This window comes from Eudoraea chungangensis (assembly GCF_029360665.1).
GTDB lineage: Bacteria > Bacteroidota > Bacteroidia > Flavobacteriales > Flavobacteriaceae > Eudoraea > Eudoraea chungangensis.
In genome coordinates, this window is the sequence record NZ_JARDUB010000004.1 from 230,686 (window position 1) to 346,028 (window position 115,343).

General features: G+C 37.5%; 99 protein-coding genes and 1 other RNA gene (2 of these 100 only partly in view). 52 read left to right on the plus strand and 48 right to left on the minus strand.

Going from position 1 to position 115,343, the window contains the following annotated elements; translation table 11 throughout:
- On the minus strand, positions 1–1,459 hold the 5' portion of the coding sequence (locus PXG98_RS10990) for an NAD(P)H-hydrate dehydratase (protein ID WP_276391074.1). The gene continues 86 nt to the left of window position 1, outside the view; only the first 1,459 of its 1,545 coding nucleotides appear in the window; its start codon is at positions 1,457–1,459; the stop codon falls past the left edge of the window.
- 389 nt (positions 1,460–1,848) lie between these two features.
- Between PXG98_RS10990 and thrA the strand changes: the two genes are divergently transcribed.
- The 7 genes from thrA (at position 1,849) to PXG98_RS11025 (ending at position 9,709) form a co-directional block, all read left to right on the plus strand.
- Positions 1,849–4,293: a bifunctional aspartate kinase/homoserine dehydrogenase I gene (gene thrA, locus PXG98_RS10995; protein ID WP_276391076.1), complete on the plus strand. Its 2,445-nt coding sequence runs from the start codon at positions 1,849–1,851 to the stop codon at positions 4,291–4,293.
- Between the two features lie 4 nt (positions 4,294–4,297).
- Positions 4,298–5,218: a homoserine kinase gene (locus PXG98_RS11000; RefSeq protein ID WP_276391077.1), complete on the plus strand. Its 921-nt coding sequence runs from the start codon at positions 4,298–4,300 to the stop codon at positions 5,216–5,218.
- 43 nt (positions 5,219–5,261) lie between these two features.
- Entirely contained in the window at positions 5,262–6,557 is a 1,296-nt protein-coding gene (gene thrC, locus PXG98_RS11005) for a threonine synthase (RefSeq protein WP_276391079.1), read from the plus strand.
- Between the two features lie 78 nt (positions 6,558–6,635).
- Entirely contained in the window at positions 6,636–7,721 is a 1,086-nt protein-coding gene (gene gcvT, locus PXG98_RS11010; RefSeq protein WP_276391081.1) for a glycine cleavage system aminomethyltransferase GcvT, read from the plus strand.
- Between the two features lie 33 nt (positions 7,722–7,754).
- Positions 7,755–8,582 carry an NAD(P)-dependent oxidoreductase gene (locus PXG98_RS11015; protein WP_276391082.1) on the plus strand — a complete coding sequence of 276 codons (828 nt, stop codon included), beginning with the start codon at positions 7,755–7,757 and terminating at the stop codon, positions 8,580–8,582.
- A 49-nt stretch (positions 8,583–8,631) separates the two neighbouring features.
- Entirely contained in the window at positions 8,632–8,916 is a 285-nt protein-coding gene (locus PXG98_RS11020) for a 4a-hydroxytetrahydrobiopterin dehydratase (protein ID WP_276391083.1), read from the plus strand.
- Positions 8,917–8,992: 76 nt separating this feature from the next.
- Positions 8,993–9,709 (plus strand): YebC/PmpR family DNA-binding transcriptional regulator, encoded by a 717-nt coding sequence (locus PXG98_RS11025; protein ID WP_276391085.1) that lies wholly within the window; start codon positions 8,993–8,995, stop codon positions 9,707–9,709.
- A gap of 86 nt (positions 9,710–9,795) precedes the next feature.
- Here the strand turns inward: PXG98_RS11025 and PXG98_RS11030 are convergent, their stop codons facing one another.
- The 6 genes from PXG98_RS11030 to PXG98_RS11055 all read right to left on the minus strand — a co-directional run bounded on the left by PXG98_RS11030 (position 9,796) and on the right by PXG98_RS11055 (position 15,008).
- Positions 9,796–10,335, minus strand: a complete 540-nt coding sequence (locus tag PXG98_RS11030; RefSeq protein WP_276391087.1) for a 1-acyl-sn-glycerol-3-phosphate acyltransferase — start codon at positions 10,333–10,335, stop codon at positions 9,796–9,798.
- A 64-nt stretch (positions 10,336–10,399) separates the two neighbouring features.
- Positions 10,400–11,530 carry an iron-containing alcohol dehydrogenase family protein gene (locus PXG98_RS11035; protein WP_276391088.1) on the minus strand — a complete coding sequence of 377 codons (1,131 nt, stop codon included), beginning with the start codon at positions 11,528–11,530 and terminating at the stop codon, positions 10,400–10,402.
- A gap of 4 nt (positions 11,531–11,534) precedes the next feature.
- Positions 11,535–12,236, minus strand: coding sequence for an HAD family hydrolase (locus tag PXG98_RS11040; RefSeq protein WP_276391090.1), 702 nt, complete (start codon positions 12,234–12,236; stop codon positions 11,535–11,537).
- The gene (gene kdsB, locus PXG98_RS11045; protein WP_276391546.1) at positions 12,227–12,940 is read right to left on the minus strand and encodes a 3-deoxy-manno-octulosonate cytidylyltransferase; all 714 of its coding nucleotides are present in this window, start codon (positions 12,938–12,940) and stop codon (positions 12,227–12,229) included. Before kdsB ends, PXG98_RS11040 begins: the two co-directional genes overlap by 10 nt.
- A gap of 27 nt (positions 12,941–12,967) precedes the next feature.
- The gene (locus PXG98_RS11050; protein ID WP_276391091.1) at positions 12,968–13,540 is read right to left on the minus strand and encodes a DUF4126 domain-containing protein; all 573 of its coding nucleotides are present in this window, start codon (positions 13,538–13,540) and stop codon (positions 12,968–12,970) included.
- Between the two features lie 28 nt (positions 13,541–13,568).
- On the minus strand, positions 13,569–15,008 hold the full coding sequence (locus PXG98_RS11055; protein WP_276391092.1) for an ATP-dependent DNA helicase: 1,440 nt from the start codon (positions 15,006–15,008) through the stop codon (positions 13,569–13,571).
- Between the two features lie 97 nt (positions 15,009–15,105).
- Here PXG98_RS11055 and PXG98_RS11060 point away from each other — a divergent pair, with 97 nt between their 5' ends.
- Genes PXG98_RS11060 through rsmD form a run of 3 tightly spaced genes read left to right on the plus strand, consistent with a single transcriptional unit; the run spans position 15,106 to position 17,094 of the window.
- Positions 15,106–15,756: a hypothetical protein gene (locus tag PXG98_RS11060; RefSeq protein ID WP_276391093.1), complete on the plus strand. Its 651-nt coding sequence runs from the start codon at positions 15,106–15,108 to the stop codon at positions 15,754–15,756.
- Positions 15,734–16,549: a DUF3822 family protein gene (locus PXG98_RS11065; RefSeq protein ID WP_276391094.1), complete on the plus strand. Its 816-nt coding sequence runs from the start codon at positions 15,734–15,736 to the stop codon at positions 16,547–16,549. The genes PXG98_RS11060 and PXG98_RS11065 overlap by 23 nt, the downstream gene beginning before the upstream one ends.
- Positions 16,549–17,094, plus strand: a complete 546-nt coding sequence (gene rsmD / locus PXG98_RS11070) for a 16S rRNA (guanine(966)-N(2))-methyltransferase RsmD (protein WP_276391095.1) — start codon at positions 16,549–16,551, stop codon at positions 17,092–17,094. The genes PXG98_RS11065 and rsmD overlap by 1 nt, the downstream gene beginning before the upstream one ends.
- A 41-nt stretch (positions 17,095–17,135) precedes the next feature.
- On the opposite strand, the gene rnpB is transcribed toward rsmD, so the two are convergent.
- Positions 17,136–17,454, minus strand: an RNA gene (rnpB, locus tag PXG98_RS11075) — RNase P RNA component class A.
- A gap of 197 nt (positions 17,455–17,651) precedes the next feature.
- Here rnpB and PXG98_RS11080 point away from each other — a divergent pair.
- On the plus strand, positions 17,652–19,472 hold the full coding sequence (locus PXG98_RS11080; protein WP_276391097.1) for a DNA polymerase III subunit gamma/tau: 1,821 nt from the start codon (positions 17,652–17,654) through the stop codon (positions 19,470–19,472).
- Here the strand turns inward: PXG98_RS11080 and PXG98_RS11085 are convergent.
- Genes PXG98_RS11085 through PXG98_RS11115 form a run of 7 tightly spaced genes read right to left on the minus strand, consistent with a single transcriptional unit; the run spans position 19,469 to position 26,291 of the window.
- Entirely contained in the window at positions 19,469–19,816 is a 348-nt protein-coding gene (locus PXG98_RS11085; RefSeq protein ID WP_276391099.1) for a transmembrane 220 family protein, read from the minus strand. The genes PXG98_RS11080 and PXG98_RS11085 overlap by 4 nt on opposite strands.
- Before the next feature lie 2 nt (positions 19,817–19,818).
- Positions 19,819–21,195 (minus strand): alkaline phosphatase family protein, encoded by a 1,377-nt coding sequence (locus tag PXG98_RS11090; RefSeq protein WP_276391100.1) that lies wholly within the window; start codon positions 21,193–21,195, stop codon positions 19,819–19,821.
- A gap of 2 nt (positions 21,196–21,197) precedes the next feature.
- Positions 21,198–22,394: a metabolite traffic protein EboE gene (eboE, locus tag PXG98_RS11095; protein WP_276391102.1), complete on the minus strand. Its 1,197-nt coding sequence runs from the start codon at positions 22,392–22,394 to the stop codon at positions 21,198–21,200.
- Positions 22,395–22,398: 4 nt separating this feature from the next.
- On the minus strand, positions 22,399–23,565 hold the full coding sequence (locus tag PXG98_RS11100; protein WP_276391103.1) for a 3-dehydroquinate synthase: 1,167 nt from the start codon (positions 23,563–23,565) through the stop codon (positions 22,399–22,401).
- A gap of 9 nt (positions 23,566–23,574) precedes the next feature.
- Entirely contained in the window at positions 23,575–24,525 is a 951-nt protein-coding gene (gene eboC / locus PXG98_RS11105) for a UbiA-like protein EboC (RefSeq protein ID WP_276391104.1), read from the minus strand.
- Complete coding sequence (locus PXG98_RS11110) at positions 24,526–25,434, minus strand: TatD family hydrolase (RefSeq protein ID WP_276391106.1); 909 nt, start codon at positions 25,432–25,434, stop codon at positions 24,526–24,528.
- Positions 25,431–26,291, minus strand: coding sequence for an EboA domain-containing protein (locus PXG98_RS11115; protein ID WP_276391107.1), 861 nt, complete (start codon positions 26,289–26,291; stop codon positions 25,431–25,433). The genes PXG98_RS11110 and PXG98_RS11115 overlap by 4 nt, the downstream gene beginning before the upstream one ends.
- A 156-nt stretch (positions 26,292–26,447) precedes the next feature.
- Between PXG98_RS11115 and PXG98_RS11120 the strand changes: the two genes are divergently transcribed.
- Positions 26,448–27,029 (plus strand): MiaE family protein, encoded by a 582-nt coding sequence (locus tag PXG98_RS11120; RefSeq protein WP_276391108.1) that lies wholly within the window; start codon positions 26,448–26,450, stop codon positions 27,027–27,029.
- Between the two features lie 20 nt (positions 27,030–27,049).
- On the opposite strand, the gene ppk1 is transcribed toward PXG98_RS11120, so the two are convergent.
- From ppk1 to rpsA, 8 genes are all read right to left on the minus strand, one after another.
- A complete protein-coding gene (ppk1, locus tag PXG98_RS11125; protein ID WP_276391110.1) occupies positions 27,050–29,146 on the minus strand; it encodes a polyphosphate kinase 1 in 2,097 nt (698 codons plus the stop codon).
- The gene (locus PXG98_RS11130; RefSeq protein ID WP_276391112.1) at positions 29,143–29,631 is read right to left on the minus strand and encodes a SixA phosphatase family protein; all 489 of its coding nucleotides are present in this window, start codon (positions 29,629–29,631) and stop codon (positions 29,143–29,145) included. Before PXG98_RS11130 ends, ppk1 begins: the two co-directional genes overlap by 4 nt.
- Positions 29,632–29,642: 11 nt before the next feature.
- Positions 29,643–30,290, minus strand: a complete 648-nt coding sequence (gene pdxH, locus PXG98_RS11135) for a pyridoxamine 5'-phosphate oxidase (RefSeq protein ID WP_276391114.1) — start codon at positions 30,288–30,290, stop codon at positions 29,643–29,645.
- Positions 30,291–30,393: 103 nt separating this feature from the next.
- Positions 30,394–31,299, minus strand: a complete 906-nt coding sequence (locus PXG98_RS11140) for a ribonuclease Z (protein WP_276391116.1) — start codon at positions 31,297–31,299, stop codon at positions 30,394–30,396.
- 59 nt (positions 31,300–31,358) lie between these two features.
- A complete protein-coding gene (locus PXG98_RS11145) occupies positions 31,359–31,694 on the minus strand; it encodes a ribonuclease Z (RefSeq protein ID WP_276391117.1) in 336 nt (111 codons plus the stop codon).
- Positions 31,695–31,699: 5 nt separating this feature from the next.
- Positions 31,700–32,626, minus strand: a complete 927-nt coding sequence (locus PXG98_RS11150) for an aspartate carbamoyltransferase catalytic subunit (RefSeq protein WP_276391119.1) — start codon at positions 32,624–32,626, stop codon at positions 31,700–31,702.
- Positions 32,627–32,629: 3 nt separating this feature from the next.
- Positions 32,630–33,169, minus strand: coding sequence for a bifunctional pyr operon transcriptional regulator/uracil phosphoribosyltransferase PyrR (pyrR, locus tag PXG98_RS11155; protein ID WP_276391121.1), 540 nt, complete (start codon positions 33,167–33,169; stop codon positions 32,630–32,632).
- 182 nt (positions 33,170–33,351) lie between these two features.
- Complete coding sequence (gene rpsA / locus PXG98_RS11160; protein WP_276391122.1) at positions 33,352–35,190, minus strand: 30S ribosomal protein S1; 1,839 nt, start codon at positions 35,188–35,190, stop codon at positions 33,352–33,354.
- Between the two features lie 257 nt (positions 35,191–35,447).
- Between rpsA and PXG98_RS11165 the strand changes: the two genes are divergently transcribed.
- Positions 35,448–35,828: a LysM peptidoglycan-binding domain-containing protein gene (locus tag PXG98_RS11165; RefSeq protein ID WP_276391123.1), complete on the plus strand. Its 381-nt coding sequence runs from the start codon at positions 35,448–35,450 to the stop codon at positions 35,826–35,828.
- Between the two features lie 29 nt (positions 35,829–35,857).
- On the opposite strand, the gene cmk is transcribed toward PXG98_RS11165, so the two are convergent.
- Together cmk and lon are read right to left on the minus strand one after the other, a co-directional pair.
- Positions 35,858–36,562 (minus strand): (d)CMP kinase, encoded by a 705-nt coding sequence (gene cmk, locus PXG98_RS11170; protein ID WP_276391124.1) that lies wholly within the window; start codon positions 36,560–36,562, stop codon positions 35,858–35,860.
- An 82-nt stretch (positions 36,563–36,644) separates the two neighbouring features.
- Complete coding sequence (gene lon, locus PXG98_RS11175; protein WP_420909567.1) at positions 36,645–39,062, minus strand: endopeptidase La; 2,418 nt, start codon at positions 39,060–39,062, stop codon at positions 36,645–36,647.
- Between the two features lie 248 nt (positions 39,063–39,310).
- On the opposite strand from lon, the gene PXG98_RS11180 reads away from it, so the two are divergent.
- From PXG98_RS11180 to PXG98_RS11195, 4 genes are read left to right on the plus strand one after another with little or no spacing between them, the layout of a single operon-like run.
- Positions 39,311–39,862, plus strand: coding sequence for an RNA polymerase sigma factor (locus PXG98_RS11180; RefSeq protein WP_276391128.1), 552 nt, complete (start codon positions 39,311–39,313; stop codon positions 39,860–39,862).
- Between the two features lie 2 nt (positions 39,863–39,864).
- Positions 39,865–40,428: a hypothetical protein gene (locus tag PXG98_RS11185; protein WP_276391130.1), complete on the plus strand. Its 564-nt coding sequence runs from the start codon at positions 39,865–39,867 to the stop codon at positions 40,426–40,428.
- Positions 40,409–41,500: a DUF4097 family beta strand repeat-containing protein gene (locus tag PXG98_RS11190; RefSeq protein ID WP_276391132.1), complete on the plus strand. Its 1,092-nt coding sequence runs from the start codon at positions 40,409–40,411 to the stop codon at positions 41,498–41,500. Before PXG98_RS11185 ends, PXG98_RS11190 begins: the two co-directional genes overlap by 20 nt.
- A gap of 20 nt (positions 41,501–41,520) precedes the next feature.
- A complete protein-coding gene (locus tag PXG98_RS11195) occupies positions 41,521–42,252 on the plus strand; it encodes a head GIN domain-containing protein (RefSeq protein WP_276391133.1) in 732 nt (243 codons plus the stop codon).
- A gap of 40 nt (positions 42,253–42,292) precedes the next feature.
- On the opposite strand, the gene PXG98_RS11200 is transcribed toward PXG98_RS11195, so the two are convergent.
- The 6 genes from PXG98_RS11200 to PXG98_RS11225 form a co-directional block, all read right to left on the minus strand.
- The gene (locus PXG98_RS11200) at positions 42,293–43,615 is read right to left on the minus strand and encodes an MFS transporter (RefSeq protein WP_276391135.1); all 1,323 of its coding nucleotides are present in this window, start codon (positions 43,613–43,615) and stop codon (positions 42,293–42,295) included.
- A gap of 56 nt (positions 43,616–43,671) precedes the next feature.
- Positions 43,672–44,487, minus strand: coding sequence for a M48 family metallopeptidase (locus PXG98_RS11205; RefSeq protein WP_276391136.1), 816 nt, complete (start codon positions 44,485–44,487; stop codon positions 43,672–43,674).
- A gap of 35 nt (positions 44,488–44,522) precedes the next feature.
- Positions 44,523–46,922, minus strand: a complete 2,400-nt coding sequence (locus tag PXG98_RS11210) for a glycoside hydrolase family 31 protein (protein WP_276391138.1) — start codon at positions 46,920–46,922, stop codon at positions 44,523–44,525.
- 98 nt (positions 46,923–47,020) lie between these two features.
- Complete coding sequence (gene glgB / locus PXG98_RS11215; RefSeq protein ID WP_276391139.1) at positions 47,021–48,922, minus strand: 1,4-alpha-glucan branching protein GlgB; 1,902 nt, start codon at positions 48,920–48,922, stop codon at positions 47,021–47,023.
- Positions 48,923–48,932: 10 nt separating this feature from the next.
- Positions 48,933–50,567: a trehalose synthase gene (locus PXG98_RS11220; protein WP_276391140.1), complete on the minus strand. Its 1,635-nt coding sequence runs from the start codon at positions 50,565–50,567 to the stop codon at positions 48,933–48,935.
- A 6-nt stretch (positions 50,568–50,573) separates the two neighbouring features.
- Entirely contained in the window at positions 50,574–52,505 is a 1,932-nt protein-coding gene (locus PXG98_RS11225) for an alpha-1,4-glucan--maltose-1-phosphate maltosyltransferase (protein WP_276391141.1), read from the minus strand.
- Between the two features lie 204 nt (positions 52,506–52,709).
- Between PXG98_RS11225 and PXG98_RS11230 the strand changes: the two genes are divergently transcribed.
- From PXG98_RS11230 to PXG98_RS11245, 4 genes are all read left to right on the plus strand, one after another.
- Positions 52,710–53,270 carry a collagen-like protein gene (locus PXG98_RS11230; protein ID WP_276391142.1) on the plus strand — a complete coding sequence of 187 codons (561 nt, stop codon included), beginning with the start codon at positions 52,710–52,712 and terminating at the stop codon, positions 53,268–53,270.
- An 84-nt stretch (positions 53,271–53,354) separates the two neighbouring features.
- Positions 53,355–53,867 (plus strand): peptide-methionine (R)-S-oxide reductase MsrB, encoded by a 513-nt coding sequence (gene msrB, locus PXG98_RS11235; protein ID WP_276391143.1) that lies wholly within the window; start codon positions 53,355–53,357, stop codon positions 53,865–53,867.
- A gap of 216 nt (positions 53,868–54,083) precedes the next feature.
- Positions 54,084–55,475 carry a dihydrolipoyl dehydrogenase gene (gene lpdA, locus PXG98_RS11240; protein ID WP_276391145.1) on the plus strand — a complete coding sequence of 464 codons (1,392 nt, stop codon included), beginning with the start codon at positions 54,084–54,086 and terminating at the stop codon, positions 55,473–55,475.
- A gap of 11 nt (positions 55,476–55,486) precedes the next feature.
- Complete coding sequence (locus tag PXG98_RS11245; RefSeq protein ID WP_276391146.1) at positions 55,487–55,792, plus strand: DUF3817 domain-containing protein; 306 nt, start codon at positions 55,487–55,489, stop codon at positions 55,790–55,792.
- Here PXG98_RS11245 and aroQ read toward each other — a convergent pair.
- Together aroQ and PXG98_RS11255 are read right to left on the minus strand one after the other, a co-directional pair.
- A complete protein-coding gene (gene aroQ, locus PXG98_RS11250) occupies positions 55,769–56,182 on the minus strand; it encodes a type II 3-dehydroquinate dehydratase (RefSeq protein ID WP_276391147.1) in 414 nt (137 codons plus the stop codon). The genes PXG98_RS11245 and aroQ overlap by 24 nt on opposite strands.
- Before the next feature lie 53 nt (positions 56,183–56,235).
- Positions 56,236–56,739: a hypothetical protein gene (locus PXG98_RS11255; protein ID WP_276391148.1), complete on the minus strand. Its 504-nt coding sequence runs from the start codon at positions 56,737–56,739 to the stop codon at positions 56,236–56,238.
- Positions 56,740–56,951: 212 nt separating this feature from the next.
- On the opposite strand from PXG98_RS11255, the gene xerD reads away from it, so the two are divergent.
- From xerD to PXG98_RS11275, 4 genes are all read left to right on the plus strand, one after another.
- A complete protein-coding gene (gene xerD, locus PXG98_RS11260; protein ID WP_276391149.1) occupies positions 56,952–57,854 on the plus strand; it encodes a site-specific tyrosine recombinase XerD in 903 nt (300 codons plus the stop codon).
- Between the two features lie 38 nt (positions 57,855–57,892).
- Positions 57,893–59,320 carry an amidohydrolase gene (locus PXG98_RS11265; RefSeq protein WP_276391150.1) on the plus strand — a complete coding sequence of 476 codons (1,428 nt, stop codon included), beginning with the start codon at positions 57,893–57,895 and terminating at the stop codon, positions 59,318–59,320.
- A gap of 111 nt (positions 59,321–59,431) precedes the next feature.
- Positions 59,432–59,926 (plus strand): RNA polymerase sigma factor, encoded by a 495-nt coding sequence (locus tag PXG98_RS11270; protein WP_276391152.1) that lies wholly within the window; start codon positions 59,432–59,434, stop codon positions 59,924–59,926.
- Between the two features lie 4 nt (positions 59,927–59,930).
- A complete protein-coding gene (locus tag PXG98_RS11275) occupies positions 59,931–60,575 on the plus strand; it encodes a hypothetical protein (protein ID WP_276391154.1) in 645 nt (214 codons plus the stop codon).
- Here PXG98_RS11275 and PXG98_RS11280 read toward each other — a convergent pair.
- On the minus strand, positions 60,572–61,375 hold the full coding sequence (locus PXG98_RS11280; protein ID WP_276391155.1) for a lysophospholipid acyltransferase family protein: 804 nt from the start codon (positions 61,373–61,375) through the stop codon (positions 60,572–60,574). The genes PXG98_RS11275 and PXG98_RS11280 overlap by 4 nt on opposite strands.
- A 25-nt stretch (positions 61,376–61,400) precedes the next feature.
- Complete coding sequence (locus tag PXG98_RS11285) at positions 61,401–62,042, minus strand: NUDIX hydrolase (protein WP_276391157.1); 642 nt, start codon at positions 62,040–62,042, stop codon at positions 61,401–61,403.
- On the opposite strand from PXG98_RS11285, the gene PXG98_RS11290 reads away from it, so the two are divergent.
- Positions 62,041–62,751 carry a peptidylprolyl isomerase gene (locus tag PXG98_RS11290; protein WP_276391159.1) on the plus strand — a complete coding sequence of 237 codons (711 nt, stop codon included), beginning with the start codon at positions 62,041–62,043 and terminating at the stop codon, positions 62,749–62,751. The two genes, PXG98_RS11285 and PXG98_RS11290, sit on opposite strands and share 2 nt — an antisense overlap.
- Here PXG98_RS11290 and PXG98_RS11295 read toward each other — a convergent pair whose 3' ends face one another.
- On the minus strand, positions 62,752–63,360 hold the full coding sequence (locus tag PXG98_RS11295; RefSeq protein WP_276391161.1) for a trimeric intracellular cation channel family protein: 609 nt from the start codon (positions 63,358–63,360) through the stop codon (positions 62,752–62,754).
- Between the two features lie 363 nt (positions 63,361–63,723).
- Here PXG98_RS11295 and PXG98_RS11300 point away from each other — a divergent pair, with 363 nt between their 5' ends.
- The 6 genes from PXG98_RS11300 (at position 63,724) to PXG98_RS11325 (ending at position 74,493) form a co-directional block, all read left to right on the plus strand.
- Positions 63,724–64,218: a CIA30 family protein gene (locus PXG98_RS11300; RefSeq protein WP_276391162.1), complete on the plus strand. Its 495-nt coding sequence runs from the start codon at positions 63,724–63,726 to the stop codon at positions 64,216–64,218.
- A 241-nt stretch (positions 64,219–64,459) separates the two neighbouring features.
- A complete protein-coding gene (locus PXG98_RS11305; RefSeq protein WP_276391163.1) occupies positions 64,460–66,652 on the plus strand; it encodes a M28 family metallopeptidase in 2,193 nt (730 codons plus the stop codon).
- A gap of 30 nt (positions 66,653–66,682) precedes the next feature.
- Complete coding sequence (locus PXG98_RS11310) at positions 66,683–70,102, plus strand: HEAT repeat domain-containing protein (RefSeq protein ID WP_276391166.1); 3,420 nt, start codon at positions 66,683–66,685, stop codon at positions 70,100–70,102.
- A 256-nt stretch (positions 70,103–70,358) separates the two neighbouring features.
- Positions 70,359–71,384 (plus strand): DUF3500 domain-containing protein, encoded by a 1,026-nt coding sequence (locus tag PXG98_RS11315; protein ID WP_276391168.1) that lies wholly within the window; start codon positions 70,359–70,361, stop codon positions 71,382–71,384.
- Positions 71,385–71,637: 253 nt separating this feature from the next.
- Positions 71,638–73,368, plus strand: a complete 1,731-nt coding sequence (locus tag PXG98_RS11320) for a tetratricopeptide repeat protein (RefSeq protein ID WP_276391169.1) — start codon at positions 71,638–71,640, stop codon at positions 73,366–73,368.
- A 75-nt stretch (positions 73,369–73,443) separates the two neighbouring features.
- Positions 73,444–74,493: an SMP-30/gluconolactonase/LRE family protein gene (locus tag PXG98_RS11325; protein WP_276391170.1), complete on the plus strand. Its 1,050-nt coding sequence runs from the start codon at positions 73,444–73,446 to the stop codon at positions 74,491–74,493.
- 3 nt (positions 74,494–74,496) lie between these two features.
- Here PXG98_RS11325 and PXG98_RS11330 read toward each other — a convergent pair whose 3' ends face one another.
- Both PXG98_RS11330 and mnmA read right to left on the minus strand, forming a co-directional pair.
- Positions 74,497–75,438 carry an NAD(P)H-dependent flavin oxidoreductase gene (locus PXG98_RS11330; RefSeq protein WP_276391171.1) on the minus strand — a complete coding sequence of 314 codons (942 nt, stop codon included), beginning with the start codon at positions 75,436–75,438 and terminating at the stop codon, positions 74,497–74,499.
- Positions 75,439–75,487: 49 nt separating this feature from the next.
- Positions 75,488–76,678 (minus strand): tRNA 2-thiouridine(34) synthase MnmA, encoded by a 1,191-nt coding sequence (gene mnmA, locus PXG98_RS11335; RefSeq protein WP_276391172.1) that lies wholly within the window; start codon positions 76,676–76,678, stop codon positions 75,488–75,490.
- A 250-nt stretch (positions 76,679–76,928) separates the two neighbouring features.
- Here mnmA and PXG98_RS11340 point away from each other — a divergent pair, with 250 nt between their 5' ends.
- The 3 genes from PXG98_RS11340 to PXG98_RS11350 all read left to right on the plus strand — a co-directional run bounded on the left by PXG98_RS11340 (position 76,929) and on the right by PXG98_RS11350 (position 82,486).
- Positions 76,929–77,909, plus strand: coding sequence for a fasciclin domain-containing protein (locus tag PXG98_RS11340; protein ID WP_276391173.1), 981 nt, complete (start codon positions 76,929–76,931; stop codon positions 77,907–77,909).
- Positions 77,910–78,228: 319 nt separating this feature from the next.
- Complete coding sequence (locus PXG98_RS11345) at positions 78,229–79,662, plus strand: fasciclin domain-containing protein (RefSeq protein ID WP_276391175.1); 1,434 nt, start codon at positions 78,229–78,231, stop codon at positions 79,660–79,662.
- Between the two features lie 313 nt (positions 79,663–79,975).
- The gene (locus tag PXG98_RS11350) at positions 79,976–82,486 is read left to right on the plus strand and encodes a fasciclin domain-containing protein (protein ID WP_276391176.1); all 2,511 of its coding nucleotides are present in this window, start codon (positions 79,976–79,978) and stop codon (positions 82,484–82,486) included.
- A gap of 282 nt (positions 82,487–82,768) precedes the next feature.
- On the opposite strand, the gene yidC is transcribed toward PXG98_RS11350, so the two are convergent.
- Entirely contained in the window at positions 82,769–84,613 is a 1,845-nt protein-coding gene (gene yidC / locus PXG98_RS11355; protein WP_276391178.1) for a membrane protein insertase YidC, read from the minus strand.
- A 97-nt stretch (positions 84,614–84,710) separates the two neighbouring features.
- Positions 84,711–86,348: a CTP synthase gene (locus tag PXG98_RS11360; protein ID WP_276391180.1), complete on the minus strand. Its 1,638-nt coding sequence runs from the start codon at positions 86,346–86,348 to the stop codon at positions 84,711–84,713.
- A gap of 258 nt (positions 86,349–86,606) precedes the next feature.
- On the opposite strand from PXG98_RS11360, the gene PXG98_RS11365 reads away from it, so the two are divergent.
- On the plus strand, positions 86,607–87,473 hold the full coding sequence (locus PXG98_RS11365) for a hydroxypyruvate isomerase family protein (RefSeq protein ID WP_276391182.1): 867 nt from the start codon (positions 86,607–86,609) through the stop codon (positions 87,471–87,473).
- Positions 87,474–87,486: 13 nt separating this feature from the next.
- Here the strand turns inward: PXG98_RS11365 and PXG98_RS11370 are convergent, their stop codons facing one another.
- Genes PXG98_RS11370 through guaA form a run of 4 tightly spaced genes read right to left on the minus strand, consistent with a single transcriptional unit; the run spans position 87,487 to position 92,129 of the window.
- Positions 87,487–88,026, minus strand: coding sequence for a DUF922 domain-containing protein (locus tag PXG98_RS11370; RefSeq protein WP_276391183.1), 540 nt, complete (start codon positions 88,024–88,026; stop codon positions 87,487–87,489).
- Positions 88,014–88,418, minus strand: a complete 405-nt coding sequence (locus PXG98_RS11375) for an OsmC family protein (RefSeq protein WP_276391185.1) — start codon at positions 88,416–88,418, stop codon at positions 88,014–88,016. Before PXG98_RS11375 ends, PXG98_RS11370 begins: the two co-directional genes overlap by 13 nt.
- Positions 88,415–90,586, minus strand: coding sequence for a LysM peptidoglycan-binding domain-containing protein (locus tag PXG98_RS11380; protein ID WP_276391187.1), 2,172 nt, complete (start codon positions 90,584–90,586; stop codon positions 88,415–88,417). Before PXG98_RS11380 ends, PXG98_RS11375 begins: the two co-directional genes overlap by 4 nt.
- Positions 90,587–90,596: 10 nt before the next feature.
- Positions 90,597–92,129, minus strand: a complete 1,533-nt coding sequence (gene guaA / locus PXG98_RS11385) for a glutamine-hydrolyzing GMP synthase (RefSeq protein ID WP_276391188.1) — start codon at positions 92,127–92,129, stop codon at positions 90,597–90,599.
- A gap of 77 nt (positions 92,130–92,206) precedes the next feature.
- On the opposite strand from guaA, the gene PXG98_RS11390 reads away from it, so the two are divergent.
- The gene (locus tag PXG98_RS11390) at positions 92,207–92,932 is read left to right on the plus strand and encodes an SIMPL domain-containing protein (RefSeq protein ID WP_276391189.1); all 726 of its coding nucleotides are present in this window, start codon (positions 92,207–92,209) and stop codon (positions 92,930–92,932) included.
- Between the two features lie 375 nt (positions 92,933–93,307).
- Positions 93,308–93,868 (plus strand): pyridoxamine 5'-phosphate oxidase family protein, encoded by a 561-nt coding sequence (locus tag PXG98_RS11395; protein WP_276391191.1) that lies wholly within the window; start codon positions 93,308–93,310, stop codon positions 93,866–93,868.
- A 4-nt stretch (positions 93,869–93,872) separates the two neighbouring features.
- Here PXG98_RS11395 and PXG98_RS11400 read toward each other — a convergent pair whose 3' ends face one another.
- Positions 93,873–95,243 (minus strand): pyridoxal phosphate-dependent decarboxylase family protein, encoded by a 1,371-nt coding sequence (locus PXG98_RS11400; RefSeq protein ID WP_276391192.1) that lies wholly within the window; start codon positions 95,241–95,243, stop codon positions 93,873–93,875.
- Between the two features lie 37 nt (positions 95,244–95,280).
- The gene (bshC, locus tag PXG98_RS11405) at positions 95,281–96,882 is read right to left on the minus strand and encodes a bacillithiol biosynthesis cysteine-adding enzyme BshC (protein WP_276391193.1); all 1,602 of its coding nucleotides are present in this window, start codon (positions 96,880–96,882) and stop codon (positions 95,281–95,283) included.
- A 196-nt stretch (positions 96,883–97,078) separates the two neighbouring features.
- Between bshC and PXG98_RS11410 the strand changes: the two genes are divergently transcribed.
- A complete protein-coding gene (locus PXG98_RS11410) occupies positions 97,079–99,535 on the plus strand; it encodes a M14 metallopeptidase family protein (RefSeq protein WP_276391195.1) in 2,457 nt (818 codons plus the stop codon).
- A gap of 2 nt (positions 99,536–99,537) precedes the next feature.
- Here PXG98_RS11410 and PXG98_RS11415 read toward each other — a convergent pair whose 3' ends face one another.
- On the minus strand, positions 99,538–100,587 hold the full coding sequence (locus PXG98_RS11415) for a DUF3667 domain-containing protein (RefSeq protein WP_276391196.1): 1,050 nt from the start codon (positions 100,585–100,587) through the stop codon (positions 99,538–99,540).
- A gap of 207 nt (positions 100,588–100,794) precedes the next feature.
- Between PXG98_RS11415 and ggt the strand changes: the two genes are divergently transcribed.
- From ggt to PXG98_RS11460, 9 genes are all read left to right on the plus strand, one after another.
- Positions 100,795–102,480 (plus strand): gamma-glutamyltransferase, encoded by a 1,686-nt coding sequence (ggt, locus tag PXG98_RS11420; protein ID WP_276391198.1) that lies wholly within the window; start codon positions 100,795–100,797, stop codon positions 102,478–102,480.
- A gap of 25 nt (positions 102,481–102,505) precedes the next feature.
- Positions 102,506–103,930: an amidohydrolase gene (locus PXG98_RS11425; RefSeq protein WP_276391199.1), complete on the plus strand. Its 1,425-nt coding sequence runs from the start codon at positions 102,506–102,508 to the stop codon at positions 103,928–103,930.
- Positions 103,931–103,934: 4 nt separating this feature from the next.
- Complete coding sequence (locus PXG98_RS11430; RefSeq protein WP_276391201.1) at positions 103,935–104,471, plus strand: Crp/Fnr family transcriptional regulator; 537 nt, start codon at positions 103,935–103,937, stop codon at positions 104,469–104,471.
- Positions 104,472–104,523: 52 nt separating this feature from the next.
- Positions 104,524–105,084 carry a DinB family protein gene (locus tag PXG98_RS11435; RefSeq protein ID WP_276391203.1) on the plus strand — a complete coding sequence of 187 codons (561 nt, stop codon included), beginning with the start codon at positions 104,524–104,526 and terminating at the stop codon, positions 105,082–105,084.
- A 92-nt stretch (positions 105,085–105,176) separates the two neighbouring features.
- Positions 105,177–106,154, plus strand: a complete 978-nt coding sequence (locus PXG98_RS11440; RefSeq protein ID WP_276391205.1) for an NAD(P)-dependent alcohol dehydrogenase — start codon at positions 105,177–105,179, stop codon at positions 106,152–106,154.
- 102 nt (positions 106,155–106,256) lie between these two features.
- Positions 106,257–106,967, plus strand: a complete 711-nt coding sequence (locus PXG98_RS11445; protein WP_276391207.1) for a class I SAM-dependent methyltransferase — start codon at positions 106,257–106,259, stop codon at positions 106,965–106,967.
- An 86-nt stretch (positions 106,968–107,053) separates the two neighbouring features.
- Positions 107,054–108,187 (plus strand): DUF819 family protein, encoded by a 1,134-nt coding sequence (locus tag PXG98_RS11450; RefSeq protein ID WP_276391208.1) that lies wholly within the window; start codon positions 107,054–107,056, stop codon positions 108,185–108,187.
- A gap of 44 nt (positions 108,188–108,231) precedes the next feature.
- Positions 108,232–109,098, plus strand: coding sequence for a Nif3-like dinuclear metal center hexameric protein (locus PXG98_RS11455; protein WP_276391210.1), 867 nt, complete (start codon positions 108,232–108,234; stop codon positions 109,096–109,098).
- Positions 109,099–109,243: 145 nt separating this feature from the next.
- On the plus strand, positions 109,244–109,843 hold the full coding sequence (locus tag PXG98_RS11460) for an HD domain-containing protein (protein WP_276391211.1): 600 nt from the start codon (positions 109,244–109,246) through the stop codon (positions 109,841–109,843).
- Between the two features lie 30 nt (positions 109,844–109,873).
- Here the strand turns inward: PXG98_RS11460 and PXG98_RS11465 are convergent, their stop codons facing one another.
- Entirely contained in the window at positions 109,874–110,401 is a 528-nt protein-coding gene (locus PXG98_RS11465; protein ID WP_276391213.1) for a Pycsar system effector family protein, read from the minus strand.
- Between the two features lie 121 nt (positions 110,402–110,522).
- Here PXG98_RS11465 and PXG98_RS11470 point away from each other — a divergent pair, with 121 nt between their 5' ends.
- From PXG98_RS11470 to PXG98_RS11485, 4 genes are all read left to right on the plus strand, one after another.
- Positions 110,523–110,915 (plus strand): VOC family protein, encoded by a 393-nt coding sequence (locus PXG98_RS11470; RefSeq protein WP_276391214.1) that lies wholly within the window; start codon positions 110,523–110,525, stop codon positions 110,913–110,915.
- A 56-nt stretch (positions 110,916–110,971) separates the two neighbouring features.
- On the plus strand, positions 110,972–111,958 hold the full coding sequence (locus PXG98_RS11475) for a DUF4421 family protein (protein ID WP_276391215.1): 987 nt from the start codon (positions 110,972–110,974) through the stop codon (positions 111,956–111,958).
- Positions 111,959–112,053: 95 nt separating this feature from the next.
- Positions 112,054–113,931, plus strand: coding sequence for a DUF3604 domain-containing protein (locus PXG98_RS11480; RefSeq protein ID WP_276391217.1), 1,878 nt, complete (start codon positions 112,054–112,056; stop codon positions 113,929–113,931).
- 98 nt (positions 113,932–114,029) lie between these two features.
- On the plus strand, positions 114,030–115,343 hold the 5' portion of the coding sequence (locus PXG98_RS11485; RefSeq protein ID WP_276391219.1) for an arylsulfatase. It continues 441 nt past the right edge of the window; the window shows 1,314 of its 1,755 coding nt (coding positions 1–1,314); the start codon lies at positions 114,030–114,032; its stop codon lies off the right edge, out of view.

The window sequence follows — 115,343 nt, forward strand, 5'->3', positions numbered from 1 at the left end:
AAGATGCTGTCAGCGCTTCCAGTCCTAGTTGTGTAGCAGCAATGTCCCCCGATAATCCATGAAGATATACCCCGAATTTTGACGCAAATAGTGGTTCGTATTGCTGTGCTATTAACGAGGTAATTATTCCGGCAAGAACATCGCCGCTTCCAGCCGTAGCCATTCCAGGATTCCCACTAGTATTTATGTATATAGAATCTTGATATACCACGGTAGTATTTGCCCCCTTAATTATAAGTATGCAGGAAGTATCTTTTGAAAATCGCTTCGCCTTATCTAGCTTTTCGAAATCATTATCCCAACTTCCCAGAAGTCTCTTTAACTCTCCGGGATGAGGAGTAATTACCGTTTTTGACGGTAGGTATGCCAACAAGGATAAGTCCTCGGAAAGAAGGTTTATACCATCGGCATCAATAACCAATGGCTGCTTGTTATGCTGAATAAAAGTGGCAAAGGCCATCGCGGTCTTTTTGGATGTACCCATACCCATTCCAATGCCTATAACGGTAGGTGTTAATTTAAACTCTATTTTACCTATTTCTTTCTCTTCTGTGTCCGTTAACACCATCACTTCCGGTACCCCAAGCTGTAATGGAATATATCCACATTTTGGTATATAGGTGGTTACTAAACCACTCCCTGAACCTATACAGGCCCTGCTTGCAAGGCTTACAGCACCGATTTTACCATAACTGCCACCAATTAACAGACTGTGGCCATAACTGCCTTTATGTGCAAACTTTTCTCTGTACTTATACCTTTGAAGTACTTCCGCTTTATGGATGAGACTTACTTTTGATTCTGTATCCTGCAGATAGGTAGGGGAAAGTCCTATATCGAGTACCTCCCACTCCTTACAGTAGACATTTGTATCCGGGAGAAAAAAAATGAGTTTAGGAACCTGAAAACTCAATACCATATTTGCTTCGATTATACTCTTAATATGGTCGGTATGCTTATCCATGTAAAGACCTGAGGGTATGTCTACCGAGAGTACATATAGCCGGGATTTGTTTATACTCTGTATCAAGTTAGAAACCCAGGGATCCGGTTTTCTATTTAATCCTATTCCAAATATTGCGTCGATAATAATTTCTCCAGGGCCAATTATAGGAAGCTCACTCGATTCATCTATATAGTTAGGCCAAATCTTCCTCTCCTTTAACTTTTTTAAATTTTCTAAAAAATCCTCCGATCTCTTATCACTAAAGTTCACTATATAGACTTCAATACTATATCCGTGCTCCCATAAATGCCGTGCCAATGCCAGGCCATCTCCCCCATTATTACCAATACCACAAAACAGATTTATCTTAAGCGGATTTCCCTCTAAACGAAGATGCAGCCAGTTAAACAATGATAAAGCCGCCCTCTCCATAAGGTCTATACTCTTTATCTTCTGTTCTTTCAGAGTGTATTGATCGGCTGCGTAAATCTGTTGCGTGTTAAATATCTTCATAACTGTTCCGGTAATGTTTGCAAAACAACAAACATTTGATAGATCGGGTCTAAACCAATAGGTAAAAAAGCATTTAGTTTTTTACAAAACTAAATAATAGAGACCAGATGCCTCAATTGACAAAATTATTCTTAAAAAAAATATCGAATATTGTCGACTTGATAAAAATACTAGTAAATATTTGATAAGGAAATCAAAAAAACTACTTTTGATTGCTTATACTGTTTAAATGAAAATCACTAAGAACAATCTTTCCTTGCAAGTTTTCTTCCAATTTAGCTTTATTCAAGAAGCTACAGGAACTCGCTTTACAACCCCTTTGGGGTAAAACTATAGTTTCTTTCGAAAACGAGATCTCGCTCTATTCTTACCGATTATAATTTATTATCATGAAAGTTTTAAAATTTGGGGGTACTTCCGTAGCCAACGCAAAAAATATTAAACAAGTTAAACAGATTGTCCAGAATTTAGAAGGACAAAAAGATTTAGTAGTCGTTTCCGCCCTTGGCGGGGTTACCGATTTATTAGTAAGCACTATTCGTCTTGCGGCTTTGCAAGATATTAGCTACAAGAAAAGTTTGGCTGAAATAGAAGAAAGACATATTAATACCATCAAGGAGCTTATTCCGGTATTATCGCAAAGTCCTGTACTCAGTAAGGTTAAGAGTGAACTCAACACCTTGGAAGCATTGGTTGAAGGGGCTTTTTTAATAGGAGAAAATACACCTAAATTAGCCGATAAAGTTTTAGGTTATGGAGAATTGTTATCCTCCTATATAATATTTGAATACTTTAAGACTTCAGGATTAAAAGCCAATTTTAAGGATAGCCGAGAAATTATAAAAACAGACAGCTCTTACGGCAAGGCTGTTATTGACTTTCCGTTAACCTATAAGAATATTAAAGTCTTTAAGGATACATTAAAGAATGGCCTAACTGTTTTACCTGGTTTTATTGCCTCTTCTAAAGACCAAACCTCTACTACTTTAGGACGAGGAGGATCCGATTATACCGCGGCTGTGCTCGCCAGAGGTGTTGAGGCGGAGGTCCTTGAAATTTGGACCGACGTAAGTGGAATGTATACAGCAAATCCAAGAATTGTTAAACAGGCCAAGGCTATTCCGGGTATTTCTTATCAAGAAGCTATGGAATTGTCTCATTTTGGAGCCAAGGTACTTTATCCTCCCACTATTCACCCTGTGCTTTCCAAACATATTCCGATACAAATAAAGAACACCTTTAAACCGGAAGAAAGAGGTACAACCATTACTAGTATAAATGAAAAAAATGAAAAAGCAGTTAGAGGGTTAAGTAATGTTGATAATATTTCCTTGTTGTCCTTGGAAGGACCGGGCATGATAGGAATTCCAGGAATTTCTAAACGGTTTTTCGAGGTGATATCCCAAGCCGGGATAAGCGTTGTTCTGATAACACAGGCTTCCTCGGAACACTCCATATGTGTTGGAATTGCCGACAATGATGCATCCAAAGCAGAACTCGCACTAAATAAAGCCTTTGAACATGAGATTGACCGTCAGAAGATATATCCAGTAGTAATTGAAAGTAGCTTAGCAATTGTTGCCTTAGTTGGCGATAGAATGAAGAGTCACCAAGGATTAAGTGGTAAAATGTTTAGTACGCTAGGTAAAAACAATGTTAATATAAGGGCAATAGCTCAAGGGGCATCTGAACGAAATATTTCGGCGGTAATTAAGATGGAAGATGTAAAAAAAGCCCTAAACACCTTACACGAAGCTTTTTTTGAAGAGAACATTAGACAACTTAATCTTTTTGTAACTGGAGTAGGAAATGTTGGATCTAGGTTTATTAATCAAATCAAAACTCAGAAAAAGTATTTAAAGAAGGAATTGAAGATAAATCCAAGAATTATTGGTTTATCTAATTCGAGAAAGATGGCTTTTGATCCAGATGGGATAGACTTAGAAAATTGGGAAGATGCGCTAATGGGTGGAAAAAAGGCAGATAGTCTGGGGTTCTATGAGAACATCATCGCTCTGAATCTCCGAAATAGCATTTTTGTGGACAATACAGCTAGTGAGAAAATTGCACTCTTGTATAAGAACTACTTAAGACAGAGTATTGCGGTAGTCTGCTGTAATAAAATTGCATGTTCCTCTGCTATCGATAATTATTTAGAATTAAAACATCTTTCCAGAGAATATGAGGTTCCTTTCCTTTTTGAAACAAATGTAGGCGCAGGCCTACCTATTATTGACACCCTAAAACACCTAATAGCGTCTGGTGACAGAATTCACAAAATAAGAGCTGTACTTTCCGGGAGCTTAAATTTTGTATTTAACAATTTCGCTAAAGACACCACTTTTGCTGAAATAGTAAAAAGAGCACAGGAAGAAGGATATACGGAACCAGATCCAAAGATCGATTTAAGTGGGGTTGATGTTATGAGAAAAATTCTCATTTTAGCCAGAGAAAGCGGATTCGCACTTGATATTACAGATATAAAAAATGAATCCTTCTTATCTGAGCATAGTCTGAGCACAAAGAATAATAAAGACTTTTACGCCTCTCTGCGGGAGGAAGAGGGTTCTTTCCAGGCCTTGCTTGCCAAAGCAGCTGAATCGGATAGTAAATTAAAATATGTAGCTGAATTTGAAAATGGAAAGGCCAAAGTAGGTTTAGAGTACATTCCGAAGGGGCACGACTTCTACCATTTGGAAGGTAGTGATAACATTGTTTTATTTTATACGGATAGGTACCCTACGCAGCCCTTAATAATAAAAGGCGCAGGTGCGGGAGCTGACGTAACCGCTTCCGGAATATTTGCAGATATAATACGAATAGGTAATTTCTAGGATAATGCAAGAAATCAAAATATTTTGCCCCGCTACCATAGCTAATATCTCCTGTGGATTTGATGTTATGGGCCTTGCCCTTGCTTCCATTGGTGACGAAATGTTAATACGAAAAACAGATAATAGAGGTCTTACAATATCCAAAATTACGGGGCAAAATTTACCCTTAGAAACCTCTAGGAATGTAGCAGGGGTGGCAGGTTTGGCACTTTTAAAGGACTTGGATTATTCCGGTGGTTTTGAAATTGAAATAAGAAAGAGAATAAAGGCAGGAAGCGGTATTGGTAGTAGCGCAGCGAGTGCAGCAGGAGCTGTTTGGGGAATTAATGAACTCCTGGGACAACCTTATTCATCCTTAGACTTAGTTAAATTTGCTATGGAGGGTGAGGCTCTGGCCAGTGGAGTGGCACACGCCGATAATGTTGCCCCGGCTCTTTTTGGAGGATTTACCTTGGTAAGAAGTTATGATCCTCTAGACGTTGTTGGGTTAAATACTCCCTCAGAATTATTTGCTACCGTTATTCATCCTCAAATTGAAGTAAAAACATCCGATTCCAGGAAAATTCTCAAAACCTCGATTACCCTTAAGGATGGGGTAAAACAATGGGGGAATGTTGGAGGTTTGGTTGCTGGTCTCTTTTTGGAAGACTACGACCTAATCGGCAGATCGCTTGTTGATCATATAGTAGAGCCTATTCGGTCCATGCTTATTCCGGCTTATTCGGAAGTAAAGGAAGCTACCCTGTCAGCAGGAGCACTTGGCACGGGGATTTCAGGTTCTGGACCATCTATTTTTTCTTTATCACAAGGCGAAAAAAACGCTAAAAAGGTAGCCAAGGCAATGCAAGATATTTACAACAAAATCGGCGTAGACTATGATATTTATGTATCTAAGGTTAACAAAAAGGGTATATATGCTCTATAGAAATGAAAAAGTAATAAAATAACTCTATCCAAAATTCTTTAAGATGAAATATTACAGTTTAGGTGGTAAGGCGCCAGAGGTTTCCTTTAAGGAGGCTGTAATTAACGGATTAGCACCAGACAAAGGATTGTATTTTCCTGAAACTATTACCCCATTGCCGCAGGATTATTGGAACAATATAGAAAATCTTGAAGATCAGGAAATAGCCTTTAGGGCTTTTCTACCATTTGTTGAAGGCAGCCTTTCAAGAGAGGAGCTTAAGCGTATTTTAATCAAAGTGTTAGACTTCCCATTTCCCTTAATAGACCTTGATAAAAACACTGCCATTCTGGAATTATTTCATGGACCTACATTAGCATTTAAAGATGTAGGGGCCCGGTTTATGGCAAATTGTATGGGGGTCTTCTCAAAAAACAATGAGGAGGAGGTTACCGTATTGGTGGCAACCTCAGGGGATACCGGTGGGGCTGTGGCCAATGGCTTCTTAGGGGTACCCGGAGTTCGGGTTGTAATTTTGTATCCCAGTGGTAAAGTAAGCGATATTCAAGAAAGACAGCTGACTACCTTGGGAAAAAACATCCATGCCTTAGAAGTAAATGGGACTTTTGATGATTGCCAGGCCATGGTAAAAAAGGCTTTTTTAGATACAGAAATCACCGGAAAAAGAAAACTTACATCTGCAAATTCAATTAACGTAGCCCGTTGGCTACCACAAATGTTCTACTATCTCCTGGCCTTTAAATCCTTAAAAAAGAGGAATATGCCTCTTGTTTTTTCCGTCCCCAGTGGGAATTTTGGAAATATCTGTGCAGGTATGGTAGCGCATAAGCTTGGAATGCCTGTAAAGCAATTTATTGCCGCTACAAATTCTAATAACACTGTTCCTACTTATTTAGAGACGCAGAGATATGAACCAAAAAAATCTGTCTCTACTATTTCTAATGCTATGGATGTAGGAGACCCTAGTAATTTCGTTCGTATAGACACGCTATTTGAAAATAAGTTTCAACTTCTAAAAGATAGCCTTAGTTCCTATTCTTATACAGATACCGAAACAAAGAATGCCATTAAAGAGGTAAATTCAAAATTCAATTATATCATGGATCCACATGGAGCCGTTGGATACTTAGGTTTAAAAAAATACCAAAGAGATCATCCGAATACTTTAGGTGTATTTTTGGAAACCGCCCACCCTGTAAAATTCCTTCAAGTAGTAGAAGAAACTTTGAAAATTAGTATTCCTCTTCCCTCTGGAATTGAAGAATTACTTTTACAAAAGAAAACCTCAAAAAGAATTAATGACTATAGCGAATTAAAAGCCTACCTACTAGAAGACTAATAACCCATAAATCTAAGTTAATCATAAGAAGAGTATCTATTATTTTTCTCTAAATTTGACCTGCTTAAAACCATGACAATGAAATCAACAGCCTTGACAAAAATACATGAAGCTCTTGGAGCCAAAATGGTCCCATTTGCCGGATATCTTATGCCTGTTTCCTACGAAGGGGTAACCATAGAACACGAAACCGTTAGAGAGTCTGTAGGACTGTTTGATGTTAGTCATATGGGTGAGTTTTTAATTGAAGGACCTAAGGCCTTAGAACTTATTCAGGAAGTAAGTTCTAATGATGCTGCCAAACTAAATATCGGACGAGCACAATATAGTTGCCTTCCTAACGAAAGTGGCGGGATAGTTGACGATTTAATAATATACAGAGTAAAAGAAGAAACCTATCTTTTAGTGGTTAATGCCAGTAATATAAAGAAAGACTGGGAACACATTTCCAAATACAACCAGAAGCACCAGGCGGTAATGCGTAACATCTCAGAGAGCTTTTCTCTATTGGCTATTCAAGGGCCAAAGGCTGTAGAAGCGATGCAGGCCTTAAGCAGTGTTATTTTAAAAGATATTAAGTTTTATCATTTTGTGGTAGGTGATTTTGCAGGTATTCCTAATGTCATTATTTCTGCAACTGGGTACACTGGTTCTGGAGGTTTTGAGATATATTGTAAGAATGAGGAAGTGGAACAAATATGGAATAAGGTATTAGAGGCGGGAGCCGCTTTTGGAATTAAGCCTATTGGATTGGCTGCCAGAGATACACTTAGATTAGAAATGGGTTATTGTCTCTATGGCAACGACATTGACGACACAACTTCACCTTTAGAGGCAGGACTTGGCTGGATTACTAAGTTCAGTAAAAACTTTGTCAATTCTAAGGCTTTGGAAAAGGAAAAGGAGCAACCATTAGTTAAGAAATTAGTAGGATTTGAATTAGATGATAGAGGTATTCCTCGGAAAGACTATAAAATTGTTGCAGAGGATGGTAAGGTTATTGGGAGGGTTACTTCTGGGACAATGTCCCCGTCTTTAAATAAGGGTATTGGACTAGGTTATGTAAATGGAGAAATGGCCATACCAGATACTAAAATATTTATACAAATCAGAAAAAAACAAATTCCGGCTACTATTGTTAAACTGCCATTTTATAAAAAATAACCTCCATAATATAAATACGAGATAACAGGATTAGTGAAAGGAGGAGACAAAAAAGTACTTATTTTAGGTGGCAGTGGCTTTATTGGTCAGGCCATTTACAAGGAATTATGCCAATATTACGATACCTACGGGACGTATAACTCTGCGAGAGCCAGTTTTGAAAATAACAAACAATTTGTACGGTATGACCTTCGGGAAGACGATATTGTTCAAATACTAAATAGGATAAAGCCACAAATTATTATCTCAGCAGTTAGGGGTGATTTTGCTTCTCAGGTTCAAGCACATCAACATATTATTGAATATCTACACCAAAATAAGTGTAAACTGCTATTTCTTTCCTCTGCGAATGTTTTTGATGCCTACAGCAAATATCCTTCTTATGAAAACGATAAAACGCTGTCGGAAAGCATCTATGGCAGATTAAAAATCCGAATTGAAAATATGCTTTTGCGATTGCCCAAAAGTAAAATGGCCATCCTAAGAATCCCCATGGTTTTTGGAAATACTTCTCCCAGAATTAAAGAAATCAAGAAAGCTATTTGGAATAACGAAGCAATAGAGGTTTTTCCAAATCTTGTAATCAATGTAACCAATGATGACCGTTTATCGCAACAGATTCATTATTTAATAAATAGAAATAAGGGCGGTGTTTATCATTTAGGAAGTTCCGATTTGGTACATCATGATGATTTTATAAAAGACATTGTGGATCGAATTGGAGAATTTAGTCCAATTTACAAAAGAGTTTTTACCACAAATGAAGAAAGGTATTTAGCTGTATTGCCTAAGGAAAACAAGCTTCCAAAAAACCTTAGAATAAGTTATCAGGAAATTATAGACCATCATCTGATGATTTAAGTAGTTATCTTTATATTGTTAGGAAGATCTATACTTTAAACAAATTTTTATGCAGAAATACTCAGAAATTGAAATCGCAGAAAAACTAAAGGAATTGCCCGACTGGAATTACGAAGATGGGGCTATTTATAGAGAGGCAAAATTTGATAGTTTTAAAACCACATTTTCAATAATGACAAGAATTGCATTTGAATGTGAAAAACAGAACCATCATCCGAACTGGACAAATGTCTATAATTCCCTCAGTATCCATTTAAACACTCATGATGCCGGTGGGATTACTGAAAAAGACTTTGCCTTGGCAAAAACGATCAATACTATTTTAAACGCTTAGTTTAGTTTTCTGAGACAGACTTGTGTCCGTTTTAAAAATTATTAATTTTGTTTCCAACCAAAATCAAAATTCATCTATGGGAAGAGCTTTCGAATTTAGAAAAGCACGAAAAATGAAAAGATGGTCTGCTATGTCCAAAGCCTTTACAAGGATTGGCAAAGACATAGTTATGGCTGTAAAAGAAGGAGGACCAGATCCTGACTCAAATTCTAGGTTGCGTGCTGTAATACAAAATGCCAAGGCAGTAAACATGCCCAAAGACAATGTAGAACGCGCCATTAAAAGAGCCAGCGATAAGAGTCTGGGAGATTATAAAGAAGTTCTATTTGAGGGCTATGCCCCTTATGGAATAGCCATTTTAGTGGAGACTGCAACGGATAATAATACGAGGACCGTGGCAAATATTAGAAGCTACTTTAATAAATATAACGGAAGCCTTGGCACTTCTGGATCGGTGGAGTTCTTGTTTGATCACAGCTGTAATTTTAGAATCAATTCAGAAGGTATTGATCCAGAAGAATTAGAATTAGATCTTATCGATTTTGGAGCGGAAGAAGTCTTTGTGGACGACGATGGGATATTGATATACGCCCCTTTTGAGAGTTTTGGTTCCATACAAAAAGAATTGGAAGGACGTAAGTTAGAAATTCTTTCTTCGGGTTTTGAGAGAATACCCCAAATGACCAAAGCACTCACTTCAGAAGAAATGGAAGAGGTAGAGAAATTATTGGAAAAAATAGAAGAGGACGACGATGTACAAAATGTGTATCACACTATGAAAGAAGCGCAATAAAATTCTATTTACGCAAGACACTTACTTTCTGAAAATAAGTAAGGCAATAACCCCGATTAATCTGTAAAGTAAAATTTTTATTTGTACTAAAAGCTATATTCGGCAACCTTCCCCTTTACACCTTTATAAAAAGTGTAATATGTTTTTAGATCTGTCTGTAAATTACCAGTGGGGTATTGAGGCTCGGAAATTTTCACTTCCTTTTTCCCAAAATCAAAAGCTACCATCACTATTGGCACCTTAGCTGTCGATGCAATATAATAAAACCCTGTTTTCCACTCAGAAACTTTCTTTCTGGTACCTTCTGGGGCAAGTGCAAGACGAAACTCCTGTCTTTCATCAAATATGGCCTTTATTGCTTCCACCTTATTATCGTTTTTTGAGCGATCAATCGGTGCTCCTCCCATCCATCTAAAGAACCAACCATAGGGAGGCTTAAAAAGACTCTTTTTTCCGATATAATTTATTTTCTCACCTATTATACTTCGCACTAAAAGACCAATAACAAAGTCGACCCAACTAGTATGCGGAACAACAATCACTACACATTTCTTAAGTTTAGGGAAGTCTCCTGTAAACTTCCACCCCATTAAATGGAAGTAAATAAACTTAGAAATAAACTGCATGAAATTGTTTTGTATGTTATAAAGGTCCGCTTTGCGCGCCTTTTCTTATTTGTTGGGAATAATTTTATATTTTAGAATAAATATCACGGATTTTTTCAGGTGAAATACGGGTTTTCCAATCTTTCCCCAAGGCATTTTCCCACAGTGGCGTCATTTTTAATGAAACATTTATCATAATGTTAAATTGATCCTCAGAAAGTCCTTTACAGATATCTTTTGGTAAATCAATGGCATGTTTGTTTAAAATCTTTTTAAAAGTAGCTACCCCTTCTGGATAAAACTCCTGCAAATGCTGAAATACCAAACAATTGGCTAATCCATGACGAATCCCTAAAAGAAATGACAAACCATAACTCAAAGCATGTGCTATTCCTACTTGTGAGTAAGCTATACTCATGCCACCATGCCATGAAGCCATCATCAGCTTTGCCCTAGCTTCTGAATCATTCAAATTTCCTAAAAAAACGTCCTTACACAAATCCAGGGCCTTTTCTCCATAACTCTGACTAAAGGCATTTAAAAAAGTGCCATTTAGAGATTCAATACAATGTATATAACAATCCATTCCTGTATAAAACCATTTATTCTTAGGAACCCCCTGTAAAAGTTCAGGATCTAAAATTACCTGATCAAAAACCGTGTAATCAGAATTTATTCCAAGTTTCTTTGTTGGGCCCATAAGAACAGTGGTTCTAGAAACTTCCGCACCTGTGCCGCTTATTGTGGGTATACCTACATGATAAATTGCCGGTTTATTCACCAAATCCCATCCCTGGTATTTCACGGAAGAGCCTTTATTCTTGAGCATAATGGCCACTGCCTTTGCCAGGTCCATCACAGTACCTCCCCCAATTCCTATAATTCCAGAAGGTAGTTCTTTACAGTTCTCCTTAATGTTGGCAACTAAGGCATCTACCTGTTCCGTTTTCGGTTCCTGTTCAGCACATTGAAAAATAATCCTATCCTCAAAAAGTAATGGAATTCTGTTAATTAGACTAGAATTCTTAAAAACATCATCTACCAAATATATCATCGGAGCGTCTACACTCTCCCTCTTCAACATTAGGATATCTCCTAATTGATCAAAACTTCCTTCTCCAAAAACAACCTTTGGTACCATTGGAAAATTTCGATAGGATGGCTTTAGAATTTGCTTGTCTCTTTCACTATTTATGGTTTCATTTTTAAACTCCATAACATCAATTAAGGTATTTTAAAATATCTGACAAACCATTTAAAGTTAAATAGTTCTTCAGCTTTACATCTCTATCTAATTCTTCATGTGCCCATGTGGTATGAAATGGGACATGTACTGCTTTGGCACCTAAGTTAATAATAGGTAAAACATCTGACTTCAGTGAATTGCCTATCATTAAAAATTCATCAAGCTCTATTTCAAGGTGTTCCAGTAAATTCTTATAGTTATTTTCTTTTTTGTCGCTTAAAACTTCTACATGGTGAAAATAACTGGATAAACCTGATTTCTCTAATTTCCTTTCCTGATCTAATAAATCTCCCTTTGTCAGTACTATTAAACGGTATTTATCATTTAACCTGGCCAAAACTTCTTTAACACCGGGAAGTAATTCAACTGGCTTTTCTATCATTTCCTTTCCCAATGACAAAATAGCTGCGATGGTATTTTGTGATATAGTGAAATTCGATAATTCCAGGGCCGATTCTATCATGGATAACATAAAACCTTTAACTCCATATCCATAAATATCCAGGTTTTTCATCTCCATCTTAAACAGTTCCTGATCTACCTTATTTTTCGTTTCAAATTTTTCCAAAAATTCGGCAAACCTCTCTTCTGCCTCACGAAAGTAAGTTTCATTGATCCAGAGCGTATCATCCGCATCAAAACCAACTACTTTAATGTTACTAAAATCTACATCCATGCCTTTATTGCCTTTTGTAAATCTTCAGGAGTATCTATCTCTATGCCGCTCACGGTTGTTTCTACCATTTTTATTTTTTTTCCATATTCCAGGTATCTTATCGCTTCAATCTTTTCCGCAGCTTCTAGGATTTGCATCGGTAACCTCCTAAAATCCATTAAGGCACGCTTACGAAAAGCGTAAATACCCTTGTGTTTAAAATAAGGAATATCTAACTCCTTTGCCCTTGGAAAGGGAATAGGTGATCTCGAAAAGTAAAGTGCAAAATTGCGGTTATCCACAATCACTTTTACCGTATTTGGATTATTTATTTCTTCCCAACTAGTCATTCTAGTCATTAAAGAAGCAAGGTCTATTTCCTTGTCCACATCGTCTTCAAAAACTTTTAAAACTGCAGTCAGACTTTCCTTGTCGGTAAACGGTTCATCTCCTTGGATATTTAAGATAATATCCACATCCATATCTCTTACCGCCTCTCCTATTCTATCGCTTCCACAGTCGTGTTCTTCCAAACTCATAATGGCTTTACCTCCGGCAGTTTCTATAGTGTCGTAGATAATAGTACTGTCGGTTACCACATAGACTTCGTCGAAAAGTTTTGTTTTAATTGCCGCCTCGTATGTTCTCAGTATCACTGGTTTCCCGGCCAAGTCTTCCATCAATTTCCCCGGAAATCGGGAAGCAGCATATCTGGCAGGTATCATGGCAATAATTTTATTCATGGAAGTGGACTATTTGTTTTTTAGCTTAGGTTGCATTTTTCGATAGATATAAAAGATAAAACATAAAATTACAATAACTAGAATTACAGCCAAAATTGGTGCAAAAATAGATGCCGTAGTTACTACCAGGGCGGTGCCAGATTCAACAGTAGATATAATTGGATTTGCCAAGCCACCTGTGCTCAGGGAAGAAGTTAAACGCCCGGTGGCAGAAGCTCCCTTTATCGCTGTTGCCGTACCTCCTCCGGCTATAATCGCTAAAGACCAAGTTACTACCGGGTCTAGATCAGCAATGGTAGATACCATTACTGCGGTTCCTGCTATGCCGGCGAGGGGCAGCGCTGCACTATCTAACATATTATCTACCCAAGGAATAAAATATGCTAATAACTCTATGACGGTTGCTATTCCAAGGGTAATTACCGCAAACATGCTGCCCAGCCATTGCCAGTGTTCGTTGAGCTCCCAGACCCCAAAATGAGAAGCTAAACTTAATGCAAAAAGTGGCAAAAATATTCTAAAGCCAGCTGATGCAGCAAGGCCAACACCTAAAAAAATACTAATTATGCTTTCTGAGGTCATCTTATCTAAACTGTAGCACTAAATTAAGTCATTCACCTTCAACAAAAAAATCACTTTTAAACCCAACGAGGTATAATTGTGATTTGGCTCTTGTTATAGCCGTGTAAAGCCAACGCAAATAATCTTTATCCACTCCATTAGGTAAATAGGGATGTTCTACAAAAACAGTTTCCCATTGTCCTCCCTGTGATTTATGAGCAGTAATGGCATAGGAAAATTTAACCTGCAAGGCATTAAAATATTTATTGTTTTTAACCCCCAAAAACTTCTTGTATTTGGAAGTTTCATGTGCATAATCTTCCAAAACCTGTTGATAAAGTCTATTGCTTTCTTCATAGGGCAATGAAGGGGAATCTGCCCTGATAGTATCAAGAAGTAAGACAGTTTCAAAAGGTCTTTGGTTTGGATAATCTACCATTTTAATTTTCACTTCGGCAAACTTAAATCCATATAGCTCTTTAATAGCATAAATCTCCAAGATTTCAATAATATCTCCGTTAGCAATAAAACCAGCTTCTGAATTGGGTTTTAGCCAGAAGTAATTATTCTTTACCACCATCATATAATCGCCCGGAGATAATTCGTTTTCTAAAAACAATATCTTATTGCGTATACTTTCATTATAGAGATTAGCTCTTTTATTAGACCTTACTATAAAAACCGTTTCTTCTTTACCGTTTTGCTGATAAGCATTCTCTATAGCTTCCTGTATCTCATAGCCGTCTACAAGTCTCACAATATCTTTAAATCCTCTTACATCAAATTGAAAATTAGGTAAAACGGGGGCCGCCAAATCTGTTCGCAATTGAGTGGCATTAACAAGAATACCAGAGTCTTCGGCCTGCCTTACTACCTCATCCAATTCTAAGACTATTACCTCTTTATCATAATTTAGGGCTAGCTTTTGTTCGTCTAAAGCCGGACTAATTAGGAGACGGACAGGAGGCAATTGTGCTGTATCACCTATCAACATTAGCTTACAATTGAAACCAGAATAAACGTAAGAAATAAGGTCGTCTAACAAAGAACCGTTCTCAAAAAGTTTGGATTCAGATGGTGCGTCGGGTATCATAGAAGCCTCATCAACTATAAAAAGAGTATTTCTGTGTTTGTTTGGCGCTAGAACAAATTTTATTCCACCGCCCCTTTCCTTTTTAGGGAAGTATATTTTCCTATGGATAGTAAAAGCTTCGGTCTTGGAATAATTACTCATAACCTTGGCAGCTCTTCCAGTTGGTGCCATTAAAACCGTCTTAAATGTGGTCTTCCATAAATTCTTAACTATAGTTCCTATTATGGTAGTCTTACCGGTACCTGCAAAGCCTTTTAAGAGAAAAATACTTTCTTTATTCTTGGAATGAACATACTCAGAAATCTTATATAAAGTAATATCCTGCTTCTCTGTTGGTATATGGACAAAATTGGTCTTTAATATTTCATAAAAGGAAGAAGCTGTAGACAATTTCATAGAGCATCAAAGATAAAGAGGATTTTTGGGTCAAAACCTTTTACGATTAAAAAAAAATTGTAGATTTGTGAAGACCTCTAAACAAAAAATTGACCAAATGAGAACTGTTTTACAAATAGCACTTTGGATTGTATGTATTATTCTTGGATATCTTATTTATAGATCCGTAACCGGACCGATAGAATTTAAGAAAGTTAAGCAAGAACGTTTTGCTAAAGTTATATCTAATCTAAAGGACATAAGAAATTCCCAGGAAGCGTATAGAACCGTTAATGGAAAATTCGCGAGTGACTTCAAATCCCTTGTCTCCTTCGTAGATAGTGGGCAATACACTATCACCCAGCAAAGAGATTCATCCTATATGGAGTACGACAAAGTTTATGGAATTGACATGCTTAAAGAAGTTAGAATAATTGATACTCTTGGCTTTGTTGCGGTTAAAGACTCTTTATTTAAAGGTGATGATAGATACAAAACCATGATGAATGTACCTTATGCACAAGGATCAGAAACTTTTGAAATGAAATCTGCTATTATTGATAAACAAGGTTATAAGGCTCCTGTATTTGAAGCCAAGGTTAAAAAAGATGTTATTCTCTACGACCAGCCAAAAGATCTTTTAAATAGAGAAAATGCTCAAATAAGTGTGGAAGAAGTTAATGGATCCGAAATTAAAGTAGGTTCTCTTAATGAAGTAAGTACCAATGGTAACTGGCCCCCAATTTATGATAAAAAAGGAGAGAAATAGTCCTATAGAAAATTATAAGAAATTGTCCATTCAGGTTAGCTTGAATGGACTTTCTTTTTGTATTGTAGATACTATTGCTAATTCTATTTCACAATTCGAACGAATTTCTTTTGAAACAGACGTAACTCCATATGAATTAAAGAAAAAACTAAAATCCTTTATCACCGAACATAAGCTTTCCTCAGAACTGTATTCTGAAGTCGTCGTAGTCCATAAAAATTCACTTTTTAGTTTTGTCCCCTTAGCCATTTTTGATAGTAATGAATTGGCCAATTATCTAAAATTCAATGTGAAAATATTGGCTAATGATCATCTTGATTTTGATGAAATTCCAAATTACGATTTAGTCAATGTTTATGTTCCGTTTGTGAATATTAATAACTACATCTTTGATCTGTTTGGTGAATTTACTTTTAAACATAATGGTACCGTAATGGTCGAGGCTCTTTTAAAAGCACATGGACAGACTAATGAGACTATATGTTATGTTTATCTATGCGACAACCAATTAGAAATAACTGTTTTAAAGTCTAAACAACTGCTCTTTTACAATTCCTTTTATTACAGCTCATTAGAGGACTACTTATACTATCTATTATTTACTATGGAGCAGTTAAAACTAGATCCCGAGGCTATTAAAATGCGCCTATTTGGGGATGTTGAATTAGAAGATGATTACTATAATGCTACCTACAAGTATATTCAGCATCTTTCCCTATTTATTCCTCCAAACGACCTACTATCCGAAGAAATAGTCAAGGAAATAGATTTTAATATTCTAAATGCGCTCTAATGCGAATAATTTCGGGTACCCATAAAGGACGTAAAATAGCTCCTCCAAAAGGACTTCCAGTAAGACCCACTACAGATATGGCTAAGGAGGCCATATTTAATGTCTTAAATAATCGCTATCATTTAGACGAAATTTCAGTGCTAGACCTATTCGCTGGGACAGGTAATATTAGCTTAGAATTTGCCTCCAGGGGGGTAGATGAAGTTCTCGCGATTGACAAAGATTATAAGTGTTGCGCCTTTATAGCAAAAATATCCAAAGAATTAGAACTTCCTATTAAGGTTATTAAAACAGATGTTCTGCCTTTCCTTGAAAAGACAAATAATAGGTTTGATTTAATATTTGCAGACCCTCCTTACAGTTTTGAGGATAAGGATTGTGAGAGCATAAGATCACTAATATTTAAAAAAAATCTATTAAAACCCGATGGCCTCCTGATTATAGAGCATTCTAAATACACAGATCTCACTAAGCTTCCATCCTATACAGAAGGTAAAAAATACGGGAGTTCTGCCTTCAGTTTTTTTCAGTCTTCAGTAGTTTAAAAAACCTCGCCAAAAGATTCCTAAGAACCTAAGGCAAGGTTGTTTAATACAGGCTATAAGCCGGATTCTGTAACTCCATAAATGGAGCTTCCTTATCATTTATCTAGACTTAGCGTTACCGCTAAGTTCTATCCGCCTACCCTTCAATTTGGGCGTGCAACCCTCAAACACTGATTTACATGGCGTTGCACCGTATAGAGTTTACCTGATTTCACTACGGCATTACCCGTACATTCTTTCTGTTGCACTTGTCCTTCCCATATTAAACACATGGGCGACGGGCGTTACCCGCTATACTGCACTTCGGTGTCCGGACTTTCCTCACTTTATTTGATAAAGCGCGATAAGGCCGCCTGTAAAGACAAAGGTACAATTTAGTTTAGGGTGTCTAATTACTTTTAGCAAATTATAGCTTCTATTATTTTCTTACATTGGCGTTAATTGTTGATAAAAACTATTCATTATTAAGCAAAACAAACACTTTAATAAGGTGCTATTTCTATATTTGTAAGACAGCCTTTCAATAGCTGAAGTAGCCATAAAACAAAAGCAAAGATTTGGAACCCTTTATCGTATCGGCAAGAAAATACAGACCAAAGACATTTAAGGATGTCATAGGACAGCAAGCTATTACCAATACACTCCTAAATGCCATTGAACAAAATCATTTGGCACAGGCACTGCTCTTTTGTGGCCCCAGAGGAGTCGGAAAAACCACCTGCGCACGTATTTTGGCAAAACAAATAAATCAGGATGGGGAAGAACATGGAGAAGAAGATTTTGCCTTTAATATCTTTGAACTAGACGCTGCTTCTAATAATTCGGTAGATGACATTAGAAATTTAATTGAACAGGTGCGTATTCCCCCTCAAGTAGGGAAATATAAGGTCTATATTATAGATGAAGTACACATGCTTTCTCAGGCAGCTTTTAACGCTTTTTTGAAGACTCTTGAAGAACCACCTAAGCATGCCATTTTTATTTTGGCAACTACGGAGAAGCACAAAATTATTCCGACCATTCTCTCCCGATGTCAAATTTTTGATTTTAAGCGGATTACAGTTCGAGACGCCGCCGAATATCTAAAATATATTGCAGAGGAACAGGGTATTGAAGCAGAAGAAGACGCCTTACTCATCATTGCACAAAAAGCAGATGGAGCAATGAGAGATGCACTATCAATATTTGACAGGGTTGTGAGTTTTGCAGGAAAAAACCTAAGTAGGGCTGTAGTCACAGAAAATCTAAATGTTCTGGACTACGAGACCTATTTTAGTATGACCGATATTTTGCTTGATAAAGACATCCCCAAAGCTCTAGTCTTTTTTAATGACATACTCGCCAAAGGTTTTGAAGGACATTATTTTATAAATGGCCTAGCATCACATTTTAGAGATTTGATGTTGTGCAAACACAAAGAAACTATCTCCTTATTGGATGTTGGTGAATTGACCCAAAGAAAATACTTAGAACAAGCACAAAAAACCTCTAATTCTTTTCTTTTAAAGGGAATTGATTTAGCCAATACTTGCGACCTAAACTATAAATCTAGCAAAAATCAAAGGCTTTTAGTAGAACTAACCCTAATGAAAATTGCCTCCGTAGAATTCACCTCAGAAAAAAAAAAATCTGAGAGCCAACTAGGGGTTGGTATAGGTGAGATAAACCTTATTCCTACTGCATATTTTAAAAAGTTGGCGCCCTCGAAAAATGGAAATTCTACCCCTCCTCAAATTTCTAATTCGTTTCACGGTAAAGAAAACCAGACCGCGGATGTAATTGAAGACGCTATGGAGATTCAAAATAGTGGCGTCCCCGAACCTGTGCTTAAGGAAGAAGTTTTGTTTGAGACTGATAAAAATATAACAGAAATTATTAGCAAACCCGAGACGAGAATTAATATTAGTCCACGTGTAAAAAAAGTATCTGGTCTTTCATTATCTAGTCTTAAAGCGAAAAAAGAACACGAGTTAAAAAAGATAGAAGTAGTTATAGATGAAGACAACCTTCCTAAGGAAGTTTTTGAAAAAGAAACTTTTATGAAACTCTGGAATGAATATATCCTTCAACTAAACAAGGATGGAAAAAAAATAATGGCTTCTAATTTAAGCTCTAGTGAACCTGAATTAATAAACGAGACCGAAGTTTGGCTTGAAATGCCAAATAGCACCATGAAAACCGAAATTGAAAGAGAGCAGTATCCCTTGCTTAGCTTTCTTCGTAAAAAGCTGAATAATTACAATATTGATCTGCACATCAAAGTAAATGAAGTACTAAATAAAAAATATGTGTATACCCCACAAGAAAAGTATGAGAAATTGCGGGAGATAAATCCTGCTCTTGAAGTTTTACGTAAAAAGTTTGATTTGGATATTTAGGGTTTAAATTTGCGAATGGCAATGGCATAAACAAACATCGTTATTGCCAGTATCAGCATCCCAAGAGCTTCCCTACCTCTTTCTACATTTACTATATCTCCCTGACCAATCGTAACACCTTCAAACTGATCCGGCCAAGTACTAATTGTTATAATCACGTAGATAATACCTAAAATAATGGCGACCAAATATGGAAGCCTGTTTAGATAAAACAGAAAGGAAGCTAATGCAGCTGCACCATATATTGCATACCAATAAAAAACGTCCGGATCGTTATATTGGACATAGGCAGCCCAGAGGAACATAGCCCCAAAAATTAAAGAAAGATATTTAAGCGCTTTCATGGCTAGGTAGAAATTAAATGTTGATAAATTAAATCATAAACCTCTGTGGCTAAGGGATTCTCTTTACCCAATGCCCCTTTATTATTGGTTATAAAAATAGGAAAATCTTCTTTCTCTTCCGGAATTCGACCATGAGAACCTTTTATCAAATTAGCCTTTAATGGGATTACGTCCATCACCGTCCTAAAGCCCATTTTCTTTTTCAATAATTTACCCACTACTTTAGGCATTACAAATGGATCATTTGGGTCTGTTAGCATCTCAACAGGATCATAGCCAGGTTTCTTATGAATGTCTACCATTCTAGCAAAATCTGGCGCTACAGAGTCGTCTAGCCAAAAGTAATAGGTGAACCAAGAGTCTTTATCCGCTACTACTACCAAGTCGCCACATCTTGCATGTTCTAAATGAGCATTTTTAATTTCCTGACCCGTCAAAACTTTTTCAACCCCTGGAACTTCTTTGAGAATGCTTTTTACTTCCTTTAAGATAGAGATATCATTTAGGTAAATATGTGCTATTTGATGATCAGCAACAGCAAAAGCTTTGCTAGCCCCTGCGTCTAAAAGTTCAAGGCCTCTTTCTATCCGAATACTTAGAAGACCTGCATCACGTAAAACTCTATTTAAATGAATAGGGTTGGAAACATCTGTAATACCATATTCGGAGAGTATTATAATATTTGCCCCCTGCTCTTCGTAGTAATTTACTAGATTTTTAACGACCTCATCGATTTCGGTCAGGTCCTTGCCAATTTTTGAAAAATCCAAGCCATGGCGTTGGAGGTTATAATCTAAATGTGGTAGGTAAACAAGTGTTAGGTCAGGATTGTTTTTTTTATCCGTTAAGATGGTTGCATCCGCAATCCATTTACTCGACTTTATAGAAGTCTTGGGTCCCCAAAAGTGAAATAATGGAAAGGTCCCTAATTCTTTTTGTAAATAATCTCTCAGATCTGCAGGATGAGAATATATATCCGGTATCTTACGACCATCCGCTAAATAGTTTGGTCTAGGAGTTACGCTGTAGTCTACGGAAGAATACATATTATACCACCAAAACATATTGGCACAGCGGAAGCTCGAGTCTATTTTTTTTAAAGCATCCCAGATCTTGTCACTTTCTACCAACTTATTGGACTGCCGCCAAAACTTCACTTCACACTCTTCTTTAAAATACCAACCATTACCTACTATACCATGATCACTTGGCCACCTCCCAGTGAGATAGGTAGACTGGGCCGAGCAGGTAACCCCCGGAAGCATGGGCTCCACAGACGTAAAGGCTCCTCTGTCTAGAAAAGATTTAATAAAAGGAGTATGTACCCCAATAAGTCTTTCCGTGAGACCTACAATATTTAAAACTACCGTTTTCTGCATGCTTAAAATTTATCCTTAAACCATTGTAGCTCGCGAATAATAGACTCTGCAAGATCTCTTTTTAACAAGGGAGGAAGAACTTCCCAGGTGTATGTTTCAATTTCCAAATGCTCGGTAATACTCTTATCCTCTTTTAAAATCGATACGACTTTTAAGATATGATCTTGCGTAGAATACAACTGATCAAAGGATTCTAAAAATATTGGCACATGAAAATGTGCTCTTAACTCCTCTACTTTTTTCTTACTCTCTAAAACAAGAGGTAAGTCGTTATACGTCTTTATCCCTTTTTCGGTTTTCTCCGTTACTTGATGAAGATAAACTGGCTCATTAAACTTTTCTAAAGCCTCCCATACTTCCTTCTCATTTGTCTCTTTAAATAAGACTTTTAATGCCGCACTGACTTGTATTTTACCAATTTTTATCCCTGCCTCCTTTAATCTTCTAAAGGTTTCCTTTGGCTCTTCAAAAGCCAAGGAAAAATGACAAATATCGTAACAAAGCGTACAGTATTTTAGAGTAAGTTCTTTAGCCTTTTGACCATTTATACCGTATATCTCAAGTAGCCTTTCCGAAGCTATGGGCAACAAATAGGTTCGAAAAAAAGCTAAAACATCTTCCGTATTTTCTAAGAGGCCATCCGGTTCCGGCTCTATATCTAAATGCAAATACTTTCCCGTATTCTTTTCAATTTCAAAAAGGTGCACAATAATATCGGTAATATTCTCAGCCCCTAGTTTAAAGACTTTAACCGTATCACTATTCGTTTTATGCCAATGCTTATAACTAACCGGAGAAGTGGAAATTCCGCCAGACATGCCATTGGGGAGAAGAAATGCCAGCTGATCAAATAATCGTTTGGTATAGTCTACCCGCTCTCGGGTAGTCCAATCTGGGTGATGAACCTTATCTTTAACTACCTCCTTATGAAAGTTCCCATAAGGAAATCCATTCATAGTAAAAACATAAAGATTCTGAGAATCTAACCAATCCTTGAACTCTTGCAAATTATTACCCTCATCTAATTCTTCACTTGCCTTATTAGACAAGCGCAAACCAATCCCAAAATCGTCATTTGCAGAAATCTGATCTTTAACCTTAGGAAGATAGCCTACTAAGCTGTTAAAAGTACTTTGCCAATCCTGGCCCGGGTGTATGTTGGTACAATAGGAAAGATGGTATGCATGCTGTAGTTTCATACTACTAAACTACCTTAATTTTTACTTTTTCGTTTAAAAGATTCACTGCTTTTTCCATTAACTGCAGATCTATTTCGTGTACGTCAAATTTATTTCCAATTCTATCGATTAAGGTAATTGTGAGCTGCCCCCCCAAATGCTCCCTAAATTCTTCGATTCCAGTTAACAGGGTCTGCAGATCTTTTTGACTAAAAATAGGTAGGCTTAAATCAAAACCTATTTTCTGCATCACTTCTAAAACCTCCGACCAAGTATCCTCTGATATGTAAGATAAGAGGTATGCATAGGAAAGGTCTAAGGCGATTCCTTTTGCCACAGCTTCTCCATGTCTTAAGGAATAAGCTGTCATATCTTCTAATTTATGCGCTGCCCAATGACCAAAGTCGAGCGGTCTTGATGATCCCGATTCAAAGGGATCTCCTCCTTTTGCTATATGCTCCATATGCATTTCTGCACATCTATAAATGGTATATAGCATTGCATCTTTATCTCGATTTTTTAGCTTTTCTGCTCTTTCTTTTATCTCCTTATAAAAGTTAGCATCTTTTATTAGAGCCACTTTTAATGCTTCCGAAACACCTGCTATCCAATCTCGCTGTTCTAAGCTATCAAGAAAGTCTATATCATTTATAATGGCATGAGGAACAGCAAAGGTTCCTATAAAATTCTTTTTATTAAAGGCATTTATACCATTTTTTACGCCTACTGCAGCATCATTCTGCGCAAGAACCGTAGTAGGTACCCTAATTAAACGAACTCCCCTGTGAGCTATAGTTGCAGCATATCCGGCCATATCAATTACCGCTCCTCCACCAATTATTACAACGAATGAATGTCTACAAATAGCATTTTTATGTATTCCCTCCAAAATCTTCTCAACATTTTCTTGATCATTTTTTGCTGCTTCTCCTCCAGGGCAAACAAGAATATCGGTAATTCTCAGGCTATCTTTAAAGGCCTCTCCATAGGCATCTATTTGCTTTAACAGCCAAGAATTTGCTTCCAAAAGTCCTGAATCTACCACGAATAAGACCTTTACAATCTTTGAAGAATCACTAGGAGAAATAACCTCTTTTAAGAGCGTATTTTCTATACTAAAAATACCCTTGGTAAAATGTAAACTATAGCTATAGTTCACTTTAAAAGACTGTTCAATAGGTTTTAAAAGCATGCTTACAATTTAAGTAACTGCGAAAATTTTAGACAATACCACGGAGAGCGGCAACAATAGTAAAACAATCAGACCAAACATCCAAGTGTCAAAGGCCATTACAAAGGTAGCATCTAAAACAATTATAGATAATACTCCTGTAATCACCGCTTTCTTAATATTTAGAGGAGTATTCCTTCTAAACGCCTTAATTAGGGAAGTCATATTGAGAAAACCAAAAAGACCAAGGCACAATAACATACTCCAATTATCTAAAATAGAAAAGGAATCAAAACCCTCACCTCCTGGGCTCTCCATCTCTACTTTATGTAACGCAATTGATATGAGAACGAGAAAAATCACCACAGCGTATATAAAGGCAGCCTTAATAATATTACTTTTATTTTTACCGTGGACCTCACCTCGACTTATTAAGGTAATGGCAAATATGTAGAGCAAAGGAATAATCCCAAACCACCAGGAATCCATTTGGCCCCAAATAGCCATTCCCAAAATCAAATTAAGGGCCCTGCAAACCCCCATTGTCAATGGTCCTAAAAAATCGTGCTTTTTCGTAAATCCATCATAAACAAGAATGGCACTTGCCAAGCCTGCAGCTACTATTCCAGCTGTCGTAGCTACGAAAAAAGCTAACACAATGCCAAAAACGAGTAACAATACCCCAGTCACGGTAGCTAGCTCAACAGACACCATTCCCTGAGGAATAGGACGCTCTGGTCTTTCAACTAAGTCAATCTTATAATCAAAAACATCATTTAGAACTACTCCTCCAGCATAGAGTACTGTTGAAGAAAGCAATAAAACTAAAAAGCTAAATCCCTGCTGCGAAAGACCCGGACCTTCCAAAATATCGCTAATGCCTAGGCCGGCAATAGCGGCTCCGGCAAATATATCTGCCATAGCCGTAGGAAGATTAGCCGGACGGCAGAGTCTTAATAGACCATGGATGACTCTTCCCATCTATTTAATTTCATCCGTGTCAATCCTGGGTTCCTGCCCACGAAGAACACTGTTATCATTATAAAGCACCGACTGATTTATTCCTTTTGCCTCTAACCAATGAGCTTCTTTCATATTACCATTCTTGCTAAAAGCATCGAGTGCATTTTGATAACATGTCTTTATTACATCTTCTTTTGCAATACCTTTTTTCAACATTAAGGCCGCAGTTTTTGGCACCGCCAAAGGGTCACTTACACCCCAGTCTGCCGAGCTATCTACAATAATATTATCACTACCAAACTTTCTAACCACTTCTACCATTCGTTCATTACCCATTTTTGTTTTAGGATAAATAGTAAAAGCAGCAATAAAACCTCGGTCTAAAACCTCTTTAACCGTCTCTTCATTATTGTGATCAATAATGACATTACCTGGATCTAATTGATGTTCTAAACAAACTTCCATGCTTTTAATAGTCCCTGATTTTTTATCCCGATGTGGTGTATGAACTTGCACCGTCATGTTTAGCTCTTTAGCCATTTCTAATTGTGCTCTAAAATACTTGTCTTCAGCAGGAGTCTGGTCATCATAACCAATCTCACCAATAGCCACAACATTTTCTTTATGCAAGTACAAAGGTAACAGCTCAATAACTTGCTCTGCCAGAGCCTCATTATTCGCTTCTTTTGAATTGAGACCTATTGTGCAATAATGCTTTATCCCAAACTGGCTGGCTCTAAAAGGCTCCCATCCCACAAGGCTGCTAAAATAATCTTGGAAAGAACCTACCTGTGTCCTGGGCTGACCCAGCCAAAACGATGGCTCAATTACGGCAACTACACCGGCTGCTGCCATAGCCTCGTAATCATCAGTAGTTCTCGAAGTCATGTGTACATGTGGGTCTATGATCATCATTTTGTCATTCATAATACAGTCTTTAGATTATTCCAGCTTATGGATTTACTTGAAATTTCTTTTTTTATTTCCGGATATTTATCTAGTAGTTCTAAGGCATCCGGGCTTTCAGAATTTAAACAACAGAGAGCCGCTGCATAATTTTCTGCCTTGTCTTCACTCTGCAAAAGATGTTTCATATCTCCTAATACTATTGCTTCCATAAAACCACTTACGGGCCTCCAAAAATATGGATCTATTTTTCTCGAAGCAGCCCAGCGTTCATGGGCATAATCTGATATGATTCTCGTTAAATCTCTATTAGAACGTTTATCTATGTCGAGAATTTTTGACAAATCCAGTTGCATAAATGCAGCCTTCAAATACATTTGGTTCCATTGCTGGTCATTAAAATATGAAGAAGGATAAGGATTGTTTAAGGCGATGGCACAAAAAATAGTTTCAATATTAGTTCTTAAAGCCTCTACACCTACGCTCCTATAAGTAGAAGGATTAGGAATGTAGACAAGATATTTAAGAAATGCCTCTAACTCAGAAGTATCTGCCACTTCAATCAGCTTAGACACTTTGGATGAAAAAAAGCTCTCATCCGCTAGAAGTATTTTAATCAGAACCACGATTCTGCTCAACTCTAAAAGATTTATTTTCTCTAGATGAATAATTTCTTGGTCTTCTTTAGAAAGAGAGTTTACAAGAATGCTATCTTTAGGAATTTCGCGTCTTAAAAGACTATAAAATAAATAGAGATCTTTAGCTGATTTTTTTTCTATTATTTGAGATACCTTCTCATGGTACCATTGTTGGGTTTCTACCGAGAGGTTCTTATTTAAAATACTACTGAGTTTCTCCCCTCTAGATCTATACTGCATATATTTTCTTACTATTTAACCTGTACCTCATAAGACGCTACCCGTACATTACAAATATATTAAGATAACATCAAATTTCTTAAACAATTGTTCTGATATAGTTGTAAGGAAAACATTTCGGTTTAACGGCTTCTTTTTACCTTAGCAAAAAAAAGTATGTTAGGTCTTAAGCTCCCTACCGATCCACGATGGGTAAATATTGTAGAAAAAAATATTGATGAAATTCTAACGGATCACGCCTATTGCGAACAAAAAGCCGCGAGTACAGCAATATCTCTGATTGTAAGTTTTCCGGAATACACAGATTTAGTTAAAGAAATGATCGCTCTTTCACGTGAAGAGATGGGACATTTTAAAATGGTTCACGATAGAATCTTGGCTAGAGGAAAAGAACTTGGTAGGCACCGCAAAGATGAATATGCCATTGCCTTATTAAAGTTTTTTCCAAAAGGTGGAAGTAGAACTACCCAATTAGTTCATCGACTGCTTTATGCAGCTTTGATCGAAGCCAGAAGTTGTGAGCGTTTCAGGTTATTATCTGAGGAACTTGAGGATAAAGAACTAGCAGATTTTTACCATCGTCTTATGGTAAGTGAAGCTGGCCACTATACCATGTTTTTAAAATTCGCTAGGCAATATGGAAACAAAGAAGAGGTGGATAAAAAATGGCAGGCACTTTTAGTATTTGAAGCAGAGATTATGAAAAATCTAAGCAAAAAAGAAACTGTGCATGGCTAGTCCTAATTCTTAGCAATCTATTATTCTTTGTTTAATTGCTCTAAATAATAATCGTACATTTTAAATTGAGATCTCAGTTTAGGCTCGTTATTCCTGCGGTATGCATTATTCTGTTCTTCATTAAAAACCCTGGCTTTTACATTATCCTTCCAGGATATTTCAAAGGTATCTATCAATTCTTGTTTAATATCTTCGTCATAAATAGGACAACCTACCTCTACCCTATTGTCTAAATTTCTCGTCATCCAGTCTGCAGAAGAAATATAGACTTTAGAATTTCCATCATTCCCAAAAATAAACACACGTGGGTGCTCTAGAAACTTGTCCACTATACTTATTGCTTCAATATTCTCACTAACCCCTTCCATACCTGGGATAAGGCAACAAACCCCTCGTATTATTAATTGAATTTTTACCCCGGCCTGACTAGCTTCGTATAGTTTATCAACCATTTTGTAGGAAGTAAAACTATTCATTTTTATTTTAATAAAAGCCTTTTTTCCTTGGTTCGCATAACCAATTTCTTTGTCTATTAGTTTAAGAAATAGGCTCTTGGTGTAGTGCGGTGAAACAACCAAATGCTTGTATTTGTATATCTTATAAGATGTGGTAAAAAAATCAAATACAATTTTTAATTCTTTTAAAATGGCCTCGTTGGAGGTAAACAAGGTATAATCCGTATAAATCTTGGCGGTAGATTCATTGAAATTTCCCGTACTAATAAAACCATATCTTTTAATTTCGTCGGCTTCCTCCCTTTCAATAACACAAATCTTACTGTGTACTTTTAAACCAGGTACCCCAAAAATAAGTGTTACACCTTCCGCCTGTAATTCCTCTGCATAATTAATGTTCGCCCTCTCGTCAAATCGCGCTCGTAATTCAATTTGCATAATTACCTGCTTCCCATTTTTTACAGCATTGATTAAAGACGCCGCTACCTGTGAATCTTTGGCCAAGCGATATACTGTAATTTTTATAGATCTAACTTTAGGGTCTATTGCCGCTTCTCTTAAAAATTTAATTACGTAAGAATAGGTATGATAAGGTGCATATAAGAGGTAGTCTTTTTTAGCAATACTATCTAGAATACTACCCTCTAATCCAAGGTTTTTTATTGGCAAAGGGGTAATTTTATCATACATCAAGTCGGTTCTTCCAAGACTTGGAAAACCCATATAGTCTCGTCTATTGTGATACCGTCCTCCGGGAATTACAGAATCTGTATCTTCTATTCCCATTTTGTTCTTTAGAAACTTCAGGGTATCTGGCTCGATATTTTTATCGTAAACGAATCTAACAGGATCGCTTATCTTCCTTCCTTCAACACTGGAAGAAATTTTTTCGATAAAAGTTTTACTGAGATCATTGTCTATATCTAACTCAGCATCTCGAGTTATCTTTATCATATGGGCCGATATTGATTCGTACTCGAACATTGTGAATACCTTATTTAAACAATACCTAATTAAATCATCCAGGATAATTATATAGTTATTATTATTCTGCGGAGGCAGTACTACAAAGCGATCGATACTCTTAGGAATTTCTATTAAGGCATAGCGCTTATGCACCTTATTTAACTGGATATCTTTTTCAATTTTGTCTACCGAAGGTTTTAAGATTAGTTTAACGGCTAGATAAGCCTCTGTATCTTTCAGTAAGGGAAACTCATTTAAATCATTTAAAATAATAGTCATGAGTTGAGCACTCACATTATTTAAAAAGTACTTATTTAAGAATTCGCCCTGGGCCTCTGAGACTTCTCTTTCATTTATTAAAAATATACCTTCTTGTTCTAGTTCCTTCTCAATATCGGCATGTATTTCCAGACTCTTCTTTTGTTGTTCAATTACGATTTGTGTAATCTCAGCTAACAAGTCTTTAGCCTTCTCACCTCCTAAGGCACTTTTACCCTTTTTTCCTGCTAAAACAATCCGTTTTACCGTTGCGTATCGCACTTTAAAGAACTCGTCTAGATTGTTAGAGAAAATTCCTAAAAATCTCAGACGTTCAATTAAGGGCACATTCTTATCCGCACTCTCCTGTAAAACTCTTTCATTAAAACGGAGCCAACTAATCTCCCTATTTATGTAACGATTTTTCGCTTTTATCATCTCCGCAACTGTTTAGGAATAAGAATTTTAGACGTTACTCCTTTTTCTATTTGGTTCCATTTCGTAGTTTCAAATTTCAATTCTACCAAACCACTGGTCGGGACATTTTCTATAATTTGATCTCCCCAATCATTTGCAATTGAAGTAAATGCATAATTATGCCCAAAAAGAACTACTTCTTCCAAACTATCATCCAGACTCCGAACAAAATGCTTTACGCTTTCCCCTGAAAAATCATAAAGCGCATCTGTAATCTCCAAATCAGTTAATGAAAAACCCGTATTCCGCAGAAATATCATGCAGGTGTGCAGTGCTCTGTTGGCTGGGCTTGAAAAGGCCATTTGCAATTTAATTGCCTCCTTACTATACCTTTCACTAACCAGATGTATGTCTCGAATCCCGCGTTCCAAGAGCGGTCTATCTTTGTCACTTACTTCGTATTCCCAGGATGATTTGCCATGCCGGACAAGCACTACAGTTTTCATATCTACTTATTTTAAGGAGCAAGTCGTTCTATTTTCCAATTATAATCTTTCTGTAAACTAAACCGAATTCTATCGTGAAGTCTGTTGGGCCTACCCTGCCAAAACTCCATAGAAACCGGCCTAACAAGATATCCTCCCCAGTTTTCCGGTCGCTCTATTTCTTTGTTGGAATATTCCCTTTCTAATTTTCGAAGTCCTGATTCCAATTCTGCTCTCGACGAGATTACTTCGCTTTGTCTAGATACAATAGCACCTAATTTACTTCCTTCTGGCCTTGATTCAAAATAACCATCTGAGAGATTTGCAGCAATTTTCTCTGCATTACCCTTTATTATAATTTGCCTTTCTAAATGATGCCAAAAAAAAGACAAACACAGTTTAGGATTTGCTTCAATTGCCCTCCCTTTTTCGCTCTGGTAATTGGTGTAGAAAATAAAACCTTCGTGTGTATATTTTTTTAAGAGTACTACCCTACTCTTCGGAAATCCGTCTAAGCCGATAGTCGCCACTGTCATAGCGTTGGGCTCTTCTAAACCATCTGCTGATTCTACTTCATAATACCATTTCTGAAATAGTTGCATAGGGTTGTCAGAAATATTGCTTTCTAACAATTCCCTTTTCGTATAAGATTTTCTTTTATCACTAAGATCCCCTTGCATTGCACTTGCTCTTTTAGGTATTTACACAAAGTTGATGAAAAGATGTATAAAATTGAAAGAATATCTCAACTTTATATAAGGCAAAATTCCCTACAATCGCCCTTTAAATATCGATCACTAATCCATCCTTGGCGAGGCAGACCGCCTTAAAATGTTCGGATGCTTCTTTTTTAAATGCATCACAATCCTTATATCGGGTAGAAAAATGCCCAAGGATTAAAAGGTCAACGTTCGCTTCTAAGGCAATTGACGCAGCTTGTTTTGCCGTAGAATGTTTAGTTTTTGTTGCCAACTCCCTATCGACCTCTAAAAAAGTTGACTCATGATATAAGGCATTAACATTCTTAAGCAAGGGAATAATCTGAGGATAATATGCAGTATCGCTACAGTACGCGTATTGTTTTGGTTTTGGAGGATCAAAACTGAGTTCTGTATTCGGAATTAGGTCTCCATTTTCTAATTCTACTGCCATTCCCTTTTTAATCTTTTTAAAATAAGCTTTGTCAATTTGATATTTTGCAACAGCAGAAGCATTGAGTTTTCTTTCTTCAGACAATTCACTAAAAAGAAATCCATTGGTGTAAACTCTATGGTCTAATGGAATTGTTCTGACCGCCACAGAACCATCATTAAATACCTCCATGGAATCAAGGGTAGTTAATTCGTGAAAAATTAAGGGGAAGTTAGTCCAGGAATTACCAAGTTTTAAAAGCATAGTAATTACCTCTTTAATACCTTTTGGACCGTAAACATGCAATTCCTTTTCTCTTCCTAAAAGCCTGAATGTAGAGATAAGTCCTGGCAAACCAAAAAAATGATCGCCATGAAGATGCGAGATAAAAATATGTTGTATTCTAGAAAACCGAATACCCTTCTTCCTAAGTTGCAATTGTGTACCCTCTCCACAGTCTATTAGAAAAACATGACTCCTAATTTCAAGTACTTGCGCACTCGGGTTCTGAAGTGCCCTCGGAGTGGCTGCATAGCAACCAAGAATTGATAACTTCATGTATAAACTTAGTATATTTACTTTTTTAAGGCAGTGTTCATTTAATCTAAAAAGAATTACTAAAAAAGATCGAGGTCTCTTTCTATTTCTTCCAGGTCAATAATATCTTTTGCTTCTTGCACTGTTGGAGCCACATTTAAATTAACCGGAACCTCTTCATAATTTATGCTATTAGACACCATGACGAATGATTTGCCTTGCGCTCTGTGTTTTTTAGATACTTCTAAAAACTCTAAAAGATCTTCAGAACTTAAGTCTGAAAAATTTAAAACATCAATAATTAGATGGTCTGCCTTAATCCTGTCATAGGCATCATTTAAATTGTCTAAAAAATGAGATAAAGAAGTTTTTTCCTGGGATACCGTAGTTATAGTGCCTTCTTTATCAAAGTTCATATGTACTATTTAATTTTAGATGCTAGCAAGTAAATTACTGCCATCCGAATGGCAACCCCGTTTTCCACTTGGTTTAAGATAATAGAATGTTCGGAATCTGCCACATCACTTGTAATTTCCACCCCCCGATTAATCGGTCCTGGATGCATGATAACAATTTCTTTGTTCAATTCTGATAAAAGGGCTTTATTAACTCCAAATTGCTGTGTATATTCTCTTGTGGAAGGGAAATAGCTCATATCCAGTCTTTCGTTTTGAATTCGCAACATATTCGCCACATCACACCATTCTAGGGCCTTTTGAAGATCTGTTTCAATTTCAATACCTAAGGTTTCAATATATTTTGGCAAGAGTGTGCGAGGGCCACATACTTTAACCTTCGCTCCCAGAAGCTTTAGTGCAAAAATATTAGATAAGGCCACCCTAGAGTGTAAAATATCCCCAACAATAACTACGTTTTTGTTGGCCACATCCCCGAACTTTTCACGAATAGAATAGCAGTCTAACAAAGCCTGTGTTGGGTGTTCATGAGCGCCATCCCCAGCGTTAATGATAGAAGCGTTGACATGTCTAGCGAGGAAAATACCGGCACCTGGGTTTGGATGTCTCATCACTACCATATCTACCTTCATGGATAAGATATTATTCACTGTATCGATAAGGGTTTCCCCCTTCTTAACAGATGATTGTGCTGCAGAAAAATTTATAACATCAGCAGATAGTCTCTTTTCAGCTAGTTCAAATGATAATTTAGTTCTTGTACTACTTTCAAAAAATATGTTTGCAATTGTGATATCTCTTAAAGATGGCACCTTCTTTATTGATCTATTTATCACTTCCTTAAAGTGATCTGCGGTTTCAAAAATGAGTTGAATATCTTCTTCCGTTAGATATTTAATTCCCAACAAGTGGTTTACACTTAATTCACTCATATTCTATTTATTGACCAAATAAATTATATCTTTTCCTTCATTCTCTTTCCAAAGAACCTTAACTTTTTCTTCGTTAATTGCATCTACCTGTCGCCCTCTATAGTTTGGTTGAATGGGTAGGTGCCTACTAAACCTTCGATCTATTAGCGTAAGCAATTCAATTTCTTTTGGTCTCCCAAAAGACTGTATTGCAGTTAATGCAGCCCTAATACTGCGTCCCGTATATAGTACATCGTCTATAAGAACAACTTTTTTGCCCTCGATAAGAAAATCTATTTTTGTTTTACTAGCCTCCAGAGTCTTTTCTCCTCTTCTAAAATCATCACGATAGAAAGTAATATCCAGAAGTCCATGATCTATATGATTTACTTTATAGTCTTCTTGAAGAATTTTAGTGAGTCTTTGGGATAAGAAGCTACCCCTGGGCTGAATGCCCAGCAATACTGTTTCAGAAAAGTCTAAATGATGTTCTAATAATTGACAAGCCAAGCGATGCAGTATAATGTTAATCTCCTTAGAAGAAAGCAATACTTTTTGACTCATGTGCTGTTAGACCTTCATTTTTCAAATACAAAAGTAGGGATTTCTCCTTAAACCCTTGCTCAGATTTTTTATATTCTATTTTGTTCCAAAATAGCAATACCCATCATTACAGAATAAAAAAAGAGCCTTGGTTTTATCACCAAGGCCCTTTAACCTAATGTATTTAGGATACTACTTTGAAATTATTTCTTTTTCTTAGCAGCCTCCATTTTATCCTTCAGAGCCTGAAGTTGCTCATTAGCGTCACCAAGTGTAGGCTTAGATTCATCAGCAGAAACCGCTGCTTTCTTCTTAGCCGCCTTTACATTTCGCTCTTCTTCTTCTTTGAAGATAGCAGTATGACTGGCAACTACACGCTTAAATTCCTTGTTAAACTCAATGATTTTAAACTCAGCTTCTTCGCCTTTGCTCAGCTTCTTACCGTCTTCTTTTTCCATATGTCTTTGTGGAACAAAAGCAGTAATATCATCGTTAAACTCAATAATTGCTCCTTTGTCTACAATTTCCGAAATTGAAGCTTTGTGTACTGTTCCTAACGCAAATTCCTTTTCGTACTTATCCCAAGGATTTTCTGTAGTTTGCTTGTGTCCAAGACTTAACTTACGTCCTTCTACATCTAATTCAAGTACTTCCACTTCCAGAGTATCTCCTACTGCAACAAACTCAGATGGGTGTTTTATTTTCTTAGTCCAAGATAAATCAGAAATATAAATAAGTCCATCAATACCCTCTTCTAATTCAACAAAAACTCCGAAATTAGTAAAGTTTCTTACAATTCCTTTGTGTCTTGAACCAACAGGATATTTTGTGGTTATATCGGTCCATGGATCTGGAGTAAGTTGCTTAATACCTAAAGACATCTTACGATCTTCTCTGTCTAAGGTTAATACAACAGCCTCTAATTCATCTCCTACTTTTACAAAATCTTGCGCAGATCTTAAGTGGGTAGACCAAGACATTTCAGAAACATGTATAAGACCTTCTACACCTTCGGCTACTTCTAAGAAAGCACCATAGTCGGCAATGACTACCACTTTTCCTTTAACCTTATCTCCAATTTTAATTTCGTCACCCAAAGCATCCCATGGATGTTTTTCTAATTGCTTTAATCCAAGTTGAATTCTAGACTTGTTGTCATCAAAGTCTAAAATAACTACGTTCAGCTTTTGATCTAGCTCCACTACCTCGTTTGGATGGTTTATTCTACTCCAAGAAAGATCTGTAATGTGTACCAATCCGTCAACACCTCCTAAGTCGATGAATACACCATAAGACGTAATATTTTTAACTACACCTTCAAGAACCTGACCTTTTTCAAGCTGACTAATTATTTCCTTCTTCTGCTCCTCGATATCAGCCTCGATTAGTGCTTTGTGAGAAACGACCACATTTTTGAATTCATGGTTAATTTTAACCACTTTGAATTCCATATTTTTCCCAACATATTGGTCGTAGTCTCTAATTGGCTTCACATCAATTTGAGATCCTGGTAAGAAGGCTTCAATTCCAAAGACATCTACAATCATTCCACCTTTGGTTCTGCATTTTACAAATCCAGTAACAACCTCTTCTTTGTCATGGGCTGCATTTACTCTATCCCAAGCCATTATTGTTCTGGCTTTTCTATGAGAAAGAACAAGCTGACCACTTTTATCTTCACGTATATCAATAAGCACCTCTACTTTGTCACCAACCTTTAAACCTGGGTTGTAACGGAACTCATTCAATGAAATAACACCTTCCGATTTTGCATTAATATCGATTATAGCCTCTCTATCGGTAAGATGCGTAACCGTTCCTTGAACTACTTCTTCGTCTGCAGTATCAACGAAGTTTTCTCCAACCAACTTTTCAAATTCTTCCAATTTGGAATCTTCTACTCTTTCAATTCCTTCCTCGTATTTCTCCCAGTTGAAGTTTTTCAAGAACTCTTGTGGATCTTGTTTAGGTGTTTCTACCTTTTGCTCTACTTGTACTTCAGTAGCTTCTGCTACTTCCGTGGTTTGTTTTTCTTCAGCCATTTGCTGATTTAAATTTGTATTTCGTGGTACCTACAAGAGATTAGCAATTCCCACAAAAGTTGTTATTTTATTTAGCTTCCTTTCTCCTCTTGATTATCTGCAAAAAAGGAGTGCAAAAATACAATATAATTTCCGTTTTACAAAACACCCCTTATAAAGCCTTTTAATTGAGTTAAAAGCCTTTTCTAAAATGCTTAATTACAGACAAAAATTTGTACCTTGTTACCTATTAATCACTAAACATAATTACAATAGAAATGAGTGTAAAATCGAAATATCAGGCAGTTCTAAATTTAGGAGAACAATTAGGAATAAAAAACGGGGATGTTTCTGAAGAAAATGGTGTCTTAAAGGTAAAAGGAGAAGCGGGTACTGCCTATGAGAAAAACCTTATTTGGGATAAAATAAAGGAAATAGGCGGAGAAAATCCTTCCGATATTAAAGCCAACATAACCGTTGGAGATTCTAGTGTTTTCCATAGACATACTGTAAAAAGCGGAGAATCTTTGAGTAAAATAGCCAAGCAGTATTATGGAGACCCTATGAAATATACCGCAATATTTGAAGCCAATACTAATATTTTGAGTAATCCAGATGTGATTCACCCAGATCAGGTGTTGGTCATTCCGAATTTATAAATTTTTGAAGTTTTATTAGAAGAGAGCGCCTATTGGGCGTTCTTTTTTTTGTCAATAATTTGGGTGGCAAAATTATGTATTCTCTCAAATTGTTCTAAAAGACCCATATCACTATTATCAAAAGGAACAGCGTCTTCAGCCCTTCTAAGAGGAGATATTTCTCTATGCGAATCTATATAATCTCTTTCCTCTACATTTTTTAGTATTTCACTATAAGTGACCTCTTCTCCTTTTTCTAGTAATTCTTTATATCTTCTTGCTGCTCTGGTTGCGGGAGAAGCTGTCATAAATACCTTGAGCTCGGCATCTGGAAAAACTACTGTACCAATATCGCGCCCATCCATTACCACACCTTTGCTATGTCCCAAATCCTTCTGAATTGCCACAAGTTTTTCGCGAACCTCAGGAATTGCCGAAACCTTGCTAACAAGTTCAGAAACTTCCATGTTTCTTATTTCTCCCTCTACATTTTCATTGTTTAAATAGATTTCGCCATATCCTTTTTGTTCATTGTATTTAAACTCCAGAGATACCTCCTGTAGCAATGCTATCAGTTTTTCCTTATTTATACTATTATTCTCCTTGCACTCATTGCGCAATGCGAATAGCGTAATAGCTCTATACATTGCACCTGAATCTACGTATAAATAGCCCAGGGCTTTAGCCAATTGTTTGGCCACCGTACTTTTTCCTGTAGAAGAATACCCATCTATGGCTATGGTGATTTTTTCCATTTGGTTAATTTAGAGCTACCCTTAAATCTTTAAAAACGTATTATTTCCTCATTGCAAGCTACTCAAAAGCACTGTATTTAAACTATAATTTCTTTGCATTTTTAACCTTCTGATTGGTTATTGCTATATTAATTACCTCGCTCATTTCCGTAACATAATGGAAAGTTAATCCTTTGAGATAGGCTTCCTTAATCTCCATTATATCCTTTCTGTTTTCTTCGGATAATATTATTTCTTTGATACGGGCTCTTTTGGCCGCAAGAATTTTCTCCTTAATCCCTCCTACTGGAAGCACCTTTCCTCTTAGGGTAATTTCTCCAGTCATTGCCAGACTCTTTTTTACCTTCTTCTGGGCAAACAAAGACACCAAGGAAGTAAGCATTGTAATCCCGGCACTTGGACCATCTTTAGGAGTTGCACCCTCTGGAACATGGATATGAACATTATACTTGTCGAATACGGACGGGTCTATACCAAAGCTATCTGCATTTGATTTTATATATTCCATGGCAATGGTTGCCGATTCTTTCATAACCTTTCCCAGATTTCCAGTTATATTAAGACTTCCCTTACCTTTTGATAAGATAGATTCAATAAAGAGAATGTCTCCACCAACACTTGTCCAAGCTAATCCAGTTACCACACCCGCTACATCGTTGTTTTCATATTTATCTCTTTCCAAACGCGCAGGACCTAAAACTTTTTCGATTACCTCTTCAGATACTTTTATATCGTATTCCTCTTCCATAGCTATGGATTTCGCAGCAAAGCGCACCATCTTTGCCAATTGCTTTTCCAAACCTCTTACACCAGACTCCCTAGTATAACCTTCTACAATTTTTTCGAGCTGTCTTTTCCCAATTCTCAAATCCTTAGCCCCCAGTCCGTGCTCTTTTAACTGCTTCGGCAAGAGATGTCTTTTTGCAATTTCTACCTTTTCTTCAATCGTATACCCCGTAACATTTATTATTTCCATCCTATCCCGTAGTGCTGGTTGAATGCTGCCAAGGTTATTTGCGGTTGCGATAAACATCACTTTAGATAGGTCATAACCCATTTCCAAAAAGTTATCATGGAACTCGCTATTTTGTTCCGGATCCAAAACTTCCAACATGGCCGATGACGGATCTCCTTGGTGGCTAGAACTTAATTTATCAATCTCATCCAAAATAAACACAGGATTAGAAGTAGCTGCTTTTTTAATACTTTGCAAGATTCTACCCGGCATTGCGCCAATATAGGTTTTTCGATGCCCTCTTATCTCGGCTTCATCTCTAAGGCCACCTAAAGACATTCGAATATATTCTCTCCCTAGTGCCTCAGCAACAGACTTCCCTAAAGAAGTTTTGCCCACTCCAGGAGGTCCATATAAACAGAGTATAGGTGATTTCATATCATTACGTAACTTAAGGACAGCCAAATATTCAATGATTCTTCGCTTTACGTCCTCCAAACCATAATGATCCCTGTTGAGTATCTTTTCTGCTCTTTTTAGATCAAATTTATCTTTAGAATATTCATTCCATGGTAAATCCAAAAACAAATCCAAATAATTTCTTTGGATAGAATATTCGGCTACCTGTGGATTCATCCTTTGCATTTTAGCTAGTTCCTTATCAAAGTGTTCACCTACTTTGTTGTCCCATTTTTTATCTCTGGCCCTAGATCGCATCTCTTCTATCTCCTCATCATAGGATACACCGCCTAATTCTTCTTGAATAGTCTTCATTTGTTGATGAAGAAAATACTCTCGCTGCTGCTGATCCATGTCATTTCGAACTTTGGATTGAATATCCTTTTGCAATTCTAATTTTTGCAATTCAACATTCATATACTTTAAGGTGGCCAAAGCTCTTTCTCGGAGATTTCCGATTTCTAAAAGTTCTTGCTTATCTTTTACATCCAGATTTAAATTTGAAGAAACAAAATTGATTAGAAATGAATTACTCTGAATATTTTTAATGGCAAACGAAGCCTCACTTGGAATATTAGGATTGTTCCTTATTATTTTAAGTGCTATCTCTTTTATGGAATCAATAATCGCCAGAAACTCTTTGTCCTCAGCTTCTGGTCTTACCTCTTCGGCCTCCCGGATCGTTGCGGTTAAATAAGGGGTTTCTGTCAGAACTTCTGCAACTTCAAAGCGCTTCTTGCCTTGAATTATCACCGTGGTATTGCCATCAGGCATCTTCAGCACCCTCAAAATTCTGGCAACAGTTCCCAATAAATTAATATCCTTTACCCCTGGGTTTTCTGTCTCCTCATCTTTTTGAGATACTACGCCAATAACTTTTGATCCTTTATTAGCATCCTTTATTAGATTTATAGAGGTATCTCTTCCCGCTGTAATTGGTATTACAACTCCGGGAAACAAGACGGTGTTTCGCAAAGGCAATATTGGAAGTGTCTCTGGTAAGTCTTCCTTGTTCATTTCCTCCTCATCTTCTGGTGTCAACAGAGGTATTAGTTCAGAATCTTCATCAATCCCGTGTAACGTCATATTGTCAAATTTTAAAAAACTGGAATGGCTCATAGCTCAATTATCGGTCAATCTGTCATCATTAGACAGCTTTTTACATTTAACTATCCTTTTAAAACTAAGAGAATTTAAATAAATAAGTCTCAAAGCGCATTAGATAGCTGCTTTTTAACTTCCTTAGGACAATAGTTGTGCCAACTAAGATTTTTTTACTTAGAAAGTGTAACAATCGTTAAATTCAGCAATCTATTAAGCAAACCATTTATTTTTTGAGCCAAAATAAATTAAATACCGAAGAATTAATTCAATTGTGTCTAGAAGGCAAATCCACTGCACAGATGGAGATTTACAATAGGTATTATAAAGCGATGTATAACACCGCAAACCGAATAGTAAAAAATCCAGCGGAAGCCGAGGATGTAATGCAAGATGCCTTTTTAAATGCTTTTACTAAGCTAAACACCTATAAGGGGGAAGTAGCATTTGGAGCCTGGTTAAAAAGAATTGTAATAAATAAGAGTATCTATTATTACAGAGCACAAAAGAAAAAAAATGAAGTCGGTCTAGATGATTATTTGTACAAGGTCGAAGATAATGATGAGATTTCTGAGGATCATGGACGTTCAGAACAATTGGCTCAAAAAGTAATGGACACCATGAACCTTTTAAAAGATAATTACAGAATTTCTTTGACCTTACATCTAATTGAAGGTTACGATTATGAAGAAATAAGTGGAATAATGAATATAAGTTATGCTAATTGCAGAACCACCATTTCAAGAGCCAAAGAAAGTTTACGAAAAAAAATGAAACAAGTATAGCGATGAAAAAAGATACTATTGACGAATTATTTAAAAGTCTTGAGGGTTCCTTCGATTTAAATGAACCGGCAGATGGTCATAAGGAAAGGTTTTTGAGAAAACTAAACCAGGAAACCAAGGTAGTCCAAATAAGTAGTAGCTCTAAAAGTAAGTGGTGGAAACCTCTTAGTATAGCAGCATCTATAGCTTTATTAATCGCTGCCGGTTCTACCTTATTTATCAACCAGCCAACGGTAGAGCAACAGGTAGCTAACATTTCACCGGAAGTATCTCAAACCCAATTTTACTTTGCTAGTTTAATTGAGGACCAAATAAAAGAATTAGAAAGTGCTAGTACTCCGGAAACACAGAAGTTGGTAGAAGACACGATGATTCAATTAAAGAAACTGGAAGCGAATTATGTAAAATTAGAGCAAGATCTTATTGAAGGAGGTAATAGCAAGTTAATATTAAGCGCAATGATCACCAACTTTCAAACAAGAATAGACCTTCTGCAGGAGGTTATGAATAAAATGGAAACAATTAAAAATTTTAAAACTTACAACGATGAAAATCTTACTATTTAAATATACCCTAGCAATCTTGCTAGTATTGCCTGCATTCGGTAGTGCGAAGGATAAGGATCTAAAAGGGAAATATACCAAAGAGAAAACTATTAAAAAAGAGTACGAGGTTAATGCCGATGCACTTTTAAAAGTATCGAATAGTTACGGCAACTTAAATGTGAGTTCCTGGAGTGAAAACCGCATAGTTATTGAAGTTCATATGAAAGCCAGTGGTAATAACGAGAGTAAAGTTCAAGATAAATTGGATGACTTAAATGTAGACTTTGAGGCTAGTAGTAGTATGGTGTCGGCAAGAACAACTTTTAACAAAGGTAAAAGTAGTTGGGGTTGGAATTGGGGCAACAGCAAAAATGTGAATATGCAAATAAACTATACTATTAAAGTTCCTATTAAGAACAGCGTACACTTTAATAACGACTATGGGAACATTATACTGGATCGAATAGACGGCCATGCGAAAATAAGTTGTGACTACGGGCGTCTCGAAATTGGTGAACTACATGGAAGAAATAACGAGTTAAAATTTGACTATACATCAAAATCAACCATAGACTATATAAATAGTGGTAAAATAGCAGCTGATTACTCAGGGTTTACCATCCAAAAAGCTGGGGACCTTCAAATCAACGCAGACTATACCAACTCTACCATTGTACAAATGGAGAACTTAGATTACACTAGTGACTATGGGAAATTAGAGGTTGGAGAGGCTAAAAATGTTCAGGGTAATGGTGATTATATTACTGTAAACCTGGGAAATATTCACGGTAACGTAGATATTAATGCAGACTATGGTTCTTTAAAGATCGATAATCTTGCTTGGGATGCCGGAAACGTTTCTATACGTACAGACTATACAGGAATTAAGATAGGCTACGATCCGTTGTACAACTTCAATTTTGAAATATCCACAGAATATGCTGGGGTAAGCGGCAAGGATGATTTTGAAGTAAATATTAGCAAAGAAAAATCAAACGAACGCTACTATAAAGGTTATTATGGCGATGCGGCCAGCAGCAACATGGTTTCCATTAGTAGTGATTACGGAGGAATTAGTTTCCACAAAAATTAAAACACAAAAAACACTAAATCATGAAAAAAACATTTTTATTAGGACTAGCATTAATTTTATCCACTATTTCTTACGGCCAATTCGGAAAAAAGATAAAGGGGAATGGTGACAGAACAACCGTACAAAGATCTACCGCAGAATACAATGTAATCGCCGTATCCGGTTGGTTTGACGTAAATCTTGTTGATGGCAAAGAAGGTCAAATAAGTCTAGAAGGAGAATCTAACTTACTAGAGCACATAAAAACGGAGGTAAAAAACGGAAAGTTAGTGATTAAAGTAGCCAAAGGAGTAAACCTACAGCCATCGTCTTGGAAAAACAACGGGGGGATTTATATCACAGTTCCGGTAGAATCTATAGATGAAGTTAGCTTGTCGGGTTCTGGGGATATTGTTGGTGATAAAACCATTAAAACTGCAGATTTCACTACAAACCTATCCGGTTCTGGGGATATTTCACTAACTATAATTGCCGATAATGTAACTGCAGGAATGTCTGGCTCAGGAGATATCAATTTAAGCGGTAAAACCAATAATTTAGAGGTACATATTTCTGGCTCCGGAGATATTAAAGCCTATGATTTGGAAGCGAATAATGTAGATGCCAGTATCTCCGGTTCGGCAGATATTAAAGTTACGGCAAATGAGATGTTAAAAGCAAGAGTTTCTGGCTCAGGGGACATACATTACAGAGGTGATCCAACAAAAATAGATAGTAAAGCATCAGGATCTGGTGACGTAAGTAAAGGTTAATACATCAAAAGACGAATAGTTTATCACCCTGGCGTAACTGTCAGGGTTTTTTTGGCACTTTAGTGAGTAAGTAAAAACCAAGTAGAAAAAAAACGCCGAGAAAAATTGTTGCGTCGCGCATGCTCCCTGTAAATTGAATTATTGCTGCATATAAAAAAGTGCCAATTACAATCCCAATTTTTTCAGCAACATCATAAAAACTAAAAAACGAAGCTGTATCCTTGGTTTCTGGAATGTATTTGGAGTAGGTAGAACGGGAGAGGGCCTGAATGCCTCCCATTACCAAACCTACAAAGCCTGCCGCAACATAAAAATCGATTGGGGTAATTAAGAAGTAGGCATAAATACATATGATTACCCAGAGAAAATTAATAAACATTAAGGTCTTAATATTTCCAAAGCGTCCGGAAGCCTTTGCCGTTAGGGTAGCCCCTAAAATTGCAACTAACTGAATAAGCATGATACTAACTATAAGCCCCATGGTTCTTTCATCATCCGATCCCCACTGAATTTCCTCTTCGCCAAAATAGGCAGCAATAAGCATAACCGTTTGAACCGCCATACTATAGACAAAAAAGGCTACTAAATACTTTTTTAGTCTAACTTCTCCCCCTAATTGCAGCCACACACTTTTTAGCTCCCTAAATCCATTCAGAACAACATTTTCTCTCTTTCCTTCCCTCTTCCTTCCTTTGGGTAAGTAAAAAAAGGTATACTGACTAAAAAGTATCCACCAGATTCCAACGGTGACGAAAGAATATTTCATGGCAATAATTTCTGCCGCATTATCTGCTGTATCAAGAATACCAAAAGTAGAAGGGCTCATAACCATCGCCAGGTTAAAAAGCAGAAGAATTACACTACCGATATACCCCAAAGAGAAGCCTTTGGCACTTATTGCATCTTGTTGTTCTGGGTATGCTATATCCGGTAGATAAGAATTATTTATGGCAAAACTTACCCAAAAACCTACAATTCCAAAAAAATAACAGATTATTCCTAGGTAGATATTTTCCAAAGAAAACCAATATAATCCAATACAGGAAACCCCTCCTAGATAGCAGAAGAATTTCATAAAGACTTTTTTATTCCCTAAATAATCAGCCACTCCAGACACTAGTGGCGTAACTATGGCTATAAACAAAAAGGCTGCGGAAGTAACATAACTAATTAAGGGTGCCCTGGCGATTTCTCCTCCAAATACCTCCACCTTTTCAATTTCTGCAACTCTAAAAAGGGCTCCATAAAAAATAGGGAAGATTGCTGAGACAATGGTTAAACTATACACAGAATTAGCCCAGTCGTAAAAGGCCCATGCATTGAGGAGTTTTTTACTCCCCTTGGGAAGAATTCGTAATTTCATTTAAAAAGTATATGCACTAAGAATTCCTTTGAAGATACCATAAATTAATAATAATCCTATTGGAAACTAGTAACCCCAAATTTCTTTGCTTCTTCCTTAGCCTGTGGAGCCCAAGCAGTAAGGTTTTGAATCCTTGTATCGTTAGAAGGATGTGTACTTAGAAATTCAGCAGGTGCCTGTCCGCCTGCTTTTTCCTTCATCCTTCTCCAAAGTGCTGCGGCTTCGTCTGGATTGTATCCAGCAATAGCCATAATCTGTAGTCCAATCCTATCTGCTTCTGTTTCATGACTTCTACTAAAAGGAAGCATTACGCCAACGGATGAACCTATGCCATACGCCTGATTAAACATATTTCTAGATTGAGGATCCTGAATGGCGATATTTCCAGCTACCGCACCAATTTGTTGCAGAGTACCGGCACTCATACGTTGCGCCCCATGATCTGCAAGGGCGTGTGCAACCTCGTGCCCCATTACAACCGCTACGCCGGTTTCCCCATCACAAATAGGAAGAATTCCAGTATAGAAAACAATTTTTCCTCCTGGCATACACCAGGCATTAACCGTTGCATCTTTCACTAGATTGTATTCCCATTGGTAGTCTTTTAAGTAACCCGGATACCCATTAGCATTTAACCATCTCTCCGCTGCAGAGGAAATTCTTTGCCCAACCTTTGTTATCATCTTGGCCTCAGCATTATCTTTCAGCACATTATTCTGTCCTAAAAATTCATCATATTCCGCAAAAGCCATTGGAAACACCTGACTATTTGGATAAAAGTTTAAAACCTTTTTTCCGGTAAAAGGGTTTACTTTACAAGAAACGAGCAACCCCAGCATTGCCGCAAAAAAATAACAACTCCTGACTTTCATACTTTTGGATTTGAATCCTATGAAATTACAAAAATTTAAGAACCAATTAAATGAAGCGTTGAAAAATCTTTAGTGACTTCAAAAGAGTTATTCCCGTTTAATTTAACCTCTTTTAGTGTTATCTGTTCTGTATCAATAATGATCTTTTTTACTTTAAAGGGAAGACCTATTAGGTTAATTTTAAAAGTATCGTAAGATGTAATAAAAGTACCGCTTTTAAACTGTTGGATTATCAACTCCTTCTCTTTCCCGTTTAATTTGAAATTCCTCAGGCTAAAACTCCCTTTAGCATAGTCATATCCATCCTGAGCGTCTTCGTAGACAGTAGACTTTTCGAGGCCTAGTTTGTAGTAAACATCCAGGGTTAGTTTATCTATTTCTTTTTCACCAACATACTGCTGTATGGGATACTTAGGAATTATAGCTCCCTCTTTAATAAAAATTGGAATCTTATCAATATCAGCGGCAACCCATTTCTCCATTCCTCCTTCTACTATTTCACCAGTCCAGAAATTATGCCATTTACCTCTTGGAATATACATTCTACGTCCATGAGCGTTAGGCTCCTGTACAGGGCAAACAAGAATCTGATCTCCAAAAATAAATTCGTCTGTTCTAAAATGCGTTTGCATATCCTCCTGATCGTAATATACCAGCGATTTCAGCATCGGAATATTATCGTTAGAATACTTCCAAAACATGGTGTACAAATAAGGGAGAAGCTGGTAGCGTAATTCTATAAATTTTCTTACAATTCCCGTTACCTCTTTATCAAAAGACCAGGGTTCCTGATCCCCGTGATCCCCACTAGAATGTACCCTGAAAAATGGGTGAAAAGCACCTAATTGAACCCATCTGGCAAAAAGCTCCCCATTTGGTTGTTCTGCAAATCCACCAATATCGGAGCCCACAAAAGACATACCGCTTAGGCACATTCGCTGAACTTGAACATTAGCAATCCATAGATGTTCCCATGTAGCTACGTTATCTCCAGTCCAGGTAGAAGAAAACCTTTGCGCTCCTGCGAATGCAGCTCTGGTAATTACGAATGGTCTTTTTGGGTAAACATATTTTTTAACTCCCTCAAAAGTGGCTCTCACCATTTGGGTTCCATAAATATTATGGGCCTTTCTGTGGCTACAAGGATGACCATCAAAATCATGTCTTGTATCTAAGGGAGCAGTTTTTGAAGGCACTTCCATTACAGCTGGTTCATTCATGTCGTTCCAGACCGCATGTACTCCCGTTTCAGCCATCATCTCCTTATAAAGCTCGGCCCACCATTCCCTTACTTTAGGGTTAGTAAAATCTGGGAAACTACATTCCCCTGGCCAGACTTTACCGCGCATTACAGGACCATCTCCTCGCTTGCAAAAATAATCGTTCTTCATGGCCTCTTGATAGACCCAATAATCTCTGTCTACCTTAATCCCCGGATCAATCATTACGACAGTTTTAAAGCCATCTTCATAAAGCTCTTGAATCATTCTTTTGGGATCCGGAAACCTCTTTTTATCCCAAGTAAAGCATCGAAAACCATCCATATAATCTATGTCTAAATAAATGGCATCACAAGGAATTTTTAAGTCTCTGAACTTCTTGGCAATACTTTTTACATTTGCTTCTGGAAAATAGCTCCATTTAGATTGATGGAAGCCCAAAGCCCATAGAGGTGGTAGTTCTGGAGTTCCTGTTAAATCCGTATAATCACGAACCACTTTAGACATTTCAGGGCCATATATAAAGTAGTAGTTCATTTCGCCCCCGTCTGCCCAAAAACTAGTTATGTTTCTTCGCTCATGTGCAAAATCGAAATGCGTCTTAAAAGTATTGTCAAAGAAAATTCCATAGGCATGGTTATGGTGGAGGCCAATATAAAACGGAATCGCCTTGTATAATGGGTCCTGATCTTTACTATAAGCATACTGATCGGTTACCCAATTACTCAGTCTTTTCCCTTTTAAATTAGTGTGCGTGGCCTTATCACCCATTCCATAAAAACTCTCGGCAGGTTGGGTTATTTTGCTCATTTTGACCGAATTCCCACCGTATTCATAGTTTTCTTCCCAGTGAAATCCCAGTTCATCTTCATTGATAATATTTCCTTCCAAATCTGAGATTTGGGTCCGGAGTGTTTTTTTGTCAATTAAAACGCTGATCTTAGAAGTAATTATTACATACTCCGTTTTGGTTTCCCGGGTCTCTAATTCATTATAGCCCCTACTCGCGTCGGGACTAATGGCATAGGAAAAATCAGGTTGAAAGTTATAATCGGTCGCATATCTAAATCGAAGTGCACTATTGCGTAGTACGGTTAGTTCCAGAATTACCCCATTGTCTGAAGTGAAGTAAAACTTATCCTTATCTTGTTTAAAGTTGACAATCTGATTTGGATACAGATTCCCTTTATATTCTAATTCAGTATTGGTTATCATAACACGTAAAAATATTAGACCAACAAAAAAAATACATTACGCTTTAATAATGAAAATTTATTGCCATCAATTATGAACTATTACGATATAGTTAGGTCTTAGCCCTTAAAAATGACTATTCCTAAGGGTGGAATTGTGATATTTACGGAGTTTTGTCTTCCATGCCAGGCAGTCTTGGTTACTTTTACACCAGTATTCTTTATCCCGCTTCCTCCATATTTTTTGGCATCGCTATTAAAAACCTCTTTTAAAGCACCCGATTTCTTAGGGATTCCAATACGATATTTCTCCCTGGGAACGGGAGTGAAATTACAGGCGATATATAAGTCGTCTTTTGGATCGTTTCCATGTCTGATAAAGGTGAGTACAGAATTTTCGGAATCTCCATAGTCTATCCATTCAAAGCCTTCCTGACTAAATTGCTTCTCGTATAAGGCGGGACAGGTCCTGTAAAGTGTGTTTAAGTCCTTTACCAACTGCTGCATTCCCGAATGAAAATCGTATTGTAATAAATGCCAATCCAAACTCTGTTCAAAGTTCCATTCAGAAGACTGCGCAAATTCTCCCCCCATAAAAATTAAATTGGTCCCTGGATGAGCAAACATATAACCGAACAAAAGTCGGAGGTTTGCAAAACGCTGCCATTCATCTCCCGGCATTCTATACAATAGCGACTGTTTTCCGTATACCACTTCATCATGCGAGAAGGGAAGCATAAAATTCTCCGTAAAGGAGTAGGTCATACTAAAAGTCAAATCATTTTGGTGATGTCTGCGGTAAATAGGTTCTTTTTTAAAATACTCGAGGGTATCATGCATCCATCCCATCATCCATTTCATTCCAAATCCCAATCCGCCAAGGCTTACAGGTCTAGAAACCATAGAAAAGGAGGTAGATTCTTCTGCAATGGTTTGTACCCCTTTAAAATTGCTGTAAACCACTTCATTGAGTTCCCGAATAAAAGAAATTGCTTCTAAATTTTCATTATTACCATAAATATTGGGCTCCCACTCCCCTTCTTCTCTGGAATAGTCTAAATAAAGCATGGAGGCAACCGCGTCTACTCTTAGTCCATCTACGTGAAACTGGTCTAACCAGAATAGGGCATTACTTATTAGAAAGGCTCTCACCTCATTTCGTCCATAATTAAAAATTAGACTCTTCCAGTCTGGATGGTATCCTCTTCTTCTATCTGGATGTTCATACAAACTAGAGCCATCAAAAAACCCTAGTCCATGCGCATCTTCCGGGAAATGCGACGGCACCCAATCGAGAATTATTCCAATACCATTTTGGTGTAATTTGTCTACCAAAACCTTAAAATCCTCTGGCTTACCAAACCTAGAAGTTGGTGCAAAATAACCCGTAAGCTGATAGCCCCAGGAAGGGTCGTAAGGATATTCCATCACGGGCATAAACTCTACATGGGTAAAGTTCATTTCTTTTAAATAGGCAACCAATTCATCCGCCATGTCTAGATAGCTTAGAAATTCATTGTTCTTTCCTCTTCGCCATGAACCCGGATGTATCTCATAAACCGAAAATGGTTTGTCTAAGGCATTGATCTCTTCCCTTGTATTCATCCAGTCTTTGTCTTTCCATTTGTAAGAAGACGCCCAAACAACGGAGGCTGTATTTGGCGGATGTTCACAATATCTGGCAAATGGATCTGCTTTTTCCGTCTTTATATCCTGATTATGAGATTGTATTTTGTATTTGTATAAAGCACCTTGGGTCACCCCCGGAATAAAGCCCTCCCATATTCCACTTTCATCCCAACGCACGTTGAGTTTGTGTTCTCCTTCTATCCAGTAATTAAAGTCCCCAATCACGGAGACCGACTTGGCAGAAGGTGCCCAAACAGCGAAATAAGTACCTTCTTGCCCCTTGTATTTCATAGGGTGCGAACCTAAATGATTGTAAAGCTTAAAGTGTTTTCCTGCTCTAAAAAGACTTATATCAAAGTCCGTAAATAAACTGTAAGGGATAACCTGGCCCATAAAAATTAAATTAATTATTCTCGTTAATAATACTCATTATCCCCTGTAAAGGAATCACCGCCCATAATGGTCTGGAATTCATCTCATAGCCCAATTCATAGACCGCCTTCTCTAACATGCAATATTCCAAAAGAAAAATTCTCTCTTGTCTATAGCCAATATTTAGATTGTGCTCCTGAATTAAGGTAACGTAAGACTCCATAAAGACCCCTATGAAATACCTATATAAAAGTTCTCCGGCTATAAACAGTTCTTCCTGAGAATGCTTATAACTGTCCATATTCGTAAAGATTGTCGCGTAAACCGCATAATGAAAAGATCTAAAAAGCCCGGCTATATCTTTTAATGGAGGTTGTTTCACTTTTCTATCTCTAATAGTACTTTCGGGTTCCCCTTCAAAGTCTAACAAGAAAAAATCGTCTCCTTGCACCAAAACTTGTCCCAAATGATAATCCCCATGTACTCTAATCCTCTCTCCCTTTAACTTGGTCCAATCAAAATTTACAAAACGCTTCCTAATATCATTTTTTCGCTCTAAAAATTCCGTAGCCAAATCCAAAGATAAGTCTTCCAATCGATGTAAATTATTTTCTACTGTATTTAGGCGGTTTTGGAATTGATAAAGTAGTCTGTTTTTTAGCCAAACCTCGTAATCCCCATTAAAGTGGGTCGGTGTAAAAGCCGTATCTTCAAATTCGGATCCCAAGGCTATATGCATTTCGGCGGTTCGTTTTGCCAGCGTTTGCAGCTTTAGAAATATATTTAGGCCTGCCCAATCAATAATTTCTGGTGGAACATCTCGAATACTTAGTCTATCGAAAAGAGTGGTTTGCGGTAACTCCCTAACATTGATATGTTTTTGTTCTAGGGTATTGAAAATTTTATTTAATTCTTTAAGCATAAAATCCCAAGCATCCCCTTCATTAGGCACCAGTTCTTGCATTAATGCAATGGTGACATTAACCTCTTCCGAATCCATGATACTTATGCTTCCTTGGTACGCGGGTGTATTTTTATAGCCCTTTCGCTCAGATAAAAACTGACTCATTTCAAAATCAGGGTTCTTATCGGCGTAAATTCTTCTAAAAAATTTAATTACAGAACGGTCATTAATAATTATGGAGGTATTGCTTTGCTCTAAACCCATAAAACGAGAAGATTCATAGACCGTATCGGTGAATTCAAGACTTTTATGGTAACGTACCCTTGTTACATCGTTAGGTTCGGCTGTCACAATTCTCTCAAAAACAAGTTTTCTAAAAGCTTCTAGATTTAAAGCATCTATAATAAAACCTTCTTGTTCGTTTAAGGATAATGGAAGTATCCGGTCCTTTTCGGCAAAGGATTCGTCAGTAACAAAGGCTATAGGCAGAAAATAGTGTTGGTAAAAGGCCTCTTCAAAGTTAATTTCCAATAATAATCCATAATAGACTTCCCCTTTTTGCTGAATTTTAAAATACTCTCGCAGCTCAATGTATTTTAGCTTACTCGCCTTACCGCCATACCACCGCTGCTTAAGCACATACTCTTCAAGAATATCCGACAAGAAAACTTTAATAAATTTCTTGTCTTCCATTAGATTCTCCCAGGTCTCCTTAATCACGTATGGAGCTTGTAATATTGAGTCTTGCTTTTTCTTCGCCATGGGGTTTTATTTAATATGAAACAAATGAAAAGGAAGAGTAGGATGCAGCTCAACAAAATTCCATTCGTCTGTCCAATTATAATGGTTATCTGTAATAAGATCGTGTAGTTCTACGCCATTTCCTTCATATGGATTAAGTATTTCTGAAGGCAATTGCAACATTCCTTGTTGGGAGTAATTAGAATCGAGGTTGATAACTACCAAAAGTTTATCTGTATAAGCATTGTCCCATTTAAAAAAGGCCAGTAGCTGCGGGTTTTGAACTTCGCAGAAACGTATGTTATTTGTTTGCTGTAAGGCAGAATGCTCTTTTCGTAAGAAGTTTAATCGTGAAATAAGATGCGTTATTTTATTTTCAATCGTCCAATCCCAAAATCGGATCTCATATTTTTCAGAATTTAGGTATTCTTCTTTTCCCTGCATGGGTTCGGAAACCATATACTCATAAACAGGACCATAAATTCCTAGATTGCCGCTTAATGTTGCCGCCAAGGCATATCGTATTATGTGCATTGCCTCGTTTGCTCCTTGTAAATGATATGGATTAATATCTGGGGTGTTTGGCCAAAAATTCGGTCTGTAATACTCCTTCATTTCAGACTGAGTAAGCTCGTGCATATACTCTGTTATTTCGTGTTTGTCCACACGCCATGTAAAATAAGTATAAGACTGTGAGAAACCTTGTTTAGCCAATTGCTGCATTACTTTTGGTCTAGAGAAAGCCTCAGCCAGAAAAAGCACATCCGGGTTTTTCTTTTTTACCTCTGAAATTAGCCAATTCCAAAAATAATATGGTTTGGTATGTGGGTTGTCTACTCTGAAAATATGAATCCCTAGTTCTACCCATTGCATCGTAACTTCCAACAATTCTTGCCATAAGCTTTTGTACGCATCGGCATCAAAATAAAAGTTAACAATATCCTGGTATTTTTTAGGTGGGTTCTCAGCATATTGCATGGTTCCATCTGGTCTTTTACGAAACCACTCCGGATGTTCCTTTATATAAGGGTGGTCTGGTGCAGCCTGAAACGCCAAATCTAAAGCAATTTCTATATGCAGCTTATTTGCTTTCTGAATTAACGACTCAAGGTCCTCTTGTGTTCCTAGTTCCGGATGGATAGACTTGTGTCCTCCTTCTTTAGAGCCTATGGCCCATGGAACCCCAGCATCTCCCTCTTCTGCATTTGTGACATTGTTCTTTCCCTTTCTATTTACCTCACCAATTGGATGAATTGGAGGAAGATAAATTACATCAAATCCCATTTTTTCAATTCTAGGTAATAGGCGTTCACAATCCTTAAACGTACCATGAGCCCCTTCCTTATCGGCTGCTGATCTTGGAAAAAACTCATACCAAGTACTAAAGTTTGCTTTCTTCCTGTCTACATAGACAGATAATTCTTTACTGGTATTTGCCAGTAATCTGCTGGGGAATTCTGTGAAAAGTGCATGCAATCTTTTAGAAATTGCTTCTTCTGTAGCCTTATTATATTCTTCGTCTAATTGAAAAATTTGCTCTAGACGCTTCAAATAGGTTTTGTCCTTAGCCGAAGCCTTCTTTTGAAGAAAACCGAGATATTGCAATCCATCAAGCAATTCACTTTTTACATGCTGTTTGTCTTTTAGCTTCGCTTCGATACCATGTTGCCAATTTAAGGCATGATCTACCCACGCTCTTATTTTATAGGTATATACTCCCTGCTTTAAGACCTTAAAATCTACAGTGTAAACATCATTCCCTAATTCTTTCATACGTAGCGTTTGAAAGACTTTTTCATTTTGGTGCTTAAATTGTAATTCTGCCTGAATAATATCGTGTCCATCCCCCAGAATATCTGCATGTACCGTAACCGCTTCTCCAACTACTCTTTTTATAAAAAAAGCTCCACATTGTACCTGTGGAGAAATATTTTCTATTACAACACGTTGTTGTCTCATTACCATGGATTAGAATTTGACTATTTGTTAAAAATAGGAAATTATCACTTATCCTCCTTTTAAAGCCATTTTTTTTGAGAAACAAGTCTGGTATTTAGCACATAAATATTTTTGGAACGCTTTTTGTATTTGTAACTCTGAACATAATAATAAAACCTTTTTACACGAAGACAAACCTTTAATATAAACCTTAAAAATACTCTTATGAAACAGATAAAATTACTCTTAGGAAGCCTACTAATTATTTTTATTTTCTCCTGTGAGGGACCAACCGGACCTCCTGGCCCTCCTGGTTTTGATGGAGTTGATGGCTTAGATGGCGTAAATATATTGGGCCAGGTATTAGAAATAGAAGGCACTTTTAGCCCCAGTAATAATTACAGTCTTTTTTATGAATTTCCTACCACTGTAGAAGTTTTTGAGTCCGATGTAGTACTGGTATATATCCTTTGGGATGAAACGGTAGATGGGAATGGAGAACCAGTAGACATTTGGAGATTACTACCTCAAACTCGTATTCTAAATCAGGGTCTATTGCAGTATAATTACGATTTTACCTTTTTAGATGTAAGTGTATTTTTAGAGTCCGATTTTGATTTAGGTAGTTTACAACCTGGGGATACAGACAATCAAATTTTTAGAATTGCCATAGTACCCGCTGAATTTGCACAAGCTTCTAAAATAGATACTTCTAATATCATTGAAGTAATGAATAGTCTAAACATAAGCGAGGAAGAAGTAGGTCGGATTGTCCTAAATAATTAGCAGTAAGCTTGTTATTTTGAATAAAATATTATAGTAAATTTGTAAGCGTCAAGCTCTTAACACTTGGCGCTTAAAAAAAAGAAAATGAAAAGAAAATTTAAATTGTTAACGCCTTTCCTCTTTTTGATGATAATTAGTTGTAAAGGGGTTTCACAAGAAAAGGAAGTCGCTAATACTTCTGAAAAGGAAATAAAACCAGTATATAAAGTACAAAAATCTGAAGCGCAATGGCGAGAGGACCTTACAGATCTTCAATTCTATATTCTTAGAAAAGCGGGTACTGAAACTGCTGGCACCAGTGAATTATTATCTAACAAAGAAGAAGGCATTTATGTTTGTGCAGGATGTGCTACCCCTGTTTTTGAAAGTCAGTACAAGTATAATTCCGGTACTGGTTGGCCAAGTTTCGACAGAGAGGTAGAAGGTAATGTTGCCTATGATGTAGATTACAAAATTGGGGTTAAGCGTATAGAAGAACACTGTGCTACTTGCGGCGGACATTTGGGACATGTTTTTGAAGATGGCCCTAGGGAAACAACAGGATTGCGACACTGTATTAATGGTGCCGCCCTGAAATTTATTCCAAGCTCCCCTTAAAAGAGATTAATATCTTTATATGTACTTCAGCATAATCCGTACAAGAACATTAAACTGTTCTACCTCGGAGCATTAGAATCTTTATGTCTAAAATTTAGAAAAAGAATTGTATTCTTATGTCCTAATAAATTTTTAAGATTTTACTATTAGTTGAAACGCATTCAATTTGGTTTTGTAACTTTGCATCCTTAGAATTTTGAAATTAAAAACAAAGGAATGGCCAAATTCGATATTATTGTTTTAGGGAGCGGTCCCGGTGGATATGTAACAGCAATCCGAGCTTCACAATTAGGATTTAAAACTGCTATTGTTGAAAAAGAAAGTCTTGGGGGCGTATGCCTAAATTGGGGCTGTATTCCAACGAAAGCCCTGATTAAATCTGCACAGGTATTCGAATATTTACAACATGCGGAAGACTATGGTCTAAAAGCACAGGGAGTTGACAAAGACTTCGATGCAGTTGTAAAAAGAAGCAGGACTGTGGCAGATGGCATGAGCAAAGGGGTTCAGTTTTTAATGAAAAAGAACAAAATAGAGGTCATAAATGGTTTTGGAAAACTTGCTTCCGGAAAGAAAATAATAGTTACTAATGATGCGGGAGAGACTGCAGAATATAGTGCAGATCATATTATAGTAGCAACGGGCGCAAGAAGCAGAGAACTACCTTCCCTACCACAGGATGGTAAAAAAATAATTGGTTATAGAGAGGCAATGACTTTGGCGAAACAACCAAAAAAACTTATCGTAGTTGGTAGTGGTGCTATAGGAATGGAATTTGCTTATTTCTACAATGCAATGGGAACCGAAGTCACCGTAGTAGAATATCTACCCAACGTCGTTCCTGTAGAGGATGAAGAGATTTCTAAACAATTAGAACGCAGTTTTAAAAAGGCGGGTATTAAAATAAAAACCTCTTCAGAAGTAACTAAAGTAGATACATCGGGCGAAGGAGTAAAGGCAAGTGTTAAAACCTCCAAGGGAGAAGAAGTTTTGGAAGCCGACATTGTATTATCTGCAGTTGGAATAAAAACAAATATTGAAAATATTGGATTGGAGGACGTAGGAATAGCAACTGACCGGGATAAAATCATGGTGAATGATTTTTATGCTACCAATATTCCCGGGTATTATGCCATAGGTGATGTAACCGCAGGACCTGCTTTGGCTCATGTAGCATCTGCGGAAGGAATTATTTGTGTAGAAAAAATTGCAGGAATGCATGTAGAAGCGTTAGACTACGGAAATATCCCAGGCTGCACGTATTGTTTGCCTGAAATCGCCTCTGTTGGTCTTACGGAAAAACAAGCAAAAGAAAATGGATATGATATCAAAGTAGGTAAGTTTCCTTTTTCTGCTAGTGGAAAGGCAAAAGCCTCGGGACATTCGGACGGCTTTGTAAAGGTTATTTTTGATGCCAAATATGGGGAATGGTTAGGTTGTCATATGATTGGTGCCGGAGTAACCGACATGATTGCAGAAGCCGTAGTTGGAAGAAAATTAGAAACTACCGGCCATGAAATTCTTAAAGCAGTACATCCGCATCCAACGATGAGTGAAGCAGTAATGGAAGCAGTGGCAGCAGCATATGGAGAAGTAATTCACCTTTAGAATACTGGAGTGTGCTAAAAGTTTTTAGAATTACAGCTTTATTAGAAGGTATTAGCTATCTTTTATTATTTAGTATAAGTATGCCTCTAAAATATTGGGGGAAGATTCCAGAACCAAATAAGTTTATTGGTTACGCTCACGGACTATTATTTATTCTTTTTGTGGTTTTGGCCATTGTCTTTATCCTGGAAAGAAAACTATCCTTTAAAAAGGCATTTCTAATTTTACTTTCTTCCCTGCTCCCCTTTGGAACTTTTTATTTGGATAAACACTATCTAAAAAAATTGTCTGAGCTAGAGAAAACTAGCAATAGCTAGGTCGTAACTCTTTAAGCCGAATCCAAGAACAACTCCTTTTGCTCCACTTGCGATGTAAGAGGTATGTCTAAAACTTTCTCTATTATGGGTGTTAGATATATGAACTTCTACCACTGGAGTACTAACTGCCTTTACGGCATCGCCTATTCCAACAGAAGTATGGGTGTAAGCAGCGGCATTTAGAACAATGCCATCATAACTGAACCCAACTTCCTGAATTTTATTTATAAGTTCTCCTTCCACATTAGATTGATAGGACTCTAATTCTAAGGATGAATATTTAGTTTTTAATTCTTCAAAATAGGAATCAAAAGTCTTCCCACCGTAAATGGCAGGTTCCCTTTTTCCTAGAAGATTTAAATTCGGACCATTAATAATGATAATTTTCATTTGGTAAAAGTAGGAAAATGTTGGGCATATAAAAAAGCTTCTCTAACTAGAAGTTAATCAAAGCTAAAGGTGTGTATAACGCCTAAAGTAACCGTATTCCAGGTCACAATATCCATATTAATGGCGGTAAAGGATAAATTAATTTCTGTTTGAGGGCCCATTAAATAACCCAGCATTGGTCTGTAATAAAACCCTCCGTCGTTTCCTTCGTTAAGTCCAATTGCCTGTCCTACTTCCCCACCAAAGGAGAAGGAATTAGAAGGCCAGATACGCACAGAAGCGGCTAAGGGTAAAAATTGCATTGTCGGATACTCTAATTGGATTGGTCCGGACTGAAAAGTCTCTGGAATACCAATTAAATAGCCGGCGGAAACACCCAAGTCTAGAAATTCGTTTATTCCAAACATATAACCTGTCTCAATTCCTACAACTACACTAACCGCATCGTTAAAATCATTAAAAGGCAAACCTGCTTGCAATCCAAGCTTGAGACCCTCCTGACTAAAAGAATTAGAAGTTAAGAATACCGCTAATACTACTAAAAGACACCTTTTCATAAATCTGGATTATTTAGATTGAAACTTAAAACTAAGCAGTTGCTACTATCTTTACACATTTTTGTTGTAAAAGCACTATATACAATGGTAAAAGCCTAGTCTTCTGATAAATAAGAGGTTAAACCTCTTCCTTTTTATCTTAGACATGATAAATCACATTAATTTAATGGTGGGTTTTACCATATATAACGGCTATATAATATCTTTATCTTATGACATGGAAGAACGCCATCTTGGATTTTCAACATTATCTTAAAATTGAGAGAGGACTTTCAGCGAATACTTTAGAAAATTATTCTAGGGATATATTAAAACTAGAAAGTCATTTAAATCAAGAGAAAGAGGCAAGGTCACCGATAAACATTACCAAAGAAGAAATTCAGGCGGCTATATATGAAGTAGCCAAGACCGTAAATCCAAGATCTCAGGCCAGAATTATTTCTGGCTTAAAAAGTTTTTTTGGCTATCTCGTATTCGAGGGCTTAAGGTCAGATAATCCATTAGACCTAATTGAAACTCCAAAAATTGGCAGAAAACTTCCCGAAACATTATCAATTACAGAAATTGATACTCTTGTTAAAGCAATAGATCTTTCCAAGCCTGAAGGAGAGAGAAATAGAGCCATTTTAGAAACTCTTTACGGCTGCGGACTAAGGGTATCTGAACTTATAAATCTCCGAATTTCCGATCTTTTCTTTGAGGAAGACTTTATTCGGGTTACAGGGAAAGGAAACAAACAACGTTTAGTCCCAATCAGTGAAGTAAACAAAAAGTATATTACCTTATACCGAACCCAAATTCGTATTCATTTAAGTATCGAAAAGGGGCACGAGGACTTTGTGTTTCTCAACAGACGAGGCAAGCAACTCACCAGGGCAATGATTTTTACCATTATCAAAGACCTGGCCAAATCTATAGGTCTAAAAAAAGCAATTAGTCCACATACTTTTAGACATTCTTTTGCTACTCATTTACTCCAGGGAGGTGCAGATCTTAGAGCAATACAGCAAATGCTAGGACATGAAAGCATAACTACTACGGAAGTATATATGCATCTAGACAGATCGGATTTAACCAAAGTAATCTCTCAATTCCATCCCAGAAATACCACCTAATTTTGTTTAGCTATATTTAACCAAAATATTTAATAAAAATGAAAAGACTCCTCCCTACCCTATTCCTAATGCTAATTGGTTTATCCCTTTTAACCGCACAGAAAAAGACTGATCAAATTATTAATGACCTAGAACAGAAGTCTGGCATGTATAGTGAAATAGCTATGGAAATATGGGAGCTTGCTGAAATGGGTTTTTTAGAAGAAAAAAGTAGTTTACTGCTTCAGAAAACCCTCAGTGATGAAGGTTTTACCATTCAAAGCGGAGTTGCCGGAATACCAACGGCATTTATCGCTGAATATGGCAGTGGTTCTCCCGTAATTGCAGTTTTAGGGGAATATGATGCGCTTCCGGGCCTATCGCAGAAGGCCGTTTCGGAACAAGTTACAGCAGGGGGACAAGCCGGGCATGCATGCGGGCATCATCTTTTTGGTACCGCCTCGGCAGCAGCTGCAATAGCTACAAAAGATTATATGGAAGCGCATAAGATAGAAGGCACTATTAGGTTTTATGGTTGCCCAGCGGAAGAAGGTGGCTCCGGGAAGGTATATATGGTGAGAGAGGGACTTTTTAAAGATGTAGACGTTGCCTTACATTGGCATCCGGGAGCATCAAACGCTGCAAATATTGCTGCCTCCCTGGCTAACAAATCAGCTAAATTTAGATTTTATGGAGTCTCTTCCCATGCCGCCGCTGCTCCAGATAAAGGAAGGTCTGCCCTAGACGGGGTAGAGGCAATGAACCTTATGGTAAATATGATGCGTGAGCATATCCCTGAAAAAGCCAGGATTCATTATGTCATCACTGAAGGAGGCAAGGCGCCGAATGTAGTTCCGAATTTTGCAGAAGTGTACTATTATGCACGTCATAATCGCCGGGATGTAGTTATGAGTATTTTTGATCGAATTGTAGACGCCGCCGAAGGCGCTGCCCAAGGAACAGGAACTACCATGGACTATGAAGTACTTGGAGGAGTACACGAATTATTACCAAATCTTGTTTTACAAGAAATAATGTATGCTAATTTAAACAAAGTAGGTGGATATGGTTATACCGAGGAGGAGAACCTTTTTGCGGATAAAATTGCAGTGACCTTAGGTTCGGACAAAGCAGATCTCCAAACAATTGCCTCGGTGATGCCCTTTAAATCGGAAGGTAAGGCATTTGGATCGACCGATGTTGGAGATGTCAGTTTTGCAGTTCCAACCGTGGGAATGAATGCAGCCACCTGGGTTCCTGGAACTCCGGCGCATAGCTGGCAGGCTGTAGCTGCGGGTGGAACTTCCATAGGAGCAAAGGGGATGATGGTAGCCGCCAAGACCTTGGCATTAACAGCAGTTGACCTACTATCTAGCAAGGAGTTAATTAGAAAGGCCAAAGACGAATTTATTCAAAGAAGAGGTGAAGATTTTGAATACATTCCTTTACTTGGTGACAGACCCCCTGCCCTAGATTACCGGAAGTAAATCGCAAAACAAAACTGCATTCGTTGGGACATTTATACCAGAAATCGTTTTTTATAATGTAACAAAACCATCTTGTAAGCTACTTATCTATAAATAAGCACTAACCAAAGCGTGAATAAAGAACTGGAGCACAAATTTGTTACCGAACTAGAGGACAATCAGAACATTGTTCATAAAGTCTGTAGTCTATACACTTCAAATCGCGACGCGCATAATGATCTATTTCAGGAGATTACCATACAATTATGGCGTGCATATCCCAAATTTAGAGGAGAATCTAAATTTAGCACTTGGATGTATAGGGTTGCATTAAATACTGCTATAACTCTTTATAGAAAGTCGAAAAGAAGAATTAAGACCCAAGATTATGACAGTGTAATCTTTAAAATTAAAAGCGATGATTACGACCCCACCCAAGAACAACAATTACAGTTAATGTACAAAGCCGTAAGGCAACTGGGAGACATAGATAAGGCCCTAGTATTTCTCTATCTGGAAGACAAAGACTATAAAGAAATATCGGAAACTTTAGGAATAAGCGAAGTAAATGCCCGGGTGAAGATGAATCGTATCAAGACTAAATTGAGAACCATACTAAATCCCTAAGGATATGATGGATGAACTAGAATTATTAAAACAGGATTGGCAAAAGAAAGACGGGGCGCACCCTAAGCTAACTTATGACGAGATCTACAAAATGATAAAAAAGAAATCTTCCTCAATTGTCAAGTGGATTTTTTATATCAGTATTATGGAATTTGTCTTTTGGGCGGTCTTAAATCTACTTTCCTATAGCAAAGAATCTTTAGAATTAGAGAAAACATGGCATATTTATGAAATAACTACTTTTCTCACCATAATTAATTATTTAGTATTAATTTATTTTATCTACAAATTCTACAACAACTACAAGCGTATATCCTATACCGAATCTTCCAGGAATTTGATGAAAACAATTCTCAAAGTGAAACGAACCGTCACACAATATGTTTGGTTTAACATAGCGATTTTTGTAGCATATCTTATGGTAAGTCTCTATGGAAATTTAAATTATGGAATAAATAGTGAGAAGATAATGGAGGCAGCTTCAAGGGCCGGTAATGAAACACTTTTTTGGATTATGCTGCTTGGAATGATTGTACTCTGTATTGGAATAGTCCTAGCCCTAATATGGCTTTTTTATAAGCTCTTATACGGAATATTATTAAATAGATTAAGAAAGAACTACAGCGAATTAAGAAGGTTGGAGGTTTAAGTTTTCCATTTGCGTTTCTTGTTTTCTTCTTCATATGCCAATAACTCTTTTTCTGGAATCACCTTCAAAAAAGAGGGATGTTGCTCAATAGCATATTCTAGTTTTTCAATTATAGAATCTATAGATTCATTTTCATAATCTATTTCCAGAGGATCTTTTACAACGAGAGACTGAAGTATTCCTTTTTTCTTAATTAAAAGGCCTTTTTTATCAAACGATCGTCTAAAGCCATCAATAACCACGGGTACCACCACTGGTTTATATCTTTTTATTATATGTGCAGTTCCTTTTCTTAGGGGTTTCCAGGGGGTTGTTGTTCCTTGAGGGAAGGTAATGACCCAACCATCCATCAGGGCCGTACCAATATTTGATATATCGCTCATTTTAACCTGTCGGTTAACTTCTTTACCTTCAGACCGCCAAGTTCTTTCAATACTAACAGAACCAACATAGGCAAAAATTTTAGTCATAAGGCTTTTACGCATGGTCTCAGCAGCAGCGACGTAGTATATATTTAGTTTAGGGTTCCATAGGTAGCCTACATTTTTAATACTATCCTCCCGCCCATGTAAACTAGCGTTAAACATATGAAACATGGCTACAACATCTGCGAAATAAGTCTGATGATTACTTACGAACAGAACATTCTTATCCGGTAATTCTCTAATAATATCGGATCCTTCAATTTCTAAGGTATTAAAGCCTTTATAACGCTGATGTGTTAACAGGCCGAGGGAACGAATAATCCACTTTTTTACAAAAAGTATATGCCCAAATGGATTTTTTTTAAATAATGCCATAGTCTGCAAAACTACAAAATAAGAGTTATAACACTTGCCTGAAAAGATCTTTGATTTCACTTAACATCATTGCAGTAGCTCCCCAAACGGTATAACCTGCTAATTTAAAGGCTGGTACCTCCATTTGTTTGGCGTACGAAGTACTTAAAACTTCATTAATTAAGCTTCTTTCGTCCATTAGGTCTGTGAGGGATACTTCAATTAATGCCTTCACTTCTTCTTGCTGCCTTATAAACTCCTGTTTCTCTTTATAAAGGCCAACAAAAGGAGATACTACAAAATTACTTGGAGGTATATACAATTCGCTTAAAGGCTTAACAATTTCTACCTTCTCAGGGGAAACACCTACTTCTTCCTTAGTCTCCCGCAGAGCGGTAAACAACAAATCTTTATCTGTTTTCTCTGCTTTTCCACCTGGAAGGCCTACTTGGTTAGAGTGAATTCCAGGATAGGTATTACGCAATATTAAAAGTAGATTGGTTTTGTCTTGGCTATTGGGATAAAACAATGCCACCACAGCGGCTTTTTTTGCTCTTTTAGCAGTGCTTTGTAGAGATTCTAATTCTTCTATTCGAGTTTTCGGTGCCATTTTATAATGTGAAGACGATCCTGGAAGAGGTAGATTTTTTATTTTTGCTACCTGAAAAGAAAAATCAGAAAAATTCATGTTTTACAAAAGATTAACCTTAAGTACAATAATACTATTATTTTTTCTGAATGGTTGTGGCGATTCCCCTGCAAAAAAAACAACCCCTAAAGTGACTAGTGATACCAAAGAGAAACCTGCCCTCAATGATTCTCTTATGGCAGTAGAGAAAGATACTTTTTTACTCACAGAAGAAAATGCCATTGATTTTTTCTTTAACTACCAGAAAGATCTAAAAACTACCAGAGTAAGACTTAATACCTCCCTAGGAAGTTTTGTAGTAGAACTTTATGATAATGTCCCTTACCACAAAGCCAATTTTATTTACCTTACCAAAAAAGGTTATTTCAATAATACCATGTTTCATAGAGTGGTCAAGGATTTCATTATTCAGGGAGGAAATGCAGATAATAAGGAAACCGCTATGAAGAGAAGGGAGATTGGAAGATACCTATTACCACCTGATACCAGAAAAGGCCATAAACACCATCGAGGTACCATATCGATGCCGAGCAGTGAAATTGACAATCCTCATATGCTTGCCTCGCCTTACGAGTTTTTCATCGTGGTTACCGATCCAGGTTCTTATCATTTAGACGGCGACTTTACTCCTTTTGGAAGAGTTACACAGGGCATGGACATTGTAGATAAAATAAATCAACAGGAAGTAGATGATGGCGACTGGCCTATGCAAAACATTTATATAGAAACTGTGGAAATTGTTAACTAATTAGTCTGTCTTATAAATAGAAGGAAGGGCTATTTTGTATTTTACTGCCATTAATCTAATGCCTACTACAATAGAAATTGCCATAATATAGACGTATTGGTCTTGAATGGGTAAATTTCGCAAAACAAAGTAGCTTATGCCACCTACTACACATGCTGTAGCGTAAATTTCTTTATGAAATACTACGGGTATCTCATTACATAATATATCCCGTATTACGCCACCAAAGCTCGCGGTCATTGTTCCTAGAGCAATGCACATAATTGGAAGCAAGTCTGCCTGTAAACCTTGTTCTATGCCCACCATCGTATAAAGGCCAATGCCCAAGGTATCAAAAAGAAAAAGGGATTTTCTTAAAAAACGAAGCTTTTCTCTAAATAGAATGGATAGAACTACTGTACTGATTATAGTAACTATATAAATATACTCTCGCATCCAAACCACTGGTGTATTTCCGATTAATAGATCCCGAAGAGTACCCCCTCCTACTGCCGTTACAAATGCTACGATAAAGACTCCAAAAAGATCTAGTCGTTTGTCCATAGCGACCATTACTCCTGATATGGCAAAAGCAGCGGTCCCAAGCAGATCCATTAAAAGGTAAAACATAATTCTATTCTATTTTTTTGAGGTTGAAATTATGCTGCAAATTACATTTATTCAATTAAATAATTGAACCCGCAAGTTGAACTAGGGAGACCTTTGCAAAAAAAGCTTGGCGCAATATTCAAAGTTGTTCTATTTTTTTAATCAAAATGCTACCACTAATAGAACCTTAAAAGAGATAAAAGTAAGATGCTTTGGATGGTTTGTTAATCTAATACAACTCCGGTCTAAAATACGAAGCAAGCCGCGGCCCAAACTTCATTAGAGAAAAGAATTAATAACAATTAAAGGGAGTTGTAAAATTATAATACATTTGAAAGAAGGAAGATGTATTATTATAACTATACACTTATATTTTTACTTATTTTGACCAAAACTCATGTTTTAGCTGATTTCTCCAAAGACTCTAGTCTTAGCAATTGGAAAATCGTAAATGATGGGGTAATGGGAGGCCTGTCCAAATCAAAAATTGACCTTACGAAAGAAGGCTATGCAAGGTTTAAAGGAAGCATATCTCTTGATAACAATGGTGGTTTTGCCATGGTACAATACACTTTTGACGAGATAAATATTAAACCCTTCAACAGATTAAAAATAATTTTAAAAGGAGATACTAAATCGTATCAATTCAGGATTAAGAGTAAAAAAGAGGAATACTACGCTTACGTTTATCCCATCCAAACTTCAGGAAAGTGGGAATCTATTGAAATTAATCTGTCCGAAATGTATCCGGCTTTTAGAGGGAGGAAACTAAATATTCCTAATTTCAGTGAACCAACACTGGAACAATTTTCTATTTTAATAGGAAACAAGAAAAAGGAAGATTTTGAATTACAGATTGACAAGATAGTTTTGGAGTAAGCCTCTAAATCATTTCAAAAAATAGTATCTTGAAATCCTTATTTTTTATGTTTTATGATTCTCTTCCTTTTCTTATTTCTAATTCCTTTTTTATTATTAAAAAAGCTCAATTCCTTTTCTTTTAATAGAATCGCAACGGCCAAGCAAGCTATATTAACAAAAGAGAAAGACGTTGAACAAAACTTACGTGCTATTTGGCCCAAAGTAAACTAACTAATACTATTCAAAACAATTTCTTTTTATGTACAAAAATCTCCTTACTCTTCTTTTTTTACTAGGCTGTTTTAATCTAATGGCCCAAAAAATAACCGGATTTAAAAATAGTAATACGGAAAAGCAACTAAACTTAGAAGCTGCTTTTGATGCAGAAGTTAATCCCGAGAATCTTGATGAATGGATGAAAAAAATGGCTGCAGAACCACATTATGTCGGGACCAAATACGGGAAAGAGCTCGCAGAGTGGATGGCAAAGGAATTTAAGAGTTGGGGTTATGATGTGAAAATAGATACGTATGACGTTCTATTTCCTTATCCAAAGCTAAGATTATTGGAGCTTACTGCCCCAATCAAGTACACTGCAAAACTTACGGCCGTGCCCGTTGAAGGAGATCCATATACCAACCAAGGTGAAGCTCTTCTTCCAAGTTACAATGCCTTTTCTACCGACGGCGATGTGGAAGCTGAATTGGTCTTTGTTAATTATGGCATTCCTGCAGACTATGAGGTTTTGGAAAAAAAAGGAATCGATGTTAATGGTAAAATTGTTATTGCCAAGTATTATGGCTCATGGCGAGGCATTAAACCAAAACTAGCGGCAGAAAAAGGAGCCATTGGTTGTATCATTTATTCTGATCCTCAGGATGACGGCTATGTACAGGGAGACGTTTACCCAAAAGGAGCTTTTAAAAATAAAACAGGTGTTCAAAGGGGGTCGGTAATGGATATGCCTCTATATCCCGGTGATGTTCTAACCCCTGGATATGCAGCAACAAAAGATGCAAAAAGATTAAAGAAAGAAGATGCACCAACCATAACTAAAATTCCTGTTTTACCAATTTCTTATGAAGATGCACAACCACTTTTAGAGGCTCTTGATGGCGCAGTTGCTCCTGCCTCATGGAGAGGAGGTCTCCCTATTACCTACCATATTGGTCCTGGTCCGGCAAAAGTTCGGCTAAAGCTAGAGTTTGATTGGCAGTTAAAACCGGCTTATAATGTTATAGCAACCTTAAAAGGCTCACAGTTTCCAGACCAATGGGTTATGCGAGGGAATCATCATGATGCTTGGGTACATGGAGCCAACGATCCCATAAGCGGAATGATAGCCTTGATGGAAGAGGCGAGAATAATAGGAGATCTAGCCAAAAAGGGAGAGACGCCTAAGCGAACCTTGGTATATTGTGCATGGGATGCTGAAGAGCCAGGACTTATTGGGTCTACAGAATGGGTCGAAGACCACAAAACGGAATTACAGCAGAAAGCAGTTGCATACATTAATACAGATGGAAACGGAAGAGGTTTTTTTAGAGCCGGTGGCTCCCATTCTTTGGAAACCATGGTTGAAGAAGTTGCCGAGTCTGTAATGGATCCGCAAAAGAACGTTTCTATTAAAGAAAGAGCAATGGCCAGAGATCAGATTAATGGTGGCAACGATAAGTTTGAATTGTATGCGCTTGGATCCGGATCTGATTATACCCCCTTTATTCAGCATGCAGGTATTGCTTCCCTAAATATTGGCTTTGGGGGAGAAAATGCGGGAGGTGAATACCATACCATCTACGATACTTATCCACATTACACACGGTTTAAAGACCCTGGATTTGCCTATGGCGCAACCCTGACGAAAACTGCGGGCAGGATGGTGTTGCGATTGGCCAATGCCGATGTCTTACCCTACGCCTTTAGTCCTTTAAAAAAGACCATAGACGGCTATCTTAAACAAATAACAAAACAATGCGAAACCATGCGAAATGAGGTAGAGAAACACAATAAGTTTGTACGTAAAAACCTTTATGATTTAGCTGCAGACCCAAAAATTCAAAATGCAAAACCTCAGCGAAAAGAAGCTGTGCCATTCCTTGATTTTTCTCCCCTACAAAATCAACTTTTACATCTAGAAAATTCAATTGAGGCGTTTAATCAATTAGACTTATATGATCTTTCAGATAGCAAATTGAAGGCGTTAAATGAAAAACTACAAGCTACGGAACAATCTCTCACTTCAAAAGAAGGACTGCCTAGAAGATCCTGGTATAAACACCAGATTTACGCTCCGGGTTTTTACACTGGATACGGTGTAAAAACACTTCCAGGTGTCCGAGAGGCTATTGAACAAAAGAATTGGAAAGAAGCCCAAGATCAAATTCAGAAATTGTCTAAAACCTTGGCTACCTTAGATACACATATAAATTCCTTAATATTAATTGCCAAGTAATCCATTGAATTGCAACTTAATAAACTACATATGAAAATTCCTTCCACCTTAAATAAAATAAGCCTCTTCATAGCCTTTATAGCCTTTATAGCCTTAGTATTTAGCTGTAATCAAAAATCTAACATTCCTAAAGTTACTCCCCTGTCGTATGCGTTAGATTCATTAACAGCGAGTACAGTGGCGGAAGAAAATACGGCAAATATTAATCCTGTATTGGCAGCAGGTTTGGAACTAAGTCTCTGGGCTTCGGATTCGCTGGCTCCAGATCCTATTGCACTTGACATGGATGACGAAGGCAATGTTTACGTAACACGAACTAACCGTCAAAAAAATTCAGAATTTGATATTAGAGGGTATCAAGATTGGATGATACCTTCCATTAGCCTGCAAACTGTTGAAGATAGAAGAGCCTTTTTAAGAAAGACTTTTGCACCCGAATTAAGTAAAGAAAATGAATGGTTTCCCGATTTAAACAAAGATAGTATTCATGACTGGAGAGATTTAACCGTGGAAAAAGATGAAATCTGGAAAATAGAAGACAGAGATGGAGATGGTCTCGCAGATATTTCCACTAGAATATTGGAGGATTTTAATGAGGAAATAACTGATGTAGCTGGTGCCTTGTTAGTAAGAGAGGATGATATCTATGTAGGTATTGGCCCAGATATGTGGCGTGTAGAGGATAGCAACGGAGACGGTGTGATGGATACAAAAACGTCCATTGCCCACGGTTTTGCAGTGCATATTGGTTTTGGAGCACATGGAATGAGTGGGGCTATAGAAGGGCCGGATGGCAAAATTTATTGGGGCATAGGAGATATTGGTGCCAGTATCACCACTGTGGATGGCAAAAAACACCATTTGCCCAATCAGGGTATGATTGTACGTTCTAATCCTGATGGCACCAACTTCGAAGTATTTGCGCGAGGTTTGCGTAATACACATGAATTTGTATTTGATGCCTTTGGGAACTTAATTTCCTCAGACAATGACGGAGACCACCAAGGAGAAAGTGAACGTTTGGTTCATATTGTTGAGGGTTCAGATGCAGGGTGGAGATCCAACTGGCAATACGGTAAATATGTAGATCCCAAAAACAATTCCTACAAAGTTTGGATGGACGAGAAGTTATATGTTCCGAGGTGGGAAGGACAGGCAGCCTATATTATTCCACCCATAGCTAATTATCACAATGGTCCTACCGGAATGGTATATAATCCTGGTACGGCATTAGGAAAAGAGTGGTTAAATCACTATTTCATTGTAGAGTTTGTAGGGGACCCCGCCTTATCGCATATATGGTCCTTTACACTAAAACCAAAGGGAGCCTCTTTTGACTTGGAAAAAGACATAGACGTTCTTAGTGGAGTACTGCCAACCGGCTTAGAATTTGCTCCGGATGGAAGCCTATTTCTAGCAGATTGGGTAAATGGTTGGGGGACTAAAAACTATGGCCGTGTTTGGCGGCTCGATGTGACTAAAAACAAAAATGACATGGCACAAGTGCGTCGGGAAACCGAAAGACTGATGACGAAAGATTACCATGATGAATCCACGGACAATTTAATCAGCCTTCTTGCATATCCTGATATGCGGATTAGACAAAAAGCCCAGTTTGAATTAGCTACGAGAACGTTTTGGGGTTACAGAGCTTTAAAGAAAAGTTTAACGGAAAGCGAAAATCAGTTTGCCCGTATACATGCCATATGGGGTATAGGTCAAATTGCAGCAAATTCGCCGAGTAAAGCAGAACCATTATTGGAATTATTGGAGGATGAAGATCCTGAAATTGCTGCTCAGGCCGCAAAAGTACTTGGGGATCTTCGTTACCAAGAGGCAGGCGAATTCCTCCTTCCTCTCCTTAAAAGTCCATATGCAAGGGCACAGTTTTTTGCTGCACAGGCCTTAGGGAGGATAAAAATGAAAGAAGCTGTAAATCCGTTATTAGAATTAATCGAAGAGAATGCAGATAAGGATTTATACCTTAGACATGCAGCAGTATTAGCTTTAAGCAGAATTGGAGATGTAGAGCCACTTCTGGCCCTTGCAAACAGTCCGGATAGGAGTTTGAGGATTGCAGCTGTTTTAGTTCTGAGAAGGCTAGGAAACCCTGGTATAGTGAACTTCTTAGCAGATAAAGACGAATATGTTGTGACCGAAGCGGCAAGAGCCATTAATGATGATTGGTCTATTCCTGACGCCCTACCGGCATTAGCCGAAATAATGATGGAGGAAAGATTTACTTCAGAGCCTCTTCTACGAAGAAGTATTAACGCTGCCTTGAGAGTGGGTGGAACGGAGCAATTAGATTTACTCATAAAATTTGCAAAGAATCCTCAAGCCAATGGAAATATGCGAGGGGAAGCATTGGCTACTATTGGGAGCTGGCCTGATCCTTCCGTTTTGGACCGTGTGGACGGCAGATATCGCGGAGAGTTTAAGCGTGATCCGGCAATTGTAAAAGAAAAAATTCTACAGGATATTCCAACTTTCCTTTCGGATAAAGATCCTAACATCCTAATTGGTGCCTCACAAATACTTAGGACGCTTAGAATTGAAGAATATAATAATACCCTGGAGCAGATACTTAGACAAGATAAGAGACCAGAAGTTAGGGTTGCCATGATAGAGACCCTAGGCGCACTAGATGCGGAAGGGATTGCAGATATTGCAAAAATGGGCATGCGCGATTCCGATGAAAATGTGAGAGCTGCAGCTATAGACTTGATTCCTGAATTAGGTATTTCAAAAAATGATTTACCAGCGGTAATTAATCCAATTTTTACTAAGGGAAGTACTCGCGAACAGCAAAGAATGATTTATGCGTTAGCAGATATGCCTATAGAGCAGAGCGGCCAAGCCTTAGGTGAACTGCTGGAGAAGGCAGGAAAAAATCAATTAGAAGCGGGAGTAGTTTTAGACCTAATTGAGGCTGTTGAAAAAACAGAATCCGCAGCCTTAATTGCAAATTTAACCGAATTAAAAAATAGTGGCTATGGCACCGATTCATATAAAGAAGCCCTGTATGGTGGCGAATGGTGGTCTGGTTCTCGAGTCTTTAAAAATAATTCTGCAGCCCAATGTGTAAGATGTCATGCCTTGGGTGGGTCTGGAGGCAAAGTAGGACCCGCTTTAGATAACATAGGGGCTATTTTGAGTAGAGAAGAATTGTTAGAATCTCTTATTGATCCTGGAGCACGATTAGCACCAGGTTACGGGTCTGTTCTCTTAACCCTAAAAGACGGCCAGAAGGTAGCTGGTATTTTAGAAGAAGAAAATAGTAAGGAACTAATATTGAGAACTTCAGAGGCCGAACCTATGGAAATCCCCCTTTCAAGAATTAAAACCAGAGAAAATATGCCCTCTGCTATGCCGCCAATGGGACAGGTGTTAAGTAAAAGAGAATTACGTGATTTAATAGAGTTTTTAGCTAGTTTAAAGGAGGTATAAAACTATCCCTACCTTAAAAAATCTTTTATGATAATTAAGGTACTATCTCGGTTTATTAACAGGTATTAACGATATAAACAAATAGGTTCATCGTTAATATTATGATTTAAGAAGTATGAGATATCCCGTAAACTTAAAGCAGAACTCTTAGGAACCAGACGTAAAAGTATCTGATTTAGTGGAAGGTTTAACAGGTCTGGCTTCTTATAAAAACAAATAACAAGCATGTCAAATAAATTTTAATAGCCAAGGTATTATGAAATCAAGACATTGTTTATTGGGAATTCTTTTTTGTCTCTATACCATCTCAGACTATGGACAAGAGCTAAGCGATCTTGCAAATAAGTTTATAGAAACATTAAGTCCTGCCTTAAGGACTGAAACCCTTATGAATCTAAAAAGTCAGGAAAGGTTAAATTTTAACTATGTTCCTATAAAAAGAAGAGGAGCCACATTTAAAGACTTCAATGAAATACAAAAAGAGGCCGCAATTGCCTTATTGAAAGCGTCTTTGAGCGAGCAGGGATTTAATAAAACTATGGCTATTACTCAATTAGAAAATATTCTGATTGTATTAGAAGACAATAAATTAAGAATGCCAGATGGCAGTCCAATGAGAGATCCTTTGAATTATCATTTTTTAGTGTTCAAAGATCAAAATAATAATTCTTTTTGGGGATGGCGTTTTGAAGGACATCATATTTCTTTGAACTTTATGGCCGGGGAAAATAGTATCTTATCTTCTACCCCATCATTTATGGGTTCAAATCCGGGGGTAGTACCTAGTGGGCCGCATAAAGGAAAAGAAGTGCTAAAAGAGGAGAGCGAATTAGGTTTTGCATTGGTAAATTCTCTTTCTGAGGATCAGCTTACAAAAGCACTAATATCCCCTGATGCGCCCAGAGACATTATTACGGGGACTAGTACCGAGGTTAGCAATATTGAACCCCTCGGGATATCTTTTGAGAACCTAACAAAGAATCAGCAAAAAGTTTTATTACAACTTGTTAAGGTCTATCTCCATAACTACGAAGCAAAATTTAGTACTAATTTTTGGAACAAGATCGAAACGGCAGGGTTAGAAAATCTGTCTTTTGCATGGGCTGGGAGTCTAGCACCCGGTAAAGGGCATTATTACAGAATTCAAAATCGCATAGTGTTAATTGAGTTCGACAATACACAAAATAACGCCAATCACGTTCATACCGTAGTAAGAGATCTTACCAATGATTTTGGGACAAATATTTTAAAGGAACATTATCAGCAGAGCCATAAACACTAATTATAAGATAATGTTACCAAGTACATAGTATAACACCATGGCTTATCTAATCTTTTTCTAAAAAATATACCTGCCTTACTACCATCTTTAACCCATTTTTAACCATTCATACAGCTTTACCGTAAAAGGCATCAATCTCTTAATAATTTAGTATCTTTATTTTCAGTCTGTTACCTAAAACAGATGCAAGTTGATTAGCTTGAAAAACAAAATTCATAGGCATACATTTAAACAACCAATAACCACTATAGTCATGAAAACAAAAATCAGTTTTACGCTTATCCTCTTGGGGATTACCCTGATTACTTATTTAATTCTCCCAAAGACAGAAGAAACGGAACTGGATCCATCCCAGCAGGCTTCTTTTTACTCCGTAAAATGCACGGTCGCCAAATATCTTTTAGAAGATATTGATACCACGCAACAGATATCTCCCTTATTTGAGAATCTCGGGGATTTAAGTTTTGCCATAAGTACTAAGAATAATTCTGCACAGACATTCTTCGATCAAGGCCTTAAACTTACCTACGCCTTTAATCATGCAGAAGCTCATCGATCTTATATGGAAGCCTCCAGAAGAGATCCGTCTGCCCCAATGCCGTATTGGGGGCAAGCATATGCTCTGGGACCAAATATTAATGATCCCTTACCTACTCCAGAACGTAAGGAAAAATACAATGAAGCTCTAAAAAAAGCTCAAAAGAATATTAGCTCTGCCAGTCCAAAAGAAAAAGCGCTTATAAATGCTCTGGCTGCCAGATACAGTGAGGATTTGGAAGCAGATGTTGAAGAATTGAATATGGCTTATATGAAAGAAATGGCTAAGGTGGTTAAGGCATTTCCTAAGGACACACATATTCAAACACTTTATGCGGCATCTGTAATGAATACCGTTCCTTGGAACTATTGGGATGAAGAAGGAAATCCTTCTCCGGGGATAGCGGATGCCAAACTGGCCTTAGAAAAAGCTATTGAGTTAGACCCAGAAAATCCGGGAGCTCACCATTATTATATACATATGGTAGAGCTTCCTAAGCCAGATCTTGCGGTACCAAGCGCAGATATATTAGCCTCTCTTATGCCTGCAGCAGGCCATATTGTTCATATGCCCTCTCATGTATACATAAGAGTTGGTCGTTATTTAGATGCTGTTAAGACCAATCAGGCTGCAATTCTTGCAGATGAGGACTACATTTCCCAGTGCTATTCACAGGGAATGTATCCCTTGGGATACTACCCTCACAACATCCATTTCCTCTGGTCTGCTGCAAGCCTTTTAGGAGCAAGTGAAATTGCTATAGATGCGGCAAAAAAGACTGCAGAGAAAGTACCCACCGGAGAACTGATCGAACTTCCGTTTTTACAAGACTTCGCTTCTACACCAATGCTTTCTTATGTTCGTTTTGGTAAATGGAATGATATTTTAACCATTCCCAGTCCTAATCCTGAAATAAAGCATCTAAATCTAATAAGACATTATGCCAGAGGCATTGCCTTTGTAAGAAAAGATAATCTTAAAGAAGCTGAAGAAGAGCTGCAGGCCATAGGAGCACTGAAGGAAGACCCGGAATTAAAAGAAATCGTTGCCACAGCACATAACAGTTCAGATAATATTGCGAAGATTGCCTATGAGGTGGTTGCTGGGGAAATAGCCGCATCAAAAGGAGAGTATTCCTTGGCTATTTCACATCTAAAAAAAGCCGTTGAACTGGAAGATTCGCTAACCTATACAGAACCAGCTGCCTGGCATATTCCTACAAGGCAAAATCTGGGTGCAATTCTATTAAAATCAGAGAACTATGAAGAGGCCGAAAAGATTTACAAGGAAGATCTGGCAGTATTAAGGCAAAATGGATGGTCATTAATGGGCTTGTATAAAAGTTATATCGCACAGGGTAAAACAGAAGAAGCTGCCCTAATAAAGGCAGAATATGATGTAGCCTGGGAAAATGCTGATATTAGGCTTAACAACTCTATTCTTTAAGTTTTTAGAAGTTATTCACTCTAGGTAATAGCCAGCTTACAAATAACTAAATTGTGCCGTATTAAATGTAGCCCAATGAAAAACAGTCTCCACTATTGTTTATTTATTTTTCTTCCCTTATTTCTCAGTAATTGTAAAGAAAAGAAAAAGGAAGTACAAAAAGAGGTCATCGTAAAAAAGCTAATCTACCCTTCTTTACATGAAGCTAAGCTGGTGGCCTATGAAGACGAATTTTGGAATTTAATTAATACGGAAACAAGCATTGAAATTATTGCAAAGGAACACGACTGGACGGAAGGCCCGCTGTGGGTACCAGGGCATGAGATGTTGTTATACACAGACATCCCCAGAAATGCCGTATATGTTTGGAAAGAAGGCGTAGAATCTGAAGTATATCTACAACCATCTGGGTTTATGGGAGAGAATTTTGAGGGCGGAGAACCAGGAGCCAACGGACTTATTTTAAATTCTCAGAATCAGCTTGTACTTTGTCAGCATGGGGAACGAAGAATGGCCGTAATGCAAACCGATCTTTCTGCGCCAAAACCTCTTTATACATCTATTGTAAGTGAATTTGAAAACAAAAGATTTAATAGCCCAAATGACGCTGTGTACTCAACTCAAGGAGATCTTTATTTCACAGATCCTCCCTACGGTCTTCCCAAACAAATGGAAGACACTATGAAAGAATTAGACTTTCAGGGCGTATACCTATTTAATTCCAAAGGAGAGCTTCATCTATTAACAAAAGAGTTTACCAGACCCAATGGAATAGCTCTGTCTCCAGATGAAAAACTACTATATATTGCTAATTCGGATCCTGCTATGGCCATTTGGAAAGTATTTGAAATAACTGAAAATGGATTAATTGGAGAGGGAAAATTATTTTACGATGCCACGGAGGAAGTTGCTTCTGAAAAAGGGTTGCCCGATGGGCTGAAAGTAGATAATGATGGCAATCTATTCGCAACAGGGCCAGGAGGTGTTTTTGTTTTTTCCCCAGAAGGAAAACTCCTTGGGAAAATTAAAACGGGCCAAGCCACTTCTAACTGCGCTTTTAATTCAGATAAGTCAACCTTGTATATAACAGCAGACAGTTATGTCTTAAGAGTCAAATTAAGGTAATAGTTAAATAGCAGGAAGCTTATCAGAAGCCTTATAAAATTCTTCCATTAAATCAGATACAATTTCCGATGCTGGTTTTATGTCATGAATCAAGGCAGCCACTTGTCCTATTTCTAATTCACCTTCGTCCATATCACCTTCAAACATTCCTTTTTTGGCTCTTGCCCTCCCCAATAATTTCTTTAGATCTTCCTTTGTAAATCCTTCAGCATAGGCTGTCCTCACCTGCTCATAGAATTTATTCTTAAGCAGTCGAACCGGAGTAAGCTCTTTCAAAGTAAGCTCCGTATCTCCTTCTCCGGCGGTAACAACTTGGTTTTTAAAATTTATATGTGAAGATGCCTCATGGCTGGCTACAAAACGACTCCCAATTTGTACCCCGTCTGCTCCCAATATCATAGTTGCGAGCATGGCCTTTCCTGTGGCTATTCCTCCTGCGGCTATTAAGGGTATTTGTATTTTTTCCTTTACTGTAGGAACTAAAACCAAGGTGGTGGTTTCTTCTCTACCGTTGTGTCCGCCCGCTTCGAATCCTTCTACCACTATAGCATCTACCCCAGCTGCCTCCGCTTTTAGTGCAAATTTTAAACTGCTGACCACATGTACTACCGTTATCCCGTTTTCCTTTAGATATGCTGTCCACAGAGCAGGATTTCCAGCTGACGTAAATACAATTTTTACACCCATGGAAACTACTATTTCCATTAGTTTGTCCATTTCCGGATATAACAAAGGTATATTTACACCAAATGGTTTCTTTGTAGCCTTTTGGCATTTTTGGATATGCTCTTTTAGCACCTCTGGATACATACTCCCGGCACCAATAATACCTAAACCTCCTGCATTAGAAACTGCAGAGGCCAAACGCCAACCGCTTGCCCATACCATGCCTGCCTGTACTATTGGATATTTAATCTTGAAAAGAGAGGAAATTCTATTTTGCATAAATAGTAGTTTAAGTACAGATCGATTAGGAATGGAAAGTATTACTTTCTCAGGCAATCACCCCGGAACCTAAAAGTTCATCTTCTTGGTACCATGCCACAAATTGTCCTTCTGTTATTGCAGATTGTTTTTGTGTAAAATCCACATAAAGGCCACTGTCTACTTTATATAAGATTGCCTTTACCAAGGGTTGTCTATATCTAATTCTTGCCTGCACTTCCATTTGTTCATCCACTGCCAAGGCCAAGTCTGGTCTAACCCAATGAATCTCCCCATTTGAAACAAATAATGTTCTCCTATATAGTCCTGGATGCGCTTTGCCCTGTCCGGTATAGATAATATTCTCTTCTACATCTGTATCGATTACAAATAAAGGTTCTTTAGTTCCACCTACATCCAAGCCCTTCCTTTGACCTTTAGTAAAGAAATGAGCGCCTTGATGCTGCCCTACCACCTTCCCATCCAGAGGAGAATACTTTGGCTTTTTAGACATATGAGCCATCTCTTCCATTAGGGAAGCATAACCACCTTCCGTATTTTTATATAGATCTAAGTCGTTAGGAATTTCTACAATTACTCCATTCTTCGGCTTTAGTTTTTGTTGCAGGAAATCCGGTAAACTTACTTTACCAATAAAACACAGACCTTGTGAATCTTTTTTGTTAGCAGTCACCAATTGGTTCTCTTTTGCAATTTCTCGCACCTCTGGCTTGGTTAGTTCCCCTATGGGAAATAAGGTTTTAGACAGCTGTTCCTGGGATAACTGACAGAGAAAATAGGATTGGTCCTTATTTGTATCCACTCCTGCTAAAAGCTGATATATTTCATTCCCCTCAGCATCTTGAACTATTCCCTTTCGGCAATAATGTCCCGTAGCCACAAAGTCGGCACCTAATTGCAGGGCAATATCCAAGAATACATCAAACTTAATTTCCCTATTGCACAATACATCAGGATTGGGAGTTCTGCCCATTTCATATTCCCTAAACATGTAGTCAACAATCTTTTCTTTGTATTCTTCACTTAGATCTACGGTCTGAAACGGAATACCTAGTTTCTCGGCCACTATTAAGGCATCGTTACTATCCTCTAACCAGGGGCATTCATTTGACAGTGTCACTGATTCATCGTGCCAGTTTTTCATAAACAAGCCAATTACATCGTATCCCTGTTGCTTCAACAAATAAGCTGTAACACTAGAATCTACTCCTCCGGATAAACCAACTACTACTTTTTTCATAATCCTTATAGGGTACAAAATTACAAAATTTCGGAATTACAACTAGTTTTCTCTAGTACTAGAATTGAACAGATAGAAATCAACGGAGGATTGCTGCCTAAGTCTTAAAAACACTAAGTTTTTTAATTAGGACTTGCTATCTAAAGTCTTTAATTACCCTTCTGAAGAATACTAAAATTGTCATAAATTTTTATATGCTCTGTTAATTAAATAAAAAAAAACTGAAATTTAGGCTTTAAAAACAAAAGCAATGAAAAAGAAATTAAAAATTCATCCCTACCTGTTTTTAGTCCTCATAAGTCTTTTATGGTCTTGTAGTGAGGACGATAACAGCGGAGGAACTACACAATCTACTATAGTAGAAGTAGCACAGGCTAACCCAAATTTGTCTACCCTTGTAACAGCTTTGGAAATAACGGATTTAGTAAGTACTTTAAACGGAGATGGGCCTTTTACCGTTCTGGCACCTACAAATGCAGCTTTCGACCTATTCTTAGCCACCGCTAATTTTCCAAGTATTGAAGACGTGCCCGTGCCTGTCTTAAGAGAACTTTTATTAAACCATGTTATTGGTGCTGGATTAGACTCCGAATCACTCCGTATTTTAGGCAGAAATTACTCAAGCACCCTGGCCCAGGGCCCTGGTGGTGACAATAATTTGTCCCTATATTTTGACGCCACAAATGCCTCAATAGTATTCAACGGTAGTTCTACCGTACTTGAAGAAGATATTGATGCCTCTAATGGAATCATTCATACAGTAGGAACAGTTATTGATTTGCCAACGGTAGTGACCTTTGTTACAACGGACATTAATTTTGAACAATTGACAACTGCTCTTACTAGTGGTACTCCCGGAACAGATTTTGTCGCTATTCTTTCAGGAGATGGACCCTTCACCATGTTCGCTCCGGCCGATACGGCTTTTGATGATCTTTTAGACTCTAATCCGGATTGGAATACAGTAGAGGACATTGAAGAAGGTTTACTCACTGCTGTTTTATACCATCATGTAGTGAGTGGCAATAATAGATCAGAGTCTATAACCAATGGTAGTTCTCTGGTAACCTTAGAGGGTGATAGTATAACCTTTTCACAAACAGCAGGAGAAACAACTATTACAGATGGTTCAGGAAACTCAGATATTATTCTCGCAGTAACCGACCTACAAGCCGTTAATGGAGTAATTCACCTTATAACAAAAGTAATGATTCCGGATACAACGAATTAGTTACCGAAAAATATTTAGTTTAAAAAACCATCCTTTCGGGATGGTTTTTTTTGTTTATAGCCCTTGCTAATTGTTAAATTTTGTTAAGGTTTTATACATTTTAATTAAACAAAGCAACTTTTATAGTTTTTCTACATCCTCTTATTAGAATGACGTTTAACAAAGCTTAAGTTCCTTTTATATGGTAAAATATGTAAATATTCGATTTACCAATAGGATGTTAAACAAATAATAAAAATATTTTATTGTTTAAGTTTTATTATAGTTTTGTTGAACATTTTAAAAATAAGTCTAATTAATTAATATTAAAATCTTACTAATGAAAACAAAATCCAATTTAATTAAAAGTCTTTTCGTAGCATTAGCTTTTGTAGCCTTTTCGTGTTCTGATGACGACAACGGAGGTGGCACCCCTCCGGTGGAAGAAACACCAAACATTGTAGAAGTAGCTCTGGCCACTCCAGAACTTGCCAGCCTAGTCGCAGCCTTGCAGGCAGCCGATGGAAATTTAGTAGACGTCCTAAGTGGAGATGGACCATTTACAGTTCTAGCGCCTACGAACGCAGCTTTTACCACCTTTTTAGCTTCTAACGGTTTTTCCTCCTTAGATGAAGTGCCGACAGATGTACTTTCTCAAATACTTTTAAATCATGTAATTTCCGCGAATATTACTTCCAGCGACTTAACAAGCTTAGGAGCCGGATATGCAAGTACAAATGCAGCGGGAGTTGAAGGAAATAACATAAGCGTCTATTTTAATGCAGCTAATGGAGTACGATTTAACAACGTTTCTGCTGTTTCTACTGCGGACGTAACTGCATCTAACGGAACAATACATATCGTAGACGCGGTAATTCCAATTCCTTCTATTCTAACTCATGCCGCAGCAAATGCAGATTTTAGCAGCTTGGTAGTAGCTCTGGGCGCGGCAGATGGAAATTTAATTGACGTCCTAGCTGGTGATGGTCCTTTTACTGTACTCGCTCCAAATAACGCTGCTTTTGAAACCTTTCTTGACGGAGCAGATCTAGGAGGTATCAATACTGCTGTGTTGTCTCAAATTCTGTTAAACCATGTACTTAGCGCAGCCATCCCTTCTTCTGCCTTGGTAGAATCAGGTTCAGGGTATTCAAACACAAATGCTACTGGCCCTAACGACAAGCCTTTAAGCATATATTTCGATACAACAGATGGAGTACAATTTAATGGCATATCCTCTGTTTTAACAGCAGATGTAGTCGGTTCCAATGGCATCATTCATGCGGTAGATACTGTTATAGACATTCCTACTGTAGTAACTTTTGCCGCAGCGGATCCATTGTTCTCTACCCTTGTTGAAGCCCTAACTACCCTAACACCAGGAACGGACTTTGTTAGTATTTTATCTAGGACAGAAGGCAGTAACGCAGATGGTATTAACCCAGAGTTTACGGTTTTTGCTCCCACCAACGATGCTTTTGCTGACTTAGCCGCAATTCCTGAAGAAGTTGTTCTTACGCAAGTGCTTCTTCATCATGTGGTAAGTGAAGCAAATATTACATCAACGGATCTTAATAATCCTGGAGACACTCCTGCAACTACTTTAGAAGGTGATGATATTGTCATTACACTTCCTGGAACAGGGGATAATATAGGGGATGTAACGGATGGTGCAGGCAACACAGGTAAAGGCATTATTGCCGTAGACGTTCAGGCAGGGAATGGCGTAATCCACGTCTTGAATTCTGTCCTAATTCCTGATACCACCAACTAGAGGACCTAAATCTCTCTAGCTAGTTTTTAGCTATCTATATATAACTCCTTCGATTTAAAAATCGAAGGAGTTTTCTTGTTTTAACAAATGAATTTTTAGATTTTTTGTTAATTCTTTATTAAATTATATTAAACAAAAGCAACCGTTTAATAATTTGGGAGTCTTATTAGTAAATAATACAATTTAACCACTAATACATTGTTTTTAAAGAATCCCACGAGTTCACTAAAAATTAATTGTAACGTGATTTTTAAATTTATTGTTTAATTATTTTATTTTTTTATTAAACTAATTAACTTCTAAAAACACTATTATGATGAAAAGATTATTATTCTTAAAAAGATTATTTGTCTTAGCAATTGCATCTGCATTCGTTATGGCATGTGAAAAAAATGACGACGAAATCGCCAGCAGAGATGCGGCCTTAACGATCGTAGAAACGGCTCAGGCCACAGACGCACTTGGTAATTTGGTAGCTGCCTTGACAAAGGCAGATGAAAAAGAAGGAACCGACTTAATTGGAACTCTAAGCTCTGACGGTCCGTTTACTGTGTTTGCCCCGACAGATGAAGCATTCACAACTCTCTTGGAAGGCCTAGAAGGCTATGACAGCCTAGATGATTTTGCATCGGACGCAGAAAAACAAATTTTGGCAGACATCCTTAGTTATCATGTAATTGTTGGCGTCCAAGCTGCTTCCACTGACCTTTCGGACGAACAAATGTTAACTACTGCCCAAGGAGAAGAGGTTGAAGTATCACTAGAAAGTGGTGTCTTTTTAAAAGACGCTACAGAAACAGCTGCAAGAGTTTTAATTCCAAATGTGGAAACCAGCAATGGAATTGTGCATGTTATTGATAAAGTTCTGGTCCCTGAGGCTGTTCTAAATACGTTAAACGCCATGGCAGATATGGAAGGTACCTTAGTAGAACTTGTAGTTGAAACAGAAGCATTATCTGTCCTGGAAGCAGCCGTTATTAAAGCTGGCTTAGCTGAGACCCTGTCTAGTGAAGGCCCTTTCACAGTATTTGCACCAACTGACGACGCCTTTGTTGCTCTTTTAGAGGTTCTTGGAGATAATTACAATAGTTTAGACGACTTTGATACCGAAGCAGAAATGATGTTGTTAAAAGACATTCTTTTATACCATGTAATTCCAGCCGCCGTATTAGAAGAAAATCTTAGCGCAGGCACTGTTGGAACAGCATTAACAGACAATAACTTAGAAGTAATTGCTTCGGGGGATACGTTTGTAATAGGCGACGCCTCGGACACTAATGCACAAATAACCGCAACAGATTTTATTGCTTCAAATGGTGTAGCACACACTATCGACAAAGTATTACTTCCTCAAGCGGCCTTAGATTTCGTGGCTTCCCTAAGTCTCAAAACTATTGTTGAAATAGCAGTTGAAACAGATGACTTAAGCCTTTTAGTAGGAGCTCTACAGCAGGCCAATGCCGGCTTAGTTGAAACTTTAGGAACAGATGGACCGTTTACCGTATTTGCTCCGACTAATGAAGCATTTATTGCAGTACTTGACGCGCTTGGTGATGACTATAATAGCCTAGGTGACTTTGATACACAGGAAGAAAAAGATTTACTAGTTCAAATACTTACTTATCACGTCGTTGCAGGTACAGCTGCTTTTTCAGGAGATCTTTCCGATGGCCAGTCGATAACCACTTTTCAGGGTACGGATGTAGGTGTAAGTCTTAAAGATAACACAGTACATATTACCGATGCAACAGATATGCCCGCCACTGTAGTAATGCCAGATGTAACAGCAAGCAATGGTGTTGTTCACGTAATTAACAAAGTACTTTTACCTCAGGTAGCTCTAGACTTTATAGCTACCTTAAGCTTAAAAACCATTGTTGAAATAGCTGTAGAAACTGACGATCTAAGTCTACTTGTTGGAGCACTGCAACAAGCAGATGCTGGCTTGGTAGATTTATTGAGTGGCGATGGTCCGTTTACCGTATTTGCACCAACTAATGAAGCTTTTGTTGCCTTATTAGGAGCTCTTGGAGAAGACTACAACAGTCTTAGTGATTTTGACACCCCTGCAGAAAAAGAACTTCTTGTAAAAGTATTAACGTACCATGTAGTAGGTGGTGTGGCCGCTTTTTCAACCGATCTTTCTGACGGGCAAACCATAGGGACAGCTCAGGGAGAAGACGTACTTATATCTTTAAAAGACAATACGGTTCATATAGATGATGCTACCGATATGAATGCCACTGTAGTTCTGCCAGATGTTGCTGCAAGCAATGGAGTGGTACATGTGATTAATAAAGTTCTTTTGCCTCAGGAAGTTCTAGACCTGCTTACTCCATCAGAACCAAATATTGTAGAATTGGCGCAGTCTGTTGAAGACCTAAGTCTACTAGTTGATGCCCTTATTCAGGCCGATGCTGGTTTGGTAGAGCTTTTGAGCAGCGATGGCACCTTTACGGTATTCGCACCGACAAACGCAGCTTTCGCTGATCTGTTAAATGCCCTTGGTCCTGACTACAATAGCCTAGAAGACTTTGATACACCTGCAGAAAAAGAGCTTTTAACAAAAGTTCTCACCTATCACGTAATTGATGGAGTAGCTGCTGCATCCACAGATCTTAGTGACCATCAGGAATTGCCAACAGCCCAGGGTGAATCTTTATTTGCCATTTTAAATCACGGTGTATTTATTCGAGATAAAACAGACACGGATGCGAGGGTAACCGGAGCTGATAATGTAGCTAGCAATGGCATTGTTCATATAATTAACAAGGTATTATTACCTCAAGAAGTATTAGACTTATTAAATCCCCCCAGTCATTAATACAGAAAAATATAGTTAGTAGTTTGGTTGATATCTTTTGATAGAAATACTCCCCTTCTTAGGGGAGTATTTTTGTTTACCCCTAGCAAAGCGATACAAATAAAACTGCAAGACATCATAATTAAAACAATTAGCATACAAAACTGAACCCTTGACAACTATTCTTTTTTTTAAACCGTAAGTTATGACATCTTTGAAGTCCCAAATCTTATCAAACCAAACCTATTTAATGCTAAAAGCCCCGACCAGTTGGTCAGGGCTTTTTTTTTAGAAATTTTGCAATTATTTCTTTTTTTGTTGCTCTGCTTGTTCCATCATCTCCCGCATCTTTCGCTGAAATTTATTCTCCTTCTTGGGTTTCTTTTTATTCTCCTGTATCTGAGCATGAATCTTATCCTCATCTAGAATAAATTTCTTTATTGCTAGCATTATAAAAATGGTGATAAGGTTGGACACAAAATAGTACAAACTTAAACCACTAGCATAATTATTAAAAAAGAAAAGCATTAATAGAGGAGACAAATACATAATGAACTTCATATTAGGCATCCCCGGTTGTGTCTGCATATTCTGTCCGGTTGTCATCATCATATAAAAGAAAATTGCCACAGAGGCCAAGATGGGAAATAAACTTACATGATCTCCATAAAAGGGTATAGCAAACGGCAATTCTGCAATTGTATCATAAGAAGATAAGTCTTCTGCCCACAGGAAGGACTTCTGACGCAAGGCAAAAGAAGTTGGGAAGAACATAAACAGCGCATAAAAAATAGGCAGCTGCAAGACCGCAGGAACACATCCACTCATTGGACTAACCCCAGCCTTATTATAGAGCTTCATAGTCTCTTGCTGCTTCTTCATGGCATTGTCCTTGTACTTTTCATTTAGCTCGGTAATTTCTGGTTTTAGAACTTTCATCTTGGCCTGAGATAAATAAGACTTATAAGTTACCGGAGACATAGCAAGTCTAACCAAAATGGTCATTACTACTATTGCCAGACCAAAAGGCAAATAAGAGCTTAAAAACCCATAGAAGGGTGTAAAAACATATCTATTGATCCATCCAAAAATACCCCATCCATAAGGAATAGAATCGGCTAGGCCCAGGTCTTTATACTCTGACAATACCTTTATATCTGTTGGCCCATAGTACCAATTCATTTGATATGCCAGTTCCCCTCCTTGTAATTCCAAGGGAGCTATTGTGGCATACTCCTTTGTAACTTTAGCTTCCTTACTTTCTTCATCCACTAAGTTCTTAGAGGTAAATTCGGCTGTTTTAAAGGGAGTATTTGTGGCTAAAATAGAGCTAAAAAAGTGCTGTCTGTAAGACAACCATTTTATATCAATCTCCGATTCTTCATCATCGGACGTTTCCGATAGCTTACTAATTTTACCCCCATCATGGTTATAGGTAAGCCTGGTATATCTATTTTCGTATTGTATGCTTTTATTATGTCTTATCCCTATCAATTGCCAATCTAAGGTTACGGGCTGAACATTGTTTATAACTGAAGACAGGCCTTGCGACCGAACCACAAAGTCTACCAAATATTCTCCAGGTTTCATTTCGTATCGATACTCTAAAAACTGATTTGCTGAAACTTTTGCCTTCATGGATAGAATCTGAGTATCGCCATTATTACTCAGTTGTGGTTCAAAAAACAAGTCTTTTGTATTTAACACTCTATTATCTGTGGTAGAAAAGGCTATTCCAAAAGCCGCATTTCCATCCTTAACTAGGTATACGGGTATAGAATCGAAAGTCACAAATTCTTTCATGTATGCTTCTACAATTTGCCCCCCCTTATTACTTATTTCCAAGTACAGAACATCATTTTCCAAAACCGTCGTTCCTTCCTTAGCTGCAGTATAGCTGAAATCTCCTATGGTTTTTTTATAATTTGCAATTGCTGATGAATCTGCTAGATTTACCGAAGACTGCGGCAAGGTAGTTGTTGGTTGTGCTTCTTCTGGATTTACTTGTATCTCAGATTCTGCTTGTTTGGCTTTTTGCGCCTCAATCTCCTCAGGCGTGGGTTGGTTCTGATAGAACCAAAAAATTAATATTCCAAATATCAATAAAAACCCCACAATAGAGTTTATGTCCAATTTCTTTTCTTCCATGTATGCTTATTTAAAATCCGTTCTTTAAAAGCTGTCTTTCTATTTTTAAGAACGACCTGCAAATGCAGCGGTGCAAATATATATCCAATTGTGGGTTTTATGCCAAACTGGCATTAGTTTGTTGTCTTTTGTGTAAAAGTGCGGCACGAACAAAACCCACGAATAGTGGATGCGGGTTCGCTACAGTGCTTTTATATTCAGGATGGTATTGAACTCCAATAAACCAAGGATGTGCTTCTAATTCCACAATTTCAACTAAACCAGTCTCCTTGTTTATTCCAGATGCTATAAGTCCGGCACCCTCCAATACTTCCTTGTATTCGTTATTAAATTCATACCTATGTCTGTGTCTTTCAGAAATTTCAGCCTGTCCGTGATAAGCCTTCATAACCAGACTATCCTTCTTTAAAGTACAATCCCATGCACCAAGGCGCATAGTCCCTCCTTTATTGGTAATAGATTTTTGGGCTTCCATTAGGCTAATAACCGGGTGGTCTGTATTTCCTTTCATCTCTGTAGAATTCGCATCGGAATAGCCCAACACATTTCTTGCAAATTCAATAACAGCCATCTGCATTCCCAAGCATATTCCCAGAAACGGAATATTATTTTCTCGAGCATATTTTACAGCTTTTATCTTTCCTTCCACCCCTCTTTCACCAAAACCAGGCGCTACCAGAACACCATCCAGCCCCTTCATTTTATCCTCAAAATTTGCATCTGTGAGATATTCAGAATGGATAGATCGAATATTTACTTTTACTTCGTTAATGGCACCGGCATGAATAAATGATTCAAGAATTGACTTATACGAATCCTGCAATTCCACATACTTCCCAATTAAACCAATGGTAACCTCCGATTTAGGATGTTTATGCCGGTCTAAAAACTCATTCCATTGCTCTAAATCCGGTTCACTTTTTTCAGGTAAAACAAGTTTATTTAAGGCAACGGTATCTAGGCCTTCATTCTGCATCATAATTGGCACATCGTAAATAGTAGAAGCATCTATTGACTGAATAACGGCTTCCTTTTTTACATTGCAAAAAAGTGCTAATTTTTCTTTGATATCCGTAGTAAGTTCGTGTTCTGTTCTACAGACCAGAATATCGGCTTTAATACCACTTTCCATTAAAGTCTTAACCGAATGTTGCGTAGGTTTTGTCTTCAACTCACCGGCTGCAGAAAGAAATGGCACAAGCGTTAGATGAATTACAATACCATTATTGTCGCCTAATTCCCATAATAGTTGCCTCACAGCCTCTATATAAGGCAGGGATTCTATATCCCCAACGGTTCCTCCAATTTCTGTGATAACTATGTCATAATCCCCACTATTACCCAATATCTGGACACGTTCTTTTATTTCATTGGTGATATGTGGCACTACCTGTACCGTCTTCCCCAAAAACTCACCTCGCCTTTCTTTTTCTATTACACTCTGATAAATTCTACCTGTAGTAACATTGTTCGACTGCGATGTTTTTACATTCAAAAACCTTTCGTAATGTCCAAGGTCCAAGTCGGTTTCAGCACCGTCGTCTGTTACATAACACTCTCCATGCTCGTAGGGGTTTAAGGTTCCGGGATCTACATTTATATAGGGATCTAGTTTCTGTATTGTAGTCTTATAACCTCTGGCTTGAAGTAGTTTTGCAAGGGATGCTGCAATTATTCCCTTCCCTAATGACGAGGTAACACCACCCGTAACGAAAATATATTTTGTATCTGACATTTCACCAATCTTTCTTACGGGATTCAAAGGTACAAAATAGAGCTCTAACAACTGGAATTGAATCTTTTTTTCTTTAGACCACTAGTAAAACAATTCTTGTAGAAACCTTAAGATCCAATACAAGAATAGACCCTAAGGTTAGATTAAGATATCCAAGGCATTCCTAAGGTGATAATTTCGAAGAAGTAGATTCATCTATGTTTTGACGGGTTTTCACTTTGCAAAAAAAAAGTATCTTTAAGAAGTAATTACAACAAAATGAAAAGAAGAACATTTATTGGCACCTCTGTAACGGCATCTGCAGGTCTCGTATCTGCCAGCAGTTTTGCCCTTGAAAGCAATGAGAAGAGCGATGCTAAATTAAAAGGAAATATTAACCATAGTGCCTGCTATTGGTGCTATAATTCTATTCCTCTCGAGATATTTTTACAAAACTTAAACACTCTAGATGTAAAAGCCATTGACCTTGTTGGCCCAGATGACTGGCCCCTTCTTAAGAAGTATAACATACATGCCTCTATGTGCTGGGGTGCTGGTTTGGGAATTGAAAAAGGCTGGAACGATCCTGCTTTACATGAGGAACTTATAAAGGATTATTTAGATATTATTCCAAAAGTTGCAGCCGCAGGATACACCAATCTTATTTGCTTTAGTGGGAATAGAAATGGCATGGACAATGAGACGGGTTTAAAAAATTGTGTAACAGGTTTAAAACAAATTCTTCCTGAAGCTGAAAAACATGGGGTTGTTCTACAAATGGAACTTCTCAATTCTAAAGTAGATCACAAAGACTATATGTGCGATCATTCAAATTGGGGAATAAGCTTGTGCAAAGCCTTAGGGTCGGATAATTTTAAACTATTATACGACATATACCATATGCAAATCATGGAAGGAGATGTAATACGCACCATCAAGGAGCATCACGCATATTTTGGGCATTATCATACTGGAGGAAATCCCGGACGTCATGAAATAGACGAAAGTCAGGAGTTGTACTATCCTGCTATAATGAAAGCCATATTAGAGACTGGTTACAAGGGACATGTGGCACAAGAATTTATTCCGACATGGGAAAACAAAATTGACGCACTTAAACAAGGAGTAACCATCTGCGACGTATAGATTTTTTGTGCGTTTAATCTAGGAGGGAATCTGCTAGAGCCAACTGAATTTTCTTGTTCCAAAGTAATTGCTGTGGAAGGTTTCTGGAAAAGTCTGTCTCTTCGTCGTAACTATTCTGAAAAGCACTCAACTCTTTTATAATTGTTTTATAGATTTCTTTTATTTCTTTTTTTACATTACTGGTAAACTTCGAATGTTCCAATTTGGATCGCATTTTCCTTGCAAATAATTCGGCTATATCAAAATGAAGTTGTTCGTGATTTAAAATATTCTGATTGCAAACTTCCGGCTTATACCAAGACTGTTCCGGATAAAAGAAGGCACTTACTTTATAAGATATTTTCAATTCCCCATTAACATCTTCAGCGGTAAACTCATAGCTAATACCACTAGCCGTTAGCGCTGCAGCCCCGGAAGACATATTAGGCCTATCCTTAAAATCTTCCCAGCTTAATTGTAAATTTTCGGTCCACAAGAAAGCTTCCTCCTGAGCCCCCATAAGCTTACAAACCAGCAATAAACCTACTACGAAAATCTGTCTTAGAAATCCCATTGAAAAACAATTTCCTTTATAATGTCTGGGTGCAAGCTTTGCAACACAGGACAAGTTTTGGCAGTATTTTCTAATATAGCTTTTTCTTTGTCCGATACTCTTTTTGGTAATTTAAGCACCACCTCAATTTTGGAAATTCGTCTTGGACTTGCTACCATAAATTTAGTGACCTCTGCGGAAGAATTCAACAATTCTACAGCCATATCTGCTGCTTTAATTCCCATAACCGTAAGCATACAGCTGGCGAGGGCTGTTGCCACAGTATCGGTCGGAGAAAATGCTTCCCCTTTGCCATTATTATCTGTTGGAGCATCGGTTATAAATACTTTACCAGAACTAAAGTGTACACATTGCGTTCGCAGATCTCCCAAATAAATTACTTTCGAAGTCATTGCACCGTTGTGGTTTGTGGCTTCTCCTCTACTCTAATAATTCGCATATCATAATACGTCATAATATAGGTAGCGAGATTATTATACCCTGAAAACCCCTCGTTTTTATAATCGAACTTATTTCCGCAATACTCTGTACTTCCTATGGTATTGGAAACCTCATACAAGTTTTGTTTATAAGCCAATTTTAATAGTAAGTCATAGGTAATATCAAAACCTCTTATGGCATATCTATCTGGTGTTGTGCCAAATTTTCTTTTGTATCGCTTAAAAAAGGCATTGTTAGAACTTTCCTTATCTACTGAAGGGTAGGTGAAATTTAGATTAGATAAATGTGTCCCAGAAATCACATTATTCTCAAATGCTTTATTCTTGTTGGTTGTAAACATCTTTACCACTGTTGTATCCGAATTGGTAGAATTTAGGATAGAACTAACACTTGAGACCACCTTAAAATTATCGGTTTCTACAAAAACCCAATTCTCAGTATCTAGAGATAATAAGGCAGTAAATGCCTCTAAGTCCATAGAGATATTCTCCTCATCCTCTAACATAGAGAGTGTCTGGGCAACCGGGAATCTCTTCTTAATTGTATCACTGACCGCTTTGCTTTTTGCATCAGAAATAACAATAATGTTCTCATCCTTTCTTTGCTCTTCCACATAAGTCAGTATTCTTTCGCGTAAAACGTCATCAGATGGGATAGTAAAAAAAACATTGTCAAGTCCAAATTCATTGGCAGAAGTTAAAGGAGCCAGTACAGGGATTTGATTATTAGCCGCTTTTACTGCCACTTCTTTAAGAGAATTTAGTTGTAAAGGTCCAACTATAGCGCTTACATCTTCTAAATTTCCACTCCTAAGAATCTCTCGGGTTCTCTCTAAGCTCAATTGGGTATCATAGGTCATTACATCGACAGAAACCCCTAATTGTGCTATAGAGTCTATTGCAATTAAAGCCCCACTATAAAGCCCCAAACTATATTTAATAGCATTACTTTTGTCAATGGCCTCGCTAGCCAATTCAAGATTACTCAAATCTAATTTATCCGTTCTGAACGGAAGCAAATAGACCAATTTAGGTCTATTAATCCTGTTGATACTATCTACTAAATTTATTTTGTCTAATAGCAGTGAGTTTTTTACTTCTAAATTAGGTGCTTGGTCTATTGGAATTTTCAATATCATTCCGGCCTGCAAACCTCGAGAAAGCTCGGGGTTTAATTCAATTAATTCTTTGTAGTCTAACCCTAAGTTTCTGGTTAGGGAATATTCTGTTTGCTTTGGCTTTACCTCGTAGAACAAATAGTTATCTGTGTTAATTTCATTTTCCTGAATCTTCTTCTCCGGCAGCCTTATTACCATTCCCTCTTTCAGACCACCATTCTCTGCAATTTCGGGATTCAGTCGAACAATGTCCTGTGAATTTATTCCATATTCTCTAGACAAACTGTAAAGTGTCATTTTTGGAGGCACCGTGTAAGAGACATATAATTCTACTGCCTGGTCTTTTAAGCTACTTCCTTGTTTAACAGGAATTTGTAAAGTTTGTCCGGCTGCTAAATATGAAGAGTTAGTGGATAGAGAAGGATTTAGGGCAACAAGGCTGTCAATAGTTATTCCATTTTTATTGGCAATACTCCACCTCGTTTCCTTTGGCAAAACTGTATAGGTCTCCAAACTCGTTACTTCAAGACTATCTACCATCACCTCTTCTTCTGGAAAAATTGGAATACGCAGGCGCATTCCCTTTTTTAATGTGGAGGCGTAAAGCTCTTTGTTGTATCGTTTAAGATCCTCCTCTTTTATATCGTACCTACGAGATATACTAAAAAGCGTTTCTCTCTTGCGAACTTTGTGAGTCGTAAAACTAACGGGTTTTACTTGAACATCCTTTTCCTGCTCCGTAGATTCTGTAGTAGTTGGAATAACAGTATTTGTAGAAGAAGACACCAATGGAACTACTAAAATAGTATTAGGCTGCAGTACGGCATTTTCTTTTATTTCCTTATTGTACTTCAATATTTCAGCAGTATCCACCTTATACTGTCTAGCAATACTGTACAATGTCTCCCCTTCTTTAACAGCATGGGAAGTAAACTGTTGCGCATTAGCGCTTATTAATGTAGTAAGAACTAAAACAATAGTTAGAAAAAATCTTAAGGCCATATAAAAATTTTTATTCCCATTCAATGGTTGCAGGAGGTTTAGAACTGATATCATAAACTACCCTGTTTACACCTGGAACTTTGTTAATTATTTCATTAGAGGTCTTTTGCAAAAACTCGTAAGGCAAGTTAACCCAATCGGCTGTCATTCCATCGGTACTCTCTACAGCTCTTAAAGCAACGCATTTTTCATATGTCCTTTCATCTCCCATTACCCCTACACTATTTACGGGTAAAAGCATGGCTCCGGCCTGCCAAACCTGATCATAAAGTCCCCATTCTTTTAAACCATCAATAAATATGGCATCTACCTCTTGTAAAATTTTTACTTTCTCCTCCGTAATATCACCTAAAATACGAATTGCCAATCCAGGACCCGGAAATGGATGTCTTCCCAATCTCTCTTCTTCAATCCCCAAGCTAGCTCCAACACGTCTCACCTCATCCTTAAACAACATTTTTAGGGGTTCTATTACTTTTAACTTCATAAAATCTGGCAACCCACCTACATTATGATGGCTTTTGATAGTGGCGGAAGGGCCTCCGGTTGCAGAAACAGACTCAATCACGTCCGGGTATATAGTTCCCTGAGCAAGCCATTTGGCATCTTCAACCTGATGTGCCTCATCATCAAAAACTTCAATAAATATGCGTCCTATTGTCTTTCTTTTCTTTTCGGGATCTTCTTCTCCTGCTAATCCATCCAAAAAGCGTGCCGAAGCGTCTACGCCTTTAACATTTAGTCCCATATGTTGGTACTGATCCAGGACTTCCTGAAATTCATTTTTTCGCAACAGCCCATTATTTACAAAAATACAATGTAGATGATCCCCAATAGCCTTATGAAGTAGAACAGCTGCAACGGTAGAATCCACCCCACCTGAAAGTCCAAGAATCACCTTCTCTTTCCCAATAGTTTTTTTAATCTCTGCTATTGTAGTATCCGCGAAGGCATCTGGCGTCCAAGTTTGCTTTAGCCCAGCAATGTGTACCAAAAAGTTCTCCAGCAACTGCTTCCCCTGTTTTGTGTGATATACCTCTGGGTGGAACTGGATTCCATAAGTAGTTTCTCCTTCTAACTTATATGCCGCATTTTTTACATCGGTGGTACTTGCCAAAAGAACCGCCTTCTCCGGCAGCTGTTTTATAGTATCGGAATGGCTCATCCATACCTGACTGCTCTCTCTTATTTCATAGAAGAAAGGTTCATCTCCTTTTATACTACTAAGACGTGCTCTTCCGTATTCACGGGTATTAGAAGGCGCTACATTACCACCGTAAAAATGGGCCAAATACTGGGCACCATAACATATGGCTAGCAAGGGTATCTTCCCTTTAATATCCTCTAAATCCGGGTGGGGTGCATCTTCTGCTCTCACAGAATAGGGAGAGCCAGAGAGAATTACCGCCTTATATTCGGAAAGATCTTCTGGTAAACGATTATACGGTTTAATTTCACAAAAAATATTGAGCTCTCTAACTCGTCTAGCAATGAGTTGTGTGTACTGAGAACCAAAATCTAAAATAAGGACGTTGTTTTGCATGGGCAAAAATAATAATTCAATACAGTTTCAATACAAGTTTTCTCTATATTTATTACATCTTTATTAACCTAGTGTTTATGAAACATTTAAATGCCATAATTTTTGGAATTGCTATGATGGTTTCCGCCTATTTTTTAGGAAACGCATATATTGAAAGAGCAAATCCTCCGCAACTCATTTCTATTACAGGGCTGGGCTCAGAGAATTTTACTTCCGATTTAATTGTCTGGGAGGGACGTTTTAGTGCTTTTGATAAAAATCTTAAACAGGCTTTCGAAGCTTTAAAAAAAGACAAAGAGTTAGTTAAAGAGTACTTAACGGAAAAAGGAATTGTAGAAGAAAATATAATTTTTAAAGCCGTTCAAACTACAGAACAACGAGACAATCGATACGAAAACGGAAACTTTGTTGGATCGGACTTTAGAGGTTATGCCCTAAATCAAGAAGTCCAAATAGAATCTCGTGAGGTGGAAAAAGTGGAAAGTGTATCTAGAGAAATAACAGAATTACTCAATAAAGATGTTCAATTCAATTCTTCCCCTCCCAGATACTATTATACCAAATTAGCTGATTTAAAAATAAAAATGATCTCAAAAGCTACGGAAGATGCCAGGGTTCGGGCCGAAAATATAGCTTCTAATTCGGGAAGTAAATTGGGAGATCTTCTGTCTGCAAAAATGGGAGTGTTTCAAATTACCGGACAGAATTCAGATGAGGCGTATAGTTGGGGTGGAGCCTATAATACCTCTTCCAAAAAGAAGACAGCTACCATAACTATGCGTCTAGAATACAAGGTGAATTAATAATTCATTCATTTTGTACTGCCATCATACTTACTAAATAAAAAGTTTATATAATTTAATTCAAATATCTGGTTATTAATAGATTAAATTAATTCCTACAATTTATTATTTTAATCTATCTGTATTTAATTTACGCTACTCCTTGCTTCTTGTACTAGGGGAACGCCATTGGTTAGAATAATCCGTTGTAGCTAAAAAAGAAAAAGCCCTGATGACTCTCACCAGGGCTTTTCTAATCAAAACCAACCTAAACACATGAATTTATTATAACACAATTTTCAAATCAATAATTATCTTTTTCGCAGCAATTTTTATATATAACAATTGAAAAAATAAATACCCTACCTCATTTTTAATTTTTTTATCTTTATTACTATGCAAGTATCAGAAAAGACAGACCAACTTTTCGAAGAAGTTGTGCAAGAATTAGATAAAGGAGTTACTGAAAAAGGGCATCCATTCAGAACATTTGTACTGGGCACGACGGGTTTGGAGAAAATAGCCAGACAAAGAACGGTTGTATTAAGAGGACTAACCAAGGATTTAGAAATATGTTTTTATACAGACTATAGGTCAAAGAAAGTGGTCCATATCAAAGAGAATAATAAGGTGGGACTCTTATTCTATCATCCAGAAAAACGACTTCAAATAAAGCTAGAAGGTTTGGCGCGAATTGTTTCTAACACTTCTGAGGTATTGGAACGGTGGAATACTATGTCCAAAACTGCAAAAAAGGACTACACTACTACCAAAGCTCCGGGTAGTGAGTTAGGGGATTCAGAACCGCTTGAGTTTCTCTCGGAGCGAAATTATTTTTGCGAAGTACAAATAAAACCTTTTAAAATAGAATATTTAAAACTACAAGCTCCCCAACACTTAAGAATACGCTTTTCGTCGAGCCATGGGCTTTGGAATGGAGAATTCCTAGTACCCTAGAGCCTTATTGCATCGAATCTAAAATTGCAGAAATATCTTCTTCTGTGGTATGCGGGTTGATAAAACAAAAGCGAGAAACCGTCTCCACTCCTTTTTTACTCTTCCACTTGGTAGGGGTTACAAGGGCAAGTCCTTCTTTATGGTTTTTATAAGTCCAATTTTTATAGTCCTCCGGATTCCAATTTTTTCGTCTAAAGAGTACACAAGAAAGGCCAGGAGGTCTAACCAATTCCAAATATCTTCTAGAAGAAATCATTTCTGCCGCTAAAGAAGCGAGTTCTATTCCTCTTTCCACAGCACGCTGGTACTTATCTGTACCATGAGTGGCCAATGAAAACCAAAGTGGCAGGCCTCGAAGCCTTCTGGTAAGTTGAATTTGATAGTCGGAAGGATTAAATCCTTTTGCACCTGGATCTTTCATTATATCTAAATAGGATCCCTCCTGTTCATGTGCTTTTTTTGCCAAGTCTGGTTCTTTATAAATAACAGCACCACAGTCGTAAGGAGAAAAAAGCCATTTATGAGGATCTATGGTAATACTATCGGCCTTTTCCACCCCATTAAACAAATGTCTAACAGAAGGAGCTGCCAAAGCACCTCCACCATAAGCAGCGTCTATATGAAACCATAAATTTTCTGTAGCACACAAATCTGCTATCCCTTCTAAATCATCGACTATCCCTGCATTCGTAGTGCCTCCTGTAGCGACAACGGCAAATACTCTTTTTCTTTTTTCTGCAGACATCTCCTGAAGCGCCTTAGTTAAGGCATCCTTGGTAAGTCTGTCTTCCGTATCTACTAAACATACCTCCGCATCAATTACTTTTGCCATGGCCTTGATGGAAGAATGGGCTCCTGAGGAAGTAACCAAACAACCCTTTTTATTCTTGTTTACCTCTTCCCTACGCCAGAATTCTCTTGCCGTTACCATTGCTGATAAATTGGCAGCGGTTCCGCCACTGGTAAATACTCCGAAAGCACTATTTGGCAATCCAGTTAGTTTAACTAACCATTTCATGGCCTCATTTTCACAAAAGATACCTCCTGCACCTTCCATCCAGTATGCTCCATGAATACTAGAGGCAGAGGTCACCAAATCGAACATAACAGCCGCTCTAGTAGGTGCAGCCGGAACAAAGGCTAAATGTCTGGGATGATCTATTGGAACGGTAGCTTTTACCAGTTCGTCCTTGAATAATTGAAAGGCCTTTTCACCACCAATACCTTCAGCAGTAATAGTCTCACCAACTATACTTTTTAGTTCCGCTTCAGTCATTGGCTTCCCAAGGTCTGGAGAAACTTTTGTAATGCGATTAACGGCATACTTCATGACATCTAAGGTCATTTCCACTAGATCAATATCAACTTTGTGCATTTTATTAAAAGAATTATCTTAATAAAGGTTCTTGGGTTTAGAACTCCAAAACGGTGAATTTTTTGGTCAATGGATTTAATTCTGCTTTAAGAAACGGAACCAAATCTTTACCCATTTCCAAATAGAACTCAGAAAAATTTACAGAGCGTTCTTGAAGAGATTTATTGGGGAACAATTCATTTTGTAGTGCACTAATCCTAGTAACCTCATCCTTTAATTTTCTTTTTTGGGCTTTTAATAAACGTTTTTCTAAGTTGTTCATACCCTTTAGCTGCTTTATTTCCTGGGCTTTTACAGCACCATAAAACGATTTATCAGTACGTTCAGCCAAGAAATACATTGTTTTAAAGTGTTCTTTTAAAAACTCTTTTTGCTCAGACAAATCGATATCGATATTAGATATTTCTCTTATCCGCTTATTGATAAAACTACTTTGTTTTAAAAATAAATCTTCTATATCAATCCCCAATTTATCTAATTTCTTGCGTTGTTTCTTAGAAATCAAAAGGACAGAATTTCGTAACAGTAAACTTGGAAATGGTACCTTAAAAGCATCAAAACAAGATTTTAATTCCAACCAATAGGCCAACTCTCCCCCTCCTCCAATATAGCACAGGTTCGGAAGAATTATTTCCTGATATAACGGACGTGTCACTACATTCGGAGAAAATCTTTCCGGATGCTCTTCAAGAACTTCCAAAAAGTCTTCTTTTGAAAATTCTAAGTCGGTATTATTAACATAAAAGCGATCATCTTTCTCAAGTATGCGTTCTCGCAGTCCATCTAACAGATAGAAGTAATTTATCTCCCGGGGATTAACCTGAATATTATAAGCGGAAGAAACATCTTCTAAAGCTACGATTGTCTCTTTTACACTGTTGAAAGAAGTGTTTTTTAAAAGATCTTCTTTTACATAGGGCACAAGTAATTGCTTCAAAACTGGATCATCGCCATCTACTACTACTAAACCATATTCTCCAAAAAGTGTGTTTGCTAAAAACCTTGTAGCATCTGCTAAGTTTTCATGCTCCAGATAACTCTTTTTAAATAATTGAGCCAGTTCTAAAGCCCTCCTGCTAGTACCTAATTCCTGGACCAGCGCATTATAAACATCCTTCAGACCTTCGGTAGACAAACGTCCTACCGCCCCAGACACCTCCTTATTCCACTGAAATTTTTTGCCGTGTAAATTAAAATAATTTATTTCTTCGAAATCATGGTCTTCTGTTGCCATCCAATAGACAGGCACAAAATTATGGTCCGGGTATTCCTCTTTTAATTTTATACTAAGGTTAATTGTGCTTAGTATTTTGTATAAGAAATACAAAGGTCCAGTAAAAATATTAAGCTGATGTCCGGTTACAATTGTGAAAGTCTTTTTATCCTCTATCAGGGAAATATTCTTTTTCGTCTTTTCTGAGGTGGCACATTTGGTATACTGCCGGGACAAGGCATCTTTTAAAAGAACTCTTTTCTCGTCAGAAAAGTGCTGCCCTTTTTCCTTAAGCTGAGATCCAAACCCACTTATACTAGGATAAAAATTATAAAAACTTTGTAAAGACTCCTGCTCGCTAACATAATCGCAAATCAACGAAGAAAAGTACCCGGTTTTCTTAAAAGGTATACTGGTTATTTCCATAGATCTATTTAAATCCGATCAAAGATAATGGTATCGAAATTTTCTGTTCCTAAAAATACGTTAAGATGTTTAAGGGTTGCTAAAGTCTTATATTTATTTATCATCACTTTTATCCAGAATTAGGGGAGAGTGGTCGAAGGTCGACTTCAATTTATCAAAATATCCTTAGATTTAAAGCTTCAACTAAAATGTGTTTATGTATAAAATTACTTTCGCGGCAATAAGTCTAGTTTTTTGTCTTCGTTTAAACTCACAAGAGCTTCAGTCCCCGTCGGCCTTTTTGGGTTATGAGTTGGGAACAAGATTCACTCCGCATCATAGGGTTGTTGATTATTATGAGTATTTAGCCAAAACCGCTAAAGATCGTATGCATTTAATGGAATATGGCAAAACATATGAATACCGACCTCTATACCTTGCCTTTATTTCCTCCTCCTCTAATATGAAGAACTTAGAAGAGATTAGAAAAACTCATATTGCGAATACCGAAGGAAAGGAAGAGTCTACAAAAGCCATTGTATGGATGAGTTACAATGTACATGGCAACGAGAGCGTAAGTACAGAAGCCTCAATGCAAACCATTTTTGATTTGCTAACCTCGAAGTCGAACTACTTGGAAAATACTGTAGTGATAATGGATCCTTGTATAAATCCAGATGGGCGAGAACGCTATGTAAATTGGTACAATCAACACAAAAACACTCCTTTTGAAACGGATCCAAATAGTAAAGAGCATCATGAAGGATGGTGGAGCGGCAGAAGCAATCACTATATGTTTGATTTAAACAGGGATTGGGCCTGGTTAACACAGAAAGAAAGCCAACAGAGACTACCCCATTACCAAAAATGGTTGCCACATATCCATGTTGACTTCCATGAACAAGGAGTAGATTCCCCCTATTACTTTGCTCCGGCAGCAGAGCCTTTTCATGAGGTCATCACTGATTTTCAAAGAGAGTTTCAAATAACTATAGGTAAAAATCACGCGAAGTATTTTGATGCCAAAGGGTGGTTTTATTTTACTAAGGAACGTTTCGATTTATTCTATCCTAGTTATGGTGATACCTATCCAATGTATAGTGGAGGCATCGGAATGACCTATGAACAAGGTGGAAGCGGAAGAGCAGGTTTGGGAGTCCTTACTAGTAATGGCGATACATTGACTTTAAAAGACAGAATTGCGCACCATTACACCACGGGTATGTCTACAGTTGAAGTTGCATCTAATAACATAGCCACCTTAAACTCTGAAATACGGAAGTTCTATATGCCTAAAAACTTCCAATACAATTCTTATGTATTGAGCGGCAACAAGGATCAGATAAGAAAACTTACTTCCTTAATTAAAAAACATCAGATCGAATATTCCCATAGCAGACAAACAACGGCCAAAGGATTCAATTATAGCACGGGAAAGACTGGTAATCATAAGGTAGAAGAGAATAGTATCGTCATAAATACCCGTCAGAAAAAAAGTACTTTAGTAAAGGTATTATTTGAACCTAATGCTGTTTTATCCGATTCCCTGACTTACGATATCACCGCATGGTCACTACCATACGCTTATGGGTTAAATGCTATTGCAACCAATGCAATCCTGGAAGGGGACGAATCTGGTCCTGTAGAAACAGAGAGTTCTTCTCTTAATACTAATGCTTATGCCTATGTCACCGATTGGAATGGGATGGACGATGCAAGATTTTTGACCGAACTTATGCAAAACAAATTTAGGGTCCGTTCTGCCAGACAAAAATTTGTACTTCAAGGAAAGAGCTATAATCCCGGCACTCTGATTATTACCAAAGGGGATAATGAACATATATCAGATCTAGGCCTCGCCTTAAACCAACTTGCGAAAAAACATTTTAAAAATTTAGAGGCCGTGGCAACTGGCTTTGTCGACAGTGGCAAAGATTTTGGTTCTGAATACGTGAAACTCTTAACGGCTCCAAAAATTGCTATCCTTGGTGGAGAACCTACAAGCACCTTAAGATTTGGTGAAATCTGGCATTTCTTGGAGCAGGACCTGAAATATCCAATGACGGTTCTGGATAGCGACTATTTTTCCGAAGTAAATTTAGAAACCTATGATATTCTTATTTTACCTGACGGAGACAGTTACGGCAATTTTCTTGATAGTACTACTCAAAAGAAAATAGATCGATGGGTTAAACTTGGCGGTAAATTGTTAGCTATGGGATCGTCTCTGGAAACCTTAGCAGAAGAAGACTGGATTGCCTTGTGTACTAAAACAAAGGTGAAAGATAGCACTTCCATAATACCAGAGACTTACAGAAACATTGCCAGAGAAGAAATGAAAGATGAAATTACCGGGGCCATCTTTAAAGTATTAATTGATAATACACATCCCATGGCTTTCGGGTATGACAACTTATATTTTACCTTAAAAGAAGGAAATAGCGCTTATGAGTTTTTGGATGAAGGTACAGTTGCTTACATAGCAGACCAGAATAAACCTGTGTCGGGTTTTGCCGGCAGTAATGCTCAAAGAGAAATGGCTAATACGCTGATTTATGGGGTTCAAGAAAGAGGTGATGGTGCTATCATATATATGGTAGACAACCCTCTTTTCAGGGGATTCTGGGAAAACGGTAAACTCTTCTTTGTAAATTCTTTGTTTATGCTAGAATAAGTTTAATACAACATAAATGAAACCAATGCGATGCCTAAAATTGCAACGGGTACAATAAGTAAGGTGTAAATAAAAGATATAGCACCTGCCTTTGCAAAAGACCCAAACCAGGAACTTTTATAGAAATTACGAAGGGCTATAACAAGATAGAAAACAAAGGAAAACCATATAAGAAATTCGAGCCCAAAGGGTATATCTATCACAAAATTTATCAGGATCAGTGTACTAAGTGCGGCAAATATAAAGGTGAAAAAGTAAAAGCTAAAGACCATATGGTGGGCAAAAGTTGCGCGCTTCCAATAAAAGAATTTAAGTAAAATTGCAAAAAGTGGAAGCATTAAAAACATGGCAATAGGAATAGTATCGTATAAAGCTTGTAATATGCCTCCTCCTCTTTTTTCATAAAATTTCAAAAGCTGGGTATAAAACCTCTCTTTAAAGGCTCCAGGATTCTTCCCCATTCCCATGGCCTGTAATTTTTCTGAAATAGGTGCGCCTATTTCAATTAGGGAATCTAATTTCTTCCTATTAAAATCTACCTCTGCATTAACCTTAGGAGTCTCCCCGGTGATTATAGAATCTAGCACTTCCATTTCTTGGTCCGAAAACCGAAGGTATTTCTTATTTTCCTCCAGAACTTTCTGTGCTTGTGCTTTCTGAATAGAATCGGTACTAAGGGCGATAGAATCAAAACTGACTTCTGAATTAAGGCCTTTTTCGATTACCTTGGATAAATCGCTATCGGCTTTGCGGACTGAAAATGAAAAAACGAAGAAAAAAATAACAGAAATAAACAAGTAAAACTGGGCAGGATGAAGGTAAGATAAGCGTTTTCCATCTACAAAACGTCTGGCCAACACCCCAGGCTTTATCATCAAGGGCACAAAGCTCTTTAAAAATCTGGCATCAATAGAAAAATAGTTACTTATAGTATTACTAAATAATACGCCAAACGTAAGATTATCCGCTGTTTCTTGACCACAATGAGGACAATAATCAAAGGAAGCATCGAAAATTTTTTCACAATTTTTACACTGGTCTGTGGATGGCATTTGGTTTGTTTTAATCAAAAATACAAAAATGGATTATTCTTAGTCTCTCCAGGCTAAAACTACATAATTAAAGTGTGCACATGCGGTTTTAAGCTTTCTAAAAAAACCCTTTAAGCAGTGCTTTTTTGATATAGGTATTAAAAATATAGTTTGGTATATTTGAAAGAGACGTTTAAACAATCTACCAGCCCAATAAATCCGTATCCAATGAAAAAAATTTTACTCTTTGTTCTTTTATTCGGCCAGTCCCATTTATTGATTTCCCAGGATCGATTGTCTGGCAAGTCATTCGCTTCTCGTTCGGAGGTTCTGGCCCAAAATGGAATGGCAGCAACGAATCATCCACTTGCTACACAGATAGCTATAGATATTCTAAAAAAAGGGGGCAGCGCTATAGATGCGGCAATAGCCGCAAATGCCTTTTTAGGCCTTGCTGATCCGGCAATGAATGGCATTGGTGGTGACCTATTTGCTATAGTTTGGTCGGCAAAGGATCAAAAACTTTTCGGTTTAAACGCTAGTGGTAAGTCGGCCCAAAGCCTAAGTTATACTCAAATGCAAAAAGAATTAGAGAACGGAAAAACCTATAGCAGAGGTCCACTTTCTATTACTACTCCCGGTTGTGTAGATGGTTGGGTTGCCTTACATTCCAAATTTGGCAAACTAGAATTCTCCGAATTACTAAGTCCTACAATTAATTATGCGAGAGCGGGAGTACCAATTACCAGCGAAGTGGCGGATTTCTTTTTAATGGACGAGCCGTTTGTTAAAGAAACTAATAACCCTTCCTTTAAGAAACTATATTTCACCGACGACCATTTTCCTAGAAAAGGGGACCTTTTCATGAATAAAGATTTAGCCAATACGCTTGAGCTTATTGCTAAAGAAGGCAGAAAGGGTTTTTACACAGGTAGGGTGGCCAATGGGATTGTAAACCATTTAAAAGAAAAAGGTGGGTATTTGTCCTTGGAGGATTTGAAGGATAACCAACCGCAGTGGGTAGATCCTGTTTCCGTTAATTACAGGGGTTATGACATTTGGGAACTACCTCCCAATGGCCAGGGTATTTCTGTTTTACAAATTATTAATATTCTAGAAGGTTTTGATATTGCGAAGATGAATTTTGGAAGTGCTGCCCACATCCATCATTTTACGGAAGCGAAAAAAGTGGCTTATGAAGATATGGCCAAGTTTTATGGAGATCCAAAATTTGGAAACATCCCATTAGATAAATTATTATCGAAAGAATACAGCGCAGAGCGGCGAAAATTAATTAATCCAAAAAAATCTGGAAGTTATGACCCTGGTCTGGCTGCCGGAGACCATACCATTTATCTGACTGTTGCAGACAAGGAAGGTAATATGATCTCTTTAATACAAAGTTTGTCGGCTGGTTTTGGATCTTTAGAAGTTCCTGAAGGGCTCGGTTTTGTCTTACAAAACAGAGGATCTGGATTTGTAATGGAAGCCGGACATATAAATCAATACGCCCCAGGGAAACGACCTTTTCATACCATTATTCCCGCTTTTATAACGAAGGATGGAGCACCTTATATAAGTTTTGGCCTTATGGGTGGTGATATGCAACCACAAGGACATGCTCAAATAATCATGAACTTAATCGATTTTGGGATGAATCTTCAAGAAGCCGGGGATGCCCCACGAATATTTCACAGTGGCACATCGGCCAGAAGAGGTCGCAGAGAAGGGGTGGGAGACACCTATTTAGAGTCTGGTTTTGATTATGAATCCATTAGTTCCCTTATGGATATGGGACATAGAATTCGGATGATGAAAGGGATTTTTGGTGGCTATCAAGCCATTATGATTAAAGATAAAGTGTATTACGGAGCTTCAGAATCCAGAAAAGACGGGCAGGCAGCCGGGTATTAAAAAGAACCTATTAAATTATTTACTTATGAAAAGTGCTTTTAAAATACTTATTATTTGGTGCATTAGCTATAACCTTGCAAATGCTCAAAAAGACACAAAAGCGATTCTAGAGAGTTTGGATTCCAATAAAGACAACTATGCTGCATTAGCGCAAGAATTATGGATGAATCCTGAATTGGGTTATTTAGAAAATCAAAGTGCAGCTCTTATTATCGCAGAATTAGAGAAGGAAGGATTTGTGATAGAAAAAGGTGTTGCTGGTATCCCCACGGCTTTTACCGCATCTTTTGGGACTGGCGGGCCCGTTATTGGAATTCTTGGCGAATATGATGCACTTCCCGGGATGTCGCAGGTGGCCGAGCCAGAGTTTAAAGCAAGAGTGGCAGGCGCACCAGGCCAGGCTTGCGGACATCATCTTTTTGGAATAGGATCTATGGCTGCGGCTATCGCCATTAAAAATTGGATACAATCTTCTGGTAAGAGCGGTACCATTAAATTCTATGGAACACCTGCAGAAGAAGGAGGCTCCGGAAAGGTTTATATGGTTCGGGCCGGACTTTTTGATGGACTCGATGCGGTGTTGTCTTGGCATCCGGGGGATCAAAACACTTCCAATCCCAGTACTAATTTGGCTACTATCTCTGGCAAATTCCGGTTTAAAGGAAATTCATCTCATGCGGCTACAGCTCCAGAAAGAGGTCGCTCTGCCCTTGACGGTGTAGAGGCAATGAATGATATGGTAAATATGTTAAGAGAACATACAACGGAGTCGACCAGAATTCATTATGTGATAACCAAAGGAGGAGATGCACCGAATATTGTGCCGGCGGAAGCTGAAGTCTATTATGTTATTAGACATGCGAACAGAATGGAAGTAAAGTCGGTATGGGATAGGGTGGTAAAAGCTGCTGAAGGTGCTGCCTTGGGTACCGAAACCCAAATGGCTTACGAAATAATAGGAGGCACCTATGACCGCTTACCTAATGAAACCCTGGCTAGGCTGATGCATAAGAATATGCTCTTGGTAGGAGGTGTAGACTACAACGATAAAGATCTAAATTTTGCCAAGGATATACAAAAGACCTTGAGTAATCCCAAACCAATTGCATCTGCAGCGATCATACAACCAATAGAATTCACCTACGGAAAAGCTTCCGCAGATACAGGTGATGTGAGCTGGAATGTTCCATTAGCGGCCATCAGGGCGGCTACCTGGGTGCCTGGCACACCTCCACATAGCTGGCAGGCAGTTGCTGCAGGAGGAACTGATATTGGCAAAAAGGCCATGATGGTTGCAGCTAAAACCCTTGCCTTAAGCGCCATTGAAATATATAAGAAACCAGAGACACTGATTAAGGTAAGGGAGGAATTTAATGAGAGAAGAGGTCCTGACTTTACCTATACCGCACTTTTAGGTGATAGGGAGCCCGCACTCGACTACAGAAAATAAAAAAATGACCCCCCTTACCGAACTTATTCAGCAAATTGATTCGAAGCAACTTTGGGAACGTGAAGTTGATTTGCAACGAAATGATTATCTGGTAGAAAAAGGTAATATTAATACACGTTTCTTTTTTGTAGTTGAAGGAAGTCTACGAATTTTTGTTCTCGATTCTAATGAAGAAAACACTATTCGTTTTGGCTATAAGGGTAACTTAATCGCTGCCCTCGATTCCTTTTTAACAGAAAAACCTACAGAACTATATATTCAGGCTTTAAAAAAAACCAGGCTAAAAAGTGTAACGAAAATCAAGCTTAAAGTACTAATAGAATCGAGTACTGCAAATACCAAACTTTGGATTAGTATTTTGGAAAGCTTTGCATTTCAACAAATGGAGAGAGAAAGAGACCTATTAACAAGTTCTCCCATAGAACGTTACCATCGTGTTTTACAGCGAAGTCCTCAGCTTTTTCAGGCTATACCAGATAAGTATATTGCCTCGTATTTAAGAATGTCTCCAGAGACTTTTTCCAGAATAAAAAAGTCTTGATTTGAATCATTTTTTTTAAGGATTAATAGAGGGAGTTTTGTAAAAAAAAGAAATGACAGTTTTAGTTAGTGAATTATTAAAGGAACTTACCGAAAGAACAAAAAGACACAGAGAAAAGGTAGTCCAATGGAAAAAATTACCCTTGGAAGAACTTAAAAAAAGACCTTCAAACGATGCATGGAATGCTTTAGAATGTTTGGAGCATCTCAATTTATACGGAGAATATTACCTCCCGGAAATTGAAAAACAAATGAATAAAGCCGGTGATAATCCTGCGGTAAATTTCAATTCAGGCAGGTTGGGAAATTATTTTGCCAAGTCTATGCTCCCTACGGAGAAAGCCTTAAAAGTAAAAACCTTCAAGGACAAAAATCCATTGCACAAAGAACTGGATAAAGAAGTTTTGGACGAGTTCATAGAACAACAAGACTCGCTCCTATCCCTATTAACAAAAGCTGAAAACAAAAATCTAAATAAAATTAAAACAGGAATTAGTATCACAAAATGGATTAAACTAAAGCTTGGAGATACTTTTAGAATAGTTATATACCATAACGAACGACATTTACAGCAAGCGCAGATGGCAATAGACCTATCTGTTGTTTCTGTTTAAAGCATTTAAAAAGTATGCAAAGGATTTGATTTTCCATAGTATCCTATTTGGCTAGTGAACTAGTTTACACGATTCTAGTTATCTCATTCTCAATGAAAGTTATATATCAAAATTCATACGGCCCTGTATCAGAATTACTAAAAAAGGAAATCCAAAAGCCAGGAATCAAAGAAAATGAAGTCCTAATTAAGATTCATGCTTCTGCAATAAACGACTATGATTGGAGTATGGTTCGAGGAAAACCTTACCTATACAGATTAATGTTTGGTTTATTTAAACCAAAAAACCCTATTCCCGGAATGGAACTTTCTGGAGTAATTGAAGCTATAGGGAAAAGCGTAACTCGTTTTAAAGTAGGAGATCAGGTATATGGAGACATCTCAAACTATGGTTTTGGCAGCTTTGCCGAATATATTGCCATAAACGAAAAGGCGATTTTACCTAAGCCAAATAGCCTAAAATATGAGGAAGCTGCTGCCTTATCACATGCAGGAGGTCTAGCTTTACAGGGCCTGCAAGATTTAGGCAAGCTCAAAGCAGGAGATAAGGTATTGATTAACGGAGGGGGTGGAGGAATGGGCATTATTGCCGCGCAAATTGCAAATTTTAAAGGGGCCAAGGTAACTGGAGTAGACCATCTTACAAAGCTAGAGGAAATGAAAGCCTATGGCTATGACGAAGTCATAGACTACAATACCACGGATTTCACAGAATTGAAAACTAAATTCAACCTAATCCTTGATGCAAAGACAAATAGATCTCCCTTCAAATATTTAAATGTATTAAAACCTAATGGCCGCTATATAACTGTTGGAGGCTCACTTTCCCGCCTTATTCAAGTATTGTTTTTTAAAGCTTGGATTAAACTGATTTATAAAAAAAACTTCGCGATTTTGGCCCTAAAAGCCAATAAAGACATGAGGTTTTTAGAAGCATTGATAGCCAATGGTTCACTGCGGCTAGCAATAGATGAATCCTTTGATTTCGACCATGTTCCTGAGGCAATTCAATTTTTCGGAGAGGCCAGACATTTAGGCAAAGTAGTAATTACGCATAAAACTAAAGTTTAATATCTGGTTAACTAGGGATGTCTGTATCTCTTACTGTTTAACTCAGTATATTCGTACGGATTAATAAATACCCAGCCTTGGATGCTTTAATGTTTTTGTCTTATGGAATACAATAAACAGACTGCCTATCATTACAGTGCCTTTAGACCCCCGCTTCATAAAGTTATTCTAGAGAACTACTTAGTTAATAAACACTTTAATCGGGCTTTGGATATTGGGTCAGGAACGGGGACCTCTACCCTAGCACTTCTGCCGTATTGCAAAAGTATTGTCGGCTTAGAACCTAGCGAAGCAATGATTAAACAGGCTATACCAAAGCCAGAGATAACTTATGTTCAGGCAAATGCCGAAAAAATACCTTTTGCTGCAGAGGAATTTGATTTGATTACAATGGCGGGATGTCTTTTTTATGCCAAATCGCAAAAGCTTGTTCATGAAATTTCCAGGGTACTTAAAACTGGGGCTTTGGTTTTAATCTATGATTTTGAAGTACTCTATTATTCTTTTGTTGAAAAACTAGTCAACACTAGCTATATTAGAGAGGCGCTATACAATCATAAAGAAGACTTCTCAGGGCTAGAACACCAAGAATTTCTTAAAGAAAATTCAGAAACAGCAACCTATGATTTAACCATATCCCCCGAACAAATGGCTCATATTCTATTGTCAGATACAAAAGATTATATTGCTCTTGCAAGGGTTTTTGGCACCTCTAGCTTGCATATGAAAACCAGTCTGAAGTTACAAGAGACCTATGGTAAAAAAATTCAAATCTCTGCCATGCTTTACAGTACACTTTACGTTAAGCACTAGCTTATGACTTCACAGATAAAGCTGTTTTAGTTTGTTTTTAACTACAAAAAGCTATTTTTAAAGAATAAACACTTAACCCGCTACCTATGACCATTTTCCAAGATCCGCTGTATGTCATGTCGATTTTAGGACTAATGGTTATTTTGGCCGTATATGCAGGCAAATATGGCTTTGGTAAAAAGCTCGGCGCGGCCTTATTAGTTATCCTCTTTACTGCAGTTATTGCCAATTTGGGTTTAATCCCAACTGCTTCCAATACTATTCCTCTATACGATGCGATTTTTACCTATTTAGCTCCTCTTGGTATTTTCTATCTACTACTAGGGGTAAGTCTAAAATCTATCAAAAAAGCAGGAGCACCAATGATAGTACTCTTCCTTATTGGGTCTTTTGCGACAACAGTGGGTATTTTAATTGCCTGGTATCTAATTGATCCCAAAAGTGTTATTGGAGAAGATGCTGCCATTATTGCCGGGATGTTAACGGGTACATATACTGGAGGAAGTGCAAATTTTAATGCTGTTGCTCTTGCATATAATTTTCAGGAAAAAGGAATACTTTATGCAGGTACAATTGCCGTAGACAATGTAGTAAGTACCATTTGGATAATAATTACCATTGCTTTGCCAAGTATACTCCGAAGGTTTTGGAAAGACAAAAAAGTAAAGTCTACTAACAAAGAAGTTGAGAAGGAAGAGGCAAAATCAATCGACTTTTACTCTCTTATATGGCTGGTTTTTTTAGGAATTGTTTCCTATTTTATCTCAGAAGAATTGAGTAAATTATTTCCACAAATACCATCTATTATTACTCTCTCTACTTTAGCAATATTGTTGGCACAGACTAAATTTATTCGAAATCTTAGAGGTTCACATGAACTTGGCCTTTATTTAGTCTATATTTTTTTAGCGGTAATCGGGGCCTATTGCGAACTAAGCGCAGTTATTGAATTAAGAACTATAGGACTAGTCCTCTTACTTTTTGCTTTATTAGCCGTGTTTTTCCATGGAATAATTATAATTGTATTGGGCAGCTTTTTTTATAAGGACTGGGAAATGATTGCCCTGACAAGTCAGGCAAATATTGGAGGTGGCACTACCGCGATTGCCCTGGCAGAAACTTTTGGAAGAAAAGAACTAATAGTTCCGGCCATATTGGTAGGAAGTTTGGGGAATGCCCTTGGAACTTATCTTGGATTTTTGGTAGTGAATTTTTTGTGATGGGCAACCCAATCTATTTGGCGTATTTAAAACACTAAAATATTATGAAGCATTTTATTATTTATTGTTTATTTATCTTCCTTCCAATGATATCTTCAGGGCAAGATATAGCGATTAATAGGCTTCCAATGGCAAAGCAGGTAATCGATGAAATTGTAGCTCAGGTTAAAACCCAACCACTTACCAATACAGTAGATCTCATCGTTGAAGGAAATCCAGAGACACCAGTAAAGGGTATAGTCAGTTGCATGTTCGCTACTATGGAGGTGCTTAAAAAAGCAGTAGCTATAGAAGCCAACCTAATTATTACTCATGAACCTACATTCTACAATCATTATGATGAGGTAGAATCCTTTCAAAACGACATGGTTTACAAAGAAAAAATAAAGTATATACGTGATAACAATTTAGTCATATGGAGATTCCATGATTATGCACATCGGATTGAAAATGATGCTATTCTTATTGGAATGGTACAAAAACTAGGTTGGAAAAAAAATCAAGAAAAAAGAGGAGTTGGTAGATTTTCTTTTCCAGAAAGAACTTTAAAAGACTTACTTAAACATCTTAAGAACACCTTTCCAGGCAACAGTTTTTATGTGGTAGGTAATCCTGAAATGTCGGTATCGAAAGTAGCCCTGGCACCAGGAGCACCTGGAAGTATGCAACACATAAGGCTTCTACGCGATCCAAATATTGATGTGGTGATTGGTGGCGAAGTATCACAATGGGAAACCTATGAATATGTTCGAGATGCTATTTTTCAGAAGAAAAAGAAAGGCATTGTTTTTATTGGCCATATTAATTCGGAAGAAAGTGGGATGGCATATGTAGCTGAATGGCTACAAAAGTTCTTAACTAATATCCCTATTTCCTATATTGCCAGTGGTTCTTCTTACTGGAGCTACTAATTAAAATAAGCTGAAAATGTCTACACAGCTCTAAAAAACAAATTAATCCCGCAAGTCTAGAATAAAATTATTTTCGTAAACTCGAGGATATCTCTAAAATATAATGTTATTTTAAGCTTGCTGAAGGCAATTGAAAACAACCACAATGACTCTTCAAAACAAACAGGCCTATCCAAAAGTATGCTTAGACATACTGGATACTTTAAAGAAAGGACTCTCCAGTAGTTTAACCTATCACTGCTTAGAACATACTTTAGACGTAGCTAATGTTTGCAATTTTTATATAAACCATTATGAAATTGAAAGTAGTATAGCAGATTTGATTAGAATTGCAGCTATTAGTCATGATTACGGCTATATTAAATCTCCGATCAACCATGAAGAAAATAGCATACTTTTGGTAAAACCCTATTTATCTTTACTTTATTCGAAAGAGGAGTTAAAGTTAATCAGCGGGATGATTAGAGCAACTAAAGTTCCTCAAAATCCCCATACACTTTATGAAGAAATTTTAGCCGATGCAGACTTGGATTATCTTGGGCGCAATGACTATGATATGTGGAGTAATAGACTATATCTAGAATTTAGTCATTTCGGTGTTGTCAATTCAGAAAAAGAATGGTTAGCGATGCAGATTCAATTTTTGGAAAACCACACCTACCATACCGCTTTGGCTAAAACAAATAGGGATCAGGCAAAAATTATCAAAGTAGAAGAGCTACAAGATCGCTTAAATAAAAATTAGTCCAGAACAGAACCAGTAACTTCTGAGAGATTATAGAAATCGTTGTACAATAATCATTACCACACTGATCAGAAGCGGAATAAAACTAAAGACTAGGTTTTTTACGGATTTATTTACATCGCGAAACTTTTTAGAAGCGATAAGCGAGTTGACATAAATCTGCTCCCCCAGCTGTTCATACAATTGGGTTTCGTCGTCCATTAATTCCATGAGTTGTTTGGCGTAGTCCTTACTCTGTCCATATTTTGTAACGGCATCATGGAAAAAAAACATATTCGGACTAAACTTAGTTTCAATTTGAGGCATAAAACACTTAAAACTAAAATAAATAGATCTTGCCACAAAAAACACAAATACCAGTAAAATACTGCTCAATAAAAGATTTAGTTCTAAACTGCTTTCTACACCAGTCGCGACCTCAAAGACTACTCCCAGTAGTAATCCATAAAAAGAAATAATTAGTCCGGCTTTAATCTCGGATGACCGGTTTAGACCATTGATATAACCAATTCCAGACCAGTATACATTTATTTTTTCATCAGGTGTAAGTTCTTTCATAAAGTTCTAAAGGTTGATCCTGATAAATATAAGAAATTAAACCACACTTTAGCGGAGTTGAAATTTCCCAAAATTAGACTGACAAAGAATCTACAATAACATACTTTTTGTAACTTGTAATATGAACCTAAACCAGATTACAATTCCATCAAAAAATCTTGAGATTTCTCTTGCTTTTTATCAAAAATTGGGGTTAAAACTAATAGTTAAAGCCCTTCCCCATTACCTCCGCTTTGAATGTCCTAAGGGCGAAGCCACTTTTTCTGTTCATCTTCAAGATACATTACCCGTTGGGCAGGGTGCCTATATATATTTCGAAAGTGATGAACTTGATGAAGCGGTAAAAAGACTCGTTAAAGCCGGAATTAGTTTTGATGAGTTACCTACCGACAAAAGGTGGTTATGGAGAGAGGCCAGGCTAAAAGATCCTGATGGAAATTTATTACTTCTATATAAGGCAGGAATAAATAGAAAAAATCCTCCTTGGAGAATAGAGGACCCAACGACCAATTGAAAATTATTTTCCGAATAATTTGATTAATTATTGGCTTTAACGTAATCTTATAGTGTATGATAAAGCACTGGTATTTATTTCTACTTTTACTTTTTTCCTTTAGCCTTTCGAAGGCACAAAGCATTAAAGCTTTAGACTCCTTAAAGACCATACCTTTTATTGATACCTTGTTGATTGATAGGGATATAAACAATTGGTCTGTGCGTTTGTTTGGCAGCTTCAAAGAACAACGTTTTATTCTACGCAATGATAACGCCAAACTCCGCTACGTGCCAAATAACCCAGCTGGTGTTGGAGCCGGTTTGGCAACCAGGAAATTGATTGCAGATTTTATGATTAATATCAATGGTAATCAGGAAGAAGCAACTAAGAGGTTCGACTTGCAGACTACTTTTTTGATTCAAAACCACTTGTTTGACGTTTTTCTACAGGATTATGAAGGATTTGAAATAAAAAACGATCTCAATGATGACAAGATTTTTAGACCCGATATAGAAACTTTTTCCATGGGGGTTAATTATATGTACCTCTTCAATGTAAATAAGCTTTCTTTTGCGGCCATGCATTCCGGTTTATACCATCAGAAGAAAGCAGCTTTTTCTTTCGGTGTAGGAGGGTTTCTAGAATATGGGAGGTTAAAGGCAGCAGAGTCTATTATACCAGAAGAATTTATTCCTCTTTTTAACGAACAGGCCCAGATTATACAGACAACCGATATCGCTTTTGGAATAATGGGAGGCATTGTTTCTGTTTTTCCCTTGGGCAGTAATTTCTATGCGATGGCAAATGCTATTCCCGGTATTGGTATTACGATTAAACAAGTAGAAACTGAAGACCTAAGTTACCGTCCTTCTAATCCTTTAATTATGGATTTGGCTATATCCGGCGGAATTGGATACAACGCTAAAAGCTACTATGTGGTACTCACTGTTAGAACAGATTCTTTTGTTTCTAGCCTAGATTTTGATAACCATATTTCCATAAAACAAACGGCGGCAAAACTCGCAATTGGTTATAAGCTTGGGAGAAAAAATAAAAAGTAATCATAGGGGAGCTCCCAGAGGTATGGACTAAAAAGAAAAACTTTATCGTTAAAAACAGGACATAATTTTGTAAATTCAATAGAAATTCTAAGCTTATGAAATTCTCCAACTACTTGTTAAGTAGTGTTCTACTTTTCTCCTTTCTGGTCTCTTGTAAGCAGGAGGATAAGAAAAAAGATGAGCTTTCTCCAACCATTGAAAGTCAAGAAGCTTCCATAGAAGAAAATAAATGGAATGAGGTATATTGGGGTGATACACACCTCCATACTGCTCTTTCTTTAGATGCCGGGGCTTTTGGCAACCGGATAGGAATGGACGAAGCCTACAGGTTTGCCAGAGGAGAAACGGTTACTTCCAGTTCAGGGATGCAGACCAAACTATCAAGACCACTAGATTTTTTAGTCGTTGCGGACCATTCAGACGGAATGGGTATTTTTCCGATGCTGGATGCCAAAGAAGGGTTTATAATGGATACTCCTGAAGGTGAAAGATGGAGTGAAATGCTCGATGAAGGCAAGGCAGGAGAAACCGCAATAGACATTATCTCCAATTTTAGCCAAGGTACTTTGTCTTTTAAAACCAATAATACCAATTTGATGACTCCTGTTTGGAAATCCGTTGTTGAAGCAGCAGAAAAATATAACGAACCGGGAAGATTTACAGCTTTCATTGGTTATGAATGGACTTCACTCATTAAAGGAAATAATCTTCACAGAGTAGTAGTATATAGAGACAATGGGGATAAAACCATAAACCATTTACCCTTTACCAATGAAGACAGCTCTGATCCGGAAGAATTATGGAAAAATATGAAACGTTATGAAGACACCTCCGGCGGGCAAGTGCTTGCCATACCGCACAATGGAAACCTGAGCAATGGGATGATGTTTGCAGAAACAAGAGTAAACGGAGAAGCTTTTACGGAAAGTTATGCCAAAGAACGTCTTAAAAGAGAACCATTATACGAGGCTACCCAGATAAAAGGAGATGGAGAATCACATCCATTTTTATCTCCAAATGACGAGTTTGCGGATTATGAAAATTGGGACAAGACGAATCTGGATTATAGCGAGCTGAAAACAAAGGACATGCTCCAATATGAATACCTTCGATCTGCTCTTAAAATTGGGCTTAAGTATCAAAAAAAGATGAACATAAACCCTTTTAAATTTGGTCTAATAGGTAGCACCGATTCGCACACATCACTGGCAACTGCCGATGATAATAATTTCTTTGGCAAAGCGTCAAATGTGGAACCATCTAAAGAAAGAGCGGGTCATGTGTTTTTAGAATCTTCCCTGGGAACTATATTTGCCTCCGAGACTATTGCTTCAGGCTATGCCGCCGTTTGGGCAAAGTCAAATACGAGAGAAGATCTTTTTGATGCCATGGCCAGAAAAGAAACCTATGCTACCACGGGCTCTAGAATTAAGTTACGTTTTTTTGGAGGATGGGATTTTACAGAAAATGATTTAACCAAAAAGTACGTAGAGACCGGTTATAATCGTGGAGTACCCATGGGAGGAGATTTAAAAGAGTCGGCATCGGATGCCCCAACTTTTTTGGTGCATGCAATGATGGATCCGGAATCAGGAAGTTTAGATAGGTTGCAGATCGTAAAAGGTTGGATAAAGTCGGATGGGTCTCTTGATGAGAAAGTCTACGACGTGGCGTGGAGCGGAGATCGCAAACCCAATATAAACGGTAAAATCCCTTCTGTTGGAAATACGGTGGACTTAGAAAATGGTACCTGGAACAATGATATTGGGGCCACGGAACTAAAAGTGGTTTGGCAAGATCCAAGTTTTGATCCCTCCCATGAATCGTTCTATTATGTTAGAGTAATTGAAATTCCAACCCCTCGTTGGACACTATACGACAAGATCCGTTATGAGGCCGAATTAAGTCCGAATGTTCCTTTAACTACAACAGAAAGAGCTTATAGTTCTCCTATCTGGTACACTCCCAACTAATACCATAATGATAAGGTTTTATTTAAAATTAGTCCTACCTTATTGTCCGAAAAATTTGAAATTTATTAACTACCTTCAAGGCATAATACATTTTTTCTATGTTAATCAAACCTAGCCTAAGTCTTCTCTTTATTTGTTTGTATTTCCAGTTTGGTTTTGCGCAAGAAATGCATCAACCTAATGTGATTCTTATTATTACGGATGATCAGGGCTATGGAGATCTTGGAACTCACGGCAACCCTCATATTAAAACTCCCACATTAGATGCCTTGGCCAGGGAAAGTATTCGTCTGGCAAATTTTTACGTTTCACCTGTTTGCGCTCCAACTAGATCTAGCCTTATGACGGGCAGGTATTCTCTTAGAACAGGAGTGAGAGACACCTACAACGGAGGGGCAATTATGGCCAGTTCTGAAGTTACCATCGCAGAAATGCTTAAAAACATAAACTACACTACAGGAATTTTCGGAAAATGGCATTTGGGCGATAATTATCCTTTTCGTCCATCGGATCAGGGTTTTGATGAATCCTTAATACATTTATCCGGAGGCATGGGACAGGTTGGAGACTTCACCACTTACTTTAAAGGAGACAGAAGTTACTTTGATCCAGTGCTCTGGCACAACAATGAACAACAAAAATATCAAGGCTATTGTTCTGACATATTTACAGACAATGCCATTTCCTTTATTGAAAAAAACAAGGACCAGCCATTTTTCTGCTATCTCTCCTTTAACGCCCCACATACTCCTTTGCAGGTTCCTGAGAAATATTATGATATGTACAAAGACATTGATCCTTCGAAAGGACTGGATAATCGTCCAGGTAGGCCAGTGGATATGACCGAAAAAGACAAAGAAGATGCCAGAAGAGTGTATGCAATGGTTAGTAATATTGATGACAATATTGAAAAACTACTTAAAAAATTAGAAGACCTTAAACTCGTGGAAAACACAGTATTTATTTTTATGACAGACAATGGTCCTCAACAACGAAGGTATGTTGGTGGAATGCGGGGAGGTAAAGGCAGTGTATATCAAGGAGGTGTCAGAGTGCCATTTTATTTACGATATCCGGCCAAGCTAAGAGGAGGTAAAGAAATAATTACCGCTAACGCGCATATCGATGTACTACCAACACTGGCGACCCTTTGTGGAGCTACTGTGCCGACGGATAGAAAAATAGATGGACGAAGTTTCCAATCCCTTCTAGAAAATGAGGATTCCGAGTTGGCTGAAAGAGAACTTTTTTTCTATTGGTCTAGAAAATTCCCAGAACTAAATTACAATATGGCAGTTCAAAAAGGAAACTACAAATTAGTGGGAATGACTAATTCTAATGCCCCCATAGACCATTTTGAGATGTTTGATCTCAAAAAAGACCCTTATGAAGAAAATAATTTACTAAGTAAA

What these genes read in the sequence shown, in the direction of transcription:
- thrA (WP_276391076.1), top strand. Translation starts at nt 1,849, where the DNA reads ATGAAAGTTTTAAAATTTGGGGGTACTTCCGTAGCCAACGCAAAAAAT.
- PXG98_RS11000 (WP_276391077.1), top strand. Translation starts at nt 4,298, where the DNA reads ATGCAAGAAATCAAAATATTTTGCCCCGCTACCATAGCTAATATCTCC.
- thrC (WP_276391079.1), top strand. Translation starts at nt 5,262, where the DNA reads ATGAAATATTACAGTTTAGGTGGTAAGGCGCCAGAGGTTTCCTTTAAG.
- gcvT (WP_276391081.1), top strand. Translation starts at nt 6,636, where the DNA reads ATGAAATCAACAGCCTTGACAAAAATACATGAAGCTCTTGGAGCCAAA.
- PXG98_RS11020 (WP_276391083.1), top strand. Translation starts at nt 8,632, where the DNA reads ATGCAGAAATACTCAGAAATTGAAATCGCAGAAAAACTAAAGGAATTG.
- PXG98_RS11025 (WP_276391085.1), top strand. Translation starts at nt 8,993, where the DNA reads ATGGGAAGAGCTTTCGAATTTAGAAAAGCACGAAAAATGAAAAGATGG.
- PXG98_RS11030 (WP_276391087.1), bottom strand. Translation starts at nt 10,335, where the DNA reads ATGCAGTTTATTTCTAAGTTTATTTACTTCCATTTAATGGGGTGGAAG.
- PXG98_RS11035 (WP_276391088.1), bottom strand. Translation starts at nt 11,530, where the DNA reads ATGGAGTTTAAAAATGAAACCATAAATAGTGAAAGAGACAAGCAAATT.
- PXG98_RS11040 (WP_276391090.1), bottom strand. Translation starts at nt 12,236, where the DNA reads ATGGATGTAGATTTTAGTAACATTAAAGTAGTTGGTTTTGATGCGGAT.
- kdsB (WP_276391546.1), bottom strand. Translation starts at nt 12,940, where the DNA reads ATGATACCTGCCAGATATGCTGCTTCCCGATTTCCGGGGAAATTGATG.
- PXG98_RS11050 (WP_276391091.1), bottom strand. Translation starts at nt 13,540, where the DNA reads ATGACCTCAGAAAGCATAATTAGTATTTTTTTAGGTGTTGGCCTTGCT.
- PXG98_RS11055 (WP_276391092.1), bottom strand. Translation starts at nt 15,008, where the DNA reads ATGAAATTGTCTACAGCTTCTTCCTTTTATGAAATATTAAAGACCAAT.
- PXG98_RS11060 (WP_276391093.1), top strand. Translation starts at nt 15,106, where the DNA reads ATGAGAACTGTTTTACAAATAGCACTTTGGATTGTATGTATTATTCTT.
- PXG98_RS11065 (WP_276391094.1), top strand. Translation starts at nt 15,734, where the DNA reads ATGATAAAAAAGGAGAGAAATAGTCCTATAGAAAATTATAAGAAATTG.
- rsmD (WP_276391095.1), top strand. Translation starts at nt 16,549, where the DNA reads ATGCGAATAATTTCGGGTACCCATAAAGGACGTAAAATAGCTCCTCCA.
- PXG98_RS11085 (WP_276391099.1), bottom strand. Translation starts at nt 19,816, where the DNA reads ATGAAAGCGCTTAAATATCTTTCTTTAATTTTTGGGGCTATGTTCCTC.
- PXG98_RS11090 (WP_276391100.1), bottom strand. Translation starts at nt 21,195, where the DNA reads ATGCAGAAAACGGTAGTTTTAAATATTGTAGGTCTCACGGAAAGACTT.
- eboE (WP_276391102.1), bottom strand. Translation starts at nt 22,394, where the DNA reads ATGAAACTACAGCATGCATACCATCTTTCCTATTGTACCAACATACAC.
- PXG98_RS11100 (WP_276391103.1), bottom strand. Translation starts at nt 23,565, where the DNA reads ATGCTTTTAAAACCTATTGAACAGTCTTTTAAAGTGAACTATAGCTAT.
- eboC (WP_276391104.1), bottom strand. Translation starts at nt 24,525, where the DNA reads ATGGGAAGAGTCATCCATGGTCTATTAAGACTCTGCCGTCCGGCTAAT.
- PXG98_RS11110 (WP_276391106.1), bottom strand. Translation starts at nt 25,434, where the DNA reads ATGAATGACAAAATGATGATCATAGACCCACATGTACACATGACTTCG.
- PXG98_RS11115 (WP_276391107.1), bottom strand. Translation starts at nt 26,291, where the DNA reads ATGCAGTATAGATCTAGAGGGGAGAAACTCAGTAGTATTTTAAATAAG.
- PXG98_RS11120 (WP_276391108.1), top strand. Translation starts at nt 26,448, where the DNA reads ATGTTAGGTCTTAAGCTCCCTACCGATCCACGATGGGTAAATATTGTA.
- ppk1 (WP_276391110.1), bottom strand. Translation starts at nt 29,146, where the DNA reads ATGATAAAAGCGAAAAATCGTTACATAAATAGGGAGATTAGTTGGCTC.
- PXG98_RS11130 (WP_276391112.1), bottom strand. Translation starts at nt 29,631, where the DNA reads ATGAAAACTGTAGTGCTTGTCCGGCATGGCAAATCATCCTGGGAATAC.
- pdxH (WP_276391114.1), bottom strand. Translation starts at nt 30,290, where the DNA reads ATGCAAGGGGATCTTAGTGATAAAAGAAAATCTTATACGAAAAGGGAA.
- PXG98_RS11140 (WP_276391116.1), bottom strand. Translation starts at nt 31,299, where the DNA reads ATGAAGTTATCAATTCTTGGTTGCTATGCAGCCACTCCGAGGGCACTT.
- PXG98_RS11145 (WP_276391117.1), bottom strand. Translation starts at nt 31,694, where the DNA reads ATGAACTTTGATAAAGAAGGCACTATAACTACGGTATCCCAGGAAAAA.
- PXG98_RS11150 (WP_276391119.1), bottom strand. Translation starts at nt 32,626, where the DNA reads ATGAGTGAATTAAGTGTAAACCACTTGTTGGGAATTAAATATCTAACG.
- pyrR (WP_276391121.1), bottom strand. Translation starts at nt 33,169, where the DNA reads ATGAGTCAAAAAGTATTGCTTTCTTCTAAGGAGATTAACATTATACTG.
- rpsA (WP_276391122.1), bottom strand. Translation starts at nt 35,190, where the DNA reads ATGGCTGAAGAAAAACAAACCACGGAAGTAGCAGAAGCTACTGAAGTA.
- PXG98_RS11165 (WP_276391123.1), top strand. Translation starts at nt 35,448, where the DNA reads ATGAGTGTAAAATCGAAATATCAGGCAGTTCTAAATTTAGGAGAACAA.
- cmk (WP_276391124.1), bottom strand. Translation starts at nt 36,562, where the DNA reads ATGGAAAAAATCACCATAGCCATAGATGGGTATTCTTCTACAGGAAAA.
- lon (WP_420909567.1), bottom strand. Translation starts at nt 39,062, where the DNA reads ATGACGTTACACGGGATTGATGAAGATTCTGAACTAATACCTCTGTTG.
- PXG98_RS11185 (WP_276391130.1), top strand. Translation starts at nt 39,865, where the DNA reads ATGAAAAAAGATACTATTGACGAATTATTTAAAAGTCTTGAGGGTTCC.
- PXG98_RS11190 (WP_276391132.1), top strand. Translation starts at nt 40,409, where the DNA reads ATGAAAATCTTACTATTTAAATATACCCTAGCAATCTTGCTAGTATTG.
- PXG98_RS11195 (WP_276391133.1), top strand. Translation starts at nt 41,521, where the DNA reads ATGAAAAAAACATTTTTATTAGGACTAGCATTAATTTTATCCACTATT.
- PXG98_RS11200 (WP_276391135.1), bottom strand. Translation starts at nt 43,615, where the DNA reads ATGAAATTACGAATTCTTCCCAAGGGGAGTAAAAAACTCCTCAATGCA.
- PXG98_RS11205 (WP_276391136.1), bottom strand. Translation starts at nt 44,487, where the DNA reads ATGAAAGTCAGGAGTTGTTATTTTTTTGCGGCAATGCTGGGGTTGCTC.
- PXG98_RS11210 (WP_276391138.1), bottom strand. Translation starts at nt 46,922, where the DNA reads ATGATAACCAATACTGAATTAGAATATAAAGGGAATCTGTATCCAAAT.
- glgB (WP_276391139.1), bottom strand. Translation starts at nt 48,922, where the DNA reads ATGGGCCAGGTTATCCCTTACAGTTTATTTACGGACTTTGATATAAGT.
- PXG98_RS11220 (WP_276391140.1), bottom strand. Translation starts at nt 50,567, where the DNA reads ATGGCGAAGAAAAAGCAAGACTCAATATTACAAGCTCCATACGTGATT.
- PXG98_RS11225 (WP_276391141.1), bottom strand. Translation starts at nt 52,505, where the DNA reads ATGAGACAACAACGTGTTGTAATAGAAAATATTTCTCCACAGGTACAA.
- PXG98_RS11230 (WP_276391142.1), top strand. Translation starts at nt 52,710, where the DNA reads ATGAAACAGATAAAATTACTCTTAGGAAGCCTACTAATTATTTTTATT.
- msrB (WP_276391143.1), top strand. Translation starts at nt 53,355, where the DNA reads ATGAAAAGAAAATTTAAATTGTTAACGCCTTTCCTCTTTTTGATGATA.
- lpdA (WP_276391145.1), top strand. Translation starts at nt 54,084, where the DNA reads ATGGCCAAATTCGATATTATTGTTTTAGGGAGCGGTCCCGGTGGATAT.
- aroQ (WP_276391147.1), bottom strand. Translation starts at nt 56,182, where the DNA reads ATGAAAATTATCATTATTAATGGTCCGAATTTAAATCTTCTAGGAAAA.
- PXG98_RS11255 (WP_276391148.1), bottom strand. Translation starts at nt 56,739, where the DNA reads ATGAAAAGGTGTCTTTTAGTAGTATTAGCGGTATTCTTAACTTCTAAT.
- xerD (WP_276391149.1), top strand. Translation starts at nt 56,952, where the DNA reads ATGACATGGAAGAACGCCATCTTGGATTTTCAACATTATCTTAAAATT.
- PXG98_RS11265 (WP_276391150.1), top strand. Translation starts at nt 57,893, where the DNA reads ATGAAAAGACTCCTCCCTACCCTATTCCTAATGCTAATTGGTTTATCC.
- PXG98_RS11275 (WP_276391154.1), top strand. Translation starts at nt 59,931, where the DNA reads ATGATGGATGAACTAGAATTATTAAAACAGGATTGGCAAAAGAAAGAC.
- PXG98_RS11280 (WP_276391155.1), bottom strand. Translation starts at nt 61,375, where the DNA reads ATGGCATTATTTAAAAAAAATCCATTTGGGCATATACTTTTTGTAAAA.
- PXG98_RS11290 (WP_276391159.1), top strand. Translation starts at nt 62,041, where the DNA reads ATGTTTTACAAAAGATTAACCTTAAGTACAATAATACTATTATTTTTT.
- PXG98_RS11285 (WP_276391157.1), bottom strand. Translation starts at nt 62,042, where the DNA reads ATGAATTTTTCTGATTTTTCTTTTCAGGTAGCAAAAATAAAAAATCTA.
- PXG98_RS11295 (WP_276391161.1), bottom strand. Translation starts at nt 63,360, where the DNA reads ATGTTTTACCTTTTAATGGATCTGCTTGGGACCGCTGCTTTTGCCATA.
- PXG98_RS11305 (WP_276391163.1), top strand. Translation starts at nt 64,460, where the DNA reads ATGTACAAAAATCTCCTTACTCTTCTTTTTTTACTAGGCTGTTTTAAT.
- PXG98_RS11310 (WP_276391166.1), top strand. Translation starts at nt 66,683, where the DNA reads ATGAAAATTCCTTCCACCTTAAATAAAATAAGCCTCTTCATAGCCTTT.
- PXG98_RS11315 (WP_276391168.1), top strand. Translation starts at nt 70,359, where the DNA reads ATGAAATCAAGACATTGTTTATTGGGAATTCTTTTTTGTCTCTATACC.
- PXG98_RS11320 (WP_276391169.1), top strand. Translation starts at nt 71,638, where the DNA reads ATGAAAACAAAAATCAGTTTTACGCTTATCCTCTTGGGGATTACCCTG.
- PXG98_RS11325 (WP_276391170.1), top strand. Translation starts at nt 73,444, where the DNA reads ATGAAAAACAGTCTCCACTATTGTTTATTTATTTTTCTTCCCTTATTT.
- PXG98_RS11330 (WP_276391171.1), bottom strand. Translation starts at nt 75,438, where the DNA reads ATGCAAAATAGAATTTCCTCTCTTTTCAAGATTAAATATCCAATAGTA.
- mnmA (WP_276391172.1), bottom strand. Translation starts at nt 76,678, where the DNA reads ATGAAAAAAGTAGTAGTTGGTTTATCCGGAGGAGTAGATTCTAGTGTT.
- PXG98_RS11340 (WP_276391173.1), top strand. Translation starts at nt 76,929, where the DNA reads ATGAAAAAGAAATTAAAAATTCATCCCTACCTGTTTTTAGTCCTCATA.
- PXG98_RS11345 (WP_276391175.1), top strand. Translation starts at nt 78,229, where the DNA reads ATGAAAACAAAATCCAATTTAATTAAAAGTCTTTTCGTAGCATTAGCT.
- PXG98_RS11350 (WP_276391176.1), top strand. Translation starts at nt 79,976, where the DNA reads ATGATGAAAAGATTATTATTCTTAAAAAGATTATTTGTCTTAGCAATT.
- yidC (WP_276391178.1), bottom strand. Translation starts at nt 84,613, where the DNA reads ATGGAAGAAAAGAAATTGGACATAAACTCTATTGTGGGGTTTTTATTG.
- PXG98_RS11360 (WP_276391180.1), bottom strand. Translation starts at nt 86,348, where the DNA reads ATGTCAGATACAAAATATATTTTCGTTACGGGTGGTGTTACCTCGTCA.
- PXG98_RS11365 (WP_276391182.1), top strand. Translation starts at nt 86,607, where the DNA reads ATGAAAAGAAGAACATTTATTGGCACCTCTGTAACGGCATCTGCAGGT.
- PXG98_RS11370 (WP_276391183.1), bottom strand. Translation starts at nt 88,026, where the DNA reads ATGGGATTTCTAAGACAGATTTTCGTAGTAGGTTTATTGCTGGTTTGT.
- PXG98_RS11375 (WP_276391185.1), bottom strand. Translation starts at nt 88,418, where the DNA reads ATGACTTCGAAAGTAATTTATTTGGGAGATCTGCGAACGCAATGTGTA.
- PXG98_RS11380 (WP_276391187.1), bottom strand. Translation starts at nt 90,586, where the DNA reads ATGGCCTTAAGATTTTTTCTAACTATTGTTTTAGTTCTTACTACATTA.
- guaA (WP_276391188.1), bottom strand. Translation starts at nt 92,129, where the DNA reads ATGCAAAACAACGTCCTTATTTTAGATTTTGGTTCTCAGTACACACAA.
- PXG98_RS11390 (WP_276391189.1), top strand. Translation starts at nt 92,207, where the DNA reads ATGAAACATTTAAATGCCATAATTTTTGGAATTGCTATGATGGTTTCC.
- PXG98_RS11395 (WP_276391191.1), top strand. Translation starts at nt 93,308, where the DNA reads ATGCAAGTATCAGAAAAGACAGACCAACTTTTCGAAGAAGTTGTGCAA.
- PXG98_RS11400 (WP_276391192.1), bottom strand. Translation starts at nt 95,243, where the DNA reads ATGCACAAAGTTGATATTGATCTAGTGGAAATGACCTTAGATGTCATG.
- bshC (WP_276391193.1), bottom strand. Translation starts at nt 96,882, where the DNA reads ATGGAAATAACCAGTATACCTTTTAAGAAAACCGGGTACTTTTCTTCG.
- PXG98_RS11410 (WP_276391195.1), top strand. Translation starts at nt 97,079, where the DNA reads ATGTATAAAATTACTTTCGCGGCAATAAGTCTAGTTTTTTGTCTTCGT.
- PXG98_RS11415 (WP_276391196.1), bottom strand. Translation starts at nt 100,587, where the DNA reads ATGCCATCCACAGACCAGTGTAAAAATTGTGAAAAAATTTTCGATGCT.
- ggt (WP_276391198.1), top strand. Translation starts at nt 100,795, where the DNA reads ATGAAAAAAATTTTACTCTTTGTTCTTTTATTCGGCCAGTCCCATTTA.
- PXG98_RS11425 (WP_276391199.1), top strand. Translation starts at nt 102,506, where the DNA reads ATGAAAAGTGCTTTTAAAATACTTATTATTTGGTGCATTAGCTATAAC.
- PXG98_RS11430 (WP_276391201.1), top strand. Translation starts at nt 103,935, where the DNA reads ATGACCCCCCTTACCGAACTTATTCAGCAAATTGATTCGAAGCAACTT.
- PXG98_RS11435 (WP_276391203.1), top strand. Translation starts at nt 104,524, where the DNA reads ATGACAGTTTTAGTTAGTGAATTATTAAAGGAACTTACCGAAAGAACA.
- PXG98_RS11440 (WP_276391205.1), top strand. Translation starts at nt 105,177, where the DNA reads ATGAAAGTTATATATCAAAATTCATACGGCCCTGTATCAGAATTACTA.
- PXG98_RS11445 (WP_276391207.1), top strand. Translation starts at nt 106,257, where the DNA reads ATGGAATACAATAAACAGACTGCCTATCATTACAGTGCCTTTAGACCC.
- PXG98_RS11450 (WP_276391208.1), top strand. Translation starts at nt 107,054, where the DNA reads ATGACCATTTTCCAAGATCCGCTGTATGTCATGTCGATTTTAGGACTA.
- PXG98_RS11455 (WP_276391210.1), top strand. Translation starts at nt 108,232, where the DNA reads ATGAAGCATTTTATTATTTATTGTTTATTTATCTTCCTTCCAATGATA.
- PXG98_RS11460 (WP_276391211.1), top strand. Translation starts at nt 109,244, where the DNA reads ATGACTCTTCAAAACAAACAGGCCTATCCAAAAGTATGCTTAGACATA.
- PXG98_RS11465 (WP_276391213.1), bottom strand. Translation starts at nt 110,401, where the DNA reads ATGAAAGAACTTACACCTGATGAAAAAATAAATGTATACTGGTCTGGA.
- PXG98_RS11470 (WP_276391214.1), top strand. Translation starts at nt 110,523, where the DNA reads ATGAACCTAAACCAGATTACAATTCCATCAAAAAATCTTGAGATTTCT.
- PXG98_RS11475 (WP_276391215.1), top strand. Translation starts at nt 110,972, where the DNA reads ATGATAAAGCACTGGTATTTATTTCTACTTTTACTTTTTTCCTTTAGC.
- PXG98_RS11480 (WP_276391217.1), top strand. Translation starts at nt 112,054, where the DNA reads ATGAAATTCTCCAACTACTTGTTAAGTAGTGTTCTACTTTTCTCCTTT.